This window comes from Streptomyces sp. NPDC126499 (assembly GCF_040302485.1).
Taxonomy (GTDB): domain Bacteria; phylum Actinomycetota; class Actinomycetes; order Streptomycetales; family Streptomycetaceae; genus Streptomyces.
Genome location: NZ_JBEOUO010000002.1, coordinates 225314 through 339406, shown reverse-complemented (window position 1 = coordinate 339406; position 114093 = coordinate 225314). Strand labels below are relative to the sequence as shown.

General features: G+C 73.5%; 88 protein-coding genes, 1 tRNA gene and 3 pseudogenes (2 of these 92 only partly in view). 47 read left to right on the top strand and 45 right to left on the bottom strand.

The features are described from left to right. The 3 genes in view from ABTZ91_RS04190 to ABTZ91_RS04180 are tightly spaced (at most 10 nt apart) and all read left to right on the top strand, a layout consistent with a single transcriptional unit that may run on beyond the window. Positions 1–4080, top strand: partial view of an amino acid adenylation domain-containing protein gene (locus tag ABTZ91_RS04190; protein ID WP_352075568.1) — the 3' portion only. 36 nt of this gene lie to the left of the window's left edge; the window shows 4080 of its 4116 coding nt (coding positions 37–4116); its start codon lies beyond the left edge, outside the window; it ends in the stop codon at positions 4078–4080. A gap of 10 nt (positions 4081–4090) precedes the next feature. Continuing rightward, positions 4091–5245 (top strand): acyl-CoA dehydrogenase family protein, encoded by a 1155-nt coding sequence (locus ABTZ91_RS04185; RefSeq protein ID WP_352075567.1) that lies wholly within the window; start codon positions 4091–4093, stop codon positions 5243–5245. Between the two features lies 1 nt (position 5246). Continuing rightward, positions 5247–6485, top strand: a complete 1239-nt coding sequence (locus ABTZ91_RS04180) for an acyl-CoA dehydrogenase family protein (RefSeq protein WP_352075566.1) — start codon at positions 5247–5249, stop codon at positions 6483–6485. A gap of 96 nt (positions 6486–6581) precedes the next feature. Here the strand turns inward: ABTZ91_RS04180 and ABTZ91_RS04175 are convergent, their stop codons facing one another. Beyond that, positions 6582–7427, bottom strand: a complete 846-nt coding sequence (locus ABTZ91_RS04175) for a response regulator transcription factor (protein WP_352075565.1) — start codon at positions 7425–7427, stop codon at positions 6582–6584. A gap of 569 nt (positions 7428–7996) precedes the next feature. On the opposite strand from ABTZ91_RS04175, the gene ABTZ91_RS04170 reads away from it, so the two are divergent. Further along, positions 7997–8437 (top strand): hypothetical protein, encoded by a 441-nt coding sequence (locus ABTZ91_RS04170; protein ID WP_352075564.1) that lies wholly within the window; start codon positions 7997–7999, stop codon positions 8435–8437. 42 nt (positions 8438–8479) lie between these two features. Here the strand turns inward: ABTZ91_RS04170 and ABTZ91_RS04165 are convergent, their stop codons facing one another. Then, complete coding sequence (locus tag ABTZ91_RS04165) at positions 8480–9664, bottom strand: S8 family serine peptidase (protein WP_352075563.1); 1185 nt, start codon at positions 9662–9664, stop codon at positions 8480–8482. A 504-nt stretch (positions 9665–10168) separates the two neighbouring features. Next, positions 10169–11365 carry an MFS transporter gene (locus ABTZ91_RS04160; RefSeq protein WP_352075562.1) on the bottom strand — a complete coding sequence of 399 codons (1197 nt, stop codon included), beginning with the start codon at positions 11363–11365 and terminating at the stop codon, positions 10169–10171. 160 nt (positions 11366–11525) lie between these two features. Here ABTZ91_RS04160 and ABTZ91_RS04155 point away from each other — a divergent pair, with 160 nt between their 5' ends. Further along, positions 11526–12326 (top strand): hypothetical protein, encoded by an 801-nt coding sequence (locus ABTZ91_RS04155; protein WP_352075561.1) that lies wholly within the window; start codon positions 11526–11528, stop codon positions 12324–12326. 202 nt (positions 12327–12528) lie between these two features. Here ABTZ91_RS04155 and ABTZ91_RS04150 read toward each other — a convergent pair whose 3' ends face one another. The 4 genes from ABTZ91_RS04150 to ABTZ91_RS04135 form a co-directional block, all read right to left on the bottom strand. Next, positions 12529–13320 (bottom strand): ABC transporter permease, encoded by a 792-nt coding sequence (locus ABTZ91_RS04150; protein WP_352075560.1) that lies wholly within the window; start codon positions 13318–13320, stop codon positions 12529–12531. Beyond that, positions 13317–14345, bottom strand: coding sequence for an ATP-binding cassette domain-containing protein (locus ABTZ91_RS04145; protein WP_407077887.1), 1029 nt, complete (start codon positions 14343–14345; stop codon positions 13317–13319). Before ABTZ91_RS04145 ends, ABTZ91_RS04150 begins: the two co-directional genes overlap by 4 nt. A gap of 138 nt (positions 14346–14483) precedes the next feature. Next, on the bottom strand, positions 14484–15326 hold the full coding sequence (locus tag ABTZ91_RS04140) for a DUF4097 family beta strand repeat-containing protein (protein ID WP_352075558.1): 843 nt from the start codon (positions 15324–15326) through the stop codon (positions 14484–14486). Positions 15327–15471: 145 nt separating this feature from the next. After that, a complete protein-coding gene (locus ABTZ91_RS04135; protein WP_352075557.1) occupies positions 15472–15996 on the bottom strand; it encodes a hypothetical protein in 525 nt (174 codons plus the stop codon). Between the two features lie 431 nt (positions 15997–16427). Between ABTZ91_RS04135 and ABTZ91_RS04130 the strand changes: the two genes are divergently transcribed. Further along, positions 16428–17915: a hypothetical protein gene (locus ABTZ91_RS04130; protein WP_352075556.1), complete on the top strand. Its 1488-nt coding sequence runs from the start codon at positions 16428–16430 to the stop codon at positions 17913–17915. 608 nt (positions 17916–18523) lie between these two features. Continuing rightward, positions 18524–18973: a DUF4383 domain-containing protein gene (locus tag ABTZ91_RS04125; RefSeq protein WP_352075555.1), complete on the top strand. Its 450-nt coding sequence runs from the start codon at positions 18524–18526 to the stop codon at positions 18971–18973. Positions 18974–19095: 122 nt separating this feature from the next. Here ABTZ91_RS04125 and ABTZ91_RS04120 read toward each other — a convergent pair whose 3' ends face one another. From ABTZ91_RS04120 to ABTZ91_RS04100, 5 genes and pseudogenes are all read right to left on the bottom strand, one after another. Then, positions 19096–19368: a DUF397 domain-containing protein gene (locus tag ABTZ91_RS04120; protein ID WP_352075554.1), complete on the bottom strand. Its 273-nt coding sequence runs from the start codon at positions 19366–19368 to the stop codon at positions 19096–19098. 58 nt (positions 19369–19426) lie between these two features. Further along, positions 19427–19861, bottom strand: coding sequence for an STAS domain-containing protein (locus ABTZ91_RS04115; protein WP_352075553.1), 435 nt, complete (start codon positions 19859–19861; stop codon positions 19427–19429). An 82-nt stretch (positions 19862–19943) separates the two neighbouring features. Then, the gene (locus ABTZ91_RS04110; protein ID WP_352075552.1) at positions 19944–20342 is read right to left on the bottom strand and encodes an ATP-binding protein; all 399 of its coding nucleotides are present in this window, start codon (positions 20340–20342) and stop codon (positions 19944–19946) included. A 124-nt stretch (positions 20343–20466) separates the two neighbouring features. Beyond that, positions 20467–21628, bottom strand: a pseudogene (locus tag ABTZ91_RS04105) (RNA polymerase sigma factor). Position 21629: 1 nt separating this feature from the next. Beyond that, entirely contained in the window at positions 21630–22043 is a 414-nt protein-coding gene (locus ABTZ91_RS04100; RefSeq protein WP_352075551.1) for a YciI family protein, read from the bottom strand. A 198-nt stretch (positions 22044–22241) separates the two neighbouring features. Here ABTZ91_RS04100 and ABTZ91_RS04095 point away from each other — a divergent pair, with 198 nt between their 5' ends. Beyond that, positions 22242–23144 (top strand): Rieske (2Fe-2S) protein, encoded by a 903-nt coding sequence (locus tag ABTZ91_RS04095; RefSeq protein WP_352075550.1) that lies wholly within the window; start codon positions 22242–22244, stop codon positions 23142–23144. 343 nt (positions 23145–23487) lie between these two features. Then, a complete protein-coding gene (locus ABTZ91_RS04090) occupies positions 23488–24096 on the top strand; it encodes an ATP-dependent Clp protease proteolytic subunit (RefSeq protein WP_352075549.1) in 609 nt (202 codons plus the stop codon). A 57-nt stretch (positions 24097–24153) separates the two neighbouring features. Here ABTZ91_RS04090 and ABTZ91_RS04085 read toward each other — a convergent pair whose 3' ends face one another. Both ABTZ91_RS04085 and ABTZ91_RS04080 read right to left on the bottom strand, forming a co-directional pair. Continuing rightward, positions 24154–25077, bottom strand: coding sequence for a uracil-DNA glycosylase (locus ABTZ91_RS04085; protein ID WP_352075548.1), 924 nt, complete (start codon positions 25075–25077; stop codon positions 24154–24156). 52 nt (positions 25078–25129) lie between these two features. Beyond that, complete coding sequence (locus tag ABTZ91_RS04080; protein ID WP_352075547.1) at positions 25130–28423, bottom strand: ABC transporter substrate-binding protein; 3294 nt, start codon at positions 28421–28423, stop codon at positions 25130–25132. A 275-nt stretch (positions 28424–28698) separates the two neighbouring features. On the opposite strand from ABTZ91_RS04080, the gene ABTZ91_RS04075 reads away from it, so the two are divergent. From ABTZ91_RS04075 to ABTZ91_RS04065, 3 genes are all read left to right on the top strand, one after another. Further along, positions 28699–28902, top strand: coding sequence for a cold-shock protein (locus ABTZ91_RS04075; RefSeq protein ID WP_030069301.1), 204 nt, complete (start codon positions 28699–28701; stop codon positions 28900–28902). 94 nt (positions 28903–28996) lie between these two features. Continuing rightward, positions 28997–30694 (top strand): DEAD/DEAH box helicase, encoded by a 1698-nt coding sequence (locus ABTZ91_RS04070; RefSeq protein ID WP_352075546.1) that lies wholly within the window; start codon positions 28997–28999, stop codon positions 30692–30694. A gap of 125 nt (positions 30695–30819) precedes the next feature. Further along, positions 30820–32124, top strand: coding sequence for a phytase (locus ABTZ91_RS04065; RefSeq protein WP_352075545.1), 1305 nt, complete (start codon positions 30820–30822; stop codon positions 32122–32124). A 236-nt stretch (positions 32125–32360) separates the two neighbouring features. Here the strand turns inward: ABTZ91_RS04065 and ABTZ91_RS04060 are convergent, their stop codons facing one another. Further along, positions 32361–32705, bottom strand: a complete 345-nt coding sequence (locus ABTZ91_RS04060) for a hypothetical protein (protein ID WP_352075544.1) — start codon at positions 32703–32705, stop codon at positions 32361–32363. A gap of 215 nt (positions 32706–32920) precedes the next feature. Here ABTZ91_RS04060 and ABTZ91_RS04055 point away from each other — a divergent pair, with 215 nt between their 5' ends. From ABTZ91_RS04055 to ABTZ91_RS04045, 3 genes are all read left to right on the top strand, one after another. Further along, complete coding sequence (locus ABTZ91_RS04055) at positions 32921–33832, top strand: alpha/beta hydrolase (protein WP_352075543.1); 912 nt, start codon at positions 32921–32923, stop codon at positions 33830–33832. A 205-nt stretch (positions 33833–34037) separates the two neighbouring features. Continuing rightward, complete coding sequence (locus ABTZ91_RS04050) at positions 34038–36593, top strand: LuxR C-terminal-related transcriptional regulator (RefSeq protein ID WP_352075542.1); 2556 nt, start codon at positions 34038–34040, stop codon at positions 36591–36593. 134 nt (positions 36594–36727) lie between these two features. Beyond that, positions 36728–36937, top strand: a complete 210-nt coding sequence (locus ABTZ91_RS04045) for a hypothetical protein (protein ID WP_352075541.1) — start codon at positions 36728–36730, stop codon at positions 36935–36937. Between the two features lie 63 nt (positions 36938–37000). Here the strand turns inward: ABTZ91_RS04045 and ABTZ91_RS04040 are convergent, their stop codons facing one another. Beyond that, complete coding sequence (locus tag ABTZ91_RS04040; RefSeq protein ID WP_352075540.1) at positions 37001–38434, bottom strand: amidase; 1434 nt, start codon at positions 38432–38434, stop codon at positions 37001–37003. A 723-nt stretch (positions 38435–39157) separates the two neighbouring features. Further along, positions 39158–40171, bottom strand: coding sequence for a hypothetical protein (locus ABTZ91_RS04035; protein WP_352075539.1), 1014 nt, complete (start codon positions 40169–40171; stop codon positions 39158–39160). A 159-nt stretch (positions 40172–40330) separates the two neighbouring features. On the opposite strand from ABTZ91_RS04035, the gene ABTZ91_RS04030 reads away from it, so the two are divergent. The 4 genes from ABTZ91_RS04030 (at position 40331) to ABTZ91_RS04015 (ending at position 44646) form a co-directional block, all read left to right on the top strand. Next, positions 40331–41710 (top strand): nicotinate phosphoribosyltransferase, encoded by a 1380-nt coding sequence (locus ABTZ91_RS04030; RefSeq protein ID WP_352075538.1) that lies wholly within the window; start codon positions 40331–40333, stop codon positions 41708–41710. 151 nt (positions 41711–41861) lie between these two features. Then, entirely contained in the window at positions 41862–42818 is a 957-nt protein-coding gene (locus ABTZ91_RS04025) for a potassium channel family protein (protein ID WP_352075537.1), read from the top strand. 170 nt (positions 42819–42988) lie between these two features. Further along, positions 42989–43591 carry a CBS domain-containing protein gene (locus tag ABTZ91_RS04020; RefSeq protein ID WP_352075536.1) on the top strand — a complete coding sequence of 201 codons (603 nt, stop codon included), beginning with the start codon at positions 42989–42991 and terminating at the stop codon, positions 43589–43591. Positions 43592–43596: 5 nt separating this feature from the next. Further along, positions 43597–44646 carry a universal stress protein gene (locus ABTZ91_RS04015; RefSeq protein ID WP_352075535.1) on the top strand — a complete coding sequence of 350 codons (1050 nt, stop codon included), beginning with the start codon at positions 43597–43599 and terminating at the stop codon, positions 44644–44646. A gap of 176 nt (positions 44647–44822) precedes the next feature. Here ABTZ91_RS04015 and ABTZ91_RS04010 read toward each other — a convergent pair whose 3' ends face one another. Continuing rightward, a complete protein-coding gene (locus ABTZ91_RS04010) occupies positions 44823–46025 on the bottom strand; it encodes an SUKH-4 family immunity protein (RefSeq protein WP_352075534.1) in 1203 nt (400 codons plus the stop codon). 264 nt (positions 46026–46289) lie between these two features. On the opposite strand from ABTZ91_RS04010, the gene ABTZ91_RS04005 reads away from it, so the two are divergent. After that, positions 46290–46580 carry a hypothetical protein gene (locus tag ABTZ91_RS04005; protein ID WP_352075533.1) on the top strand — a complete coding sequence of 97 codons (291 nt, stop codon included), beginning with the start codon at positions 46290–46292 and terminating at the stop codon, positions 46578–46580. Positions 46581–46769: 189 nt separating this feature from the next. On the opposite strand, the gene ABTZ91_RS04000 is transcribed toward ABTZ91_RS04005, so the two are convergent. Further along, on the bottom strand, positions 46770–47111 hold the full coding sequence (locus tag ABTZ91_RS04000) for a GNAT family N-acetyltransferase (protein ID WP_352075532.1): 342 nt from the start codon (positions 47109–47111) through the stop codon (positions 46770–46772). 426 nt (positions 47112–47537) lie between these two features. Between ABTZ91_RS04000 and ABTZ91_RS03995 the strand changes: the two genes are divergently transcribed. From ABTZ91_RS03995 to ABTZ91_RS03985, 3 genes are all read left to right on the top strand, one after another. Further along, positions 47538–49235 (top strand): SpoIIE family protein phosphatase, encoded by a 1698-nt coding sequence (locus ABTZ91_RS03995; RefSeq protein ID WP_352075531.1) that lies wholly within the window; start codon positions 47538–47540, stop codon positions 49233–49235. A gap of 372 nt (positions 49236–49607) precedes the next feature. After that, complete coding sequence (locus ABTZ91_RS03990; RefSeq protein ID WP_352075530.1) at positions 49608–52661, top strand: protein kinase domain-containing protein; 3054 nt, start codon at positions 49608–49610, stop codon at positions 52659–52661. A 118-nt stretch (positions 52662–52779) separates the two neighbouring features. Beyond that, entirely contained in the window at positions 52780–53808 is a 1029-nt protein-coding gene (locus ABTZ91_RS03985; RefSeq protein ID WP_352075529.1) for a LacI family DNA-binding transcriptional regulator, read from the top strand. Positions 53809–53921: 113 nt separating this feature from the next. Here the strand turns inward: ABTZ91_RS03985 and ABTZ91_RS03980 are convergent, their stop codons facing one another. Both ABTZ91_RS03980 and ABTZ91_RS03975 read right to left on the bottom strand, forming a co-directional pair. Then, positions 53922–54764 (bottom strand): TIGR03943 family putative permease subunit, encoded by an 843-nt coding sequence (locus tag ABTZ91_RS03980; protein ID WP_352075528.1) that lies wholly within the window; start codon positions 54762–54764, stop codon positions 53922–53924. Beyond that, positions 54761–55819 (bottom strand): permease, encoded by a 1059-nt coding sequence (locus ABTZ91_RS03975; RefSeq protein WP_352075527.1) that lies wholly within the window; start codon positions 55817–55819, stop codon positions 54761–54763. Before ABTZ91_RS03975 ends, ABTZ91_RS03980 begins: the two co-directional genes overlap by 4 nt. A 195-nt stretch (positions 55820–56014) precedes the next feature. Between ABTZ91_RS03975 and ABTZ91_RS03970 the strand changes: the two genes are divergently transcribed. From ABTZ91_RS03970 to ABTZ91_RS03960, 3 genes are all read left to right on the top strand, one after another. Further along, positions 56015–56647 carry a carbonic anhydrase gene (locus tag ABTZ91_RS03970; protein ID WP_352075526.1) on the top strand — a complete coding sequence of 211 codons (633 nt, stop codon included), beginning with the start codon at positions 56015–56017 and terminating at the stop codon, positions 56645–56647. Further along, the gene (locus ABTZ91_RS03965; RefSeq protein WP_352075525.1) at positions 56644–57288 is read left to right on the top strand and encodes an L-threonylcarbamoyladenylate synthase; all 645 of its coding nucleotides are present in this window, start codon (positions 56644–56646) and stop codon (positions 57286–57288) included. Before ABTZ91_RS03970 ends, ABTZ91_RS03965 begins: the two co-directional genes overlap by 4 nt. 418 nt (positions 57289–57706) lie before the next feature. Next, the gene (locus ABTZ91_RS03960) at positions 57707–58213 is read left to right on the top strand and encodes a MarR family transcriptional regulator (RefSeq protein WP_352075524.1); all 507 of its coding nucleotides are present in this window, start codon (positions 57707–57709) and stop codon (positions 58211–58213) included. Positions 58214–58361: 148 nt separating this feature from the next. Here the strand turns inward: ABTZ91_RS03960 and ABTZ91_RS03955 are convergent, their stop codons facing one another. Continuing rightward, on the bottom strand, positions 58362–59486 hold the full coding sequence (locus ABTZ91_RS03955; RefSeq protein WP_352075523.1) for a lytic polysaccharide monooxygenase: 1125 nt from the start codon (positions 59484–59486) through the stop codon (positions 58362–58364). A 403-nt stretch (positions 59487–59889) separates the two neighbouring features. Further along, complete coding sequence (locus ABTZ91_RS03950; protein WP_352075522.1) at positions 59890–60912, bottom strand: LacI family DNA-binding transcriptional regulator; 1023 nt, start codon at positions 60910–60912, stop codon at positions 59890–59892. A 369-nt stretch (positions 60913–61281) separates the two neighbouring features. Between ABTZ91_RS03950 and ABTZ91_RS03945 the strand changes: the two are divergent. Both ABTZ91_RS03945 and ABTZ91_RS03940 read left to right on the top strand, forming a co-directional pair. Further along, positions 61282–63519 (top strand): annotated as a pseudogene (locus ABTZ91_RS03945) (glycoside hydrolase family 9 protein); the annotation flags it as partial. Positions 63520–63581: 62 nt separating this feature from the next. Beyond that, positions 63582–64973: a cellulase family glycosylhydrolase gene (locus ABTZ91_RS03940; RefSeq protein ID WP_352075521.1), complete on the top strand. Its 1392-nt coding sequence runs from the start codon at positions 63582–63584 to the stop codon at positions 64971–64973. Positions 64974–65151: 178 nt separating this feature from the next. Here ABTZ91_RS03940 and ABTZ91_RS03935 read toward each other — a convergent pair whose 3' ends face one another. From ABTZ91_RS03935 to ABTZ91_RS03925, 3 genes are all read right to left on the bottom strand, one after another. Then, a complete protein-coding gene (locus ABTZ91_RS03935; protein WP_352075520.1) occupies positions 65152–66408 on the bottom strand; it encodes a M20 family metallopeptidase in 1257 nt (418 codons plus the stop codon). A 248-nt stretch (positions 66409–66656) separates the two neighbouring features. After that, positions 66657–67823: an aldose epimerase family protein gene (locus ABTZ91_RS03930; protein ID WP_352075519.1), complete on the bottom strand. Its 1167-nt coding sequence runs from the start codon at positions 67821–67823 to the stop codon at positions 66657–66659. A gap of 130 nt (positions 67824–67953) precedes the next feature. After that, positions 67954–69426, bottom strand: coding sequence for a non-reducing end alpha-L-arabinofuranosidase family hydrolase (locus ABTZ91_RS03925; RefSeq protein ID WP_352075518.1), 1473 nt, complete (start codon positions 69424–69426; stop codon positions 67954–67956). Positions 69427–69701: 275 nt separating this feature from the next. Between ABTZ91_RS03925 and ABTZ91_RS03920 the strand changes: the two genes are divergently transcribed. Both ABTZ91_RS03920 and ABTZ91_RS03915 read left to right on the top strand, forming a co-directional pair. Further along, a complete protein-coding gene (locus tag ABTZ91_RS03920) occupies positions 69702–70715 on the top strand; it encodes a LacI family DNA-binding transcriptional regulator (RefSeq protein WP_352075517.1) in 1014 nt (337 codons plus the stop codon). Positions 70716–71177: 462 nt separating this feature from the next. After that, complete coding sequence (locus tag ABTZ91_RS03915) at positions 71178–72620, top strand: endo-1,4-beta-xylanase (RefSeq protein ID WP_352075516.1); 1443 nt, start codon at positions 71178–71180, stop codon at positions 72618–72620. A gap of 162 nt (positions 72621–72782) precedes the next feature. Here ABTZ91_RS03915 and guaD read toward each other — a convergent pair whose 3' ends face one another. From guaD to ABTZ91_RS03890, 5 genes are all read right to left on the bottom strand, one after another. Then, positions 72783–74081 carry a guanine deaminase gene (gene guaD, locus ABTZ91_RS03910; protein ID WP_352075515.1) on the bottom strand — a complete coding sequence of 433 codons (1299 nt, stop codon included), beginning with the start codon at positions 74079–74081 and terminating at the stop codon, positions 72783–72785. Between the two features lie 576 nt (positions 74082–74657). After that, complete coding sequence (locus tag ABTZ91_RS03905; RefSeq protein WP_352075514.1) at positions 74658–75074, bottom strand: DUF4190 domain-containing protein; 417 nt, start codon at positions 75072–75074, stop codon at positions 74658–74660. A gap of 199 nt (positions 75075–75273) precedes the next feature. Further along, complete coding sequence (locus ABTZ91_RS03900) at positions 75274–75639, bottom strand: ATP-binding protein (protein ID WP_352075513.1); 366 nt, start codon at positions 75637–75639, stop codon at positions 75274–75276. Between the two features lie 179 nt (positions 75640–75818). Next, complete coding sequence (locus tag ABTZ91_RS03895) at positions 75819–76238, bottom strand: STAS domain-containing protein (protein WP_352075512.1); 420 nt, start codon at positions 76236–76238, stop codon at positions 75819–75821. Positions 76239–76385: 147 nt separating this feature from the next. Next, positions 76386–76718: a hypothetical protein gene (locus ABTZ91_RS03890; RefSeq protein ID WP_352075511.1), complete on the bottom strand. Its 333-nt coding sequence runs from the start codon at positions 76716–76718 to the stop codon at positions 76386–76388. Positions 76719–77045: 327 nt separating this feature from the next. Here ABTZ91_RS03890 and ABTZ91_RS03885 point away from each other — a divergent pair, with 327 nt between their 5' ends. Beyond that, entirely contained in the window at positions 77046–77420 is a 375-nt protein-coding gene (locus ABTZ91_RS03885) for a PRC-barrel domain-containing protein (RefSeq protein ID WP_352075510.1), read from the top strand. A gap of 69 nt (positions 77421–77489) precedes the next feature. Here ABTZ91_RS03885 and ABTZ91_RS03880 read toward each other — a convergent pair whose 3' ends face one another. After that, on the bottom strand, positions 77490–77924 hold the full coding sequence (locus tag ABTZ91_RS03880; protein ID WP_352075683.1) for a MarR family transcriptional regulator: 435 nt from the start codon (positions 77922–77924) through the stop codon (positions 77490–77492). A 197-nt stretch (positions 77925–78121) separates the two neighbouring features. On the opposite strand from ABTZ91_RS03880, the gene ABTZ91_RS03875 reads away from it, so the two are divergent. The 6 genes from ABTZ91_RS03875 (at position 78122) to ABTZ91_RS03850 (ending at position 84070) form a co-directional block, all read left to right on the top strand. Beyond that, a complete protein-coding gene (locus tag ABTZ91_RS03875; RefSeq protein WP_352075509.1) occupies positions 78122–79294 on the top strand; it encodes a PP2C family protein-serine/threonine phosphatase in 1173 nt (390 codons plus the stop codon). 127 nt (positions 79295–79421) lie between these two features. Then, entirely contained in the window at positions 79422–80318 is an 897-nt protein-coding gene (locus tag ABTZ91_RS03870) for an STAS domain-containing protein (RefSeq protein ID WP_352075508.1), read from the top strand. Next, positions 80315–80734, top strand: coding sequence for an STAS domain-containing protein (locus tag ABTZ91_RS03865; RefSeq protein WP_352075507.1), 420 nt, complete (start codon positions 80315–80317; stop codon positions 80732–80734). Before ABTZ91_RS03870 ends, ABTZ91_RS03865 begins: the two co-directional genes overlap by 4 nt. Then, positions 80734–81177, top strand: a complete 444-nt coding sequence (locus ABTZ91_RS03860) for an anti-sigma regulatory factor (RefSeq protein WP_352075682.1) — start codon at positions 80734–80736, stop codon at positions 81175–81177. The genes ABTZ91_RS03865 and ABTZ91_RS03860 overlap by 1 nt, the downstream gene beginning before the upstream one ends. Beyond that, positions 81174–82250 carry a SpoIIE family protein phosphatase gene (locus ABTZ91_RS03855; RefSeq protein WP_352075506.1) on the top strand — a complete coding sequence of 359 codons (1077 nt, stop codon included), beginning with the start codon at positions 81174–81176 and terminating at the stop codon, positions 82248–82250. The genes ABTZ91_RS03860 and ABTZ91_RS03855 overlap by 4 nt, the downstream gene beginning before the upstream one ends. After that, a complete protein-coding gene (locus ABTZ91_RS03850; protein WP_352075505.1) occupies positions 82247–84070 on the top strand; it encodes a GAF domain-containing SpoIIE family protein phosphatase in 1824 nt (607 codons plus the stop codon). Before ABTZ91_RS03855 ends, ABTZ91_RS03850 begins: the two co-directional genes overlap by 4 nt. A gap of 80 nt (positions 84071–84150) precedes the next feature. Here ABTZ91_RS03850 and ABTZ91_RS03845 read toward each other — a convergent pair whose 3' ends face one another. The 5 genes from ABTZ91_RS03845 to ABTZ91_RS03825 all read right to left on the bottom strand — a co-directional run bounded on the left by ABTZ91_RS03845 (position 84151) and on the right by ABTZ91_RS03825 (position 95596). Beyond that, positions 84151–84624 carry an ATP-binding protein gene (locus tag ABTZ91_RS03845; RefSeq protein WP_352075504.1) on the bottom strand — a complete coding sequence of 158 codons (474 nt, stop codon included), beginning with the start codon at positions 84622–84624 and terminating at the stop codon, positions 84151–84153. Between the two features lie 103 nt (positions 84625–84727). Beyond that, positions 84728–85708, bottom strand: a complete 981-nt coding sequence (ppk2, locus tag ABTZ91_RS03840; RefSeq protein WP_352075503.1) for a polyphosphate kinase 2 — start codon at positions 85706–85708, stop codon at positions 84728–84730. 54 nt (positions 85709–85762) lie between these two features. After that, positions 85763–88309 (bottom strand): NACHT domain-containing protein, encoded by a 2547-nt coding sequence (locus ABTZ91_RS03835; protein WP_352075502.1) that lies wholly within the window; start codon positions 88307–88309, stop codon positions 85763–85765. Positions 88310–88671: 362 nt separating this feature from the next. Beyond that, positions 88672–93495, bottom strand: a complete 4824-nt coding sequence (locus ABTZ91_RS03830) for a DNA repair ATPase (RefSeq protein WP_352075501.1) — start codon at positions 93493–93495, stop codon at positions 88672–88674. An 88-nt stretch (positions 93496–93583) separates the two neighbouring features. Further along, positions 93584–95596, bottom strand: a complete 2013-nt coding sequence (locus ABTZ91_RS03825) for a flotillin family protein (RefSeq protein WP_352075500.1) — start codon at positions 95594–95596, stop codon at positions 93584–93586. 523 nt (positions 95597–96119) lie between these two features. Between ABTZ91_RS03825 and pucL the strand changes: the two genes are divergently transcribed. Next, positions 96120–97040, top strand: a complete 921-nt coding sequence (gene pucL, locus ABTZ91_RS03820; RefSeq protein WP_352075499.1) for a factor-independent urate hydroxylase — start codon at positions 96120–96122, stop codon at positions 97038–97040. Positions 97041–97217: 177 nt separating this feature from the next. Here pucL and ABTZ91_RS03815 read toward each other — a convergent pair. Further along, a tRNA-Leu gene (locus ABTZ91_RS03815) sits at positions 97218–97305 on the bottom strand. 304 nt (positions 97306–97609) lie between these two features. Here ABTZ91_RS03815 and ABTZ91_RS03810 point away from each other — a divergent pair. The 4 genes and pseudogenes from ABTZ91_RS03810 (at position 97610) to ABTZ91_RS03795 (ending at position 101315) form a co-directional block, all read left to right on the top strand. Then, positions 97610–98629 (top strand): glycerophosphodiester phosphodiesterase family protein, encoded by a 1020-nt coding sequence (locus ABTZ91_RS03810; protein WP_407077891.1) that lies wholly within the window; start codon positions 97610–97612, stop codon positions 98627–98629. Between the two features lie 69 nt (positions 98630–98698). Then, positions 98699–99091 (top strand): hypothetical protein, encoded by a 393-nt coding sequence (locus tag ABTZ91_RS03805; protein ID WP_352075497.1) that lies wholly within the window; start codon positions 98699–98701, stop codon positions 99089–99091. A 342-nt stretch (positions 99092–99433) separates the two neighbouring features. Continuing rightward, on the top strand, positions 99434–100225 hold the full coding sequence (locus ABTZ91_RS03800) for a hypothetical protein (RefSeq protein WP_352075496.1): 792 nt from the start codon (positions 99434–99436) through the stop codon (positions 100223–100225). 87 nt (positions 100226–100312) lie between these two features. Beyond that, positions 100313–101315, top strand: a pseudogene (locus ABTZ91_RS03795) (IS5 family transposase). 169 nt (positions 101316–101484) lie between these two features. On the opposite strand, the gene ABTZ91_RS03790 reads toward ABTZ91_RS03795, so the two are convergent. Next, positions 101485–102309, bottom strand: coding sequence for an arylamine N-acetyltransferase (locus tag ABTZ91_RS03790; protein WP_352075495.1), 825 nt, complete (start codon positions 102307–102309; stop codon positions 101485–101487). Positions 102310–102594: 285 nt separating this feature from the next. Here ABTZ91_RS03790 and ABTZ91_RS03785 point away from each other — a divergent pair, with 285 nt between their 5' ends. The 4 genes from ABTZ91_RS03785 to ABTZ91_RS03770 all read left to right on the top strand — a co-directional run bounded on the left by ABTZ91_RS03785 (position 102595) and on the right by ABTZ91_RS03770 (position 106009). Further along, a complete protein-coding gene (locus ABTZ91_RS03785; RefSeq protein ID WP_352075494.1) occupies positions 102595–103326 on the top strand; it encodes a hypothetical protein in 732 nt (243 codons plus the stop codon). Beyond that, positions 103308–104243 carry an NUDIX domain-containing protein gene (locus tag ABTZ91_RS03780; RefSeq protein ID WP_352075493.1) on the top strand — a complete coding sequence of 312 codons (936 nt, stop codon included), beginning with the start codon at positions 103308–103310 and terminating at the stop codon, positions 104241–104243. Before ABTZ91_RS03785 ends, ABTZ91_RS03780 begins: the two co-directional genes overlap by 19 nt. A gap of 149 nt (positions 104244–104392) precedes the next feature. Then, positions 104393–104761, top strand: coding sequence for a BlaI/MecI/CopY family transcriptional regulator (locus ABTZ91_RS03775; RefSeq protein ID WP_352075492.1), 369 nt, complete (start codon positions 104393–104395; stop codon positions 104759–104761). A gap of 276 nt (positions 104762–105037) precedes the next feature. After that, on the top strand, positions 105038–106009 hold the full coding sequence (locus ABTZ91_RS03770; RefSeq protein ID WP_352075491.1) for a threonine/serine dehydratase: 972 nt from the start codon (positions 105038–105040) through the stop codon (positions 106007–106009). Between the two features lie 81 nt (positions 106010–106090). Here the strand turns inward: ABTZ91_RS03770 and ABTZ91_RS03765 are convergent, their stop codons facing one another. After that, positions 106091–106990: an EamA family transporter gene (locus ABTZ91_RS03765; RefSeq protein ID WP_352075490.1), complete on the bottom strand. Its 900-nt coding sequence runs from the start codon at positions 106988–106990 to the stop codon at positions 106091–106093. Positions 106991–107058: 68 nt separating this feature from the next. Here ABTZ91_RS03765 and ABTZ91_RS03760 point away from each other — a divergent pair, with 68 nt between their 5' ends. Continuing rightward, on the top strand, positions 107059–107925 hold the full coding sequence (locus tag ABTZ91_RS03760) for a LysR family transcriptional regulator (protein ID WP_352075489.1): 867 nt from the start codon (positions 107059–107061) through the stop codon (positions 107923–107925). Here ABTZ91_RS03760 and ABTZ91_RS03755 read toward each other — a convergent pair. From ABTZ91_RS03755 to lnt, 5 genes are all read right to left on the bottom strand, one after another. Next, positions 107918–109117, bottom strand: a complete 1200-nt coding sequence (locus ABTZ91_RS03755; RefSeq protein WP_352075488.1) for a CaiB/BaiF CoA-transferase family protein — start codon at positions 109115–109117, stop codon at positions 107918–107920. The genes ABTZ91_RS03760 and ABTZ91_RS03755 overlap by 8 nt on opposite strands. 97 nt (positions 109118–109214) lie before the next feature. After that, on the bottom strand, positions 109215–111104 hold the full coding sequence (locus ABTZ91_RS03750; protein ID WP_352075487.1) for a GAF domain-containing protein: 1890 nt from the start codon (positions 111102–111104) through the stop codon (positions 109215–109217). 85 nt (positions 111105–111189) lie between these two features. Then, positions 111190–112023 carry a 3-hydroxybutyrate dehydrogenase gene (locus ABTZ91_RS03745; RefSeq protein WP_352075486.1) on the bottom strand — a complete coding sequence of 278 codons (834 nt, stop codon included), beginning with the start codon at positions 112021–112023 and terminating at the stop codon, positions 111190–111192. A 55-nt stretch (positions 112024–112078) separates the two neighbouring features. Continuing rightward, a complete protein-coding gene (locus tag ABTZ91_RS03740) occupies positions 112079–112561 on the bottom strand; it encodes an NUDIX domain-containing protein (protein WP_352075485.1) in 483 nt (160 codons plus the stop codon). A 54-nt stretch (positions 112562–112615) separates the two neighbouring features. Beyond that, on the bottom strand, positions 112616–114093 hold the 3' portion of the coding sequence (gene lnt / locus ABTZ91_RS03735) for an apolipoprotein N-acyltransferase (RefSeq protein ID WP_352075484.1). 133 nt of this gene lie beyond the right edge of the window; the window shows 1478 of its 1611 coding nt (coding positions 134–1611); its start codon lies beyond the right edge, outside the window; it ends in the stop codon at positions 112616–112618.

Sequence of the window (114093 nt, the reverse complement as noted above, 5' to 3'; positions counted from 1 at the left end):
GCCGAGCGCCGCGACCGGTTCCTCGCGCGGCTGAAGGAGCGGACGGAGAGCGCGGCCCGGCGGGGTCCGACGCCTCGCGGGAACACCGGTCCGGCTCCGCTCTCGCACGCGCAGCGGACCGTGTGGTACCTCGGCCACCCGGCGGCGGACGCTCCCTCCTCCCCCGTCACGCTGTGCCTGCGGCTCCAAGGAGCCCTGGACGAGGCCGCGTTGCGCAGCGCGCTCGCCTCGCTCGCGGCCCGCCACGAGACGCTGCGCACGGCGGTCGTGGAGCGCGAGGGCGGCCCGGTGCAGGAGGTCGTGCCGGGCGTCCGGGTCGACCTGCCGGTGATCGAGGCGCCCGGTGACGGCCCGGAGGAACGGCTCGCCGCCGCGCGGGCCCTCGTGGCCGAGCGGGCCGGTGAGCCGTTCGACGTGGCGAGGGCGCCGCTGTGGCGGGCGGCACTCGTCAGGGTGGCGCCCGAGGACCATCTGTTCCTGTTCACGGCGCACCCGCTGGTGTGCGACGAGGGTTCGCTCACGGTCCTCACCGGTGAACTGGCCGAGTCCTACCGGGCGTTGCGGGACGGCGGTGATCCGCGGCTGCCGGAGCTCGCCGTGCAGTACCCGGACCACGCGGTGTGGCAGCACGACGCGCCGGCCGCCGACGGGCTCGACGGGCCGGCCGCGTACTGGCGGGACACGCTCGCGGGCGCCGAGGTGCTGGAGTTCCCGACCGACCGGCCGCGCGGCGACACGCTCGCCCCGGCCGACCGGACCGCCCGTTTCCCGCTCGGGCACGAGGGCCTGGAGGGGGCCAGGGAGCTGGCCCGGCAGGAGGACGCGACCCCGTTCGACGTCCTGGCCGCCGCGTTCTTCGTCTTCCTGCACCGCTATTCCGGTCTGGACGACCTGGTGATCGGCACGCCGGACGACAGCACGCGGCCCGCCGCCCTGTCGTCGGTCATCGGCCCCTTCACCACCCCGGTGGTGCTGCGCGGGGACGTCTCGGGCGACCCGGGCTTCCGTACGCTGGTCCGGCGGGTCGCGCGGGTCACCCGGGACGCGCGGGCCCACGGCGGCCTGCCCTTCGACCGGCTGGTCGAGGCGGTGGACCCGAGCCGGGACCCCTCGCGCGCGCCGCTGTTCCAGATCGTGTTCTCGCTGCGGGAGGCCGGCACCGCACCCGCCCTGCCCGGACTGGTGACCTCGCGGGAGACGGTCCCGTCCGGCACGTCCCCGTTCGACATGAGCTGGCACGTGGTGGAGCCGGGCGCTGCCGGGCAGGACGCCGCCCTGGACATCGAGTTCGCCACGGCCCTGTTCGACGCCGAGAGCATCGCCCGGTTCGCCCGGCACTACGACGGACTGCTGCGCACCCTGACCACGGCCCCCGACGCGCCGTTGTCCGCCGCCGAGGTGCTGAGCCCGGCGGACCGGGAGTTCCTGGCCGAGGTCAGCCGCGGGCCGGTGCGGCCGATCCGCGAGACCACGATCGTGGAACAGTTCGAGGCGCGCGTCCGGGAGGCGCCGGACGGCGTGGCCGTCGTCGTCACGGACACCGCGACCAGCTACGCCGAGCTGAACGCCCGCGCGAACCGGCTCGCCGCCCTGCTGCGCGGGCGCGGCGCCGGTCCCGGCACGAGGATTGGTCTGTGTCTGCGCAGGAACGTGGACCTGCCGACGGCGGTGCTCGCGGTGCTCAAGACCGGCGCCGCCTACGTGCCGCTCGATCCGACGCATCCGCCCGCGCGGGTCGCGGAGATCGCCGCCGACGCGGGGGTGAGCGCGGTCCTCGCGCACGCCGAGGTCGCCGGGGCGGTGAGCGCGGTCGCCGCGCCCGTGGTGACCCTGGACGACGTGCGGACGGAGCTCGCGGCGCTGCCCGACGGCGATCCCCCGCTCGCGGCCGCGCCCGGCGACGTCGCGTACGTCATCTACACCTCGGGCAGCACCGGCCGACCGAAGGGCGTGCTGCTGGAACACCGCGGGGTGGTCAACTTCATCGACTCCACGCGGGAGTTGTTCGAGCTGACACCGGCCGACCGGGTGCTCGGCTTCGCGTCGACGACCTTCGACGTCTCCGTGTTCGAGATCTTCTCGGCGCTGCTGACCGGGGCGCGGCTGTGTCTGGCCACCGAGGACGAGCGGCTGTCCATCGACCGGCTCCAGGCGCTGATGGAGCGGGCCGGCATCACCGTCATCGACCTGCCGCCGACGGTGATGCCGCTGCTCGCGCCGGAGCGCTTCACCGATCTGCGGATCGCGTTCGTCGGCGGCGAGGCGTTCAGCGGTGAGCTGGTGAACCGGTGGAACCCGGGCAGGCGGCTGTTCAACGGCTACGGCCCCACCGAGTGCACCGTGACGATGATCGTCGAGGAGTGTCCGGGCACCTGGGACGCCTCGCCGCCGATCGGCCTGCCGATGACCAACCACGTGGCGCACGTCCTCGACCGGGACCTGCGTCAGGTGCCGGTCGGGGTGCCGGGCGAGCTGGTGATCGGCGGTGCCGGTCTGGCGCGCGGCTATCTCGACCGGGACGAGCTGACGGCGGAGAAGTTCATCCCCGACCCGTTCGGCACGGCGCCCGGCGGGCGGCTGTACCGGACCGGTGACCTGGTGAAGCGGCTGCCGGACGGACGGCTCGTCTTCCTCGGCCGGCTCGACCAGCAGGTGAAGATCCGCGGCCTCAGGATCGAGCTCGGCGAGGTCGAGTCGGCGCTCGCCGGCGTCCCCGGCGTCGGGCCGGTCACCGTGCGGCCGTGGACGGACGAGGCCGGCGACAAGCACCTGGTCGGTTACGTGACGGGGATCGACGAGCAGCGGCTGCCGTCGGTGCGGGAGCATCTGGGCACGCTGCTGCCCTCGTACATGATCCCCTCGTACTTCGTCGTCCTCGACGAACTCCCGCTCACCAGCAGCGGAAAGGTGGACTGGCGCAGGCTGCCCGCGCCGGACCCGAGGACGGCGGGCGAGGGCGCGGGCGAGGAACCGCGGACCGCGACCGAACGGGTGCTGCTGCGCGAGGTGCTGGCGCCGCTGCTGCGCAACGACCGGCTCGGGGTGCACGACGACTTCTTCCTGGCGGGCGGCAACAGTCTCCAGGCCGCCCAGCTGATGTCGGCGATCCAGCGCAGGTTCGGGGCGGAGATCGCGCTCGGCGACTTCTTCGTCTCCCCCACCGTCGCCCACCTGGCCGCCACCGTCGACACGGTCCGCGCCGCGCGGACCGGTGACGACGACACGCTGGACGCGCTCGACCGGCTCCTCGCGGACCGCCGTACGGCCGCGGCACCGCCTGCCCGGGCGGCGGACGACGGCCGGGCGCCGGTGCCGATGCGGGGGCCCGGACCGGCGCGGCTGATCCTGCTGCACCCCTCGGGCGGTGAGCTGTTCTGCTACGTCCCGCTGGTCCGCGCGCTGCGTGAGGACATCGGGGTCGTGGGCTTCGCCGCCGATCCGCGCGACGCGGCCGTGGCTCCCGAAGAGGGCATGGAGGCGGCCGCGCGCCGGATCGCGCGGGCCCTGACCGCGGCCGGCCTGCCGGAGCCGTACTGCCTGGCGGGCTGGTCCTACGGCGGCGTCCTCGCCTTCGAGGTGGCCCGGCAGCTGGAGCGGTCGACCGGAGCGCGGCCCCCGGTGGTGCTGATCGACGCCTCGTACGAGGAGGACGTCGAGCCGCTCGACGAGCGGACGGTACGGCGCCGGTTCGTGCACGACGTGGCCCGGCTCGCGGGCCACGACGGCCCGTCGGTACGCGCGGTCCTCGACGACGACCCGTCCGCCGAGCCCCTCGACATCCGCAAGACGCTGACCTCCCTCGACGTCCGACTCGACCTGGACGACGAGGAGTTGGACCGCCGCTTCACCGTCTTCCGGGCCTGTGCGCTGGCCTTGCAGAGCTACCGCCCGCCAAGCCCGTACGGCGGTCCGGTCACCGTCCTCGCCACCACGCCCCGCGACGCCGTGGAAGCGGAGTGGCGGGCGGTGAGCACGGGCCCGTTCCGCGCCGACGACCTGCCCGGCGACCACTACACCCTGTTCGCGCAGCCGGCGCTGAGCCGGGTCGTCGCCGCGATCGAAGAGACGCTCGCCCCCTGAGGAGACGCACATGCGGTTCGGATTCACCGAGGAACAACAACGGTTCCGGGCGGACGTACGGCGGGCGCTGCGCTCCCCCGAGGTACGGGCGGCGGCGGCCGAGGCCACCTGCGCGGACGGCGTCGAGCCGGACCAGCGGCCGCTGTACCGCCTGCTCGGCAAGCTGGGGTTGCTCGCCGTGCACTGGCCCGCCGAGTACGGCGGAGCGGACCGTCCGCTCACCGACGCCGCGATCGTCGCCGAGGAACTGGTGCGCGCGGGAGTGCCGGACACCCTGCACGTCAACACCATCCAGATCATCGGCCAGTTCCTGCTGATGGCGGGCAGCACCGCGCAGAAGCGACGGCATCTGCCGGCGCTGGCCCGCGGCGAACGCTTCGGCTCGGTGCTCTACACCGAGCCGGACGCCGGATCGGACCTGGGCGCGCTGCGGACGGTGGCCGAGCCGGACGGCGACGGCTACCGGATCACCGGCACGAAGGTGTTCAGCCTCAAGTCGCGCTTCGTCGACCTCGGCCTGTGCGCGGCCCGTACGACGCCGGGAGCCGGGAAGTACCAGGGCATCAGCCTCTTCCTGGTCGACATGGACGCCCCCGGTGTGACCGTGTCCGTGATCGCCAGCGCCAACGACGAGCAGTTCCACCGCGTCGACCTGGACGCGGTGCCGGTGGCGGGGGACGACCTGCTCGGCCCGCGCGACCAGGGCTGGCCGCTGCTCAACGAGGCGCTGGCCATCGAGCGCACCGGCCTCGACTATCACCTGAAGGCGGAGTACTGGCTGGAGGCGGCGCTCGAGGCGCTGGTCGAGCGCGACCCGGACGCCGCGCACGACGCCCACCTGGAACGGATCGGCCGCTGGGAGGGGGCGCTGGCCGCCGACCACGCCCTGGCCTGGGAGGTGCTCACCGGACTCGCGGCCGACCGGGTCGACCCGGTCGCCGCGGCCGTCGCCAAGTACCACAGCAGCGAACTCGCCCAGGCGATCGCCTCGTGGGCCGTCGACGTCCCCGGCCCCGGGCAGCGGGCCCGCCGCACCCGGGCGGCCGTGACACTGGACTCCGCCTATCGGGAGGCGCCGGGGCTCACGCTCTCGGCGGGCACCTCCGAGGTGATGTTGCAGATCATGGCCACCGCGTTCGACTCCATCGGACAGGAGAAGCGCTGAGATGGACCTGACCCCCGATCCGCTGCTCGTCCGGTTGCGCACGGCCGTGCGCACGTCCCTGGCCGGGGTGCCCGTACGGCCCGAGGTGCACGGCGCGCCGGTGACCGACGGGGCCCGTGGCCCTGCCCGTACGGTGCTCGACGAACTGGAGGCGGCCGATTTTGAACGGCCCCTCGCCGCCGGGGGCCTCGACCTGGGGCTCACGGCCGGGGTGCTGGTCAGCGAGGAGCTCGGCCGGGCGGCGTGCGGGAACGCCTACCGGGGCGACGCGCTGGCGGCCGACGTGGGCGGCCCGGCGGGCGCGGCGGCGGCCGGGTTCGAGGCGCTGCCGGCCGGCACCGGCGTGACCGCGACGCCCCGGCCGGGCGGCTGGGCGCTGACCGGCACGGCCACGGTCGACGACGCCGCCCCGGCGACGCTCCTCGTGGCCACCAGGACCGACGACGGGCCGGTGCTCGTCGCGGTGGCCGCCGACGCGCCGGGCGTCCGCGTGGAGCCGGGCTGCTGGCCGCCGGTCGTCCGTTTCGAGGCGACGCCGGTGACGGCGGCGGACGTGGTGGGGCGGCTCGACGACGCGCCCGCCGGCCCGCTGGCGCGGGCGCGGCTGCGGCAGGCCGCCTATCTGCTGGGGATCGCCGACGGCGCGCACCAGATCGCGGTGCGGTACGCCGGTGTCCGGCGGCAGTTCGACACCCGGCTGCGGGACCTGCCCGCGGTGGCCTTCCCGCTGGCGCGGGGCATGGTGGCCCTGCGGGCGACGAGGGCGGCGGTGTACCGGGGGGCCTGGCTGATCGACGCGGGCCCGGGGACGGGCACGGGGACGGGCGCGGGGACGGGCGCGGGCGCGGGCGCGGACCTCGGCTCGGGCCCAGACCTCGGCTCGGGGACGGGCGCGGGCCCGGTCCTCGGCTCGGGGACGGGGTCGGGCTCGGACCTCGACTCGGGGTTCGGCTCCGGCTTCGGCTCCGGGGAGGACGTGGACGGCACCGCGCCGGTCGTCGCCCTGGCGATGGCCGCCGAGACCGCGCGTGAGGTGGTGCGGTCGTCCATGCAGAGCTGCGGCGTACGGGCGATGACGACGGAACTCGGTCTGCACCGTTACTTCCGGCTGGCGGCGGCCGAGTCCGTCCGCTACGGCGAGCCCGCCGCCCTGTGGCGCCTGGTCGGCGCCGCCCGCCTCGACCGTGCCAGGCGCGCGGCCCGGCGGCCCGCCCCGGCCCGTACGGCCGAGCCGGCCTGAGCACGGCCCGGTCCCCGCTCACGGCCCCCGGCACGCGTCGCCGGGGGCCGTCCCGCTGTCGCCGCACGGTGCGGACAGGCCCGGAGGCACGGGCGCCTAGATGAGCCCGGACCGGAAGGCGAGGGACACCAGCTGGGCGCGGTCGCGGACGCCGAGTTTGGTGCGCACCCGGTAGAGGTGGGTCCGGACGGTGGCGACCCCGATGGTCAGCGCGCGGGCCACCTCCTCGGTGGACATGCCCCGGGCCACCATCTGGGTCACCTCCCGTTCGCGCGGGGTCAGTTCGGTCACTTCCGGGTACGGTGCCGAGTCCGGGGTGTCCGGCTGCTCGCGGAACCAGGTGACCAGACGGTGGGCGATGTCCGGCGCGAGCACCGTCCGGCCGGCGGCCGCCGCACGGATCGCCGTGACCAGCTCCTGAGGGCTCGCGTCCTTGCCGAGCAGACAGCTCGCGCCGGCGTGCAGGACGTCGCTGACGGTCTTGTCGGCATCGGAAATGCGGGTGAACACCACGATGTTCGGCGGCGCTTCCTCTTTGCCGAGCCTGCGGATCATTTCCAGGCCGGAAATGGTCCGCAGATTCAGATCGGTGACCACGACGTCGGGCCGCGCGGTCCGCACCAGGACGATGGCCTCCATACCGTTGTCGGTGGTGCCGATCACGTCGATGTCGGGCACGGCATCGAGAAGGGTGCGTAAACCGTCCCCGATCACCGGCAGTTCGTCGCAGATGAGTACTCGAATGGTCATTGTGTCACGCCTCCATGGGGGTAGCTGGAAGCCTCCCCCGGCGCGGTCGAGATCGTCGCCGCGCCGAGTTCCAACCGTCTGATCGCCATACCGGTGACCTGCGCCCGGGCAGTGCGCCGACGGCACCGGAACCCACCACTCCGGCCTCCCCGCGCCCGTACCGAGATCCCGCACCGTGAACAGCGCGAACAAGGTGATGGTCTACGGACGGGCCGGTCTGCAGCCGTCCGTCGGCGCCGCACAGGACCGGGGTGTGGATCCTCGGTGCACCGCTCTGGTCAGCATCTGCGTTTCCCCCTCGTTCTACGCCGCAACTCACGGGTCGTGTTCACTCACCGCTCCAGGGAGCGGGCCTCACCATCGACCGGAGAGCGGCGCCGCGGACGCCCGGCGAGCGTCGTCCGTGAAGGAGCGGCGAAAAGCGTTTCCGGCCCTGACTCATGCGTGATTTTCGGGGACGAACGGCTCCCGTCCGGTGGTCGAGACGTCGTCAAGGTCAGGAACGACTCTCGGCACCGAAGATCGAGCCTAGGAGGTTCTAGTTCATGTTTCGAACGAGTGTCAAGTGACCCCCGCCGCATGCGGGAAACACTTGCTCCGGCGCGCGCGCACGGTCTCGAAGACCGTTTCCGGCCATCTTTGAGTTGTGTCTGGCATATCCCGCGGGGGTTCGGCGTAGGCTGCCTGGCGACCTGGTACCGACCGACCGGGACCGACCGGGAGACCGAACCGGAAGACCGACCTGAGGAAGGGCAGCGCCGATGACGCTCACCGTGGGCGGGCGGGTGAGGCTGGTGACCGACCTCGTGCTGGCCGGGTCGGTCACCCTCGCCGAAGGGTCCCCCGCGGAGAAGGAGGCCGTCGCCGGCTCGCTGGCGCTGGCCGCGGGCGTCCGGGGCCTCGTGGAGCGCGTCAGGGAGCCGGAGCAGCCCCCGGAGGTGCGCGAGTACGTCCGGCTGAAGTCGCTGCTCGACGACTACGGCCCCCAGATGCCTCCGGGCAGCCGGGGGCGGCTGGAGGAGGAGGTCGCGTCGCTGGAGGCGGAGTGGCGCGCCTTCCGGGAGCGGGCGCCCCGCGTGACGGTGCGGGTCCGCCTCGACAACGGCTTCGTGCTCGACGACGTGCCCGGCGACCTCTTCACCTCCGACATCGCCGACACCCCCGACACCACGTCCGACACCACCCCCGACACCTCCGGCTGACCGGTCCCACCGGGAGGAGCGAGCAGGGCCCGTGCCCGGCCGTCAGGCCTTGTTGGTGAAGAGCAGCCGGTTCGGGGAGGACGGGCCGATGGACGTGACGACGTCCTTGGTGGAGCCGTCGCGGATCCAGGCGGCGACGTCGGCGCTGGACGCCTTCGGGTTGGCCGCGAGGAAGAGGGAGGCGACGCCCGTGACGTGCGGCGCGGCCATCGAGGTGCCGTCGTGCGCGACGCTGCCGCCGCCCAGTTTGGCCGAGAGGATGTTCTGGCCGGGGGCGTAGACCGACAGGCAGCGGCCCCAGTTGGAGAAGTGGGTCTCCTCGTCGTCCGCGTTGGTGGCGCCCACGGTGAGCGCGCCGGTGGCGCTCGCCGGTGAGACGTCGCAGGCGTCCACGGCGCTGTTGCCGGCCGCGACGACCGGCAGCACACCCGTCGCGTACAGGGCGTCGGTGGCCGCGTTGACGGCCTCCGACCGTTCGCCGCCGAGGGAGATGTTGGCGACGGCCGGCCTCACGGCGTTCTTCGCGACCCAGTCGATGCCGGCGATGATGCCGGCCCAGTCGCCCTTGCCGTCGCAGCCCAGCACGCGCACGCTGACCAGGGACGCCTTGCGGGCGACGCCGTACGTGCGCCCGCCGACCGTGCCGGCCACGTGCGTACCGTGCCCCTGGCAGTCCGCGCCCCTGCGGCCGTCGCCCATGGCGTCGAAGCCGAAGGCCGCGCGCCCGCCGAACTCCTGGTGCCGGTAGTCGATGCCGGTGTCGAGGACATAGGCCCGCACGCCGGCGCCGTTGCCGGAGGTGGTGAACCGCTGGTCGAGCGGCAGCTGTCGCTGGTCGATCCGGTCGAGCCCCCAGAGCTCGGTCGGGACGAGCGCCCGGCCGCCCTCCTCGTACAGCGTGGCCTGCGCGTTCTGCTCCACACCGGTCGCCAGCGGGGAACGGCGCACGAAGTCGAGCTGCGCCTCGGTCAGCGTCGCCGAGAAGCCGGAGAACACGCTGCCGTACGTGAAGGCGGCCTTGCGGAGCAGCGGGACCTTCGACACGAACGCGGCCGCGTCCGTGCCCGCCTTCAGGGTCACGATGTAGCTGTTCGGGATCGGTACGCCGGAGGCCGCGGTGACCGGGATCGGCGGCCGTTCCCGGGGGACGGCCACGCCGGGTGCGGCCGAAAGGGAGACGGCGGCCATCGCGATGACGGTCGCGGCACAGCGGGCGAGCTTGCGCATGGGACTGCTCCAGGGTGAGTCGGTGTCGGTGCGGACGGTCGGCCGCTCGGAACGACGGACCGGCGAAACCGGTGACCTGGCGAACCGGGCGCGAACCCCGCGAACCGGACCGGCGGTCGGGGGGTCTTACAGGTCCGGCAGGTCCGGCAGGTCCGGTGGGTCCGGCAGGTTCGGTGGGTCCGGCAGTGCGGTGGTCCGGCAGTGCGGTGGGTCCGGCGGGTCCGGTGGTCCGGCAGGTCCGGTGGTCCGCCGGGGTCCGGGCCGAGGGCCACTCGTGCCTTCGGCACCGCCCCGCCCCTCCCTGAAGGCGGCGGCGTCCACCCGGCCGACCGTCACCCGCTTGGAAAACCGCAGGTCAGGCCAGTCCCGTCCGTTCGCCGACAGGCCGTGAAGAAAGGATTAGTCCTGCTCCGCGCAAGCCCCCTCCCCTGGCTCGCCGCCGTGTCTCCCGATTTCACCCGTAGGTAAGAATCCGGTGGTGCGTGTGCCTGTCCGGGGGACCGTTCAGGCGCGGCGCGCCGGCACCGGTCGCCGCAGGAGGTAGACGGCGGCCGCCGCGACGAGGAGGAGCATGCAGGCGATGAAGACCTGGCCCGCGCCTTCGAGGCCGAGGGGGTCGGCCAGGAGGCCCACGCCGATCACCGGGATCGAGATGCCCGTGTACGCGACCACGAAGAGGGTCGAGATGACCGCTGCCCGCCGGTCCGCCGGGGCGGCCGCGGCGACGCCGGCGAGGGAGGCGCGGAAGGCGAGGCCCTGTCCGACGCCACCGACGAGCGCGGACAGGACGACGAGGGCGAGGAGGTCGGTGTGGAGAGCGGCCGCCAGGAGGAGCAGCCCGGCGAAGAGGACGGCACAGCCGAGAGGCAGGGAGCGCGTCACCCCGACGCGGTCGACGGCCAGTTGACCGGCCGTCGAGGCGAAGAAGGCCAGGGCCACCACCAGGCCGCTGACGGCGTGGTTGTCGACGTGGAGGAAGCGCGCCAGGAAGGCGGGGCTGACCGAGGTGAACACGCCGAACAGGGCGAAGCCCACGAACAACGCGATCGCCGCCGGTACGAACACGGCCCTCGCCCGTGGAGGAAGCGCGGGGCGCCGGGGGCGTACGGCGCTCGCGGGCCGACGGTCCGTCACCGTCTCCGGGAGGCGCAGGAGCACGAGGACCGAGGCCGCCACCAGCACCAGGTGGACCACGAAGGGCAGGAGCAGCGGTCCGGGGGCGTACTCGGCGAGCAGGCCCGCCAGCAGGGGCCCGCAGCCGAGGCCGCCCATGTTGGCGGCCGTCGCCACGAACGTCGCCCGGCGCCCGCCGCCCGGCGGGGCGAGCTCCATGACGTACGCGGTGGCCGCCCCGGTGAACAGACCCGCCGAGAGCCCCGACAGCAGCCGGCCCGCGTAGAGCCAGCCGATGGCGTCGGCGGCGAGGAAGCAGCCGGCGCTCGCCGCCGCGAAGCCGAGGCCCCACAGCAGCGCGGGCCGCCGGCCGACGGTGTCCGAGGCGTTGCCGGCGAGGAGCAGGACGGCGATGACCCCGAACGCGTACACCGCGTACACGACCGTCACCGTCAGCTCGGAGAAGCCGAACTTCTCCTGGTAGAGCGGATAGAGGGGCGTCGGCAGCGTGGTGCCGGCCATGCACACGACGAACACCGCTCCCGCGAGCAGACACCGCGGCCAGCCGCTCCGGCGATCACCATCCATGCCGCCGACCGTAACCCCGGCGGTCGCTCCCGCTCCGGCGGCACACGCCTCCGTACGGGGGTAGCGTCCGGCGACGCGCGGGGACCCGGGACCGGCCGGAGGCACGCACCCCGCCGCGATCCGATGGCATCGACGGCCCGCCGACGGCGAGAATGCGCAGGTGAACTCCCTGCCGCCGCCGCCCGGTCCACGCCCCGCCCCGCCGTCCCCGCCGCCGCCGGACCCGCGGGTACGGGACGTCGCTCCCGACTTCGCCGGCATGCACGCCCTCGTCGCCAACCTGATACCGCCGGCCGGCGCACCGATGCCGGTCGTGAGCGCGCTGGCGACCTCGCGTGAGCTGCTGCGGCACGCCTACTACCGCTACGAGTTCGCGACGGTCGCCGTGACGCATGCCCTGGTCGCCCTGGACCAGGTCCTGGCCGGGTGTCCGGCCGGGCGCGTCGGCCCCGGGCGCGTCGGTCCCGAGCTGGCCGCCGAACTCGACCGCTGCCGGCTGCTGCGCGAACGGCTTGGGCAGGGGGCCGTGTCGAGTGCCGCCCTCGGCCCGGTCCGCGCGGCCGCCATGGTGCGCGCGGTCTTCGACGCCGTCTCACTGCTCCTCGGTCCGCCGACGACGGCCGAACGGCCGGTTGCCGGCGCGGGCGCGGTGGCGGCCGCCGGGGACCGGCTCGCGGAGCTGTGGGAGGAGCACCGGAGCGCGCCGTTTCCCCCGGGCTTCCGCGGCGTGGACATCGAGGGCGTGGAGCTGGTGCTCCTCGACGCCGATGTCGCCGCGCTCGTCCGCCGGGAGCTGGACGGCGGACTCGACGACGACGGCGTCGCGGCCCTGTGGGCGTGCGTGGCCGACCTGGGGAAGGTCGTGCCGCTGATCGACGAGGAATACTGCGCCGCCTATTGCGTACGGCTTCAGGCGATGGCCCGGCTGGCGGCGGCGCGCTCCGTCCCGAGCGCGGTCTGACCCGAGCTCGATCCGCCCCGAGCCTCGTCCGATCCCAGCCCCGTCCGACCCGAGCTCGATCCGCCCCGAGCCTCATCCGACCCGAGCCTCGTCCGATCCCAGCCCCGTCCGACCCGAGCTCGATCCGGTCGGCGGTGAACGCGGGTGGGGCGGCGTACGCCGACGCGGGGTCGGGGTACGCCGCCCTGGCGGCCGTCGGCGGCTACTTCGGCTCGCGGTCGAAGACCGCCTTCGACCAGAAGTAGCCGAGCACGGCCAGGCCCAGGCACCAGCCGGCCGCGAGCCATCCGTTGTGCCCGATCCCGGTGCCGAGCAGGAGTCCGCGCAGGGTCTCGATGGCGGGAGTGAAGGGCTGGTACTCGGCGATCGGCCGGAACCAGCCCGGCATCGCGTCGACGGGCACGAAGGTGCTGGAGATGAGCGGGAGGAAGATCAGCGGCAGGGCGTTGTTGCTGGCGGCCTCGGCGCTGGGGCTGATCATGCCCATGCCGACCGCGATCCAGGTGAGGGCCAGGGCGAACGCGGTGAGGAGCCCGAAGGCCGCGATCCACTCCAGGACGGTGGCGTCCGTGGAGCGGAAGCCGATGCCGACGGCGACGGCTCCGACGAGGACCACGCTGATGATCGACTGGAGCACGCTGCCGATGACGTGTCCGATGAGCACGGAGCCGCGGTGGATCGCCATGGTGCGGAAGCGGGCGATGATGCCCTCGGTCATGTCGTTGGAGACGGAGACCGCGGTACCGATGGTCGTGCTGCTGATGGTCATCAGCAGGAGGCCCGGTACGAGATAGGCGATGTACGCGGAACGGTCGGCACCGCCGCCGCCGATGCCCGCGCTCATCACGTCGCCGAAGATGTAGACGAACAGCAGCAGGAGCGCGATCGGGGTGAGCAGCAGGTTCAGGGTGAGGGAGGGGTAGCGCCGGGCGTGCAGGAGGTTGCGGCGGAGCATGGTGGACGAGTCGCGCACGGCGAGGGACAGGGAGCTCATCGCACGGTCTCCTTCGGCTGGTCGGAGTGGTCGGAGGGGCCGGAGTCGGACCGGCCAGGCCGGTGCGGTCGGCCGGGCTGCTGGGCGCCGGTGAGGGCGAAGAAGACGTCGTCGAGGTCGGGGGTGTGGACGGTGAGTTCGTCGGCCTCGACGCCGGCGGAGTCCAGCCAGTCGAGGATCGCGCGCAGTTCGCGCTGGCTGCCGTCGCTGGGGATCTGCAGCGCCAGTGCCTCGTCGTCGCGCGTGGCCTCGCCCAGCGCGGAGGCGGCGGAACGGTAGGCGCCCGGGTCGGCGAAGCGGAGCCGGACGTGGCCGCCCGGGACGAGTCGCTTGAGCTCGTCGGCGGTGCCCTCGGCGGCGATCCGGCCGTCGTTCAGCACCGCGATGCGGTCGGCGAGCTGGTCGGCCTCCTCCAGGTACTGGGTGGTGAGGAAGACCGTCACGCCGTCGGCGACCAGTTCGCGGATGACGCCCCACATGGTGTGGCGGGAGCGTGGATCGAGGCCGGTGGTCGGTTCGTCGAGGAAGATGATCCGCGGATCGCCGACCAGCGTCATGGCGATGTCGAGCCGGCGCTTCATGCCGCCCGAGTAGGTGGAGGCGGGCTTCTTCGCCGCCTCGGTGAGGTGGAAGCGTTCGAGCAGTTCGGCGGCGACCCGCCGCCCCTCACGCTTGGGCAGGTGGTGCAGGTCGGCCATGAGGAGCATGTTCTCCTCGCCGGTGATGAGGCCGTCGACGGCGGAGAACTGCCCGGTGACGCCGATCGCGGCCCGCACCGCCTGCGGGTCGTCGGCGAGGTCGTGGCCGGCCACCTGGGCGTGGCCGCCGTCGGCGGCGATGAGGGTGGAGAGGATCTTCACGGCGGTGGTCTTGCCGGCGCCGTTCGGGCCGAGCAGCGCGAACACGGTCCCGGCCGGGATCCGCAGGTCGACGCCGGCGAGGACGGTCTTGTCGCCGTAGGACTTGCGCAGGCCGACGGCGGAGACGGCCACCGGTGACGGTCGACCGGGCGTCGGATTGGTCATGGGCATGACAGAAGAAGGCATGGGGTCCTCCCGTTCGGAGGTGAAGGGGCAGGGGGCGGTGGGCGGTCGGAAGGAAGACGGAGGGGAGAGGGGAAGGGAGGGGGAAGGGGAGGACTGTCGGCCCCGGAGGCCGAGGGTTCAGACCGTGGCGCGGCGGATGTCGATGTTGCCGTGCCGGGTGCGGGCCCGGATCCGTACGGTGTCCTCGGTCGCCTCCGGGGCCTCGGTGGCGTCGAGCCGGCTGCGCACCTGTCCGGTGCCCGCGTTGACGTCGAGCCAGGCGGCGGTGCCTTCACGGACGCCGACCTCGATGGCGCCGTAGCTGGTCTCCAACTGCACGGTCCCGGAGGCCACTTCGCCGAGGCGCAGGGTGCCGTGGGCGGTGGTCGCGGTGACCGAGTCCTCGGCGCGGCCGATCTCGATGTCGCCGTGGGCGCCGCTCACCCGCAGCTCGCCGGTCACGGCGCCGACGGTCGTGGTGCCGTGCGAGTTCTTCATCACGGCGGGGCCGTCGAGGAGACCGACGCGCAGACTGCCGGAGCTGGTGGTGATCTCGGCCGGGCCGTCGACCCGGTCCACGGTGATCGAGCCGTGCGACGCGGTCAGGTGCAGCGGGCCGGTGGTGTCGAGGCGGACGTCGCCGGACGAGGTCTTCACCCGGACCTCACCGAGGGGGCCTTCGCCGAGCACCTGGGTCCAGGCGCCGGTGAGCTCGATCCGCGAGTCCGCGGGCAGTTCGACCGTCACGTCGACCACGCCCGTGCGGCCGAACAGGTTGGACTTGGGCGTCCTGATGGTCAGAAGACCGCTCGCGTACGAGACCTCGGTCTGGCCGGCGGTCCGCACGTCCAGGTCCTTCTTCGGATTGCGCGGCTGCACCTCCACGACCGTGTCGGTGCGGTCGCTCGCGACGAACTGGATGGAGCCGGCCTCCACGCGTGCCGTGATCGAGATCGCTTCGGGAGTGTCGAAAGAAGGCATGGTTGTCCCGTCCTCCTGGGTCTTGGGGGCGTCCCCGCTGGTGGGACGTGATGGGGGTCGAGTGCGTGGCGGGTGCGGAGCCGCGCGTGCAGCACCGCGGTAGAAGGGGGGAAGCGGGGCCGGCGGCGGGTGCGCCGGCGTCCCGCTAGCGCACCCAGCCCGCGATGCTCTGTCCGATGGTCCGGGGCTTCTCGGCCGTACGGGGCCGGGTGCCGCCCTCGACGGCGGCGGCCACGGCCCGTACCAGCCAGGCGTTGACCGACAGGCCTTCGAGGCTCGCCGCCTCCTCGGCCCGGGCCTTGAGGTGGGCCGGCAGGCGCAGGTTGACGCGGGCGGTGCCGCCCTCGTCGTCCTTGGCGAGCGCCGTGGCCGAGGCCGCGGGCGGCCCGGCGGGCGCGTCCGGCTCCAGGGGTGCGCCGCCGTCGCCGGGCGGTGGCGTCACCACGAAGTCGGGGTCGAGCCCGCGCAGCCGTACGTCGACCGAGCCGGGCGCGAGCTCACGGGTGATCTCGTCCGTCGCGGCGGACAGCACGTTGAGCATGGTCAGCCGGGCCGCCGACTCCAGCGGAGCGGTCAGCCGCTCGGCCAGCGCGCGTGCTTCGTCGCCGCCGGCTTCGGCGGCCACCGCGAGTTCCCGGCGGAGTGTGTCGACATACGGGGTGAGATCCATGACGTCATCATGGCACCACTATGGCGCCACACGCAAGCCTTCCCAGCACACTTCACGGGACGATCCCACGTGCACCCCCTCCCACCTGGGCAAACGTCGAGTGAAAGCCGCAGGCCACTCTGGCATCACCCTTCCCGCACGAACCGAGCGGCGCCAGACGGCATGATGCGGTGCCAGGTGGTGCCACCAGTTGGCGCCACCTGGCACCGACGGGCATCCCAGGCGCCGAGTGGTGTCGCCGACGGAGTGTGGAGCCGGGGGGCCCGTCCATGTCAGGAGAGTGATTATTCGCTCCGTCGGCCCAGCGAGGGCGGTCCCGGATGGCGCAGCTCGGGCGCCTGCCCCCTAGTAGTGATGAACGCGCTCCTCTGCGCGTCATGATCCAACACGGTGGACCGCCTCACCGGTGTCCACGAATGGAGCACCGCATCATGACCCCCGACCCCTTCGAAAGCAATGTGGCGGACGACGACGCGGGGACCCGGGACACCACCCCAGGGCCCGACCTCCCACCTCTCGCGGGCCGTCTCCCGGATCGCACCGCGCCGCCCGTCCTCGACCAGCAGCCCATAGCCGTGCCCGAGCGGGAACCCGACACCGAGCCGCCCCTCGCGCCACCGACCCTCACGGGCGCACCGGCCGACACCCCGGCCGGCGCGTCGCCGCAGGTGCCGGCGGACGTCCCGGCGGCGGTCCCGGCGGACGCCTGGCCGCAGGCCCCGGCGCCCGTCCCGGCGGACGCATGGCCCGAAGCCCCGGCGCCGGTCTCGGCCGAGACCCCAGCGGTCGCGGCGGACGCCTCGGCGGAAGCCCCGGCACCGAACCCGGCCGAAGCCCCGACGGCGGTTCCGGCGGACGCCTGGCCGGAAGCCCCGGCGCCGGTCTCGGCCGGAACGCCGGCCGGAACACCGGCCGGAGCGCCGGACGAAACCCCGGCAGCGGTGCCGGCGGCCGCCCCGGCGGCGGTTCCTCCTCACACCTCGGCTGAAGCCCCGGTGGCGTTCTCGGCAGCGGTCTCCGACGAGAACGGCGAGGAGGCGATCCGCACCCTCCTGTGGACGGCCGCGACCGAACGGCCGGTGCCGGAGGTCGCGGCGCTGGTCGCCCGCCTCACGGAGACCGGCGAGCTGTCCAGTCCCGCCGACGTGGCGCTCCGTGCCGCCGCCGTGTCCCGACCCCTCGACGAGGTGCGCCAACTGGTGGTCCTGCTCAACGAGTCGGGCTACGACATGCACCAGGCCGAGACCACCCTGCGCGCCGCCGCCGTGGGCCGGCCCATCGAGGACATCGTCGAGCTCGTCAACATCATCGGTGCCGACGGAAGGAGTTGGCGTGCCATGGGTGGCGCCGACGCCGAGGGGCAGCCGGCGGCCGCCCCCGCCGCGAGCAGCGCGCCCCGTGTGGACAGCGCTCCGGCGCCCGTGGTCGAGGACACCCCCAAGCGACTGCGGGGCGCCCTGAAGTCGGCCAGGTCGCCGCTGGACCACGCCCTCGCGTCAGGACCGGGCAGTCACGCGCCCTCCCCCGCGCTGCGCTCGGCGCTGCGCTGGCCGGCGGCCGCCGCGCTGTTCGCCTGCGGTCTGATCCATCTGCCGACGGATGTGGAGGACCTGCGTTCGGCCGGCAGCGCGTCCATGGTGGCCGTCGTGGTCACCGTGTTCTGCCTGGTGTGCGGGGTGTGGCTCGCGGTGCGCGACAGCGCGAGCGCCTGGGCCGCCTCGGCGGCCGGGACGGTCGGCCTCATCGGACTCCACGTCCTGGCCGGCGCGCGCACCGTCGACGTCCTCCAGAGCAGTCTCGGCTCCCGGTTCGCGTGGGCGCAGGCCCTGGCGGTCCTGTGCGGCGCGGCCGTGATCGCCCTGGCGGCCGCGGCACTGCTACGCCATACGAAGGCGACCGGGGCCGCCGACGGCACCTGACGTCCCGGCATCCCGCCGAAGGGGTGGGGCTTCCTCGGAGGCCCCACCCCTTCGGCGTCTCCTGCTTCCTACGTCCCGTCCGCCCCGGCCCGCCGGGCGGCCCGGGGCGCCTCGGCACCCGGCGCCCCAGCACGCGGCCCGGCCCTCAGCGCCAGTGGGTGTGCCCGCACACGCCCCAGCCGTCGCCGCCGGAGCCTCCCGCCGAGCCGCCGCCGGCGCGCGAGCCGGCGCGGCCGCCCGGCCGGTACAGACGGGTGCCGCCACGGGCTCCCCCGTACGGACCGAGGCGGCCGGGGTCCCCGTCGCCGTCCCGGTCCGGCAGACGACGAGCCGGGGGGCGTGACGCGGCACCTCGGGCCCGGTCGGCTTCGCCCGCTCCGGGCCGGCCCGCCGCCGAGGCCGGCCCCCTGCCCCGGCGTGTCCGGGAGCACCGCCCCGAGAAGCGCCATGGCCACCGGTTGCCGCGACCCGCCCCGCCCCGGGCCAAGGGGCGCGTCACCCCACGTGGGTCTGCGGAAGCCCATCCGGCGGCAGGACCGGGCCCGGCATGCATGGACGACGGGCGGGCGGGCAGTCGCCGGGCGCCTCGCCGAGAGAGAGGATTCGCCATGATGACTCGGAGTCGCCCGGCCGCAGGGGCGGCGTCGCCGCTGCGCACGGCCGCGCTTCTGGTGGGCGTCGTGTTCCTGGTGGTCGGCGTACTGGGCTTTATCCCGGGCGTGACGACGAACTACGACGCGATGAAGTTCGCCGAGCACCATTCGGGCGCCGAGCTGTTCGGCGTCTTCCAGGTGTCCGTACTGCACAACATCGTGCACCTGCTCTTCGGCGTCGCGGGCATCGCCATGTCCCGCAGCGCCCCCACGGCGCGGACCTTCCTGGTCGGCGGCGGGGTGATCTACCTGGTCCTGTGGCTGTACGGCCTGCTGATCGACCTGGACAGCGACGCCAACTTCGTGCCGGTCAACAGTGCGGACAACTGGCTGCACTTCGGTCTCGGTCTCGCGATGCTGCTGATGGGGCTGCTGCTCGCCGGCCCCCGCCGCCCGCGCGGATGAGGCGCCTTACGGAAGGCGCCTTCCGTAAGGCGCCTTCCGGAGCCGGATCCCGCCGTGGTCAGGTCCTGCCGTGGTCACGCCCTGTCGTGGTCACGTCCTGCCGTGGTCACGCCCTGCCACGGTCACGCTCCCGTGACAGCGGCGACGTCCATGTGGGCGTCCGTCTGGACGTCCATGTCGAATTCACCGGCCCGCACACCGGCGCAGAAGGCGGCCCATTCCGCGGCCGTGAAGCGCAGGTCGCCGCGCTCCGGGCACTCGGAGTCCCGCAGGGCGACGGCACCGCCGCCCAGTCGGGTCACCTCGACGCAGCCGAGGCCCTGCTCGCGGCTGTGGCGGCTGCGCCACCACACGGCTCGGGTGAGGTTCTGCTCGTACAGCGGTCGCTTGTCCATGGCCCCAGTGCATCCGACGGGATGCCGGCGCGCACCAGCACGGTGACAACCGGGTGAGTCAGGCGAGCCCCGCGCTGCCGCGGTCGAGCGCGAGGTGGAACAGCCGGAGGGTGCCGGTGAGCTCGAAAAGCCGCCGGACCTGGCTGGTCAGCGGGCCGACCAGGACGAGGCGGCCCGGCCCGTAGTGGGCCTTGAGGAGCTCGTGGAGGAAGGTGGAGTCGCCGAAGGTGACCCGCGAGAGATCGAGCAGGATCCGCTCCGCACCGGCGTGCTGGGCATCGGCGAGCGCTTCGCGCAGGGCGCCGACGGTGTCGCTGTCGAACTCTCCGGCCGCGCACAGCAGCCACGTCCCCGCCGAGCCGACGCTCTCGTGCTGCACGCGCGCGCATCCGTCCGGCGTCCGGTAGGTCCGCCGGCCGGAGGACAGGAAGACATCGGGGAGGCCACCGCCCGAGGTGGACCAGAGGTTCCGGTTCGGGTCCGGGTTCGTCATGGGCATCGGCTCCTCCATCCTGCGAGGGTGGAGCGGCAGGGCCGGTCCGGCCCTTCCAGTGTGCGCCGTGCCGGGCCCCGCGTCAGCGGGGCGGGTCGATGTGGGCGTGGATCGTCTTGCCGTGCGCGCCGCCCCGTACGCTCAGGTCGCGGGTGAGATGGGCGACGATGCCCCAGCCGTAGCCGCCCTCCCCCAGCAGGGCGGGCTCCCGGGGACGCGGAGCCTCAGGGCTGTCGTCGCTGACGTCGATGTCGATGCCGTCCGGCCGCAGCGCCAGATCCAGCGAACAGGTGCCGCCCGCGTGCCGTACGGCGTTGGTCACCAGCTCGCTGACCACGATCATGGCGTCGTCCTCCTCCGCCCGGCTCACCCGGTCCCCCGCGAGCAGCGCCTCCTGTGTCAGGCGGTGCACCTCCTGCCGGGCCTGCGCCGCCGCGTGCGGACCGTGGATGTCGCAGTGGCGTCGTACCGAGCCCCCCATGGTGTCCGCCCTCCTCGTCATGTTCCGGGCCTTCTGCCGGGCCTGCTCCGCCTCGCGCTCCTCCGCTCTGCGGTGCCGGGGCGCGGGCTCCTACGGTGCGTCTGCCCACGGAGACGGCCCGAATTCACGGGGCGCCGTCGGCGAGCCGCTGGTTGAGCCGGGCGGCGCGCCGTGTCAGGTGATCGCGTTCGGCGAGGTCGGGGGTCGGGGGCCTTGAGGGCCGCCTCGGCGTACAGCCGGGCCGCGGTCGCGAGGTCGCCCGCGCGTTCGTGGAGGTACGCCGCCACCGCGGTGTGGCGGGGCAGCCGGTCGTCGAGGGCCGCGAGCGCGGCGAGGCCCGCGTGCGGTCCGTCGGCCTCGCCGACGGCCACGGCCCGGTTGAGCCGTACGACCGGACTGTCGGTCAGCCGCACCAGCTCGTCGTACCACTCCACGATCTGCACCCAGTCGGTCTCCTCGGCCGTGCGGGCGTCGGCGTGCAGCGCCGCGACGGCCGCCTGTGCCTGGTACTCCCCCAGCCGGTCGCGGGCGAGCGCGGCCTGGAGGATCTCCACGCCTTCGGCGATCGACGCGGTGTCCCAGCGGGTGCGGTCCTGCTCGGCGAGCGGGACGAGGCTGCCGTCGGGTGCGGTGCGGGAGGCCCGCCGGGCGTGGTGGAGCAGCATCAGGGCGAGCAGCCCGGATACCTCGGGGTGGTCGATCACGGCGGCGAGCTGCCGGGTGATCCGGATGGCCTCGGCGGCGAGGTCGACATCGCCGGAATAGCCCTCGTTGAAGACCAGGTACAGCACCCGCAGCACGGTGGAGACGTCGCCGGGCCGGTCGAGGCGCACGCCGGAGACGGTGCGCTTGGCCCGGCTGATCCGCTGGGCCATGGTCGCCTCGGGCACGAGGTAGGCGCGGGCGATCTGGCGTGTGGTCAGCCCGCCGACGGCGCGCAGGGTGAGGGCGACCGCGGACGACGGGCTCAGCGACGGGTGGGCGCACAGGAAGTACAGCCGCAGCGTGTCGTCGGCCGCCGGCACCGGCCCGGGCGCCGGTTCCTCGTCGACGAGCTCCTCCCGCCTGCGGCGGGCGGCGTCCGACCGGGCCTGGTCGAGGAACTTGCGCCAGGCCACCGTGACCAGCCAGCCCTTCGGATCGCGCGGCGGCTCGGCCGGCCAGACGCGGATCGCCTCGACCAGGGCGTCCTGTACGGCGTCCTCGGCCGCCGCGAAGTCGGCTCCGCGGCGGACGAGGACGGCGAGCACACGGGGTGTGAGGCTCCGCAGGAGGGCCTCGTCCATGTCAGTGGCACTCCGTGATGGTGGGCGGCGCGGCCAGGAACGGGCGCACCTCCAGCCACTCGTGGATCGGCTTGCCGCCCGCCCCGGGGGCGGCGGACAGTTCACCGGCCAGCTCGACGGCGCGTTCGTAGCTGTCGACGTCGATCACCATCCAGCCGGCGATGAGGTCCTTGGTCTCGGCGAACGGGCCGTCGGTGACCGGCGGGCGCCCCTCCCCGTCGTACCGGACCCAGGCTCCCTCCGGGGCGAGCGCCTGGCCGTCGACGTACTCGCCGGTCTTCTCCAGCCGTGCCGCGAAGTCGCTCATGTACCGCATGTGCGCGGAGATCTCCTCCGGCGTCCACTGGTCCATGGGCACGTCGTTGACCGGTGCCGGGGCGCCGCGGTAGTGCTTGAGCAGCAGGTACTTGGCCATGGTGTCTCTCCTCGGTCCTGGTGCGACCCATTGTGGTCGCGCTCAACCCGGGGACGGAGCGGACCGCGGATTCTCGACATCGCCGCCGAGATTTTTTTCGCCGAGTTTTTCGGGGCCCGCCGCGGGAACGTCCGGGCTTCCCTGCCCGCTCCGGACGCGGGGCCGTTTCGGCGCGGCATGTGGGGTGAGACGCCCCGTATGAACACCTTGCGATCCGCCCTGCGGGCGGCCCGGCCTTCGCACGACGGGCCCGGCGCCGTACTGAGGGCGATGGACCGGCTGGAGAAGTCGCCGCGGGCCGACCGTCTGGTGGACACCGTGCGTTCCGCCGTACGGAGCGTCCCGCTCGGACCGGCCCGGGACGCCCTGCACGGGCGCTGGCTCGGCCATCCGGTGCACCCGTTGCTGGTGCAGTTCCCCATCGGCGCGTGGCTGTCCGCCGCCGTCCTCGACCTGCTGCCGGGGCAGCGGCGGGCGGCGGGGCTGCTGGTCGGCGCGGGGCTCGCCGGTGCGGGGCCCGCGGCCGTGGCCGGCTGGACCGACTGGGCGGAACTGCGCCGGCCCCAGATGCGCGTGGGCCTGGTGCACGCGGCGGCGAACATCACCGGCGTGGGCTTCTACGCCGCCTCGCTGGCCGCCCGCTGCCGCGGCCGTCACTGGCGCGGCCGGATGTGGGGCTTCTGCGGCCTCACCGCGATCATGACCGGCGGGGCGATCGGCGGGCACCTGGCCTACCGGCAGGCGTCGGGCGCCAACCATGCCGAGCAGGTTCCGGCGCTCGTGCCGTCCGGCTGGCACCCCGTCGCGGCCCTCGCGGACCTGCCACCGGGCCGGCCGCGACGGGCGCACGTGGGCGAGGTGCCGGTGGTCGCCGTGCGCGTGGGCACGGGCACGGTGCGCGTGCTGGCGGAGCAGTGCAGCCACATGGCCGGGCCGCTCGCGGAGGGCGAGGTCGTGGACGGCTGCCTGGTCTGTCCCTGGCACGGGAGCACCTTCCGTCTGGAGGACGGCTGGAACGTGACGGGCCCGGCCACGGCGCCCCAGCCCGCGTTCGAGACCCGCGTCGTCGAGGGCCGTGTCGAGGCCCGGCTCCGAACCTGAGGACCGGTCCGCCGCCTGGCGCCCGCTGCCTGGCGCCCGCTGCCTGCTGCCCACTGGCTGCTGCCCGCCGTACGCCGCGTGCTGTATGCCGTGTGCCATACGCCGGTGCCGTGCGCCCTCCGCCACCTGACGCCTGACAGCTCACGTCTGACGCCGGCGTCCGGCGTCCGGCGTCCGGCGTCCGGCGTCCGGCGTCCGGGGTCCGGCGTCCGGGGTCCGGCGTCCGGGGTCCGGCGGGGGCACTCCACCCGCTGCTCCGTTCGGTCGCAACGCGTGACGGCCGGGCCCGTCCAGGGGACCCATGCCGGATGACGACGGTCACGACCCCTCAACGGAGGCCGGCATGCGCTCTGCCGCCCAGGACCCGAGCGATCACCACGGCCCCGGCGGCGACGCCGGGGCCACGACCGGAGCCGATGCCGAGGCCGAAGCCGTGCTCCAGCGGCTGCTGCGCCACCGCATCCTCCACATCGCCGCGCCGATCACCGGCGAGACCGCCGACCGCATCACCGCCCAGCTGCTGCTCCTGGACGCCGAGGGAGACCGCCCCGTCACCCTCTACGTCAACTCGCTGGGCGGTTCGCTGCCCGCCGGCATGGCGATCTACGACACGATGCAGCACATCAGGAGCGACGTCATCACCATCGGACTCGGCTACTGCGCCTCGATGGCCCAGTTCCTCGTCGCCGCCGGAACCCCGGGGAAGCGGTACGCCCTGCCGAACACCCGCATGATGCTGCACCTGCCGTCCTTCGTCGACGCCGTCGCCGCCGACAGCGAGGGCACGAGGATCGACGAGCTGCACTACACCAGGAGCCGGATCACGGACCTGATCGCCCGGCACACCGGCCGCGATGCCGAGCAGGTGGCGCGCGACTTCGCCGACGACCGCTGGCTCACCCCCGCCGAGGCGAAGGGCTACGGCCTGATCGACGACACGATGACCGGCTGAAGAACCACCCCGGCGGGCCACTCGGGAACGGTCACGGGGGCACAGCGACCGCAGCGGTCACACGGGAAGGCCGGCCGTCCGCGCCGCCTCCGCGAGGACCTCACGCAGCATCGCCGGAGTGAGGCGGCCGGTGAACACGTTGCGCTGGCTCACGTGATAGCAGCCGAACAGCGTCACCGCGCTCCCCGGTCCCTCCTCCGACGCAGGGGCAGGCGCAGCGCCAGGGCCAGGGGCAGGCACAGGCGCAGGCGCAGGGGCCAGCGTCGTGCGCGCGCCGTGGCCGAACGCCGGGCGCGGCCGGGGCACCTCCCACCCCGCTTCGGTCAGGGCCGCCAGGGTGGCCTGCCAGCCGAAGGCCCCGAGCGCCACGACGGCGCGCATGCTGGGCCGCAGCAGCCGCAGTTCGCGGCTCAGCCAGGGCCGGCAGGTGTCCCGTTCGGCCGGGGTGGGGCGGTTGTCGGGCGGTGCGCAGTGCACGGGCGCGGTGACCCTGACCCCGTACAGTTCGAGTCCGTCGCCGGGGCGCACCGCCGTCGTCTGGGAGGCCAGGCCGAGCTCGTACAGGGTGGCGTACAGCAGGTCGCCGGCCCGGTCGCCGGTGAACATGCGGCCGGTGCGGTTGCCGCCGTGGGCGGCGGGCGCGAGGCCGGTGACGAGCAGCGCCGCGTGCGCGGGTCCGAAGCCGGGCACCGGGCGCCCCCAGTACTCCCAGTCCCGGAACGCGGGCCGTTTCACCCGGGCGGTCTCCTCCCGCCACGCCACCAGGCGCGGACAGGCCCGGCACCGCGTCACCCGGGCGTCCAGATCGTCCAGGGTGCCGGCCTCGGCCGCGGCCCGCTCCGGGCGTTCGTCGTCGTGGTCCTGGTCCCGGCCCTCGTCGTGGTCCTGGCCTTGGTCGTGGTTCTGGTCCTGCTCCTGGCCCTGGCCGTGCTCCTGCTCCTGTTCCTGCTCCTGTTCCTGGTGGTGTTCAGCGCTGGACATGGCGCACCCCGCTTCCCGCCGGCCGGATCGTTCCCGGTGCCGCCCCTGGACGTCACTTCCCGTCGCTGGTACCCAGGGCCTGGAAGTCGAGCATGCCGTATGCCTCGTGCACGTACGCGTTGGTCAGCCGCGGGTTGCGGTAGTTGAGGACCTTCTCGGCCACGACCGGCAGGTAGTAGGCGCCGTCGGCGACCTTGTGGTTGATCTGCCGGACGAGCGCGGTGGCCTCGGCGAGGTCGGTCTCGGCCTTCGCCTCGTCCAGGAGCGCGTTGATGCCGGGGTCGTCGATCTGCGCGTAGTTGGAGTTGGCGGCCGGTGTGATGAGCCGTCCGTCGACGAGGGGCTGCAGGAAGCCGGAGCCGTGCGGGAAGTCGGCGCTCCAGCCGAGCGCCAGCAGGCCGTAACCCTTCTTCCTGATCTCGGCGGGAGAGCCGACCATCTCGAAGAACTCCACGGCGTCCATCTGGTCGATCTCGACGGTGATGCCGACGGCCTCGAGTGCCTGCCGCAGCGCCTCGGCGGACTGGACCTCCTTGGGGCTGGTGTTGCGCACGGCGAACTTGACGCTGAAGCCGTTCGGCCGGCCGCAGGCCCGCAGCTCCGCCTTCGCCTTGTCGCGCCGCGGTGCGCCCGCGGTCAGGCCGAAGGGGTCGTAGGCGTCGGCGCCGGGAACGGTCGGCGGCAGCACGGTGCCCTGCGGGGTGCCGGCGGTCGGGCCGCCTCGCGCGTACTGGAGGGCCTTGGTGTCGGCCGCGTACATGACGGCCTTGCGGCAGTGCGCGTTGTCGAACGGAGCGGTCTTCGACACGAGCGTGACGAACCGTACGTAGCCGTTGTGGGGGGCGTCCGCGTGGGCCCGCAGCTTCTCGTCCTGCATGACCTTGGCCACGGCGCTCGCCGGCAGCCCGCCCTGCCGGGCGTCGAGGTCCACGGTGCCCGAGCCGTCGAGGAGCCGTCCGGCCAGCTCCTCGGCGTTGCCGGTGATGGTCAGCTCGATCCGGTCCGGCAGGGCCTTGCGCACCGGGTCGGTGGCCCGGTCCCAGTTCTCGTTGCGGACGAGCGCGAGCGCCTGCCCCGGCTTGTACGAGGCGAACCTGTACGGGCCGGACGAGACCGGTTTCATGCCGTAGCGGTCGCCGTTGTCGCGCTCACGGGGCACGGGCGCGGCCGCCGTCATGGCCAGCAGGTACGGGAAGCGGGTGTCCGCCCGGGCCAGCCGGAAGACGATCGTCCGGTCGTCCGGCGTGAGCACCGACTTCAGGCCGGTCGCGCTCCTGTCCTTGTACGGCCCCTGGTAGTTCTGGCCCTGGTCCAGTACCTCGGCGAGGTACACGGGGCCGCCGTTGACGACGTCGATGGCGAAGCCGCGCTCGATGCCGTACTTGACGTCCTTGGACGTGATCGGGCTGCCGTCCTCGAATGTGAGGCCGGACTTCAGCCGGAAGGTGTACGTCCTGCCGTCGGGCGAGACCTCCGGCTGGGCCGCGGCCAGATCGGGAACGAGGGCGAGGCCGGCCTTGCCCGGCTTGGCGTCGTACGTCAGGAGCGTGCGGGTGTAGAGGCGCTGGAAGTTCCAGACCCAGCCGTAGTAGGAGCGGGCCGGGTCCCACGAGTCGGCGTCCTCGCTGCTGTGCAGCCGGAGCGTGCCGCCCCTCTTGGCGGACGCGTTGACGACGTTGCCCACGGCGGCGTCGAAGCCGGTGGCGGCGCCGCCGGAGCCGCTCGGGCCGCCACCCCGCGCCTGCTGACCGGACGTGCCCTTGCCCAGGTCGGAGGCGAGGAGGGCGGTGATGCCACCGCCCGTGACGAGGGCCGCGGCGAGCGCGACGGCGACGAGCCGGCGGACCCGGCTCCGGCCGGGGAGCCGGCCGGGGAGCCGCGACGGCGCCGTGGGCCCCGAGGGCGCCTGCCCGGCCGTCCTGTGGGTGACGGGGACCGGCGCGGTGGCGGCCGGCCCGACCGGCAAAGTCGCCGGAGCGGGAGGGGCGGGCGGGGCGTCCGGCGCGGCCGGTGCCGGGTCGGGCCGCTTGCTCAGCGAGATCCGGGGGTCGGGCACGACCGCCTCGGGCGCGGGCACCGACTCCCGTACGGAACCGGACTCGGACGCCGGCTCCCCTGCGGGCTCCCGCGCCGGTACGGGACCTGGCGTGGGCACCGGTACGGGCTCGGACGGGGGTACAGGGCCGGGCTCGGGCGCGGGTGCGGGACCAGGCGCCGACGCGGCCGCGGGCGCCGACTCCGGTACGGGTCCGGGCTCGGGTACACGACCCGCCTCGGGTACGGATTCCTGCGCCGCTGCGGACTCCGGCGCCGCCCCCTGCCCGGGCCCGGGCAGGGGATCCGGCGCGGGCCCGGAATCCGGAGCCGGTACGAGATCGGGCGTCGGCGCCGGAGCCCGTACGGGATCAGGCGCCGGCGCGGCCACCGCGTCCGGCACCGGTACGGGGTCGGAGGCCGCCGGCGTCGTCAGGGCCAGGGCCACCGCCTCGGGCAGCCACGCGGTCGGGTTCGGCAGACCGCCCGCGTACGTCTGCCCGGCCGTCTCGCCGAGCGTCTGCGCGAACTCGGCCAGGAGCTCCGGGACGGTCGGCCGCCGGCCGGGGTCCTTCTCCAGGCACCGGCCGACGAATTCCGTACCCTCGGGCAGCCCGTCGAGCGCGGGCGCCTCGTAGACGGCGCGGAAGTTCACCGAGTGCGGGGAGCCCGTGCCGAAGGGGGCGGATCCGGTGCCCGCGAAGGCCAGGACCGCCCCCAGGGAGAAGACGTCACTGGCCGGTCCGACCGTCGCGCCCGTGATCTGCTCCGGCGACATGAAGCCCGGGGTGCCGATCACCATGCCGGTCTGGGTCAGGACGCTCGCCTCGGAGGCGATCGAGATGCCGAAGTCGATCACGCGCGGCCCGTCGGCGGCGAGCAGCACGTTCGACGGCTTGAGGTCCCGGTGGACGAGTCCCGCGCCGTGGATGGCCTCCAGGGCCTCGACCAGGCCGGCTCCCAGCACGAGCAGCGAGCGCCGGGGCCAGGCGCCGTGGGCGCGGACGGCCGCGTCGAGCGGCATGCCGGGCACGTAGGCGGTGGCGAGCCAGGCGGGCGAACCCTCCGGGTCGGCGTCGACGACGGCCGCGGTGAAGAAGCCCGTGACCCGCCGGGCCAGGTCCACCTCGCGGGCGAAACGGCGCCTGAAGTCGGGATCCTCGGCCAGCTCGGCGCGCACCACCTTCACGGCGACCATGCGGCCGCTGGTGGAACGGCCCAGGTACACCCGGCCCATTCCGCCCGCGCCCAGGCGCGCGAGGATCCGGTAGCGCCCCACCCGCCGCGGGTCCGCCGCCGCCAGCTCTTCCAACGCCGCCCCCTCCCGGCAACCGGTGTCCCCTGCACCCGAGTTCACTCCCGGTTCGCTCCCCCGGGCACCCGTCCGGCGACGATTACATCAGACCCGACGTCCCCGTGTGACGGGTGTCCCTCACACGGGCCCGCGATCTGTGTTAGGGTTCAGGAGTTGCAGTTTTGGTACCCATGAACCCATGTGCGCCTGACGGGAAATGTTTCTCCTGCAGGCGCATTGTTGTTTTTCCGGCATCTCCGGATGGGGCCTCTGCCTACCACGAGGAGATTGTCATGGCACAGGGAACCGTCAAGTGGTTCAACGCCGAAAAGGGCTTCGGCTTCATCGAGCAGGACGGCGGCGGCCCCGACGTCTTCGCCCACTACTCGAACATCGCCACCCAGGGCTTCCGTGAGCTCCAGGAGGGCCAGCGGGTCTCCTTCGACGTCACGCAGGGCCAGAAGGGCCCGCAGGCGGAGAACATCGTCCCCGCCTGATCTTCGGACGCGTGTCCGCTTGCCAGGGGTCCGCACCGTGACGGTGCGGACCCCTGTTTTCGTGTTGCTTCCAGGAAGGCAGATTAAAATCGGGATGTCCCGCAGGCCCCAGAATTCGAACCGGCGCTCGTCATCGTCCTCGCGCCCCGCGTCACCGCCGAGGGAATTCCGCATTCCCGAGACGACGACGCCCGCGCTTCCGCCCGTCGCGGACTTCGCCGCGCTCGACATGCCGGCGGCGCTGACGAAGACCCTGGCGGCACAGGGCGTGACCGTCCCGTTCCCCATCCAGGCCGCCACCCTGCCCAACGCGCTCGCCGGCCGTGACGTGCTGGGCCGCGGGCGCACCGGCTCGGGCAAGACGCTCGCGTTCGGTCTGGCGCTGCTCGCCCGCACGGCGGGTCTGCGCGCGGAGTCCAAGGCGCCGCTCGGCCTGGTGCTCGTGCCCACGCGGGAACTCGCCCAGCAGGTGGCGGACTCGCTGGCCCCCTACGCGACGGCCGTCAATCTGCGGCTCGCCAGTGTGGTCGGCGGCCTTTCGGTGACCAAGCAGGCCGCGACCCTGCGGCGCGGCACGGATGTGCTCGTGGCCACGCCGGGCCGGCTCAACGACCTGGTGGCGCGGGGCGACTGTCTGCTCGGCGACGTACGCGTCACGGTGCTCGACGAGGCCGACCAGATGGCCGACCTCGGGTTCCTGCCGCAGATCACCCAGGTCATGCGGCAGGTGCCGGCCGACGGGCAGCGTCTGCTGTTCTCGGCCACCCTGGACGCCACGGTCGACAAGCTGGTGCAGCGCTTCCTGACCGACCCGGTCGTGCACTCGGTGGACCCGAACGCGGGCGCCGTCGCGGACATGGAGCACCATCTGCTCCACGTCCTGGACGAGACCGACAAGAAGGCCGTGACCACGCGGATCGCGGCGCGTGACGGCCGGGTGATCCTCTTCCTGGACACCAAGCGGGCCGCGGACCGGCTCGCCAAGCGGCTGCTGGCGTCCGGCGTCCGCGCGGCCGCGCTGCACGGGGACCGTTCCCAGTCGCAGCGGACCAGGACCCTGGAGCAGTTCCGGGACGGCCGGGTCACCGCGCTGGTGGCGACGAACGTCGCGGCCCGTGGCATACACGTCGACGACCTCGACCTCGTCGTGAACGTCGACCCGCCGACCGACCCCAAGGACTACCTCCACCGGGGCGGCCGCACGGCCCGGGCCGGCAGCTCGGGCAGCGTGGTGACGCTGGTGCTGCCCGACGAGAAGCGGGACGTCAGCCGGCTGATGTCGGACGCCGGCATCCAGCCGCGCACCACCCGGGTCACCTCCAGTGCCCCCGAGCTGTCCGTGATCACGGGCGCCCGCGAGCCCTCCGGCGTGCCCGTCGTCCTGGAGGTCCCGCAGCCGGCCCAGCCGAAGGCGTCCTCGTCCCGCCCCTCGCGCAGGAAGGGTGCCGCACGCGGCACCGGCGCGGCGTCCGGAGCCGGCGCAGGTGCAGGTGCAGGTGCCGGTACCGAAGGTCAGGGCACGCCGGCGAGCCGCCGCCGCAGGACCGGTGCGGGCCGCCCGACGGCGGCCGGGACCGAGACCCGCGAGCGCGGCGGTCAGGGCGCGCAGCACGGGCAGCGCACACAGGCCGGACAGAGCGGCCAGCCTACGCAGGCCGGGCAGAGCGGGCAGCGTACGCAGGGCGGCCAGCGTGGCCAGGGCGGACAGTCCGGTCAGCGTACGCAGGGCGGTCAGCGTGCCGCCCAGGGCGCGCGGGCCGGGCGGAACGGCCGGCGCGGCGGCACGTCCTAGATCTCGAACGCCGTAGGCGAGCTGTTCATGTCGCGTTCGACCGGCGGTGCATGCTTCGGCCGGAGCTCTTCACGCTCCGGCCGAAGCATGTGCGCGACGTGTTCACGACATGAAGGAGTTCCGCCGTGCCCCAGTCCCGTACGCGGAGGTCGGGTGTCCTCGCCGCGGCCGTCGGTTCGGTGCTCGCCGTGCTGTCGCCCTGGCAGGCGCAGGCCGCGCACCTGAGCGACCTGCCCTCGGTCACGGCCCGCGCGGAGACGGCCGCCCTGTACGACGACGAGGAGGGCGGCAACGCCGACGCCGACGACCCGGCGATCTGGCGCAACGCCGCCGACCCGGGTCGCAGCCTCGTCGTCGCCACCGCCAAGGAGGGCGGACTGCGGGTGTACGACCTCGACGCGCGCGAGGTCCAGTCGATCCCGGCCCCGGCCGGTCCCGGCGCCGACGACGCCCCCGGCCGGTTCAACAACGTCGACCTGGTGCAGGGCCTGCGGTTCTCCACCGGCCGCGCCGACCTCGCCGTGACGAGCGACCGCGGCAACGACCGGCTGCGCTTCTACCGCATCGACCGGGACCGCCCCGGCGGCCCGCTCAGGGACGTCACGGATCCGGCCGTCGCTCCCGTCTTCTCGGCCGACCAGGCGGAGGTGAACGAGCAGCGGACCGCGTACGGCCTCGCCACCTGGACCGACCGGTCCACCGGCCGCTCGTACGCGCTCGTCAGCCGGCGCGAGACGACCCGCGTCGCCCTCCTGGAGATCCTGCCGACGGCCTCCGGCACCGTCACCTACCGCACCGTGCGCACCCTCGACCTGCCCTCCTCCTTCCGGCTCCCGAACGGCACCTCCTGGTCGCCGTGCGCCGAGCCGGGCGAGCTGCCGCAGGTCGAGGGCATGGTGGTCGACCCGGCCAACGGCATCCTCTACGCCGGCCAGGAGGACGTCGGCATCTGGCGCCTGCGCGCCGACCTGACGGGCACCCCGGTCCTGGTCGACAAGGTCCGCGAGTACGGCGTGCCCGGCCGTTACGACGAGGAGACCGAGGAGTGCGCCCCGGGCGCCGACCCCGGCTTCGGCGGTGACCGGCTGACCGCCGACGTCGAGGGGCTGACCCTGGTCCACGAGCCGGACGGCGACGGCTATCTGCTCGCCTCCAGCCAGGGCGACGACACCTTCGCCGCGTACGACCGCGAGATCGGCGACGCCAACGAGTACGAGGGCGGCTTCCGCGTGACGGCCGCCGACGCCGTCCTCGACGGCTCCGAGGAATGCGACGGGGCCGCCGCCCTCAACGCCCCGCTGGGCAGCCGGTACCCGAACGGTCTCCTGGTCGTCCAGGACGGCCACGCGAACCCGGAGGACGGCGAACGCGACGCGACCGGCTTCAAGTTCGTCGACCTCGGCGAGGTCCTGGACGCCCTCGACGACTGACGGCCCGCCGGAGGATCCGCGGAGGCGCCGGACCCGCCGCCGAACACGGCGGCGTGGTCCGGCGACCGGCCCGGTGGGGTCTGCGGGGCGGGTCGGGGGGTCCGCCCGGCGGGGTCCGGCGGCGGGTCCGGCGGTCGGCCCGGCGTGGTCCGGCGGCGGGTCCGACGGCGGGTGACCCGCCGTCAGGGACCGTGCTCAGGGCGGCGGACAGGCGGACGCCGACACGGGCCCGGCCGTCAGGCGGACGGCGACACGGTCCTGGCCCGCTCCACCAGCAGCGGCATCAGCCGCTCGCGCCATGTGTCCAGGTGGACCATGCCGCTGGACATCCCGCCGTGGGCGAACCGCTCCCGGTGGACGGAGGACTCGTCCGTGTCGAGGTCGACGCCCACGAGTTCGGCGAACGCCGCCCGCAGCAGGGCGGCCGCCGTGTCGGCGGACGGCGGTACGTCCGTGGCGGACAGACGGTCGCGAAGGGCCCGCCACACCCAGGGGTCGCCGCGCAGGCCCCAGCGGTCCGGCTCGGGTTCGAAGAGGGCCGCCATCGTCACGGCCGACGCGTCCTCGTGTGCCTGTGCCATGCGGGCAGACTACGACCCCGCCCTCTCCCCCGACGACCGCGCCCCAGGAGGGGGCCGTCCCGTGCGGGTCTCCCGGGCCGCGGCGCGCGGGGCCGGTGGTTTCGCCGATGCCGGCGGGGCGTGGCGCCTGGACAGTGGCCGGGCCAGTCCAGGGCGCGACCGCCGACCGGCCCTGTCGGAGGCGGTCGCCACACGACACGAGAGGACGACTCGTCGTGCGACGACACCTTTCCGCATTCGCGGCCTCGGCCGCGGTCTCCGCCTGCCTCGCCCTGCTCCTCGCGCCCGGCGCCACGGCCGCCGACACCACGGCCGCCCGCACCACGGCCGCCGCGGCGGCGGAGAACCCGTACGAACGCGGCCCGGCCCCCACCACGGCGAGCATCGAGGCGCCGCGCGGCCCGTACGCCGTCTCCCAGACCAGCGTCTCCTCCCTCCTCGTCACCGGCTTCGGCGGCGGCACCATCTACTACCCGACGACCACCAGCGACGGCACCTTCGGCGCGGTGGCGATCTCCCCCGGCTTCACCGCGACCCAGTCCTCCATCGCCTGGCTGGGCCCGCGGCTGGCGTCCCAGGGCTTCGTGGTGTTCACCATCGACACCAACACCACGCTCGACCAGCCCGACAGCCGGGGCCGGCAACTCCTCGCCGCGCTCGACTACCTGACGCAGCGCAGCTCCGTGCGCGGCCGGGTCGACGCGAGCCGGCTCGGGGTGATGGGGCACTCCATGGGCGGCGGCGGCTCGCTCGAAGCGGCGAAGAGCCGGCCGTCCCTGAAGGCGGCCGTGCCCCTCACCGGCTGGAACACCGACAAGACCTGGCCGGAGATCGCCACGCCCACGCTCGTCATCGGCGCGGACGGCGACACCGTCGCCCCCGTCGCCACGCACTCCGAGCCCTTCTACGAGAGCCTGCCGAACTCGCTCGACAAGGCGTACCTGGAGCTCAACGGGGCCACCCACTTCACCCCGAACACGTCCGACACGACCATCGCCAAGTACAGCCTGTCCTGGCTGAAGCGGTTCATCGACGACGACACCCGCTACGAGCAGTTCCTCTGCCCGCTGCCCCGCCCCAGCCTGACGATCGAGGAGTACCGCGGCAGCTGCCCGCTCGGTTCCTGAGCGGCCTCAGCGGCCGAGCGGTCCGAGCAGTCCGAGCAGTCCGAGCGGGCCGAGCTGTCCAGGCGGTCCGTACGGTCCGAGCGGTCTGCGGTCTGCTTGTTGTGTGCGATCTGTGCGGGGTCACAGACCGCGTCTCCCGGGCCTGGGCCACCGCCCAGACCCGGGGACCTTCCCCCCGTCCCTACGGCCCAGTAACGTGGGCGGGGTGAACGGAGCGACGCCTGCCGCCGCCCCCGGCCGCCCCCGCCTGTACGACCGGGCGCCCCAACTCGCCGCCGTGGCCGGCCTGTCGGCCCGTACCGTCGAAGGAAGCGGCGGCGTCCTGTTCGTCACCGGAGACCCCGGTACGGGCCGCACCGCGCTCCTGGCCAGGGCGGCGGGTGACTTTCCCGGAGCCGCGTACCAGGTGGCGGCGCCCGGCCACCGGGTGCCGTGGAGCGGGGCGCGGGCGCTGTTGACGGCCCTCGCGCCCTCGGCCTCGGCGGCACGGCGGGCGCTGCGGCAGGCGCGGGGCGAGAGCGGGCTCGGCGCCGCCGTGGCCGGTCTGGTGTCGGGCACCGGCCCCGGACCGGCGGTCCTGGTCTGTGTGGACGACCTGCACCTGTGGGACGCGCACTCGCGGGCCGCCCTCGCCGCGGCCTGGCAGGACCGCGGGCGGGCGGGCCGGCCGGGCACGGGCTGGCTGGTGTCGGCCGCCCGGCACCACCGGCTGCCCGAGCTGCCGGAAGCCGGCACCGTCCGCCTCGGCCGCCTGACCCCGGCCGGTGCGCGGGCCCTGCTCCGCGAACTGAGTCCGGTGTCCGTGGCGCCCGAGGTCGCGGACCTCCTGCTCCACGAGACGGCCGGCCACCCGGGCGTCCTCACCGCGGCCGTACGGCGCCTGAGCCCGGCTCAGCTCTCCGGCGCGGACCGACCGCCGGCGCCCGTGGTCGACGCGGCCGTCCTCCACGAGGTGTACGGCGGGCTCCTGGGCTCCCTGCCCGCCGACGGCCGCCGTCTGCTCGCCCTGGTGGCCGCCCTGCCCGGCGGGCCCTCGCCCGTCCGGGTGGACACGGTCCTGGCGGCCGCGCGGGCCGCTCGCACCCCGGCCGACGCGCTGGACGGCCTGATCGCGGACGGCCTGCTCCGGCGCACCGGCGACACCCTCCGCTTCGCCGACCCCTTCCTCGCCCGCACCGCCCTCGCCCCGCCCCCGCCCTCGTCCCCGGCACGCCGCCCCGGCCGGGCCGACCCGCCCCGCTCCCCCGCCGGGCCCGTGCCCGCAACCGCGCCCCGCCCGGCCGCGCCCGCAGAGGCGCCGGAGCCGGAGCCGGGGAGCGCCGTCGGGCGGGGCAGGGCTCATCTCGTATGGGGGACGGCGGCGTTGGCGGGCGGGCCGGTGACGGACGCGTACGAGGCACTGCTGGAGGCGGCGACGCTGCTGCGGGAGGGGGCGCCGGCGGAGGCGGCCGACGCGCGGTTCCTCGCGATGGAGGCCGCCTGGGCGGCGGGGGACGCCCCCGGTTGTCTGGCCGCCCTCGACGGCGCGAGGGGCGCGCTCGGCACGGAGCGCGACTTCGCCGAGGGGCTGTGCGCGGCGCTCGGCGGACGACCGGACGAGGCGCGTGGCCTGCTGACCCGGGTGGTCGCCGTGGACGGCGCCGAGGACGAGCCGCGGCTGCTGCTGCGGGCCGGGTCCGCCGCGCTCGTGCTGGGTGCGACGACGGCTGCGGCCCGGCTCCACGCGCGGGCGCTCGCGCTGGCCCGGGCCGAGGACCGGGTCGCCCTGCTGCCGCATGCCCTGGAGCACCTCGCCTACGCCGAACTGCGGGCCGGCCGCTACGGCCGGGCGGCGCGGCACGCCCGGGAGGGCCTGGGCGAGGCGGAGCGGACGGGCCAGGCGAACGTGGCGGCCCATCAGCACGCCGTACTGGCGCTCGTGGCATCGGTCACCGACGACGCGCCGGGCGTCGCCGAGCACGCCGAGCGCGCCCTGGCGACGGCCCGCCCGCACGGGCTCGTCCAGGCGGCGACGCTCGCCGAGTGGGCGCTGGCGCGGGCCGATCTCGGGCGTGGGCTCGCCGCTCAGGCGGCCGCCCGGCTCATGCCGCTGGTCCGCACCGGCCCCCGGGGCGGGCATTTCGCGCTGCGGATGCTGGTGGTGCCCTGCTTCGTGGAGGCGGCCGTGGCCTCCGGCCGGTACGCGGAGGCGCGGGCGGCGACCGAGGAGTACGCGGTGTGGGCGGCCCAGGGCCTCGACCGTGCGGCGCCGCCCCGGCTCGCCCGCTGCCGGGCCCTGCTCGCGGAGGGCCCGCGTGCCGGGTACTGGTTCGAGGAGGCGGTCCGCCGGCACGACGAGTGCGGCAACGACTTCGAGCGCGCCCGTACCCTCTTCGCGTACGGCTGCTGGCTGCGGCGCCATCGCCGCCCCAGCGAGGCGCGCGGTCCGCTGCGCGACGCCCTGGTGACGTTCGAGCGGGCGGCGGCGACGGGCTGGGCGGAGCGGACCCGTGCCGAGCTGCGGGCGACCGGCGGCGAGGTCGCGGGCGCGACGGACCGCCCCGACGCGCTGCGGGAACTCACGCCGCAGCAGCAGCGGATCGCCCGTCTCGCCGCCCAGGGCGCCACCAACCAGGAGATCGCCGACCGGCTCGTCCTGAGCCCCCGGACCATCGACCACCATCTGCGGAACATCTACGCGCGCCTGCAGATCCGCTCCCGGGTCCAGCTGCCGGGTGTGGTGGGTGCCGCCGGAGCGGACGGGGACAGCGCGCGCCGGTGACCCTGACCCGCAGGGCGCGCCACGGGGACGGCGCGCGCCGGTGGCCGTGACCCGTGGAGCGCGCCACGGGGCGGCGCGCGCCGGTGGCCGTGACCCGCGGGGCGTGCCGTCGTTGGCCGGGCATGACCAGGATCATGCACCGTGTTCTGGGCGCCGCGGCCGTCGCCGGCGCCGCCGCCCTCGCCTCCGCGGCTCCCGCCGCGGCCGACACCCAGCTGCCGCTGATGGGTCTCCTCGCCCCCGACCAGGGCTCGGCCCACGGCTCGGGCAGCGGAGACGCGCCGGTGACCACCATCTCCGGCAACTCCTCGGAGAGCGTCATCGGGCACACGTCCGCGCGCTGACCCGGCCTCGGCCGGCGGGGCGGGGGGTCAGGCCCGTCGGGGCCTGGCCCCCCGCCGTCGGTGTCACACGTCCTGGATGCGCCGGAAGGGCTGCTCCGCCTCCAGGGCGAACGCGGCCTCCAGGAGGGTCCGCTCGTCGCCCGGCCGGGCCGAGAGCATGACGCCGATGGGCAGCCCGTCCTCGGTGGTGCGCGTGGCCGGGACCGAGATCGACGGCGTGCCGACCACGTTGTTGATCGGGGTGAAGGCGACGTACGCGAGGATCCGTTCGACCAGCTCCGGGTAGGGCACGGTCGGGCTGAGGTGGCCGATCCGGGGCGTGGTGTGGGCGAGTACGGGGGTCAGGATCAGGTCCAGTCCGCGGAAGGCCGCGGCGTACGCCACGGTGGTGCGCTTCAGCCGGCGCAGCACGCCCGGGGTGCGGCGCCAGTGTTCGAGGTAGGTCTCGCGCAGGCCCCGGCTGAGGCCGTCCATGCGGCGCCGGTCGAAGTCCGTGCCGAGGGTGCGGCCGGTGAGGCCGAGCAGGAACGACAGCAGCCCCCAGTAGACGAGGAAGTCCTGGGTGAAGCGGGGGTCGAGGGCCAGCTCGACCGGCTCGACGGTGTGGCCGAGCCGTTCGAGCGTGGCGGCGGTCTCCGTGACGGCCGCCCGGGTGGCGGTGTCGGTGGGGACGCCGTTCGGCGAGTCGGCGAGGAAGCCGATGCGCAGCCGCCGCCCCGAGGGCCCCTCGACGAGGCCGACGGGCGGCAGCTTCGGGTTGCGCCGGTAGGTCTCGGCGGCGGCGAGGAAGGCGGCCGAGTCCCGTACGGTGCGGCTCACGATGCCGTCGGAGACGATGTCGAGCGGGAGTTGGCGGCTCTGGGCGTTCGGCACGACCCGGCCCCGGGTCGGCTTGAGGCCGACGAGCCCGCAGCAGGCGGCGGGGATCCGGATCGATCCGCCGCCGTCGTTGGCGTGCGCGATGGGCACCGCCCCGGCGGCGACGAGCGCCGCGCTGCCGCCCGAGGAACCGCCCGCCGAGTGGTCGGTGTGCCACGGGTTGCGGACGGGCTCGGCGCCCTCGAACTCCGTGGTCGGGCTGAAGCCGAACTCGGGCAGCCGGGTCTTGCCGAGGACCGTGACGCCGCTGCTCAGGAACTGCCGGACGAACGGCGCGTCCCGGCGTGCGGCCCTCGGCGTGAAGGCGGCGCTGCCGTGGCCGGTGGGCAGGCCGCGCTGGTCGGTGTTGTCCTTGACGAAGGTCGGCACCCCGGCGAAGGGCCCGGTGCCCGCGCCGCCGGCGGGCCCCGGGGCGTCCGCGTACACCTCGACGGCGTGGAGCCGGGCCTCGACCTCCCGTACCCGCTCGGCCGCGTCCCGGGCGGCCTCGGCGGCGCCGACCTCGCCACGCCGGATCGCCGCCGCGAGTCCGACGGCGTCGTGCTCGCCCAGGGCGTCGTCCCGGAAGGCGTGCACCCTCGTCCGTTCCCCGAAGGTCCGTTCCTCGGAAGTCGTCACCGCTGCATCAGCCCCCGCCGTGTGGTTGGTTGGGGCGCCATCATCCCGTACCGACAAGTAACACGCGAGGGTCCCGCGCCGGTGATCCACCGGCTTTCCGGCGGCGGCGGTACGGACACGGGCGTCGGGATCCGCGCGGCGCCCGCCGCACCGGGTCCTCCCACAGCGCCGTGACCCCACCGTCGTCCTCACCGTCGTCCTCAGCGACGGCTACGCCCTTCGGCCCTCCGGAAGCCGTCTCCTGCCGTCCGGTCGCCGCCGTCATCGGCCCGGCTCCACCGCAGCCGCCGGCCCGGGCCGGGGCCGTGGGGATCACACCGGCCCGCTGACGCCTCCAGGTGATGTCCGGCTCGGCGGCGCGGGCGGTGGCCGTGGCCGGCCGCGATCGGGCGCCCGGCCGTCGGCCTACCTGGCGGGTACGGCGAGGGGCCGAGGGCATGCCCGCGCCTTCCGGTTCGGCTCCGCCGGCAGCGAGCGGTCCGAGCGGGCGTGTCCGCCCGCGCCGCCGCCGTCCCGGACGCGCCGCCGGGGCGGTCCGACACCACCTGGAGCGTCCGGACGCCCGCCCGGCAGAACGGGAGGGGCGTCGCCGCCGCCCGGGCGGGTGATATCACCAGCGTGGTCCCGGCGCCGCCGGTGTCGCTCGTCATCCTGACCGTGATCACGCTGGCGGCCGGCATCGCCGTGCTCACCGTGGGCGACTGGGCGCGCTGCCGGGCCGGCCTACGCCGGATCAGTGCTCTCGGCGAGCCCCCGCACGGCGTCGGACGCCTCGTCCGCCGCACGCCGGGCTTCATCGGCGGCGTCGCGGGCGGCGTCGGCCTCGTGGCGGGCGGTGTCGGCGGACGCGAGGGCGTCCTCGCGGGACCGGCGCGCTTCGGCGAGGCGCCGTTCCAGGTCGGTGACGTGCGCGTCGGCTTCCTCGGCCCGCTGGGCGGCGGCCTCGGCGGCCTCCTCGGCCGTCCGGGCGGCTTCCTCGCGGGCGTGCGCCTCCTCCTCGGCCTTCGCCGCACGCTCGCGGGCCCGCTCCAGACGCCGCTGCCGTTCCCGCTGCCGTTCCGCCTCCCGCTGCCGCTCGCGTTCCCGCTCCCCCTCCCGCTGCCGCTGCCGTTCCCGCTCCCTTTCTTCCCGCTGCCGTTCCCGTTCCCGCTGCCGTTGTCGTTCCTTCTCGGCGCCCCTCCCTTCCTTTGTGTCCTTGGCCTTGTCCGCACGCGGCGGTGCGGCGGCGGGGCGGGAAGGCGGGACCGGCGCCTCGGGAATGACCGCGCCGAAGCCGAACACCGGCTCCGGCGCCTCCGTCAGCCGGCCCGCCGCCCACTGTTCGGCGACGTCCGCGTCGGCGAGGACGGTGCGCAGGATCTGCTCGACCTCCCCCAGGACGGCGCCGCCCACCGGATGCCCCGCCTCGCCGGCCAGGGCGGCGGCCCGGCGGGCCAGGGCGGCGAGGACACGGTTCTGCTGCCCGCTCGCCTCGCGCAGCTGTGCGGCGTCAAGCGTGCGGGTGGCCTCCCTCAGGGTCTCGCCGAGCGCGAGCAGCCGGCCGGTCTGCTCCGGCTCGTCGCGGGCGAGGAGGTTCACGGCCCACACCGCCAGCGTCGGCCGGCGCAGGGCGGCGATGCGGCGGGCCGCGTCCGCGTCCTTCTCCTTGCGCGCCCGCGCCACCTGGGCGTTGCGGGCGGCGACGAACTCCGTCGGCGGCAGCCCGTACAGCTCGGTGGTGACCTCCTCGACGTCCATCCGTCCACTCTCGCCCGACCGCGCCCGCCCGGCACGCCGGTGCCCCCGCCCGCGTCAGCGGCCCGCGACGACCTCGGGGACCAGGTGGAGGCCCGCCCTCGACCACGAGGCCGACGGCCCGGTCGTGCGGAAGGCGGGACGACCGCGCATGCTCGAAGCATGTCCGAGGTGACCGCCACCGACCTGTACGAGGTCACCATGGCGCTCTCGTACCTGCGGGAGGACATGCGGGCACCGGCCACCTTCAGCCTCTTCGTGCGCGACCTGCCTCCGGAGCGCGGGTTCCTGGTGGCCGCGGGGCTCGAACCGGCGCTCGACCGGCTCGCGCGGTTCCTGGTGGACCGCTCCGACGTCGAGGCGTTCGCCCGGGTGCTCGGCCGGCCCGTCGCGGAGGTGGAGCCGCTGCGCGGGCTGACCTTCGACGGCGAGGTCCGGGCCGTTCCCGAAGGGCGTCTCGTCCTCGCCGGCGAGCCGCTGGTGGAGGTCACCGCCCCTCTGCCGCAGGCCCAGCTGGTGGAGACGTGCCTGTTGTCGCTGCTGTGCCACCAGACGGCGGTCGCGTCCAAGGCGGCCCGCTGCGTGCTGGCCGCCGGCGGGCGTCCGCTCGTCGACTTCTCGCTGCGCCGCGCGCACGGGCCGGAGGCGGGGCTCCAGGCGGCGCGCCTGTGCGCGCTGGTCGGTTTCACCGGCACCAGCAACGTGGCGGCCGCCCAGCGGTACGGCATTCCCGCCGCGGGGACGATGGCGCACTCGTACGTCGAGGCGTTCGCCTCCGAGGAGCAGGCGTTCCGGGCCTTCGCGCGCGCCCACTCCGGGCCCGTGACCTTCCTCGTCGACACGTACGACACCGACCGGGGCGTGGCGGCGGCCGCGCGCGTCCTCGCCGACCTCGGCCTCGGTCCCGGGTGCGGGATCCGGCTCGACAGCGGCGACCTGGCCGGGCAGGCCCGCCGCGCCCGAGCGGTGCTGGACGGGGCGGGGCTCGCGGACGTGCGGATCGTGGCGAGCGGCGGCCTGGACGAGTACGCGGTCGCCGCGCTCGTACGGCAGGAGGCGCCGATCGACGTCTTCGCCCTGGGCACGAAGGTCGGGGTGGCAGCCGGCGCGCCGTCGCTGGACGCCGCGTACAAGCTCGTGGAGTACGACGGACGGCCCGTCATGAAGCTCTCGGCGGCCAAGGCGACGGCACCGGGACCCAAGCAGGTCTTCCGCGGTCCCGGACTGCGGGACGTCATCGGTCTGGCGAACGAGGAACCGCCCGCCGGCACGGAACCGTTGCTGCGGACCGTGATGCGCCGGGGCCTGCGGGTGGAACCGCCGGACACCCTCGCCGCGGCCCGGGCGCGCTTCGAGGCGGATGCCGCCCAGCTGCCGGAGGAAGCCCGACGCGTCGAGGCGCCGGTGGCCCCTCGCGCCACGCCGTCGACGCGCCTGGCGGCCCTCACCACCGTCGTACGGCACCGGATCGAGGCGCGCACGGCCGCATCGGACACACCACGGCCGGACCGGCTCCGGCCCGACGGACCGCCACGGGGCTGAGACCGGCGGCGGGGAGTGACCGCCACGGGGCCGAGACCGGCGGCAGGGAGTGAGCGCCGCAGGGCCGAGACCGGCGGCAGGGAGTGAGCGCCGCAGGGCCGAGACCGGCGACGGCAGGTGAGGGCCACGCGGTACGGGGAAGGAGGCCCCCATGAGTTGGCTGCCGATGGTCGCGGGCGTCCTGCTGGTCCTGTTCGTCCTGCGCGACCTCTTCCAGACGCTCTGGCACCCGACCCGGCACGGCGGTCTGAGCAGGCTGGTCATGATGTCCCTGTGGCGGCTCTCGGCGCGCATCGGCCCGCGGTGGCGGCCGACGGGTCTCGCGGGCCCCATGGGCATGGTGGCCGTCCTCGCCGTCTGGGCGCTGACCGTGTCCGTGGGATGGGCGCTCATCTACTGGCCCCACATGCCGGACGACTTCTCGTACTCCTCGGAGCTGGAGCCCTCCGAGCACGCGAGCCCGGTCGACGCGCTCTACGTCTCGCTGGTCACCCTCGCCACGCTCGGGCTCGGGGACATCGCGCCGACCTCCGGCTGGCTGCGGGTGCTCGCCCCCATGGAGGCGCTGGTGGGCTTCGTACTGCTGTCGGCGACCGTGGCCTGGATCCTCGGCGTCTATCCGGCGCTGGCCCGCCGCCGGGCGCTGGCCCTGCGGCTGTCCCATGTGCGCCGCAGCCGGGCCACCGCCCGGGCCCTCGACTCCGACGGCGGCGCGGCGCTCCTCGACGGGCTCGCGTCCGCCCTGTCCACGATCACGGTCGACTTCCTCCAGTACCCCGAGTCGTACTACTTCTACGACGTGGACGAGCGCACCTCGCTGCCGCTCCAGCTCGGCCACGCGGTGGGCCTCGCCGACCAGGCCGCGGAGGCACGCCATCCGGACATGCGCCTCTCCGCGTCGGTGCTGCGCACCGCCCTGGACGACCTGGCGGTGGTGCTCGACGAGCGTTTCCTGCGCACGGAGGGGACGCCCGGGCAGGTCTTCGCGGCCTACGCCGACGACCACGGCCGCGGGCGCGCCCGGAGAAGGGGCCGGGGCGGGGACGGGGATCGGGGCCGGGGCCGGGGCCGGGGCCGGGGCGAGGGCGAGGGCGAGGGTCCGGCGTGACCCGTTGCCCCTGTCAGCCCTGGTGACCCCGTTGGCCCTGGTGACCCCGTTGGCCCTGTTGACCCTGTTGACCCTGTTGGCCCTGGTGCGCGAGGGGCCCGGCGGCACACACTCGTGGTGAGGGCACAGCGCCCGGCACCGGGAGGCGCGGCAGCGGCCGGAGGCCCGTCATGAAGCATCCACGCACCGTCGACGACGTCATGAGTCACGTCGTGGTGTCCGTGCCGCTGGACGCCACGGCGCGGGAGATCGCCCGGTCCATGCGGCGCTGGGGCGTGCACACGGTGCCGGTGGTCTCGCCCGAGGGGCGGGTCGTCGGCACGGTGTCGGAGAACGCCGTATTCGGCGGCGAGGACCCCGGCGGGCCGAGGGCCGGCCGGCTGATGGCGGCGCCGGCCGTGACCGTGCCGCGCGGTGCCACGATCGCGGGCGCGGCCCGGCTGATGGAACGCGGACGGCTCAAGCGGCTGCCGGTGGTCGACGAGGACGGCTGCCCGGTCGGAGTCGTCAGCCGGGGCGACCTGCTGAAGGCCTGTCTGCGCTCGGACAGCGAGGTCGCCGAGGACGTGCGCCACGAGCTGGTCACCCACATGGCCCCGGGCGACGACGCGGACCTCACCGTCCGGGTCACGGACGGCGCAGTGACACTCACGGGCAGCCTGCCGGCGTCCGTGCCGGAGGACCTGGCGCTGCGGCTCGCCCGCGCGGTGCCCGGGGTGGTGGACGCGGCGGCGGAGTTCACGCCCGGGCCGCGACGGACGGCGGAGAGGTGAGGGGCATGGCGGAAGCGGGACGGGTCGTGGTCGGCCTGGACGGTACGGAGCAGGCCGACGCCGCGGCCGAGTGGGCGGCGGACGAGGCGGTGCTGCGCGGCACCGGGGTGCGCCTGGTGCACGTCCTGGAACCGTCGCCGGACGTGCTCGTGCCCTTCGTGTCGCGGGAACCGGACACCTCGTGGGGCGAGGAACTGCTCGCGCGCACGGCGGCGCGCCTGCGCGCGAGCCGTCCCGGCCTCTCGGTCACCACCCGGCTGCTGCCCTCGGACCCCGTCACGAGCCTGGTCCTGGCCACCGAGGAGGACGGCGACCTGCTGGTCCTCGGCTCGCGGGCACTGGGCGGAGTGGCGGGCTATCTCCTCGGCTCGGTCGGCCTGACGGTCGCGGGCCGGATCGAGCGGCCCGTCGTCCTGGTCCGGGCCCCCGGCTCGCCACCCGGCCGTGAGGGCCGCGCGGGAGACGGCCGCGGGCCGGAGGGGCATGCGGTCGGGGGCCGCCGACCGGAGGGCCGCGCGGGAGAGGGCCGCGGGGCGGAGGGCCGCGCAGGTGAGGGCCGCGGGCCGGAGGGCCACGCCGGAATGGACGGCACCGGCGACGACCGCGCCGGGGCCCGCACCGCGCCCGGGACCGGCCCGGTCGTCGTCGGGGTCGATCCGCGAGATCCCATGGACGGTGTCGTGGCGTTCGCCTTCGCCGAGGCGGCCTCGCGCGGGGGCGAGGTGCGGGTCGTCCACGCGCGGCGGCCGTCGCTCCACGACCGGCTGTCGTCGCCGGGGGCGCCGGACGCCCGGCAGGCGGTCGCCCCGGAGGCCCGGCGCTCGCTCGACGTGCTGCTCGAACCGTGGCGGGAGCGGTTCCCCGGTGTGGCGGCCACCGGGCATGTGGTGGCCGGTTCGGCGGGGCAGGAGCTCGCCCGGGCCGCCGAGGGCGCCGCGCTCCTGGTGGTGGGGCGGCGCACGCGGCGGTCCGCGCTGGGCGCGCACCTCGGCAGCGTGGCCCACGCGGTGCTGCACCACGTCAGGGCGCCGGTCGCCGTGGTGCCCCACGACTGACGACCGCACCGGACGCCTCGTACCCCACCACCGACGACCGCACCGGACGCCTCGTACCCCACCACCGACGACCGCACCGGACGCCTCGTACCCACGACTGACGACCGCGCCGCTCGCCGTCGTACCGCGCGGCCGAGGGCCGGCCAGTCCAGGCTCCGGTCGTCAGGCCACCGTCGTCACAGCACGCCGCCGGCCTCGTCGTGGAACACCTCGGGCCAGTAGCGGTAGTCGTCGGGATCGGTGGTGGGGGCGCAGGCGACGGGGTCGACCGAGGCGAGGACCTCGGTCATCGTGCCCGCGAGGTAGAGGTAGAAGCCATCGGTGAAGTCCTCGGCCGCGTCGATCCGCCCCTCGCGGTGGTGCAGCCACAGGGTGAAGGCCAGGGTGGACACGTCGGCGTTCAGCGGGGTGATCGCGGCGCCGTCGTAGAGGCGGTGGTAGAGCTCGCCCGTGCGGCCGTGGATCACGACCTCGAAGTCGTGCACGAGGCTGCCGAGACACACGAGCAGCCCGGCGTCGGCCGGAAGGGTGCCGCGGTCGCCGTCGCCTCCGGGCGTGGCCCCGGCCCCGGTCCCGGCCTCTTCGGTCTCGGCGAGGGGCCGCATGAGGTATTCGTCGCGCCAGAGGCCGAACATGCCCGCGTCCCGCGGCAGTCCGACCTCGGTGAGGAACCGCCGGGTCGGCTCGTGCTCCAGCACGGCGGGCAGGCCGGCGGGCGCGATACGCACGATCTCCTCCGCCCCGAACTCCTCCTCCAGCAGCCCGCTCGGCAGGTCGAGCCGCAGGTCCGTCCCCGGCGCCGCGATCAGGGCCAGCGGGCGGATCCGTGCGGCGATCCGCCAGAACGCCGGGACGGGCCGGCCGTCCTCCTCGGCGAAGCGGGCCGCGAGCCGGGCCTCCGCCTCCGCGACGGCCGCCGGTCCGGTGGCACCGGACAGGTCGGCGAAGTCCCCGCGCAGGGCGGCGAAGTCGTCGACGGTCTCCAGGTGACCGGCGAGGGCCTCGACGGAGGAGGCCAGCGGGAAGAGCTCGGCGCTGTCGGGGTTCTTCTCGTAGAGCCACAGGCTGGAGACCCGGCCGGTGGCACCGTCGAGCACGACCTGGTCCGCCTCGCCGCCCTCGGCCGTCAGATGGCCGAGGAGGAGGTGCGACGCGATGTCCTCGGCGAGCGCGTCGGCGTCCGCGCCCTGGTCCAGGAGGTACTGACGCACCGTCCGCAGGCGTGCCTCGGCGAGCGGCCGGAAGGTCATGAGGCGGTGCCGGGCGGGGAGGCCCCGGGTGGCGAGCCACCGCCGGGTCGGCGCATGGGTCAGCTCCGGGGCGAGCTCGTCGTCCCCGACGGTCATGGTGACGGTGCTGACGCTCGTCCTGTTTCCCACGGTGCCTTCTCCCACGGTGCTCCCCGATCGGCCGTCCGGTGCCCTTCGGCGGCCGCCACTGTACGGGGCCCGGTCCCGTACGGGTCGGGGCGCCCTCCCCGTTCGGGACCGGGACCATCGGATGCCGTACGAGACCATCGGATGCCGTCACGAGGCCGTCGGATGCCGTACCGGGCCGGACGTGGTGTGCTGGCAGAGAGCGGGTTGCCGCCACGGGGCAGCACAGAAGGCTCTGCCCGCCTCATGAGTACGAGGGAGACCGTCATGGCGATCTTCGTCCACGCCGTCGTCCCCGGCATCACCACGGACCAGTACGACGCCCTCAACGCCCGGCTGCAGCAGGTCCCCGGCATCTTCGACGGCTGCCTGTCCCACGCGTGCGTGCCGACCGACGACGGCCTGGAGATCTTCGACATCTGGGAGAGCGAACAGCACATGAACGCGTTCGCCGAGAAGATGATGCCGATCGCCACCGAGGAGGGCTGGCCGGCCTCGCCGGACAGGCCGCGGGTGATGGGGGTGCACAACCACTGGGTCCCGGGCAGCACCGGCTGACCCCGTCCTGATCCCCTCCCGCGCGCGGCGGCCAGGCCGGGTCGCCGGCGCTCGCCGAACGTCCGCGTGGGGGGAGGAGGACGGGGCGGCACCGGTATGGGACACACTCGACCGGATGAAGCGGTCGGACCGATGGGCACGGCCCGCCCCCGGGCGCGTGTAAGGCCGGAGCGGCGAGGGACCTGAGCGTCAGCGGCCCAGTTCACCGTCCAGCCACCGCGTGACCTCGGGCGTCACCGGGTCGGTGAGGTCGGCGAACTCGTCGTGCTCCTTGAGGAACTTCGCGACGTACGGGCAGACGGGCACGATGCGCTTCCCGGCGGCGCGGACGTCGGTGAGCGCCTCCTGGACGAGGATCGACGCGAGGCCCCGCCCGGCGTAGGCGTCGCCGACCTCCGTGTGGAAGAACACACGCTGCTCCCCGCGGTCCCGGTACGCGGTGAGTCCGGCGCGCTCCCCGTCGACGAGGATCTCGTAGCGGTGCCGGTCGTCGACGTGGCGGACGACGGGGACGGTGGCCTGCTCGGTCATGGCGTGCTGCCTTTCGATGGTCGTGCGCGGGTCGCGATCCGTCGAAGCGGGGGCGCGGGCGGGGGCGGGAGGCGGGACCGGAGCCGGACGGAGGCCGGGCGCGGTCGTCCGGTACGAGGTCTGCCCAGGTGGGCGCCATGCTACCCAGCGCGTGCCCGGCGCCGGTCGGCGTCGGCCGGCGTCGGCCGGGAGGGCGGGGCGTCGGCTCCCCGGCGACCGCCCGCCCAAGAGTCCGCGACCGCCCGGCGACGACCGGGCGACCACCGGGCGACGATCTGGCGGCGATCCGCCGCGCGGAGAGGCCTGCGCGGACCGCTCCGGCGGATGCGCTGCGATGCCGGTGGTGCCCATGGGGTGGGAGGGGCGTGGACCTCGAGGTTCCGTGGGGCTGGTGGAGAGGGTGGCAGGGCGTGTCATGCTCGTCGTATGACCGACCGCGAGCTGCCGTCCGTCCCCTCGTCACGAGGGGGCGGCTTCGATACGGAGGCGGGTGCCTCCCCGTTCTCCTCGAGCCGTTACCTGCCGCGGCGGAACGGGGTGGACCGAGGCGTCCCGGCCCTGCCCGCCGTGTCGATGCCGGCGGTTCAGGAGGTGCTGGACGCACTGCCGGGCTCGGCCACCTTCTTGCTGCCGGTGTACGGGGCGCGCGGAGAGGTCACGGACTTCCGGATCACGGCGTCGTCGCCGGAGGCGGTCGACGCCGGTGCCCGGAGGGGATCGGAGCTGGTGGGCCTGAGCGTCCGCGAGACGTATCCCTCCGTGGTCGGCAGCGAGCTGTGGCGGGGCTATCTGTCGGCGCTGGAGACGGGCGTGCGCTACGAGAGCGAGCCCTTCGACTACGAGGAGGTCGTCGCCGGCGTGTCCCGCCGGTCGCGCTTCGCCGTGCGGGCCGCGGCCTGCCACGCGGGACTGATCGTCTCCTGGGTCCGCCTGGACGACGGCGAGCGGGACCGGCGCAGACTGCGGGCCATGCAGCGGCTCGCCCGGATGGGGTGGGCGGACTGGGACCTGCTGCGCAATGCCATCACCTGGTCCGAGGAGGTCTACGCGATCTTCGACCGGGATCCGGTCCTCGGTCCGATGACGTTGGAGGAGCTGCCCTCCCATGTCGTCGACGAGGACCTGCCGGCGCTGGCCGACAGCGTGCGGTGTCTGCTGGACGACGGTCGGCCCATCGACCACACCTTCCGCGTCACCGGATCCGAGGGGCAGGTGCGGCACGTCCGGATCGTGGCCGAGGCGGACGTGGACCTGCGGGGCGCCCCCGTCGAGGTGCACGGCTTCTTCCAGGACCTCACGGCCCTCAAGCAGGCCGAGGAGCAGTTGCTCCGGCACGAGCGGGCCGCGCTGGCACACCGCAGCCTGCTCGACGCCGAGCGCGATCTCGCCGCCCGCCTCCAGCACGCCCTGCTGCCGCTCCCCCAGCAGTCCCTGAGCCTGGCCGGCCTCACCGTGGACGTCGCCTACCAGCCCCTGCAGGAGGGGCTCAACGTCGGTGGGGACTGGTACAGCGCCATCGAACTGCCCGACGGCAGCGCGCTGCTCGTCGTCGGTGACGTCGCCGGGCACGGCCTCGACGCGGTGGCCACGATGGCCCAGCTGCGCTTCACCGCCAAGGGCATGGCGATCACCGGCACGCCGCTGCCGCAGATCCTCTCCCGGCTCAACACGCTTCTGCTGCACAGCGCCGAGCGGAACTTCAGCACCGCCACCATGATCATGGCCCGTTACGAGCCGGAATCGTCACGGTTCACCTGGGTCCAGGCCGGGCATCTCCCGCCGCTGCTCGTCCGTGACGGAGAGGCCCGTCTCCTCACCGCTCCGCACGGCGTCCTCCTGGGCGCCGTACCCACGTCGCGGTACGACTCCGCCTCCGTCCAACTGCTGCCGGGCGACCAGCTGTTGCTGTACACGGACGGCCTGGTCGAGGAGCCGGGCGAGGAGATCGGGGAAGGCCTCGCCCGCCTGTCCCGTACCGCGGCGGCGTGCTCCGGCGGCGCCCGGGTCCTGGACGGCATCCTGGAGGCTCTCGTCACGCCGCACGTCCGCCGCGACGACATCTGCGTCCTGCACGTCGGCCTTCCTCCGGTCCGAGGGTCCCGGAGACACGTGACGGCCGCCTGAGCGACCGCCTGGCCGCCTGGGAGACCACCTGAGCGGCGGACGGTCACCGAGCCCTGTCCATGACCGCGGTGTCCCACGTGCCGCGTGCCCAAACCATTGCGCCAAACGTTTGGGCATGCCAGGGTTTCCCTCAACCGGGGTGTGACACACCGGTGTTGCGGCAGCCGACGGGGGTGGGCGATGGGTCCGACGGGGGACGGGGGTCCCGAGCTGGACGGGGGTCCCGAGCGGGACGGTGCGGGCGGGGAGCGGGTCCCGGATCCGCGCCACCTTCTGGCGCGCACCGCGCGGGCCAGGCCGGCCCGGCCGGAGGGTCCGGACAGGCCGGTCAGGTCGGACAGGTCCGGGCGGGCGGCGGGAGCGGCCGGCGGGGTGGACCTGGCACCGCCGACATGGGCGCGGGCGGCGGCGGTGGAGACGACAGGGGCGGAAACCGCCCGTACGGTGGGGCCGTTCCGCGTCCTGCACCGGTTGGGCGCGGGCGGCATGGGCGAGGTGCACCTGTGCGTCGCTCCCGACGGGGTGCTCGCCGCCGTGAAGACGGTCCGTCCCGAGCTGCTCGGCGAGGAGCGGATACGTCACCGGTTCACCCGCGAGGTGCAGGCCGCCCGCCGGGTCCGCAACCCGTACGTGGTGCCGGTGATCGCGGCCGAGACCGAGTCCGCCGTGCCGTGGCTGGCCCAGGCCTTCGTCCCCGCTCCGCCCGTCGACCATGTCGTCCGGCACCTCGGCCCGCTCGCGGAGGCCGTGGTGCGGGCGCTGGGCGGCGGCATCGCCGTGGCACTGGCCGGCATCCACGAGGCGGGGATCATCCACCGTGATCTCAAGCCGGGGAACGTGCTGCTCGGCGCCGACGGACCGCGCGTGATCGACTTCGGCATCGCCCGGATGGAGGGCCGGACCCTCACGGTGGGCGAGGTGTGGGGCACGCCCGGCTTCATGGCCCCGGAACAGATCACCGATCCCGACCGTCTGACGGGTGCCGCCGACGTCTTCTCGCTGGGCGTGCTGCTGTACTACGCGGCGACCGGGCGGCTGCCGTGGCGGGGCAGCACCGCGCTCGAACTGCAGGTCCAGACCGTGGAGGGCGTCCCCGAGCTGTCCGGGCTGGCGCCCGGCCTGCGGGAGCTCGTCGCCGGCTGCCTCGCCCGCCGCCCGCAGGACCGCCCGTCGCCGCCGGAGCTCGTGGCGGAACTGGGCGCCGAGGACGTCTCCGCGTCGTTCGGCAGCGCCCTGGGACGGCTTCGACCGGCACTCGACTCCTACGCGCGGGCCGTGCTGCACGCCGTACCGGACGCGCGTGTCCTCGGCGCGATGCTGGACCGGTCACGCGACCGGCGGCTGCGGGAGCGCATCGCCCGGCTCCGCGAACGCGCCGACGGGCTGACCGGCTCGGCCCTGCCGCCGTGGGCGGTTCCGGGGTCGGCGGCCTGGGCCGGGGAGGTGCCGAAGAGCGCGGCGGCGAAGCTGCGGCAGTCGTTCGACGAACTCGCCCGGGAGGCTGCCGACTTCTACGGGCCGGAGGACCCCGAGGCGTTCGTGCTGCGCGCCGAGGAGATCCGCTGGCGCGCGGAGGCGGGTGATCCGGCGCAGGCCGCGTTCGAGCTCGGTGAGCTGGTGGAGTCCGCGGCGGTCGCTCTGGGCCCGGGAGCTCCGGAGGTGTTGCGTCTGCGCCGGATGCGGGTCACCGTCCTCGCGCTCGCCGGCAACACGAGCGAGGCGATCCTGCTGCAGGAGGACGTGCTGCGGCGGGTCGGTGACGCGGTGGACCCGGCGGAGCCGACCCTGGCGGCGGCCGTCGCCGAGGCGCGGGTGGAGCTGGCCGAGCTGTACGGGCGCGCCGGGCGGCCGGAGTCCGCGGCGCGGCAGTACGCGCGGGCCCTTGAAACGGCCCGCTCCGCGCAGGCGGCGCCGCCGGCCGAGCGCATCGCGCAGTGGCGTCACCAACAGGCCTTCTGGACACGGAGGTTCGCGCCCGCCGAGGCCGTCGGGCTGTTCCGGTCGCTGTACGAGGACTGCGCACGGGAACTGGGCCCGGGGCATGCGCTCACGCTGGAGGCCCTGGAGGGCGTCGCCTACACGCTGGGCGCCGCGGGGGACGCGGCCGCGGCCCGGGACCTGTACGAGGAGCTTGTGCCCCGGGCGCGGGGCCGCTTCGGGCCGGACAGTCTCGAAGCGCTGGAGGCGTGGGCGAGCCTGGCGGGCTGGACCGGAGACGCGGGGGACGCGACGCGGGCGGCCCGGATGTACGCCGAGGTGGTGGCGACGGCGGTGGAGCGCTGGGGCGAGTCGCATCCGCGGGTGACCCGGTGGATCCGGGAGGCGCGGGTGTGGCGGCGTCGGGCGGCGGAGCAGGCACCCGAGGCGGAAGCCGAGCGGGCACCCGAGCAGGCGGCCCGGCCGGGGGCGGACCGACAGGGGGCGGCTCGTACGGGGGCGGCTCGTCCAGGGGCCTGGCCGGGGGCGGACCCGCCTTCGGCCGGCTCGGGCCAGGCCGGGGATGCGGTCTCGACGGCGGCCGGCGGCCCACCCGTACCGGCGGGCCGGGAGCGGAGGAGGAGTCTCCTGAGGTGGTGGCCGGGGCGACGCCGTACGACGCCGTCCTCCGCCCGCCAGGCCGCGCCGCCCGATGACCGAGCCGTACCCACCCAGGAGCACCGGGACCGAGCCGTACCCACCCAGGAGCCCCAGGCCCGAGGCGTACCCACCCAGGAGCCCCAGGCCCGAGGCGTACCCACCCACGACCCCCGGGACCGAGCCGTGCCGGCCGGCTCCGGGCCGCGGGCGAGCGTTCCGGCACAGGACCTGGCGGACCGGGTGCATCCGGTGTTCCTGCCGCCCGACCGGTTCCCGCCCGCCCTGGAGCGCGTCCACCGGAACGTGCTGCCGGGTCTGAAGACGGCGCTCGCCGTCCGCCGGGGCGAGGAGGTCTCCTTCGTCGATCCGCGCCCGTTCTCCGGTGCGGAGCTGGAGAGCCTGTGGGGCAGTGCGCGACGGAACGTCTGCGGGTTCGAAGGGCTCCGGACCGTCCGTACCGAGACGGGTGACGGCGATGTGATCGCGGAGCTGTGGCACCCGGACGACGTGTTCGTGGCGTCCCGCGCCATCGCTCCCGACTGGCTGGGGCCCGCCCTCTTCGGCACGCCCGCGCCGGAGGGGATCCTGCTGTGCCTGCCGCAGATGCGCAACCTCCTGGTGGCCCCCGCGCGGCCGGCCACGGCCGCCGAGCTCGCGGGCGTGCTCGCCCGGGTCGCAGCCGACGTCCACGCCAGGGCTTCCTCTCCCCACCTGGCGGTCACGCCCGACGTGTATCTGGTGGCGCGCGGCCGTGGGACGGACACGTTCCAGGCGCAGCGCGTGGGCAGGATGGTGAGCGGACGGCCGGTGGTGGGCGGGGAGTTGCTGGAGATGCTGACCGGGCGGTGACCGGCGCGGGGGCGGGGCGGCGGGTGCGGAGCGGCCCGTCGCTCTGCGATGATCCACGCGTACGGGTGACGGCCGCCGTACACGGCCGCGGGGGTGGGCGAGGGAAGGGGAATCCGGCGTGGGGGACTCGGTGACGTTGCAGGAGATCGCCGACCGGCTCGGGCTGCACGTCTCCACCGTCTCCCGGGTTCTGCACGGATCGCCGGGCGCCCGGCAGCGCGCGGCCTCGGCGCGGACCGCGCAACGGGTCAGGGATCTGGCCGCCGAGCTCGGCTACCGGCCCAACCCCCATGCCACCAGCCTGCGGACGCGCCGCAGCAACCTCATCGGCGTGCTGTTCCCCCGCCTGTCCGAGATCGTGGTGGCCACGATCTACGAGGGCATCGAGGAGGAGGCCACCGCGCGGGGGTTCTCCACGTTCGTGACCAACACCCATGACGAACCGGCCACGCAGCGCGAGCGGATCGCGATGGTGCTGGCGCGCCGTGTGGACGGGCTGATCATCGGCGACGCGCACCTGGACGGCGCGGCGCTGTCCGGCCCCGCGCTGCACGACACGCCGTTCGTGCTGGTCAACCGCCGTGCGGAGGGCGGCCATCCGGCCGTCACGTGCGACGACTACCTGGGCGGGCGGCTGGTGGCCGAGCACTTCCTCGGTCTGGGGCACCGGCGGGTCGGGGTGATCGCGGGCGAGGCGTTCGCCAGTACGGGAGCCGATCGCACCGCCGGTTTCGTCGACCGCTACCGCGAGGCGGGGCTCCCGCTGCCCTCGGCCGCCGTGCGTCACTGCGCGTTCGACACCGCCGGAGGCCGCCGCGCCGCCACCGGCCTCCTCGGCTCCGCACCCCGCCCCACGGCCCTGTTCGCGGTGAACGACCTGGCCGCGATCGGCGCCATGGGCGCGGCCCGCGACCTCGGCCTGCGGATCGGCGCCGACCTGGCACTCGCCGGTTTCAACGACATCCCCGTCGCGGCGGAACTCCCCGTCCCCCTGACCAGCGTCCGCTCCCCCATGACGGACCTGGGGCGCGCGGCCGTCCGGGAACTGCTCCAGCACCTCGCCGGCAAGCCGCCCGCCCCCCGCCGCCTCCCTCCGGAACTCGTCGTCCGCGCCTCCAGCGGGGACCCGGTGGCGCCGCCCCTGTGAGGCGAACGCGACCGGCCGGCGGGCTGCCCGTGCCGCCCGGGGAGACGGGGCCGGCGGCCTGGCCGGCCGCCGGCGTGATCGGCCAGTCCGCCGTCGCTCCCCTCCTCGGACCTTCAGCCGGCCGTGGGCGGTGCGTCCTGGTACGGGTTACGGGGCTCGGGGACGGTCCGGACGGCGCCGACGTCCAGGGTGGGGACGGGGTCGTCGGCGGTGGTCTCCTCGGGGCGCCAGACGCCCGTGACCTCGACCCAGGTGTCGTCGGCGGGTGCTTTCGCGCCGTGCATCTCCACGCGCAGCGTCCGGGCGTCGCCCGCGCAGCAGCCGACCTTGAGGCGGTTGAGGTACCAGGTGTCCGGGGTCCTGCCGGCGGTGACGAAGCCGAGGAGCCGGATCTTGCGGCCGCGCAGGCTCATCGAGTCGTACAGGGAACGCCCGATGAACTCCTCCAGCGCCATGGGGGTGGTCGGCGCGTCCGCCAGTTCCTCGTAGGCGGTCCGCTCGACGCGGGCCGCCGAGCCCTCCCGGGAGGCGGTGTACGAGCCGAGCGCGGGCGGCGCGACGAACAGGAGCGTGAGGGCCGGTACGGCCAGGAGCCAGGCGACGCGGGTGGCGCCGCCATGCCCGTATCCGTCGCCGTGCCCGTCTTCGTCGTGTGCTTCCGCGTGGTCGTCGGCCGGGTGGTGCCAGTACGCGCGGCCGGACGCGTCACGCCGCAGCACCGGCTGGCGCAGCCGGCGCGTCACCTCGGCGCCGAGTCCCGCGAGACCGAGGGCGACGAGCAGGACGCCGGAGGCGACGAGGTAGGGCCACAGTCCTTCCTTCACGTACCGGAGGTAGACGTCGCTGCGCACGGTGGCGCGCAACAGGCCGGCACCGGTGAGCACCAGCAGGAAGGGCAGGCCGAGTTCGGTCAGCGGGCGGCGGCGCCACGCGCGCGTGCGGGGTTGGGCGGTCACAGCAGTACGCCTCCGACGTGTACGCAGCACAGGACGGCCACGACGAACGTGGCGGCGCTGAACCGCATCGCGAACGCCCGCCCGAAGGCCCCCGACTGCAGGGCGATGAGCTTCATGTCGACCATCGGTCCGACCACCATGAACGCGAGGCGGGCGGTGGGCGAGAAGCCGGTGAAGGAGGCCGCGACGAACGCGTCCGCCTCCGAGCACACCGACAGGAGCACCGCGAGCACCGCCGCCACGAGAACCCCGAGCCACGGCGAATCCGCGAAGACCTCGAGGACCGACGGCGGTACGAGGACGTTGAAGGTCGCGGCGGCCATGGCGCCGACCACCAGGAAGCCGCCCGCGTGCAGGAAGTCGTGCTGCAGCCCGCGCCGGAAGGCCGCGAACCGGCTCGCGCCCGGCGCGTGCCCGGCGCGCCCCGTCGGCAGCCGCAGCCACTCCTCGCGCCCCCATCGGATCCACAGCCAGCCCATGACGACCGCGGTGACGAGCGAGGCGCCGAAGCGCGCGGCCACCATCTCCGGACTGCCGGGGAAGGCGATGGCCGTGGAGACCAGCACCACCGGATTGACGGCGGGCGCGGCGAGCAGGAACGTCAGCGCCGCCGCGGGGGCGACGCCCCGCCGCATCAGGCTTCCCGCGACCGGCACCGAGGCGCATTCGCAGCCGGGGAGCACCACGCCGGCCGCACCGGCCACGGGGACGGCGAACACGGGGTTGCGGGGCAGCGCCCTGGAGAAGACCCGGGCGGGGACGAAGGCGCCGATGGCCGCCGAGACGACGGTGCCGAGCAGGAGGAACGGCACGCCCTGCACCACGATGGCGACGAGCAGCGTCCGCCACGCCCCGAGCGCCGCCACTCCGAGCAGCCGCTCCAGCCACGGCCCGGCGAGCACCGCTACCACCGCGGTGCCGACGGCCGCCGAGCCGAAGACGCCCGCCCTGGCCCGGCGCTTCCGCTCCGGATCGCTCTTCTCCTCACGCGGTCCGAAGAGGGGTGCTGCCGGTGGTGGCAGCGCTGCCGCCGTTCTCGTCGCGCCCTCGCCCACGCCCTGCCCCCTCGCTCCTGGTCCGCCCGGTCCGGCGGAATCCCGACAGGCCCGTCCCGGAGGTCACCCGGTACGAGCGGGCACACAGTAGCGGACGATATTCATGTTCATCTAGAGACGTTGACCGGAAGACGCCGCCCGCTCCATCGGCAGGCCGGGCGGTGGGGCGGCGGCGCCAAGGCATAGGCTGATCGCATGCCTAGAACCTCTCCTTCCGTCGCCATGGACGCCCTTCTCTCCGGCAACCGGCGTTTCGTGTCGGGCACGCCGGAGCACCCGAACCAGGACGCTGCCCGTCGTACGGAGCTGGCTCCCGGCCAGGAGCCGTTCGCCGTGATCCTCGGCTGCTCCGACTCGCGCCTGGCGGCCGAGATCATCTTCGACCAGGGGCTCGGGGACCTGTTCGTGGTCCGCACCGCCGGGCACGTCATCGGCCCGGAGGTGCTCGGCAGCGTCGAGTACGCCACCAGCGTCCTCGGTGCCCGCCTGGTCGTCGTCCTCGGCCACGACTCCTGCGGCGCGGTCGCCGCGGCCCGCGCGGCCGTCGAGGACGGCTTCGCCGCGGGCGGCTTCGTCCGCGACGTCGTCGAACGCGTCACCCCCAGCATCCTGGCCGCCCGCACCGCCGGCCTCACCGCCGACAACGACATCATCGACGAGCACATCGGCCACACCGTCGACCACCTCCTCGACCGCTCCCGCCTCCTCGCCGAACAGGTCAAGGCCGGCGAGGTCGCCATCGCCGGACTCGGCTACGCCCTCGCCGAAGGCAACGCCCGCGTCGTCACCACCCGCGGCGACGTACAGCAGGAGGCACTGGCGCCGTGACGCTCCGCTTCGACTGCTCCGACCCGTCCGCCCGTACGGAGGGACTGAAGGAGGCGGCGGCCGCCGTACGGCAGGGCCGGCTCGTGGTCGTGCCGACGGACACCGTCTACGGGGTCGGGGCGGACGCCTTCGACCCGGCGGCGGTGGCCGGGCTGCTCGCGGCGAAGGGCCGGGGGCGGCAGAAGCCGTCTCCGGTGCTCGTCGACTCCCCCGAGGCCCTGCACGGCCTGACCGAGGAACTGCCCGACGCGGCCCGGGCGTTGATCGACGCCTTCTGGCCGGGCGGGCTGACCCTGGTGGTCAGGCACCGGACCTCGCTGGCCTGGGACCTGGGCGAGACCGCCGGCACGGTCGCGATCCGCATGCCGGACCACCCGCTGACGCTCGACCTGCTCGCCGCGACGGGACCGCTGGCGGTCTCCAGCGCCAACCTCACCGACCGTCCCTCGCCCCAGGACTGCGACGCGGCGCAGGGCATGCTGGGCGACTCGGTCGCCGTCTACCTCGACGGCGGCCCCACGGCCGGCCCCGTCTCCTCGTCGATCGTGGACCTCAGCGGCGAGGCGCCGGTCCTCGTCCGCGACGGCGTCCTCTCGGCGGACCGCCTGCGGACCGTCGTACCCGACCTGATCGTGCCGTGACCCAGGTGGCGAGGGGAGCCTGAAGGCCGCCCCTCGCCACCTCCTCCCGATCACGGCTCGCCGTTCTCGATCGCCTTCGTCGTCGCACGACGCCCTGCCGAGCGTCCTCGGCGGCACCACCGAGCCTCTCCCTCTCTTCGCCCGGCCGCTCCCCGGTCCGACCCCACGGCGGCCCGCGCGGCCCGCACCCGTCACCGCGACGGCGGACAACGGGCAGCGTGGGAAGCGGAAGGGCGGGTAGGGGAAGCGGAAGACCTCGGACGCGTGGCCGCTCTCTTCCGACGCGGAAGCGACTCCTTCCCCGTCCCGAGCCCTACGATGGCCCGGCCGGCGGTGCGTGCTCGACGGCTCTTCGGGTACCGCGCTTGCATGAGGGTGGTATCGAGGTGAGCAGGCCCTTAGGGAAAGCGATGTGTTCGTGACTCGGCTCAGTGGCTCGGGGGGTGACGACCCGGCGAGGGGGGCGGGCGTCGAGCCCCTGGCCCTCGCGGGGGAGATCGCCGATGCGGTGGACGGTCTCGCGAACCTCTGGACGACGGCCGCGCAGGGGGCGAATCCGCGGCTGTCGCCCCACCAGCTACGGGCGTTGAGGCTGCTCGAATCGGAGCCGGGGCTCAATCTGACCGCCCTGGCCGAAGGCATGGACATAGGGCTGCCGACCGCCAGCCGGCTGTGCGACCGCCTGGAGGCGGCCGGTCTGCTGGAGCGGGTGCTGCACCCGCACAAGCGGCGGGAAGTGCGGTTGAACCTCACCGGACAGGGCCTGCAGGTCCTCGGCGAGGTGGCCGCCCGCCGCTCCCACGCCCTGGGCACCGTGCTCGCCGCCATGGGCCCGGCGGAGCGGGAGGCCCTGCTCTCGGGCATGCGGGGCTTCCTCGCGGCTCAGGACCGCGGCGCCGTGGCCCCGGAGGGCCCGCAGCGCTGAAGCGCGGGGCCCCCGAGACTGGTTCGGGTTTCACTGCCGCCGGCTTCGCCGCGGCGCTGAGCCGTCCGTCGCGGACGCGGGGGCCGTCGTCGTGGCCGGAGCGCCGCCTCCCGCGCGCGGCGGGAAGCGGCGCTCCCTCACTCGGCGGCTACGGGGTGACGCAGCCGATCGAGCCGACCGGGAAGTTGTTGCCGGTCGAGGTCGCCGTGAAGCCGAAGGTGACGCTGCCGTCCGGCGGGATGGTCCGGTTGTAGTCGAGGTTCGCGACGGTGAGCGTGCCGTCGGATCCGGTGGTCAGGGCTCCGTTCCAGACGCTGCTGACCCTCGTGCCGGCGCCGGGCTTCCAGCGCACGGCCCAGCCGTCTCGCGCCGTCGTGGTGTGGTTCATCACCTCGACGGAGCCCTGGAACCCACCGTTCCAGGCGTTGGTGACGTTGTAGACGGCCATGCACCCGGTGTGCGGATCGGTCGGGGTGGGAGTGGGCGTCGGCGTGGGAGTCGGGGTCGGGGTGGGAGTGGGGGTGGGGGTGGGGGTGGGGGTGGGGGTGCCGCCCGAGCCCCGGATGCCGGTGACCTCGCCGTTGCCGCCGTCGAAGACGATGTCCGAGCAGGAGAAGAAGTTCTCCTGGCTGTCCGAGCGCACCCACTGGATGAACATCACCGCGTCGCCCGAGCGGCCCGACGGCAGGTTCAGGTTCCAGTAGTAGTGGCCACCGTCCGTGCCGGGCGAGCCCGTCTGCGGCGGGTCGGTGACGGTCTGTATCAACTCCAGGTCGTCCCAGCCCAGTTCGGTGGTCGGCGAGTATCCCGGCTTGGAGAGGTAGACCCGGAAGGAGCCCGGGTGCGCGGCCCAGTTGCTGTGCTTGACCTGGATCGTCTTCCCGGATGTCAGGTGCGTACGGGGCCAGTCCGCGCGGGCGGCGTTGTATCCGGTGAAGTTGTACGGCGACCGGTCACCGGCGCTGCACAGTTTTCCGTCCGGAACGTAACCGGGTCCGCGTCCGCCCGCGTTGGAGTCGAGCACGGCGAACCAGTTGTAGAGCGACGAGGCACCGCTCTCGTTGAGCGCGGCCCGGCAGGCCGGGTTGGTCGGGTCCATCGCGCCGGTGCTGGTCTTGGCGTCGAGGTAACAGAGGTAGGTGCGCGATCCCGGCATCATCGTGACGCCGTGGGCCTGGGCGCTGCTGTGACCCAGCAGAGCCAGGCCGATTCCGCCGAGCAGGGTCGCGAAGACCGCTGCCAGCGAGAGCAGTCGCTTCTTGCGTCGAACCATGGATGTCTCCTGTGCCTATGTGGGCGGGCTGATCCGGGCTGTTGCTCTCCTCCTCGCCGTCGCCGGCTGGGCCGGGGCGGGTTCGGGGGTCGACCTCAACACATTTTGGGAGCGCTCCCACGAGCAGCTTCGGAGGGGACTGTAGGAGGGACGCGGTGCCCTGACAAGCCGTCCGGCATCGCGAGAATCCAGAGGAGCAGGTCAAACGCCGCAGCGCGTTCCCCTCGCACGGGCGGGAAAGAGGCCGGCAACGGCGGAAGGACGTGGGAGCGCTCCCGACATCTCGGCCGCCCGCCCTGCCTCCGGCGCCTCCCGGGACGCCCGCCCACGGCAGAGCATCCGGCCGCCCGACCGGCCGAGGCCGCGAGTCGGGGCGGCGGGCCACGAGCCGCCCCGAAGACCCTCAGGCGGATCCGCGCACCATCAGCCGCGTCCGCAGGATCACATGACGCCAGGCCACCTCCGGCTGCTCCATCTCCTCGAGGAGCAGACGCACCATGGTCCGGCCGATCTCCTCCATCGGCTGACGGACGGTGGTCAGCGGCGGCTCCGTCCGCTCGGCCAGTTCGAAGTCGTCGAAGCCGACCACCGCCACGTCCTCCGGCACCCTCCGCCCCGCCGCGAGCAGGGCGGTCAGCGCACCGGCGGCCATGCTGTCGGACGCGGCGAAGACGGCGTCGACCGCGGGGTGCCGTTCGATGAGCTCCGCCATCGCCCGCCGCCCACTGGCCTCGGTGAAATCACCCTCCACCACCAGGGACGGCACCTCGGGGAGCCCGGCGTCGGCCAGCGCCTCCCGGTAGCCCCGCAGCCTGCACTGGGCGACGTACATGTCGGGCGGTCCGGTGATCGCGGCGATGGCCTTCCGGCCTCCGCCGGCCAGATGCCGGACCGCGGCGCGCGCGCCGCCGACGTTGTCCGTGTCCACGTACGTCACCCGCTCGTCACCCGAGCGCCTGCCCAGCAGCACCGTGGGCAGGCCCGCGTCGGCGAGCATGTCGGGCAGCGCGTCCTCGGCCGGCACCGACATCAGCAGCACCCCGTCGACCCGGCCTCCGCGCACGTACTCCACGAGCCGTCGCCGCTCGTCGTCCGTGCGGACGAGAGTGAGCAGCAGCTGGAGGCCCGCCTCGGAGAGGGCGTCCCCGACGGCTCGCACGACCTCCGAGAAGAACGGCTCTCCGAACAGGCGCCAGTCCGTCTTCGTCATCACCAGCGCGACGGCGCCGGCGGGCCGCCCGGCCAGGGAACGCGCCGCCAGGTTGGGCACGTAGCCCAGTTCGTCGATGGCGCGCTGCACGGCACGACGGGTGGACTCCCTGACCCCTGACGCTTTGTTGATCACTCGGGAGACCGTGCCGCGCCCCACTCCCGCGCGGGCGGCGACCTCCTCCAGCGTCGGTGTGCCCGAACCGCGTCTCAGCATAGTGACACCCCCAAGAGCCCCCGATCCTACGGCCCGTCGCGTCCTCGGCCGATACGCCTCGGCGGGCGGCAGGTACGTCACCGCGGGCGCCGCCGGTACGTCTCCGCAGACGGCCGGCACCTCGCCGCGGCCGGGCCGCGGGAGGCGACGGGCCGAGCGGATCCGCCTCTCGGCAGCGGGAACTCCGCTCGGGCGTCGGCCGGGGCGGTCCACTTCACCGGCGTGAAAGAGGAGTTGCTCGCGCCTCCTCGCGCAACGGGTCGCGTCCGGGGCGTTGACGGCCCGGCGCTCCAGCCACAAGGATGACCCCGCCCGATGGGAGCGCTCCCATTCGTGAGTCACTCCCTGTCTCCTGTGAGGAGCCGAGACGTGAACAAACGCAGAACCGCCTTGCTGTCCCTGACAGCCCTGCTCGCGGCGGGCCTCACCGCGGTCCCCGCCGGCCCCGCAGGGGCGGACGAGGTCGAGCAGGTCAGGAACGGCACGTTCGACACCGGCACCGACGCGTGGTGGACGAGCAACGTCACCGTCGGACCGGCCGACGGCAGACTCTGCGCCGACGTGCCGGGGGGCACGGCGAACCGCTGGGACGCCGCCGTCGGCCAGAACGACCTCACGCTCGTCAAGGGAGAGACGTACCGGTTCCGCTTCAGCGCGACCGGCTCCCCCGAAGGCAACTCCGTGCGCGCCGTCGTGGGGCTCCAAGTGGCGCCGTACGACGCGTACCACGAGGTCACCCCACAGCTGAGCGTCTCCGGCAACACGTACACCTACACGTTCACCTCGCCCGTCGACACGCCGCAGGGGCAGGTCGCCTTCCAGCTCGGCGGCGCCGCCGAGCCGTGGCGCTTCTGCCTCGACGACGTGTCCCTGCTCGGCGGGGTGCCGCCGGAGGAGTACAAGCCCGACACCGGCCCCCGGGTCCGGGTCAACCAGGTCGCCTACCTGCCGGGAGGCCCGAAGAACGCCACGCTCGTCACCGAGGCGACCGAGCCGCTGCCCTGGCAGCTGAAGAACGCGTCCGGCGCGGTCGTCGCGAGCGGCCGCACCGTGCCGCGCGGGGTGGACCCCTCCTCCGGGCAGAACGTCCACACGATCGACTTCGGCGGCCACCGCGGGGCCGGGTCGGGCCTCACCCTGGTCGCCGACGGCGAGACCAGCCGGCCCTTCGACATCGGCACGGCCGCCTACGAGAAGCTCCGCCTGGACGCCGCGAAGTTCTACTACACCCAGCGCAGCGGGATCGAGATCCGCGACGACCTGCGGCCCGGTTACGGCCGCGCGGCGGGGCACGTCGACGTCGCCCCGAACCAGGGAGACGGCCACGTGCCCTGCCAGGTGGGCGTGTGCGACTACGCGCTCGACGTCACCGGCGGCTGGTACGACGCCGGTGACCACGGCAAGTACGTCGTCAACGGCGGCATCTCCGTCTGGCAGCTCCTCAGCACCTACGAGCGCGCCCGCCTCGCCCGCACCGGGCACCCCGAGAAGCTGGGCGACGGGACGCTGAACATCCCGGAGAGCGGCAACAAGGTCCCCGACATCCTCGACGAGGCCCGCTGGGAGCTGGAGTTCCTGCTCAAGATGCAGGTGCCGGACGGCGAGCCGCTCGCCGGCATGGTCCACCACAAGATCCACGACGAGCAGTGGACCGGCCTGCCCCTGCTGCCCGCCGACGACCCGCAGAAGCGCGCACTGCACCCGCCGACCACCGCGGCCACGCTGAACCTGGCGGCGACCGCCGCCCAGGCGGCCCGCCTCTACAAGGCGTACGACCCCCGGTTCGCCGCCACCGCGCTCGCCGCCGCGCGCAAGGCGTGGGCCGCGGCCCTCGCGCATCCCGACGTGCTGGCCTCCGAGAGCGACGGCATCGGCGGCGGCACCTACGCCGACCGTGACGTCAGCGACGAGTTCTACTGGGCGGCCACCGAGCTGTATCTGACCACGGGCGCCCGGGAGTTCCGCGACCACGTCCTGAACTCCCCGCTCCACACCGCCGACATCTTCGGGCCGATCAGCTTCGACTGGGCGCGTACGGCCGTCCCCGCCCGCCTCGACCTGGCCACCGTCCCGAACCGGCTGCCCGGCCGTGACGAGGTCCGCCGGTCCGTACGGGAGGGAGCCGACCGCTACCTGGCCACCCTGAAGGCCCACCCCTACGGCATGCCGTACGCCCCGGAGGGTCACACGTACGACTGGGGATCCACCCACCAGATGCTCAACAACGCCGTGGTCCTGGCCACCGCCTTCGACATCACGGGCGCCGCGCGGTACCGCGACGGGGCCGTCCAGAGCATGGACTACATCCTGGGCCGCAACGCCCTGAACATCTCGTACGTCACGGACTACGGCGAGGTCAGCGCCCAGAACCAGCACAGCCGCTGGTACGCCCGCCAGCTCGACCCGAAGCTGCCCAAGCCGCCCGCCGGCTCGCTCTCCGGCGGCCCGAACTCGAGCATCCAGGACCCGCTCGCCCAGAGCAGACTGCGGGGCTGCACCGGGCAGTTCTGCTTCATCGACGACATCCAGTCCTGGTCGACCAACGAGCTCACCATCAACTGGAACTCCGCCCTGACCTGGATGGCCTCCTTCGTGGCCGACCAGGGCGCACCGGCGGCCCACGGGAGCGCTCCCGACGGCTCCTTCCGACCCGTACGAGGAGGTACACGGTGAAACGCCTCTTGGCCTTGATCGCGACCGGCGCGACGGCCCTCGGACTCATGACCCTGGCGAACCCGCCGGCGGCGGCCGCCGTCGGCTGCAAGGTCGACTACACCGTCACCAGCCAGTGGCAGGGAGGCTTCCAGGGCGGGGTGAAGATCACCAACCTGGGTGAGCCGGTCAGCGGGTGGACACTGAAGTTCACCCTGCCCGACGCCGGGCAGAAGGTCGTCCAGGGCTGGAACGCCACCTGGACGCAGTCCGGTGCGACGGTCACCGCCACCCCCGTCGACTGGAACCGCACGCTGGGCACCGGCGCGTCGACCGACCTGGGGTTCGTGGGCTCCTTCACGGGCGCCAACCCGAAGCCGACGGCGTTCACGCTGGGCGGCGTCGCCTGCACGGGCAGCGTCGAACAGCCCCCGCCGGGAGGCGGAGAGCCGACGCCCGGCCCCGGCACCGGCACCCCCGTGGACGTCAACGGTCAGCTCCGCGTCTGCGGCGTGAAGCTGTGCGACCAGTACAACCGCCCCATCCAGCTGCGGGGCATGAGCACGCACGGCATCCAGTGGTTCAGCACGTGCTACAACACCGCCTCCCTCGACGCGCTCGCGAAGGACTGGAAGTCGGACCTGCTGCGTATCGCCATGTACGTCCAGGAGAGCGGCTACGAGACGGACCCGGCCGGCTTCACCAGCCGCGTGAACAGCCTCGTCGACATGGCCGAGGCCCGGGGCATGTACGCGATGATCGACTTCCACACGCTGACGCCGGGCGACCCGAACTACAACCTCGACCGCGCGAAGACGTTCTTCGCGTCCGTCGCGGCCCGCAACGCCGCCAAGAAGAACGTGATCTACGAGATCGCCAACGAGCCGAACGGCGTGAGCTGGGCGGCCATCAAGAGCTACGCCGAGCAGGTCATCCCGGTGATTCGGGCCGCCGACCCGGACGCCGTCGTCATCGTCGGCACCCGCGGCTGGTCCTCGCTGGGCGTCTCGGACGGCTCCAACGAGAGCGAGATCGTCAACAACCCGGTGAACGCCACCAACATCATGTACGCGTTCCACTTCTACGCCGCGAGCCACAAGGACAACTACCGCGCCACGGTCAGCCGGGCGGCCTCGCAACTGCCGCTGTTCGTCTCGGAGTTCGGCACGGTCAGCGCCACGGGCGGCGGAACGCTGGACCGGGCGAGCACCACGGCCTGGCTGGACCTGCTCGACCAGCTGAAGATCGGCTACGCGAACTGGACCTACTCCGACGCGCCCGAGTCCAGCGCGGCACTGCGGCCCGGCACCTGCAACGGCACCGACTACAGCAGCAGCGGCGTGCTGACGGAGTCGGGCGCGTTGATCAAGAGCCGGATCAGCACCGCCGACAGCTTCCCCACCAGCTGACCCCGGGCGGGGCTCCGGCCGGCCGGAGCCCCGCCCCCGACCGAGCGAAGGCGCTCCGACGCCGCACGGCGGCACGGGGTGCCGGTGTCCACCCACCTGGCGCGGGCCGCCCGGTGGGTGGACGCGGTGGGGCCGGGATTGAGCCGGGTCGGTGGCGTCGGGTCGGGCTTCAGCCGGGTCATCGGGGTCGGGCTTCAGCCGGTCGGTGGAGCCCGGCCGTGAGGGCCGCGGCCGCGTAGAGGGCGGCTCCGGTGGCCAGCGCGTCCTCGTCGAAGACGACGCGGTTGGAGTGGCAGTCGTGCGCTTCGGCGGGCGGGGTGCCCGGTCGGCGGGCCCCGAGGAAGGCCATGGCTCCGGGGACCCGCTGGAGGACGTAGGAGAAGTCCTCGGCTCCCATGACCGGCGCGGCCAGATGGTGGACCCGGTCGGGCCCGAGGAGGGCGACGGCGGTGTCGTGGAGGGCGGCGGTGCGGGCGGGGTCGTTGACGACGGGCGGGTAGCCGTCCGCCGACGTGACGTCCGCCTCGGCCCCGTGGGCGGCGGCGACGTGGTGGGCGACGCGGGTGATGCCCTCGTGCACGAGCTGCCGGGTGGCCGGGGAGAGGGTGCGGACGGTGCCGCGGATCTCGGCGGTCGCGGGGATGACATTGGTCGTGGTGCCGGCGTGGATCGAGGCGACGGTGACCACGGCGGGGTCGAAGACGTCGACGGTGCGGGTGACCATGGACTGCAGCGCCTGGACGATCTCGCACGCCACGGGGACGGGGTCGAGGGCCAGGTGCGGGGCGGAGGCGTGCCCGCCGCGGCCGCGTACGACGATGTGCAGCAGGTCGGAGGCGGCGAAGGTGGGGCCGGGCCGCATGTGGAGCGTGCCGCTTTCGAAGCGGGTCGTGATGTGCAGGGCGAAGGCGCAGTCCACGCGGCCGCCGTCCGCGGTCTCCAGGACGCCCTGGTCGATCATGTGCTGGGCGCCGCCGCCGGATTCCTCCGCGGGCTGGAACATGAGAACGACACGCCCGGCCAGTCGCGAGCGCCGGGCCACGAGCAGCCGGGCGGCGGTGACCAGCATGGCGGTGTGCGTGTCGTGTCCGCAGGCGTGCATGGCCCCGGACACTTCGGACGCGAAGTCGAGACCGGTCTCCTCCTCCAGGGGCAGGGCGTCCATGTCGGCCCGCAGCAGGACCGTGGGACCGGGCCGGGCACCGTCGAGGGTGGCGGTCACCGAGGTGAGACCCGAGCCGGCGGCCAGGTCCAACCCCAGCGGCGCCAGCGCGTCCAGGACGGCGCGCTGGGTGCGCGGCAGATCTGCCCCGAGCTCGGGGAAGCGGTGGATGCTCCGGCGCAGCGCCACCGTTTCGGGCAGCAGCGTGTGCGCCTCGGCGAGCAGCCCTGCCAGCGCCTCCGCCCTTCCGGCGCCCGGCCCTCGCTCGGTCACCGGCCCACCCGGAGCCTGGGCCGGGACTCCGGGGGGCTGTGCGTGCAGGCGGCCGGGCAGGCAGGGAGCGCGGCAACGCCGACGACATTCAGGGCGACGCGCAACGACATCTCCTCCGGTCCTTCGGCAGCACGGGTCCGTACGTCGACTCTCATGCCTGCCCAGGACCGCCGGCCGCCACGCCGACGGTCACGTCAGCCGCCGGCTCCATCCACCCGTACGGCGTACGCGCCGACGCTGCTCCCCCATCAGCGGGTGGCGAAGGAGTGGACCGTCGTCGAGCGGTAGGTCTGTCCCGGGCGGAGCACCGTCGACGGGAAGGACGGCTGGTTGGGCGAGTCGGGGAAGTGCTGGGTCTCCAGGCAGAAGCCGTCACCCTGGCGGTAGACCTTTCCGGAGCTGCCGGCCAGCGTGGCGTCGAGGAAGTTGCCGCTGTAGAACTGCACGCCCGGCTCGGTGGTCGCGATCCTCATCACGCGGCCGTGGACGGGCTCCGTGACGGTCACGACGTGCCGTGGCGCGTCGGTGAGTCCCTTGTCGAGGACGAAATTGTGGTCGTAGCCGCGGCCGAGGACGATCTGCGGGTGGGCGTCGCGGATGTCCCGGCCGATGGGTTTGCCGCTGCGGAAGTCGAAGGGGGTGTGTGCGACCCCGGCGAGTTCGCCGGTCGGGATGAGGGTGGGGTCGACGGGCGTGTAGCGGGAAGCGGCGATCCTCAGGGTGTGGTCGAGGATGCTGCCCGCGCCTTCGCCCGCGAGGTTGAAGTACGTGTGGTTGGTGAGGTTCACGACGGTGGCTTTGTCGGTGGTGGCCTCGTAGTCGATGCGGAAGTCGCCGCGGGGCGTGAGGACGTAGTCGACCCGGACGCGCAGGGTGCCGGGGTAGCCCATCTCCCCGTCCGCGCTGACGTAGCGCAGGGTGAGGCCGGTGTCGCGCCCGCGCGCGTACGGCTCGACGTCCCACACCCGCTTGTCGAAGCCCTTGTCCCCGCCGTGCAGGCTGTTCGGGCCGTCGTTGACGGGGAGCCGGTGCGTTCTGCCGTCGAGCGTGAAGGCGCCGCCCGCTATGCGGTTGCCGTAGCGGCCGATGACGGCGCCGAAGTACGGGCTGGCCGCCACGTAGTCTTCGAGGTTGTCGAAGCCCAGCGACACGTTGGCGTACCGCCCGCGCCGGTCGGGGAGGTCCAGGGCCTGGACGATGCCGCCGTACGACAGCACGCGCAGCCGGGTGCCTCCCGCGGCCACGGTCCAACGGTGGACGCGTGTGCCGTCGGGCAGCGTCCCGAACAGTTCCTTCGTGGGCTTCCCGCCCTGCCGTTCCGCGCCGCCCGAGGCGGACGCCGGGGTCGTGCCCACGGCCGCCGCCGCCACTCCGGCGGCACCCGCCGCCATCACCGTACGCCTGTGGAGGGTCATGTCGTCGTGGCTCCTTGTCAGGGGACGTTCGATATTTCGGACTATGTTCGAAGTCGCGGTCAGGCGGGCTCGGCCGTTCGCCGAGCCCGCCACGCCGGCTCCACGGCGGAGCCGGACCGGTGCCACGCCGTCAGCGCTGCAGCGTCAGCAGACCCGGCCGGTAGGGCCACAGGCCGTAGTCGCCGCCGGAGTTGGGGCTGCGCCCCTGGTAGAGGAACCGCAGGTTGCAGGGATCGACCGTCATGGTCTGATCGGGGCTGGTGCGGATGAGTTCGCCGTGGCTGATGTCGTTGGTCCAGGTGGCGCCGCTGTTCGCCTTGCCGGCGAAGGGGTTGCTCTCGGTCGCGGCCTGGGGCGTCCACGCGCCGTTCAGGCTGGTGGCCGTGAACGAGCGGAAGTAGCGGCCCTGCGAGCCGATCGCCTCGACGATCATGAGGTAGCGGTCCTGGCCCTGGAGCTTGTAGACCTGCGGGGCTTCGAACAGGTTGTTCGTCGTATCGCTCATGACCACGGTCGAGCTCGCGCCGAAACTGCCGGGGAAGTTCCCGATCGGCATGGCGGCCCGGTAGATCTTGCCGTTGTCCCCGGCGAAGAACAGGTACATGTTCGTTCCGTCGGCGATGAGCGTCTGGTCGATGGGCCCGGTGTCCGAGCCGGCGATGCTCCCGGAGAAGAGCTCCTGCTCCGACGACCAGCCGTTGGGGTTGGTGGGGTCGCTCGACGTCCGGTAGGAGAAGGCGGTCCTGCCCCACTGGTAGGCGAGCACCCAGATGTTCTTCGGCGCGAAGTAGAAGAGCGTGGGCGCGACGGTCGAGGTCGACATCGCGTTCTGGCCGGCCGAGGCCATCTCCGACCAGTTGGTGAACGGGGTGAAGTTCATCGAACCCCAGCCCGCGCCCGTTCCGGCGGCGCCGTGCGTCGTCGCGTAGACGAGATGCCTGCCGTTGTAGGGCACGACGGTGAAGTCCTTGAGCGAGGCCCAGCCCGCCTTCGGCTGCGCCAGCGCGCCCGTCGACGACCAGCGGTACGTGGAGGGGAGTGCGCACGCGCCGGGGCTGCCGCCGGCGACCTTGACGAGCCGCCACTGCTGGTTGGCGCCGCCCCAGTCGTCGTACTGGACGATGTTCGCGCCGTCGGCGGTGGAGGCTCCCTGCACTTCGAGGGCCTTGCCGCTGTGGCGCGCGATGAGCCTGACGTGGCCGTCCGGGCTGTCGGCCAGCCGCCACTGCTGGTTGGTGCCGTTCAGATCGGTCCACTGGACGATCGGGCCACCGTTGGCGGTGGAAAGGTTGTGGACGTCCAGCACCTTCCCGGAGTGGCGTGACTTGATGCGGTAGTAGCCGCCGCCGGAGTCGACGAACTGCCACTGCTGCTGGTTCTGGTCGTTCCTGGTCCACTGGGTGATGCGGGCGCCGTCGCTGGTCGACAGGTTGTAGACGTCCAGGGCCTTGCCGCTGTTGCGGTTGACCAGCACGTACGAGGCGTTGGTGTCGACGGTCGCCGCGGCGGCGGGCGGGGCGCCGAGGAGAGTGGCTCCGAGCAGTAAGGACGACAGGACCGCGAGTACGAGACTCACGATCAGGGGTGGATGGCGAAACCGCATGAGGAGAGCTCCTTCGGGGGGCGAGAAGGGGACGGGGACGGGTACGGGACCGCCGGGGTGGGGAACCGTTTCGCGTCCCGAAAAAGTTTCGAAATGCTCTCGAATTCAGTGCTGCCACAAACTAGGAACGCCAGGCTTGTCGGTCAAGCCCCGTCACCGATTTACTTGAGAACAGCGGTAGTTCGCAGCCTTGACAAGCACCTTACGTGCCCGGAAACTCTTCGAAAGTTTGCGATACCCGTCGTCAGCCGAGGTTTCCGGGCAGAGGAGCGAAGTTGAGTGCGCAGCGTCCGACCCTGGCCCTCATCGCCGCGGAGGCAGGGGTCTCCCAGGCGACCGTGTCCAAGGTGATCAACGGCCGCTCCGATGTCGCACCCACGACACGCGAACGGATCGAGGGCCTGCTGCGATCCCACCACTACGTCCAGCCCGGCCGGCAGGGCAGAGCCCGCAGATCGGGCCTGGTGGACCTGATCATCGGCGGTCTGGACAGCGCGTGGGCGGTGGAGATCCTGCGCGGCGTCGAGGCCGAGTGCGCCCAGCGGAGCGTCGGCACCGTCGTGTCGCTCGTCCCGCCGGGCGAGGCCACCCCGTCCAGCTGGACCGCACTGCCGGTCCTGCACCACAGCGACGGCGTCATCCTCGTCACCGCCTCGGTCACCCAGGCCCAGCGCGCCCAGGTCGAACGGGCCGGGGTGGCGCTGGTCGTCATCGACCCGATCGACCTGCCGGGCAACGGTGTGCCGAGCATCGGCGCGACCAATTGGGCGGGCGGCCTCGCCGCCACCGAGCACCTGCTGGAGCTGGGGCACCGCCGGATCGCCGCGATCGGCGGGCGCAAGGAGATGCTCTGCAGCCAGGCCCGCATCGACGGGTACCGGGCCGCGCTGGAACGGGCCGGGATCGAGGTGGACCGCGACCTGATCCGGTTCGGCGACTTCCAGCACGAGGGCGGGTTCCAGTGCGCCCGGGAACTGCTCGCCCTTCCCGAGCCCCCGACCGCCGTCTTCGCCGGCAGCGACCAGCAGGCGATGGGCGTCTACCAGGCCGCCCGGCAGGCCGGGCTGAGCGTCCCGCAGGACCTCAGCGTGGTCGGCTTCGACGACCTGCCGATGTGCGAATGGCTGTCACCCCCGCTGACGACGGTGCGTCAGCCGCTGGAGGAGATGGGTCGGCTCGCCGCCCGCACCCTGTTCCAGCTCCTGGAGAACCAGCCGCTGGTCAGCCCCCGGATGGAGCTCTCGACCGAGCTCAAGGTCCGGCTCTCCACCGCCCCGCCCCGCCCATAGGAGACCCTCGCCTTCACCGAGCCCTAGCCCTGGTATGGCGCCCTTCCGGCCGGACGGTCGGCCGGTCGGCCGGTCGGCCGGGCCGAGGGGACGGAATTCGGCGTCCCCAGGTCGCGGACCGGGGAGAAATGCGCGCCTCTACGGCGAGTTCGCTGCGAGGCCTCTTCGAAATCTTTCGGTGCTCTGTTGTGCACGGCTGTGCGGGCGTAAGCCGGTGCATCGGCCGCGCCCGGAGGGAGAGATTTCCGAAAGCCTTTCGAAATCATTGACATGCTTCGGTCAGGTTTCCACACTGAATCGGGACGGGGTCACCCGTCCCTCCCTTCCGGGGCCCGCTGCCGACCCTGGAGCGCCACGCCTTGGTGGCGAGCGTCTTTTCGTCCCTGCACGCGGGTTCCGCTGTCGCGGATTCATTCAGCCGCGCTCTCGTCCCTTCCGTGATTTCTCCCTGGAGGCTCAGCCATGCGCTTAAACGCCATTCCTCCCACCACAGTCCGCCGGAAAGTCCGCGGCCTGTGTACGGCCCTGGTCGTCGGCGCCCTCGGTTCGGCCGCCGTGCTGGTGGCCCCGCTGACCTCCCATGCCGCCGAGAGCACGCTCGGCGGCGCGGCGGCGCAGAGCGGCCGCTACTTCGGGACCGCCATCGCCTCGGGCAAGCTGGGCGACCCGACGTACACGACGATCGCGAACCGTGAGTTCAACTCGGTGACGGCCGAGAACGAGATGAAGATCGACGCCACCGAACCCCAGCAGGGCCGGTTCGACTTCACCGCCGGTGACCGGGTCTACAACTGGGCGGTGCAGAACGGCAAGCAGGTGCGCGGCCACACCCTGGCCTGGCACTCCCAGCAGCCCGCCTGGATGCAGAACCTCAGTGGCAGCGCGCTGCGCCAGGCGATGATCAACCACATCAACGGCGTGATGGGCCACTACAAGGGCAAGATCGCCCAGTGGGACGTGGTGAACGAGGCATTCGTCGACGGCACCTCCGGAGCCCGGCGCGACTCCAACCTGCAGCGCACCGGCAACGACTGGATCGAGGTCGCCTTCCGTACCGCGCGCGCCGCCGACCCGGCCGCCAAGCTCTGCTACAACGACTACAACGTCGAGAACTGGACCTGGGCCAAGACCCAGGCCATGTACGCCATGGTCCGGGACTTCAAGCAGCGCGGCGTCCCCATCGACTGCGTCGGCTTCCAGTCGCACTTCAACAGCGACAGCCCGTACCACAGCAACTTCCGCACCACCCTGCAGAACTTCGCCGCCCTCGGGGTCGACGTGGCCATCACCGAGCTCGACATCCAAGGCGCCTCGGCCACGACCTTCGCCAACGTGACCAACGACTGTCTGGCCGTCCCGCGCTGCGTCGGCATCACCGTCTGGGGCGTGCGCGACACCGACTCCTGGCGAGCGGAGCAGACACCGCTGCTGTTCAACGGGGACGGCAGCAAGAAGCCCGCCTACACCTCCGTCCTCAACGCGCTCAACGCCGCCTCCCCCACCCCCACTCCGCCCCCCACGCCCGGTTCCGGACCGATCAAGGGCGTCGCTTCCGGGCGGTGCCTGGACGTGCCCGGCGCCGGCACCACCGACGGCACCCAGCTCCAGCTGTGGGACTGCAACAACCGCACCAACCAGCAGTGGACCCACACCGCCGCGGGTGAGCTCAGGGTCTACGGCGACAAGTGCCTGGACGCCGCCGGAACCGGCAACGGCGCCAAGGTCCAGATCTACAGCTGCTGGGGCGGCGACAACCAGAAGTGGCGCCTCAACGCCGACGGATCCATCGTCGGCGTGCAGTCCGGCCTCTGCCTCGACGCCACCGCGGGCGGCACCGCCAACGGCACCCTGATCCAGCTCTACTCCTGCTGGAACGGCGCCAACCAGCGCTGGACCCGCGCCTGACCTGCCGCGGCGAAAGGGGGTGAACCGATGAGGACCCACGCCGCTCCTTCCTACGCCCTCGCCGAAGGACGCGGCCGACGGCCCCGGTTCACCCTTGCGGCCGGCTCCCGCCCGATCGCACTCCAGGGAGTCGGGACGAACGCGAACCAGGCGAACCTTTGTTCACGACCGTCGCTGGTGGACGCGGTTGCCCAGGACGTAGGTGGCGGTGACCGCCTGTTCGCCTCCGAGGACCATCAGGGCGAAGAGGCGTTCGTCGAAGGTCCTGGCCACTTCGGTGCGGCGGGCCAGTTCCGGGGTGGCGGCCCAGTCCAGGACGGTGAAGTCGGCTTCCTTGCCGGGAAGGAAGTTGCCGATGACGCGGTCGAGGTCGAGCGCCTGGGCGCCGCCGAGTGTGGCGAGGTAGAAGCCGCGGTGGGCGGACAGCCTCCGGCCGCGGAGGGCGGTGACCTTGTACGCCTCATTGAGGGTCTGCAGCATGGAATAGCTCGTGCCCGCTCCGATATCGGTGCCCATGCCGACGTGTACGCGCTGTGCGCGGGCCGCGTGCAGGTCGAACAGGCCGCTGCCGAGGAACAGGTTGGACGTGGGGCAGAACGCGAGGGCCGATCCGGCGGCGGCCAGCTGGGAGCGGTCGGTGTCGTCGATGTGGATGCCGTGGGCGAACAGCGACTTGCCGGTCACCAACCCGTACCGCCGGTAGACGTCCACGTAGGAGCGGCCGCCGAACAGCTTCTTGACGAGCGCGACCTCCTCCCTGTTCTCGGCGACGTGGGTCTGGAGCCACAGGTCGGGACGCTCCCGGTGGAGGTTGCCGACCATGGTCAGCAGCCGCTCGGTGGAGGTCGGGGCGAATCTCGGGGTGAGGCTGTAGCCGAGCCGGCCCTTGCCGTGCCAACGGTCGATCAGCTCGCGCGTCTCCCGCTCCGCCTGGTCGACGTCGGCGTCGCGCAGGTAGGCGGGGGCGTACGGCGCACGGTCCATGAGGACCTTCCCGCACAGCATCCGCAGACGGCGCGCGGCGGCCTGCTCGAAGAACGCGTCGACGGACACCGGGTGCACGGTGGGGAAGACGCTCGCGGTCGTGGTCCCGGCCGCGAGCAGCCGGTCCAGGAAGAAGCCGGTCACCGCGCGCGCGTGCGCCGGGTCGTCGAACTTCGCCTCGGCCGGGAAGACGTACTTCTCCAGCCACTGCAGCAGTTGTTCACCGTAAGAGGCGATGATGTCGACCTGGCTCGCGTGGACATGAGTGTCGACGAAGCCCGGCACGATCAGCTTCCCCCGGTGATCCTCCTGCCGCGCGCCCTCGCGCAGACGGTCCGGCAGCCGTTCGGCCCGACCGGCCCACGCCACCTTCCCGTCGGAGTCGACGGCCAGCACCCCGTCCTCGAACACCTCCCAGGCCCGCGGGTCGGGTGTCTCTCCGGGATCCTTCAGGAAGTGCAGAATCGTCCCGCGCACCAGAACCGGCCGACCGCGGCGGGGCGCTTGGGCCGCCGTGGCACCGGGCGCGGCGGAAGCGGATGCGGATGAGCCCGCGCCCGCGAGGACGGACGCCGCGGCAGTCGCGCCCAAGCCCGCCATGACGCTGCGACGACGCACTCCGGGGACCGTGTGAGGGGTTTCAGTCACCTGGCGAGTATCGAAGCTCCGGTCCGTACAGCCGGCCGACCCGCCCGACACCGGCGCCGCAGTCCACCGGAAAGGCCGATGGATCATCCAGGTCGTCGCATACGCGATGCCGATGCCGATGCCGATGCTGGGCTCCCGGCTACGGGCTACGGGCTACGGGCTATGGGCTATGGGCTATGGGCTACGGGCTACGGGCTACGGGCTACGGGCTACGGGCTACGGGCTACGGGCTACGGGCTACGGGCTACGGGCACTATCCGCCTCCGCCGGAGCCTACTCGACCGCCGGAGTGGGACCGGCCGGCCCTTGGCGAGGGCCGTGGCCGGCACCGGCGTACGCCCTCGAAGCCCGGTGATACGGGGACCTGACCGCTCCCGTATCGGCGAGGTGGAGGCGTGATCGCTGTCAGTCGTTCAGCTTCGTGCCGAAGTCCCGTGCGCAGGCGTCCCTTTCGGCCTGCGTCTTGGCGTGTTCGACACAGTCTTCCAGGTTCTTGAACTCGTCCGAGTCGAGGATGGAGGCCCCGATGGCGAGGATCACGGCGGAGGCGAGCAGTCCCAGCGCGCCGAGGACGGCCCCGATGAGGGACATCGTGCCGTGCCCGCCGTCTCCTCGGCGGGCCTTGCGAGCGCCGATGATGCCGAGGACCAGGGCGAGGAGGCCGAGCACGATGCCGCCGAAGACGGTCCAGAAGAGGAGGATCGCCGCGACGCCGAGAACGAGCGAAGCGATGGCCAGACCGCTGCTCCGCTTCGCGCCCGTCACCGGGCTGGTCTGCGACGCGGATTCGTTGGGCCTGGCGGGGTGGTCGGAGAAGGACACGCCATCACACTCATCTCTGTGGTCGTTCCAACGAGGTGTTGTCGTGCCGTGTGCCCGCGAGTTGGTGACGAATGCGTGATGCGCCCCTACGGGCGCCGCGGCCGGACTGCTCGATGGGGGCGCCGTGCGGCCGCCTCGCGCACATCGCGGCGCAGACAGGCGACCGGCGTACGGTGGACCTGCCGGGCGCCGGGACGTATCACCTCAGTGGCACCAACGCGTGGATGGATTTCCCTCCGGCGGCCGGCGTGACGGTGACCTCTTGGCTCAGGCGCCGGACGATCCGGAAGCCCAGTCCCCCGGGGCCCGCGCCTCCCTCACCGGTAGCGGCTGCGGTGGGCCAGGCCCGATTGCGGTCCGTGACGGTGATCCAGAGGCCCTCCTCAGCGAGGGACAACCGGAAAGCGCGTACGCCGCCGCCGTCCCGGATCGCGTGGGTGACCAGTTCGGAGGCGACCAGGAGCGCGTCGCCCAGGACGACGTCCTCGCTCATCCTGGGCTGGTCCTGCCACAACCGCTCGTCGAGAAATCTGCGCACCTCGTCGCGCGCGGCGGCCGCTGTCACGGGACGCCTCCGCTCCCCTGCCTGCCTCCCGACGGCGGCCTTTTCACGCGTTGTCATGGGCGACACCTCCTGCTCGCTTGAGTTGTCCGTATTGCCTACAGTTGCCCTTTCGTGTCGACTACACACCGTATTGCCCGGATGGCTCATCTCGGGCGAACCCGACCCAGTCCGCTCCCGGTCTACTCGTCCGCGCTCGCCTGGTTCACGGGCCGAGCCTCGGTCTCGGTGACGGCATCCTTCTGCCGCACGGCGGCGAGTGCTTCGTCGATGGTCTCGTGGATCGGGGTCGTCACCGTGAGGCCCGTGATCTCGAGGAGACGGCGGACGGCAGGCGTGGGAGCCACCAGATGCACGTCCCCGCCCCTCTCCCGGGCTTCTCGGACCGCCTTGATCACCACGTTGAGACCCGAGGAGTCCATGAAGCTCAGAGCCGACAGATCCAGTACGAGGTGTCGGCGCCCGTGCAGGAACTGATTGGCGACGTGATGGTGCACGAACGTGGCGGTGTCCACGTCCATTTCGCCGCCGACAGTCAGAACTGCCGTGACGTCGTCCCAGACCGTGACGTCGATGTCCAGGTTTTCCTCGTGAAGGGGCATGACTCCTGCTTTCCGTGAACGCGGTCGGTCCAAGCTGAGCGACGGATGCCCAGCTCACCTCACCCGCACACCCTCCCCCTTGCGCGCGGTGTTCCGCCGGGCCGTGCCCCGATGGGCACGAACCGCCGTGAGCACGACGGCGGGCATCTACCTGGTCGAGGAGGAAGAGCAGGTCCCGCCGCCCAGGGCCGGGCACTGCCAGTCAGCCGCGTCGATCGCATCGCCCGCCATGTCACTGAGGTGGAAGCAGTTGCCGTTGGCCCACACCGTGACCGAGTCCCGCCGATGGTCGACCTGGAACGGCTCGTCCCCCTGCAGCGTTCCGGGCCAGGAACCGTCTTCTGCCGGCGAGTGCGTGACGACGACGCAGGTCTGCCCCGGCAGGAGCTGGTAGGCATCGGCCCATGGCTCCACGGTCAGCTCCAGCGGCGCTTCGCTGTCGTTCCGGACCAGCAGCCGTGCCGTTCCCCCAGCGAACATCTCACGCACCTCTCGTTGCCCCGCGGGCGATCACCATGCGCCCGGTCGTCACTCACGACCGAATGATCGCAGGGGTGGTGACCGGCCCCGTCGGCACTTTGGGTACCGGGCTGACCACGGTCCACGGGTGGCTGCTTCATCGCCCTGGCCCGCGTGCCCAGCCTTGATCGTTTCTGGGTCCGGAAAAAGAGGTGGCCACGGCGGTCCCCGCCGTGGCCACCCCGCAAGGCCCGGGTGTGGGTCGCGGGGCGTCGGGGCAAGCGGTTCTCCTGAGGTCGCGGCGGGAATCGTCGCCGGACCACTGGAACGGGAAGAAGGAGATCAAGCATGACGGAGAACGCGTGGACCTACGGGGCGGCGGCCGGCTATCCGGTGGGCACGAACCTGGCCGGGTGGCGGGTCGAGGCGACCGACGGGCACATCGGCAAGGTCGACAAGCACTCGGAGGAGGTCGGTGACGCCTATCTGGTCGTCGATACCGGCGTATGGATCTTCGGGAAGGAGGTGCTGCTCCCGGCGAGCACGGTGACCCGGGTCGACCTGGAGGAACACACGGTCCACGTCGGTCTGACCAAGGAGCAGATCAAGGAGGCGCCGGAATTCCACTCCGACAAGCACCTCGCGGACCGGCAGTACCGGGAGGAGATCGCCGTCTACTACCGGACGGGCGGACCCTTCGGCGGCGGGCCGAGCCCCGTCTGACCGCGTCCGGCCTGCCGGGCCGGAGGCGTTTCGCACCCGGCCGGCGGCGCCTGTGCCGCGAGGCGTCGTTCAGGCGGTTCGGGTGTCCGCGTCGGGGGTGACCCCGTGTATCTGCGTCGCGGCCGCACGGCAGAACGCCTCCAGCCCGTCCAGCAGCGCGGTCCGCTTGGCGGCCGGCATGTCCGCGAGCACCTTCCGCAGCTCGTGTTCCCTGCGGGCGCGGAGGTCGGCGAGGAAGACGCGGCCCCGGCTGCTCAGGTGCAGGCGTACCTCGCGCCGGTCCTCCGGGCTCATGGCCCGCTCGACGAAGCCGGCCGCCTGCAGCCGGTCGCAGAGCCGACTGGTGGAGGGCGGGGTGGAGGCGAGCGTCTCGGCGAGGGTGCGCAGGTTGATGCCGTCGTGGTGTTCCAGGATGTGCAGCGCGCGCAGCTGGGACGCGGAGGTGGGCGCGGTCGACGCGCGGCCCCAGACGACCTCCAGCAGCTCGACGGCCGTGGTGGTCACCTGGGCGACCTCTTCGGGCTCGGGGCGGCGGCGGAAGGCGGTCACGGTCACACTCTCGCAGGCACTGGGGTGTCTGTCAGCGTACTAGGTGTTCTCGCCGGACACAGGGTGCCCGTGGGGCTCCTGCGTCCCGTTTCAGGGGCCCGTCCTCGTGATCGAGGGCGGGCGTCCACGGAAAGGACGGGTGTAATTCCCTGATGAACAGACTCATCGCCGCTGAGCGCGCGCTGCGCACAGCGGCTCCGCACGCGTTGCTCGACGCCGTCCGTGCCGTACTGATCGAGCAGTACGGCGCGGAGGATGTCGAGCTGTTCATGGCCGACTACGGTCTCACGGTGCTCCAGCCGGTGTCGGTGCTCCCGCACACCATGGAGCCGGTGTCCGTGCACAACAGCCCGGCCGGCCGGGCGTTCGGCTCGCAGGAGCCCTACCGCGAGGAACTGCGCGACGGACGGGCACGCCTCTACCTGCCGGTGAGTGTGCGCGGTGACCGGCTCGGCGTGCTGTCCGTGACGCTGCCCGGGAGCGACACCGCGCGGCGACGGGAGTCCGAGCTGGCCGAGATCGCCTGCGTCCTCGGGCACGAGGTGATCGTGGCCGAGCGGGACACCGACCTCTACCTGCAGGCCCGCCGCAAGGACCGGCTGACCCTGGCCGCCGAGATGCAGTGGCAGCTGCTGCCCGGCCGCTCCTGCTCCCGCCCCGAGTACGAGCTGGGAGCCCAACTGGAGCCCGCCTACGCCATCTTCGGCGACAACTTCGACTGGTCCGCCACCGCCGACCGCCTGATGCTCTACGTCACCAACGGCATGGGCGAAGGCATAGAGGCGTCGCTGCTGACGAACCTCGCCATCAACGCCCTGCGCAACGCCCGCCGCGCCGGCATCTCCATCGCCGACCAGGCGGCCCTGGCCGACCAGGCCGTCTACGCCCACTACCAGGGACAGCGCTACCTGTCCGTCCTCATGCTCGACTTCGATCTCACGACCGGCCGGGCCGGCGTCGTGGACGCGGGCTCACCCCGACTGCTGCGTCTGCGCGACGGCGTCGTGGAACGCGTCGACTTCGAGGCCCAGTTGCCCCTGGGGATGTTCGAGGAGACCGACTACGTCGCGCAGGACTTCCACACCGAACCCGGCGACCGGCTCGTCTTCGTCAGCGACGGCGTCCACGCCGTGGCCTCTCCCCAGGGCGAGGCGTACGGGGAGCAGGCGCTCACCCGGGCCATCCACGCCACCCGCCTGCTGCCCGCCGCCGAGGTACCCCGCGCCATCCTGCGCGAACTCACCGGCCATCGCGGCGGACCCGCACCGGCGGACGACGCCCTGGTCGTATGCCTGGACTGGCACGGAAGGGCTCCCCGCCGCTGAGCGCCACCGTCCGCGATGATCGCGTGTTGTTCCGTTCAAGCCCGCACGCTACTGTTGCCATGTTGCAACAATCGCTCGACGGCCCGCCGTCCGGCAGGCCTTCCGGGCTCACCACAGCAGGGAGACGATGCAGGTGGCGCAGCACGAAGCGGCCCTCGACGTGACGCGGGAACTGGGTGACTTCCTGGAGCAGCGGCGCGAACAGATCGCCCAGCGGTGGGCGGAGTCCCCCCTGTTCCGTACGGTGTTCACCGTGTCGCGCGACGAGGCGGTCGAGGCGTGCAAGGCCGTGGTGGACGCCCTGGCCGACGTGGCCCGCAGCGGGCGGCTGGAGGACGTCGCCGCCCCCGGTTTCGGCTCGGCGCGGGAGCAGCTCGGCCGGATGGCGGCGTCGAGGGGCCGGGCCGGCTTCGGGTCTTCCGAGATCGCCGGGGAGGTCGCCGGCCTGCGTGAGCCGGTCACCGCCCTGCTGCGCGCGGAGTACGAGGATCCGTCCGACGAGCGTGCCCACGCGTGCGAGCTCGCGCTGACGATCCTGATGGGCACCCTGCGGCTGGTCGTCCTGCAGACGACGGTCAGCGCCGGCGAGGAACTGATCGCCCGGCAGCGCGAGCAGCTCCTGGAGGTGGCCACGCCCGTCATCCGGCTGTGGGACGGTGTCGTGGCGGTGCCGCTGATCGGCACCCTGGACAGTGCACGGAGCCAGATCGTCATGGAGAGCCTGCTCGAGGCGATCGTGGACCAGCGGGCCCGGTACGCCATCCTCGACATCACCGGCGTGCCGACCGTCGACTCGCTGGTCGCCCAGCACCTGATGAAGACCGTCGCCGCCGCCCGTCTGATGGGCGCCGAGTGCATCGTCTCCGGCATCCGCCCGGCCATCGCCCAGACCATCGTGCAGCTCGGCATCGATCTCGGGTCGATCATCACCCGCGCCGGTCTCTCCGACGCCCTCGCGTACGCGCTCACCCAACAGGGCATCGTCGTGTCCCCGCGCCCGGCCGCCGGAGAGAGCCCGCGGTGACGGGGCCCTTCGCCATCCAGCCGGGACCGGTGCCCGTCCTGGCACTGGGCGACGTCCTGCTCGTCACCGTGCAGGGTGAGCTGCACGACACGGCGGCGGAACAGCTCCTGCAGGACCTCACCCAGCGCATCGCGACCAGCCCGACGCCGGTGGGCGGTGTGGTGATCGACATCTCCGGAGTGGAGATCGTCGATTCCTTCCTCGGCAGGATCCTCGCCGAGATCGCCGCGACCGCACGCCTGCTGGCCACGCGGACCGTGCTGGCCGGCATGCGCCCCGCCGTCGCGATCACCCTGGTCGAGCTCGGCCTCACGCTGCCCGGCCTGGACACGGCCCTGGACGTCGAAAGGGCCCTGTCCCTGCTGGGCCGCCCCTCCCCGGCGGCGCCGTCGACCCATCCGGAAGAGGGCGCGTGATGCATGCCCCGTTCGTGTCGGCCACGCGCCTGACCATCGGCTCGGACGCCGATCTCGCCTGGGTGCGCCAACAGGTGCGGCAGGCCGCGGCCGCCCTCGGTTTTGGGCTGGTCCAGCAGACGAAACTGGTCACCGCGGCCAGTGAACTGGCCCGGAACACCCTCGTCCACGGCGGCGGCGGCCACATGGAGATGACGCCCTTGGAGGGAGCGGGCAGCCGCGGACTGCGGCTGTCCTTCGTCGACCGGGGCCCCGGCATCCGGGACCTCGAACTCGCCATGACCGACGGCTACACCACCGGCGGTGGTCTCGGCCTCGGCCTGAGCGGGTCCAAACGCCTGGTCGCGGAGTTCGCCATCGACAGCCGCCCCGGCGAGGGCACCACCGTCACCATCGCCGACTGGGTCTCGGGTCTGCCCTCGCCCCGTACGGGAGCGCCGTGAGCAGGGTCTGGGACATCCCGGTGCAGGACTCCACCCGGGTACGGGACGTCCGCGTCGCCGCCGAGGCCGCCTGTGCCCTCGGCGGACTGGACGCCCACGCCACGGCGGTCGCGGCACTGGTGGCCACCGAGCTCGCCACCAACCTCGTCAAACACGCGGGCGGAGGGCGCGTCGTCATCAATCTCGTCGATCCGGTCTCTCCGGCCGACGACGCGCTCTGCGTGCAGATCACCTCCCTGGACCACGGGCCGGGCATCGCCGACGTCGCCGCCGCGCTGCGGGACGGCGCCACCACCGCCCGGTCGTCCCTCGGCGCCGGCCTCGGCACCTGTCTGCGCGTCTCCCACGGCTTCGACCTGCACAGCAGGCCGGGCCGGGGCACCGTCGCCGTGGCGCGCGTCGGCGGGGAGCGGCTCCCCAGGGGCGCCTCGTCCCGCTCACGGCCCGGCTCGCGCCGGCCGGGCGTGCGCGCCGGGGGCGTCACCGTTCCCCTGGCCCACGCCGAGCACTCCGGCGACGCCTGCACCGCGGTGCGCTCCGGGTCCCGGATCACCCTGATGCTCGCGGACGGGCTCGGGCACGGCAGCAAGGCGGCCCAGGCGTCGACCGCCGCCGTCGAGGCCCTGCGCCGGAGCCCGGACCTTTTGCCGGCCGAGATCCTGCGGCGGCTGCACACCGCGCTGCGCACCACGCGAGGCGCCGCCGTCGGGGTCGCGCAGCTCGACGAGGACACCGGCCGGCTGTCGTTCGCGGGAGTCGGCAACATCGGCGCCAGGCTCCGTACCGCCGACGGATGGCAGCACCTCGTCTCCCACCCCGGGATCGTCGGCGCCCACTTCCCCGCCACCGTCCCGGTGCGCGGGGCGGCCTGGGGGCCGGACCGACTGCTCGTCCTGCACAGCGACGGCCTCCCCAGCCGCTGGGCGCCCCCGAACGATCCGGAGCTCCTCACCCACGACCCGGCCGTAGTGGCCGCGGTCATCCTCCGCGACGCCGGCAGCGCCGCGCGCCCCGAGCGCGACGACGCCTGCGTGGCCGTACTGGCCCCTGCCCCATCGGATGGGAGTCCATGACCGCACCCACTCACGTCTGGAAGCTGACGTCGCTCGCCGACGCGGCCCGGGCCCGCGCCGCTCTCGACCGGATCGTCACCGAGGGCGGTGCTCCGGCGCCGGAGCGCGCCCGCTTCCTCAGCTCCCTCACGGCCCGGCTGCGTGAGTCCGTGGCGCGGGGCGAAGGCGGGGAGCTCCTCCTCGGCGTCCGGCCGGGCCCATCGCCCGACGGAGGCCGGCTCGACATCTGGCTGCGGCCGGCCGGGGCGTCCCGACCCGGCGCGCAGGACGCGCCGACCGTCACGTGCGCCCTGCCGCACCCTCCGGCCGGGGACGGCCTGAGGGAAGGCCCGCGGGGCGGTCTGCCGCTCCCCGAGGCGCTGCTGCGCGCCGACGAGAACACCGCGACCGTGCTGCGTCTCCTCGACGAGCAGGAGGACCTGGTGCGGCTCCACCGGGAGGAACTGCACAAGACCAATCAGGGCGTTCTGGCGCTCCACGCCGAGCTGGAGGCCGCGGCGGTGGCCCAGAGGGAACTGCTGGAGGCCGAACGGGCCGCCCGCGCGGAGGCCGAACGGGCCCGCCGCCTGCTGACCTTCCTCGCCGACGCGAGCGCCGCCATCACCTCCTCCCTCAGCCCGACCGCCGTCCTGCGCCGCCTGGCCGACATGCTCGTACCGGAGTACGCGGCCCATCTCGACGTCTGGCTCTTCGACGAGGAGAACGAGGACCCCGACGGCAAGCACGCTCCCCGGGTACGCGGGCGTTCGGCGGCAGCCGTGGCCGCCGTCCGCACGGGCCGTCCCCAGCACGCCGCCGACCATCCCGGCGGGCTGCCGGGGACGGACGACCTCCCGGCCTCCGCGCTGTCCCCGGATCGGCCGCTTCTGGCGATCCCTCTCGTGGCGCGCCGGACGCTGGGCGTGCTGAGTCTGACCGCGCCGGGTGCCCGCTTCGACGCCGACACCGGGGTGATGCTGGTCGAGCTGGCCCGCCGCGTCGCCGTCGCCCTGGACAACGCCCGCCGCTACGAGCGGTACCGGGACACCGCCGAGGCGCTGCAACGGGCGCAGCTCACCGATCTGCCCGACCTGCCCGGCCGGCTGCTCGCGGCCCGCTACCTGCCGGCCACCCGCGGCCTGAACATCGGCGGTGACTGGTACGACGCCTTCGTCCAGCCCGACGGCGGCCTCCTGGCCGTCATAGGGGACGTCACCGGCCACGGGATGCACGCCGCCGTCGTCATGGGGCAGCTCCGCACCGCGCTACGGGCCTACGCCGTCGAGGACAGCAGCCCCGCCGCCATCCTCACCAAGCTGCACCGCATGCTCGGACACCTGGAACCCGAGCTCTACGCCACCGCGATGATCGCGCGCTTCGGGCCGGACGGATCGGAGGTCGTCTGGGCCTCCGCCGGCCACCCGCCCGCCGTGGTGCGCGCCGCCGACGGCTCCGTACGCGTCCTGGACACCAAGCCGGGCGTCATGCTGGGCCTGCCGGTGCCCTTCACGTACCAGGACCACCGAGCCGACCTGCCTCCCGGCTCGTCCCTGGTGCTCTACACCGACGGCCTGGTGGAACGCCGCGCGGAGGGCCTGGACCCGGGCATCGAGCGCCTCGGCCGGGCGATGGCCGGGCTTGACGCCGAGGAACTGGACCACGACCTCGACGCGGCGGCCGACACCCTGCTCAAGCAGCTGCTGCACGACTCCGAGCACGAGGACGACGTCTGCGTGCTCCTGTGCCACACGCCGGCCGCCGCCGTACAGCGGCCCCTCGGGAGGCGAAGGGAGCTGTCGGTCGCCGCGATCGGCGAGGACGTCACCGCGGGCCGGCGGTGACGCCGCGGGGCGAGAGAGGTGACGCCTCTCTCGCCCCACGGACCTGCGTGCCGCGACCGGTCTCCCGTCTGCCGGACGGTTCAGAGCCGGCGGCCCGCCCGGTCCGCGCCGGTATCGTCGGCCAGCTCGATCACCGTGGTGATCCGCTTGCCCACGGGCTCGCGGTGGACGGCGAGGCTCCGGCTGACGGCCATGACCAGCTCCAGGCCGTGCTGGCCGATCCGGGACGGGTCGGGGGGAAGGATCGCGGGCGGGGTCGGGTTGGCGTCCCATACGGTCACTTCGACCGTGCCACCGGCGACCCGCAGATCCAGCAGGCAGGGGCCGGGCGCGTACTTGCGCGCGTTGGTCACCAGCTCGCTCACCACGAGCTGGACCGTGCTCATCACGCGCCCGGACACCGGCAGCCCGTGCACGGCCTGCACGTCGCCGAGAAAGCCACGGGCCAGATCACGAGCCCGTGCGATGTCGTCGCCGCCCTCGAACGCCGCCGACACCGCTACGGCGCTCTCGACCAGCGAGAGCCTGCCCTCGCCGCCTACTGTCTTTTCCATACTCGGTCCGCCTCGCACCCGCATCCCTGCATCTCGGGCCCGCCTACCCCCGAATCCGAACATCAGGCACACCCGTTTTCCGCGCATGGACCACCCTCCCGTGTCACGGAGCGGGGTCGTGGTGAGGGTGGAGGCCGGGGCCGAGGGGAGGACCGGCCAAGGGGGTGGGAGAGAGGTCGGTGGGTTCCTCGCCCGCCTCCAGGAGCGTGTCGGCGGCGCCGACGATGAGGTCGTCGGGGCGTCCCACCGCCTCCGGGTCCTTGCGGTCGTAGTCGATCCGCCACAGCAGGCTGCGCATCGCTTCGAGGCGCCCGCGTCGTTTGTCGTTGCTCTTGACCACCGTCCACGGCGCGTGGTCGGTGTCGGTCGCCCGGAACATCTCGACCTTGGCGGTGGTGTAGGCGTCCCACAGGTCCAGTGAGGCGAGGTCGGTGGGTGAGAGCTTCCACTGCCGCACCGGATCCACCTGCCGGATCGCGAAGCGGGTGCGCTGTTCGCCGCGGGAGACCGAGAACCAGAACTTGACCAGCAGGATCCCGTCCTCCACGAGCATGGCCTCGAAGGCGGGGCACTGCCGCAGGAACAGCTCGTGCTGCTCGGGGGTGCAGAACCCCATGACCTTCTCGACGCCGGCGCGGTTGTACCAGGAGCGGTCGAAGAAGACGATCTCGCCGGCGGCCGGCAGGTGGGCGACGTACCGCTGGAAGTACCACTGCCCCGCCTCCCGCTCGGTCGGCTTGTCCAGGGCCACGATCCGGGCCCCGCGGGGGTTGAGCCGCTCGGTGAACCGCTGGATCGTGCCGCCCTTGCCCGCCGCGTCACGCCCTTCGCAGATCACCACCAGCCGGGCGCCGGTGTCCTTCACCCAGCGCTGCAGCTTCAGCAGCTCGATCTGCAGGATCCGCTTGGTCCGCTCGTACTCCGCTCGGCGGATCTTGTGGTCGTACGGATAGTTCTCCCGCCAGGTCCGGATCGGAGCGCCGGAGGAGTCCAGCAGCACGGGCTGTTCCGGCCGACGGTCGTCCACGCTGAGCCCTGCCAGCAGGTCCTCGGCTTCGGCTCGCGGCGTCTTCTGCTCGTCCACGCCCGGCGCTTACCCGCTTGCGCGCCCTGTATGGCCGCGCGCGGTGTCGGCGCGTCATCTGCCCGCCGGAGGCCGTTGCCATCGTTCGCCCGCGAAGCGTACGAGCGCGTCTTCCAATTCGGGTGGGACCGTCGCGTCGTCCGGGTCTCCGGTAGGGCAGTCGAGCGGCCACAGCGGCACCCAGCCCGTCCTGTTGACACGGGTCCGGGGCCCCGGAGCGGCCTCTGCGGTGAGCCGCAGGTGAAGCATGACGGTGCCGTCGTCCGCCTTCCCGGGCACCGGTTCGAACAGGCGCGGTGCGACCTCCGCGACCTCCCGCCACTCGAAGCGGGACGTCCGCCTGCCCGACGCGTACGCGATCCCGTCCTCGTCCAGGCGCAGCTCGGCGCGCCGCCAGGTGAGGGGCGGGATCAGCAGGTCGACGGCGAGGGGAAGCACCACGAAGAAGCCCACGGTCTGCACGGCGCCGGGATCGTGCCAGCCGTCGTCGTAGGTGATGAGGCCGGTCCACACCAGCGCCATCGTCCACATCAGCACGTACAGGGCCGGCTGCCCTCTGGGGACCCGCACACCAATGTAGCCGGGGATGCGGACGGACTGCGGCGTGCTGCTCACCGGGCGTAGCGGGCGGACCGGCCAGGGTGCGCGGGTGGCGGCGCGGCGCCGGCGCGCCGGGACGCCGCCGCGCTGACGGGCCGCGAAGCCCTCCTGGATCCGGGCGTGACGGAACTGGTAGACGCCGCCGACCTGTCGCAGCAGGCCCACCCGGCGCGCGTCCTCGAGGAACGCCATGGTCGACCACGGCAGCCTGCCCAGGCCCGCGAGGGTCACCTTCGCGAGCAGCCACTGCGTCCAGGGGCTGAGCGCCGCGATCACCGCCGCCGCCCCCGCTGTTCCGGAGATCCAACTGCCGAGCAGCACGATCCGGTCGGGGACCTGGACGACGGTCAGGGTGCCGATGGCTCCGATCACCGGTGCGACTCCGAGCACCATGAGTACGGTGCTGGCCCGCTCGCCGCTCAGCAACGCCCGCGGTCCGACGGCCTGCGCGGTGTCGGCGGGCGCGCCGACGACCATCATGAGCAGCGGCGGAACGATGAAGCCGAGCGCCATGAAGGGTTCGTCCTGCGCCAGGAGCAGGACGATGGGGGCCAGGAACAGCAGAAACCAGAACAGGCCGGGGATACGGGAGCGGTGCCGGCCGAACAGGGCGAGCCTGCGGGGCAGCGGCCCCTTCCACAGCTGCGAGAGCAGCAGGAGCATGCCTCCCATGATTCCGAACATCATGGAGGCCGTCGCTCCCGCGGCCACCTGGAAGGCCTGGAACGGATCGCCTCCGGTGATCCAGTCGTGGAACCACGAGGAACCCGCCATCAGCAGGACGTAGCCGGCCACCAGCGCCGGCGCCTTGAGGAAGGTCGGCGACTTCGCCCGGTGCAGCTCCCACCAGGCGAGTTCCTTGGTCCTCGCCGCGGTGAGATGGGCGGCCAGGAAGCCGAGGGCGCGCTGCGCCTGCGCGTGCCCCCACTCGCGTACCGGATGGGGCTGGTGGGGCGAGGCGGGCCCGGCGGGGAAGGCCGCCGGAACGAGGGAGTCGAGCAGGTGCCGTTCGAGGGCCGCGACGTCGGGGAAGCGGGATGCGTCGGCGAGCTCGCCGGGATCGGCGTCGGCGCGGGCGTACACCGTGCGGGCCAGCCACAGCATGAGCGGGGACGAGAGGGCCCTGGCCGACACGGCTTCGGGGTGGCGGGTGATGTGGTCCAGGAGCCCCTGCCAGCGCTCGGTGCGCTGAGGGTGCGAGGAGGCGCGCAGGTACGCCGCCGCCGCGGGCCCTTCCACCGGCTGGGCCTTGATCACGGCCGCCGCCTGCAAGACGGCTTCCTCCGCGACGAGTTCGGTGTACTCCGTCGTACGGGAGGTGAGGATGAGCGGCGTGCTGTCGGCGCCCGCCCTGTTGAGCCCGGCCAGTGCCGCGGACCGCAGCGGGCGCGGTAGTTCGTCCAGGCCGTCGAGGACGGGGAGCACCCGCCGGTCGCGGACCAGTTCGCGGATCCTGGCTCGGTCGAGGTCCCTGCTCAGGCCGACGTACTCCTCGTGGACGCGGCGCGCGAGCCAGACGTCGAAGTGTTCCTTGTTCGCGTCCCAGGAGGAGACGAGGAGCGGTACGGGGACGGGCCCCGTCCCCTCGTGCAGGCTCAGCAACTCCAGCGTGAGCAGGATCGCCAGGGACGTCTTGCCCGTGCCGGGACCGCCGATGATCACCAGGCGCCGGGCGGGCAGGGCCTGGAAGGCCGCGGCGAGTCCGGCGAGCCCCGCGGTGCTGCCGGCCAGGTCCGCCCCGATGTGCTCGCGGTGATCGGCGACCGTCCAGTCGGCTCGCCAGCCCACCGCGAGCCTGGCGCTTCCGGCCAGGCCGAGGGCCCCCGCCTCGTCCCGCCACTGGGCGAGCACCAGGCGCGCCAGCTCGGCGGCGGCGCGGTCCTGCGGCGTCTGCGGCAACGGCAGATGCAGGTGTACGGCACTGAAGTCCCGGCCCTGGATCACGTACGTCGCGTTGCCCGAGAACACGTTGTGCACGTCGCCCCGTGCCTGCTCCGACATGGCCCCTCAGCCCGTCCTCGTCCGCGGTCCACAGGAAGGCCTCGGGCGGCCCCGCGTGGGAGGCGCGGACGCCTGAAGGCCGGTCGGCGCCATCACGTCAGGCCCCCGTCACGGCAGCCACATCCACCGCCTGCTGCCCGGCGGCGCCCGCCGTGCCACTGGCCGGCGCCGCAAGGAGCTCGGCCGTGATCGCTTCCATGGTCCTCCGTCCCCCCGTAGTCCCTTCCAAGAGACCGCCGTGCCAACGGAGTTGGCCCGGCGGACGAGCACCGAGGCGCACTGTCCGAACGGTTCCTGCCCGGTTCCCACGGCGCTCGAACCTCCGTGTCGGGGAACCGCGATGACAGGGCGCCGCCTTCTCGTCATCCCTTCCTCCTGCCCTCGTGGCGGGGACCGGTCGCCCGGGTGATGGCCGCCTCGACGGCCGTGATCCGGTCCGCCAGCAGAGCGAGGACGGCGATGGCCCGGCCCGTCGGGTCGTCGCCCGCCCCGCCGAGGGCGCGCGTGCGGGTGTGGGCGGCGGTGATCTCCGCCCGGCGGGTGGCCTGGTCGGGGGTGAGGGTGCCGCGCAGGGCGGCGAGTTTCAGGAGGTTGGCCTCGGCGTCGCCGGTGAGGGTCTGGGCCTCCGCCCGGTAGTGGTCGTCGATGACGGCGGCGAGTTCGTCGTCGTTCATGGCGGGTGAGATCCGGGCCGCGATCTTGTTCATGTTCCGGTAGGAGCCCTGGAGGCGGAACGGCGGCTCGGTGCGGGCGTCGTCGGTCCGGGCCGCGGAGGCGATGTAGGCGTCGTTGACCGCCAGGACGGTCGCCCGTGCGGTCAGCAGGTGCCGCAGGACGGCGAGGATCCGGTCGAGCTCGGCCGGGGTGTACGGATGGCCGAGACGGTCACGGCTCGCGGTGGGGTCCGCGACGGCCAGCCTGGTGAGCAGGTCCAGGTCCGCCCGGTCCCGGCCGGCCAGGGGGGCGAGATCCGGGTGGGAGGTGAGCGCGTTCTCGACGAAGCTGAAGGCGAAGGCGTCCTCCTTGCCGGTGAGGACGTCGCCGAGGTTCCACACGTCGGCGCGGTTGGCGAGCATGTCGGGGACACGGAAGCGCTGCCCCGACTCGGTGTAGGGGTTGCCGGCCATGCAGACGGCGAAGCGCTTGCCGCGCAGGTCGTGCCCGGCCAGGCTGCGGGTGGCGTCGCAGAGGGGGATGAACTTCTGCAGGAACTCGGGCGAGCAGTGCTGGATGTCGTCCAGGTGGAGCATGACGTTGTTGCCGGCCGCGAGCGCGAACGCGATCTTCTCCAGTTCGCGCCGGGCTCCCGCGTCGGGCGCCTCGGCGGGGTCGAGGGAGGTGGTGGCCTGCCCGAGGGCAGGGCCGTCGACCTTGACCAGGAGCAGGCCGAGGCGTTCGGCGACGTACTCGACGAGCGTCGTCTTGCCGTAGCCGGGCGGCGACAGCAGCAGGAGCAGTCCGTGGTGGTCGGCGCGCCTGGTGTCGCCGGCGGCGCCGAGCTGCTTGGCGAGGTTGTCGCCGATGAGGGGCAGATAGACCTCGTCGACGAGCCGGTTGCGGACGAACGAGGACATGACGCGCGGACGGTGCTCGTCCACCCGCAGGCGGGTGCGTTCGGCCGCGACGAGCTTCGCCCTGCGTGCCTGGTAGGCCCGGAAGGCCGGGACCTCGTGGGCGCTGAACGCGCCGGTGCGGTGGAGGAACTCGTCGAGGCGGAGCTCCAGGGAGCCGCCGCGCAGCCGCGGGTGGCTGCCGAGCAGGCCGGTGACCGTGGCGCCGGTGGGGCTGTCGACGTCGTAGTGGTCGAGCGAGGGGCACAGCTCCACGGCGACGGCCTCCGCCACTCCCGCCGCGGGCCGCTCGCCGGACGCGGCCGCGTAGGCGTGGAGCCAGCCCTCGACGAGCTGCCGACGGGCCGCGAGGTCCGGGAGCGCGGCGAGGTCGTCGTCGTACGCGCGCGTGCCCACCGCCCTGCGGAACTTCTCGAGGAGGGTGCGCGCCTCCGCGGAGACCGCGAACCCCGCCGGCTCCGTCGCGAGTTCTTCGACGAGGTACGCGGCGGCCGACGGGTCGCCGATCTCCTCGGCCAGTTCCCGGCGGAGCGCGTCGAGGGCCGGGGCCGCGCCGAAGAGCTCGCGGGCCCGTGTGAGGGAGACGGCGCGCCGGGACCAGGCGGCGCGCGCGTCGTCGGTCGTGCCGTACGCCCAGAACAGCTGGGCCGCGGCACGGGCGGCCGCCGGGTGACGGAGCAGTCCGGCGCCCTCGCGCAGCCGGAGCACGGCGGCGAGGATCGCCGCCGCGTCGTGGTCGTGGACCCCGCGCTCGTACCCTTCGTCGTACGCGGCCTCCGCGGCCTGCCGCGCGAGGGCGGGCAGGTCGGCGGTGGCCAGGGTGTCGGCACCGTGCTCGGCGAGGAGCCGGGCGGCCAGGTACTCGGAGCGGTAGACCTCCGGGGACTCCGAGGGCAGGGTCCGCGTCCAGTACGGGCGGGTGGCCTCGAAGGCGGGGTCGGTGACCGGGCGGCGGTAGTCGGTGCCGGTGAGGGCGAAGGCCAGGGTGTCGCCGTAGGGGACCAGGGTCAGCTCGGGCGCCTGGCGCTGGACGGCGAAGCGGTGCCGGCCGAGGCGGATGGTGTCGCCGCCGTCGGTGTACAGCTCGGTGCGGTCGCGCAGGGCCCGGCCTGCCTCCTGGCGGGCGGCGGTGAGCCGGCCCTCCAGCTCCCCGGCCCGCACCTGGTCGCCGAGCTCCCGCAGTTCGGCGGCGGTGCGGCGGACCTTGGCGACCATGGGGTCGGAGGCGAAGTACGCGTGGACCTCGTCGCTGCTGTCGAGGTTCGCGGCACGCCGGGCGACCGCTTCGAGGATCCGGCCGGCGGACTCGGCCAGGCGCTCGGCGCGGCGGGCGCGGGTGTCGGTGAGGGTCTGGCGGCGCGCGGTGAAGGCGTCGTGGATCTCGGTCCGCTTCTCGGCGAGTTCGCCCAGGAAGCCGTCGTGGTCGGCGAACCGGGACTCGAGGTTCTCCAGTCGCAGCAGGAGACTGCCGAGCTGGGTGTCGCAGTCCTCGGGGGTGGATGTGGCGGCGAGCGCGCCGGTGACCCCCTCGGCGAGCAGGGCGAACTCGGCGGTGAACGCCGCCCGGCCCTCGCGGTCGAGGAGCTCGGCGCGCCGGGCGGTCAGGGTGGCCCGGGCCCGGTTGAGGCCGCCGAGGACGTCGGCGACGCGCTCCAGGATGGAGGTGCGCACGGTGGCGTCGGCGATGTCCAGGCCGGCGACGACCTCGCTGAGCGTCCGCAGCCCGAGCACGTGCTCGTCGAGGCGGCCGGCGAGTTCGCGGGTCGCGGCGACGCTGTCCGCTTCGGCCGCTGCGACGGTCAGCCGGTCGGCCTCGGTGGCGTGGGTGGTGAAGGCGTCCTCGCGCCGGAGAAAGGCGACCGCCCGCTGAGCGGCCGAGACGATGTCGTCCTCGGCCCGCCGGGCCAGGGCGTCGACGGCGTCGGTGTCCGCGTACCGCAGCTCCTTCACCGTCAGGAGGTGGCCGTGGGCCCGGCGCAGTTCGGTGAGGCGGGCGATCCACTCCTCGGCGGTGGACGGTGACTCCCCGCGGACCTGCCGGACGAGCCGGGTGACGCGTCGCTCGGCCTCCGCCAGGGCGTCGGCGGCCCGCGCCGTGAGGGCGGCCACCGTCTGGAACCCGGCGAGGACCTGCTCGGCGGTCGTCCGCAGCTCGGCGAGCGGGGTGCCCAGGTCACCGGTCCCCGGATCGTCGAGCCAGTGGTGGGTGTCGGCGGCCCGGACGCAGGCGGCGAGCAGCGCCTCGTACACCTCGCCGGTCGGGGCGGTCTCGGTGGCCTGCCGTGCGATGGCGAGGCAGTCGGAGATGCCGCGGACGAGGTCGGCGTTGCCGATCCGGGCCAGGGGTCCCGTACCGGCCGGAGGCAGGTGGGTGTCGGCGGCGAAGGGGGTGCGCCAGAGCTGCACGGGATGGACGCGGCCCGCCTCGGTGCCGGTCCCCCGCAGTACGGCCATGGTGCCGTCGTCGAGCAGCGCGTGCGCGCGGCCGGTCACGGGGCGGGCGATCTCCTCACGGACCCGGTTGTACGGCAGGAGCAGGCACCGGCCGCCCTCGGGGGCACGGAAGGCGTACAGGACGTCCTCGCCGTGCGGGGAGGTGACGGCCCCGTCGTACTCCATGCCCTCCGTGTCGGTCTCGAAGGTCTTCACCGTGCCGTCGGCGAGGCAGTACCCGCCCGGGAACACGACGCCCCGGTCGTCCGGGAGCCGCAAGCAGGCCCGGCCGAGGCCGTCGAGGCGGACGACCCCGCCGGTGAGCGAGTTGAAGACCAGGTGGCGTGCGGTCTCCTCGCGGTACGGCAGGACCCGGACGAGGACCAGCGGGCCGACGACGGCGTGGGCGACCTCGGCGTCGGCGAGGGACTGCAGGGGCTCGTCGACCGGCTCGGCGTACACGCCCTCGGCACTCTCCGTGTCGTCGTCCGTCTTCACGGTGAGGGTGCCGCCGACCGTGGAGACGTACAGCCGCCCGCCGAGCGAGATGTGCGGGTGCCGGCCCGGCACGTGGTCCTCGCGGGCGGCGGCGATCCAGTCGACGTCCTGACCGGACGGTGCGACGAGGTCCCGGTCGCCTCGGGCGTCCAGGAACCGGCACTCGCCCGACGGAGCGACCGCCCAGCGCAGGACGCGCAGGTCGTCGGTCTTCCCGCCGGTACGGAAGACGGCGAGCAGACGTCCCTCGGTGCGGTGCAGCCGGACGAGGCGCGCACCGCGGAAGTAGCGGTGCAGGGCGGTGAACTCCCGGACGAAGGCCGGGTCGTCGAGGAGTCCGGGCACGGCGTCCTCGGACAGGGCACTGAGCTCCCGGTCGTACAGGGCGAAGACGTCGCCGACGCGGAGCTCGGTGTTCTCGGCGACGGGCGGCCGGGTGCGGCCGAAGAGCAGCCGGCCGCCGACGGACACCGCGTCCGTCAGGACGCAGGGGTCCTCGGTCCGTGCCTGGCCGGTCCCGGTGAGCTCCAGCTCGCCGGAGCCGAACTCACGGGCCCGGTCCTCGTTCAACGCCTGGGCTCGTGCGGCCAGTTCGGCCGCCTGCACCGCGAGCCGGTCGCGCAGCAACGCGTACGCGTCCGCGTCGACACCGTGCGCCCCGGTGTGCGCGCTCGTCGTGTTCATCCCGCCGTCCCTCTCCACGTCTCCTCCGAGGAGGACCGGTGCCAAAACCCCCGTGCCCGGCACCGGCCCTCCTGGCCCCCGTCGTCCGTCAGCTCGTGGCCGTGCCGTTCAGTGCCCCGGCGACCGGCTCGTCCGCCGGCGTCGCCGGGTCGAGGACACCGGACTTCATGACCTTCGCGAGCAGCGCGGACACGCTGAGGTTCTGGACGTCGGCCGTGGACAGGGAGCCGAGCACCCTGGTCAGGTCCTCGGTGAACGAGCCGTCGCCGTTCAGCCACGCCCCGGCGAGGGTCTGCGCCGTCTTCGAGTGGTCCATGAAGCCGTCGACGGACCGGCCGAGGGAGACCGACCGCACGAGCCGGTCGAGGAAGACGGACTCGCCGCCGACGATGTTGATGTCCGCGTTCTCCAGGCCGGTGGCCAGGACCGTCGCCTGGGCCTCGGCGACCTGCCGCTGCACGTCGAGACCGGCGAGCCGGACGTCCTTCTCGGCCTCCAGACGCAGCCGGAACTCCTCGTGCGTACGGGACGCCTCGTCGAGCGCGGCCATGGCGGCGGCCTTCTCCGTGAGGCCGGCGGCCTCGGACTTGAGCTTCTCGCCGATCGCCTCGGCCTCGGCGAGCGCCTTGGCCCGCAGGCCCTCCGCCTCGGCGAGCAGCCGGGCCTGGGTGGCGTCGGCCTCGGCGCGGCCGGTCTTCTCGATGGCGGCGGCTTCCCGCTCCCGTACCTGTGCGGCGGCGAGTCCTTCGGCCGCGGCTTCGGCCTGGACGCCCTCGGCGAGGCGGATCTTGGCGCGGGCGTCGAGGTCCGCGGCCTTGTTGCGTGCCTCGGCGAGGGTCAGCTCCTCCGCGGCCCGGTGCACGGCGGCCTGCTCGGCCGCCTCGGCGGCCTTGATGTCCTTGACCAGCTTCTCCTGGGCCTCCGCCTCGGCGCCGATGACCAGGGCCTGCCGCTCGCGCTCGGCCTCCTCGACCACCCGCAGCCGCTTGATCGACTCCTCCTGCTCGGCCACCGTGCGGTCCACCGCCACGCGTTCGCGGATCACCTCGGCGATCTCCCGGCGCTCGGCCTCGACCTCCTTGTCGGCGGCGATCCGGGTCAGTTCGGTCTCCCGCTCGCGGGCGATGACCTCGAGGAGCCGGTCCTTCTCGATCCGCTCGCTCTCGATGGCGATGACCCGCTCGCGGTTCTTCTGCGCGACCGCCACCTCACGGGCCTGGTTCTCCCGCTGGACGCCGAGCTGCTCCTCGGTGCGCAGGAAGGCGCTCTGCGCCCGCAGCCGCTCCTCCTCCACGACCTTCGCCGTCTCGGCCTCCTCCTTGGCCCGTACGGTCTCGATCTCGCGCTTCTGCTTGATCTCGGCGTCCGCCTGGCGCCGTTCCAGCTCCAGGATGGCCTCGCGGGCGTCGACGTTCTGCCGCGTGATCTCCTTCTGCTCGTTCTGGCGCAGCTCGTTGGTGCGGACGTTCTCGACGGCCGTGAGCTCGGTGATCTTGCGGATGCCCTGGGCGTCCAGGATGTTGCCGGCGTCGAGCTGGGTCAGCGGGGTCTGCTCCAGGTAGTCGATGGCCGCGTCCTCCAGGCTGTAGCCGTTGAGGTCGATGCCGATCACCTCGATGATCCGGAACCGCAGCTCCTCGCGCTTGGTGTAGAGGTCGGTGAAGTCCATCTGCTTGCCGACCGACTTGAGCGCCTCGGAGAACTTCGCGTTGAACAGCTCCTGGAGCGTCGCCTTGTCGCTCGCCCGCGCCGTGCCGATCGCCTGGGCGACCTTGATGACGTCCTCGGCCGTCTTGTTCACACGGACGAAGAACGAGATGCGGATGTCGGCGCGGATGTTGTCCCGGCAGATCAGTCCGTCCCGTCCGGTCCGGGAGATCTCGATGGTCTTCACCGAGATGTCCATGACCTCTGCCTTGTGCAGCACGGGCAGGACGACCTGTCCGGTGAAGGTGACGTCGACCTTGCGCATCTTGGAGACGATCAGGGCCTTGCCCTGTTCGACCTTGCGGAAGAGCCGGCTGAGCGCGAAGACGACCGCTACGGCGAAGAGGAGGACCACGGCGACGAGCACGCCGATGCCCACGGTGATGGCATCCATGAGAGAACCCCGTGTCGATGGAAGTAAGGAAGAAGGAGGACGGGCGCTGCCGCTCAGGCGGCGCCGCGCGAAGTCCGGCCGGGCCGGACGCAGCGCGAAGTCCGGGCGGGCCGGCTCTGCCCGGCGGCACCATGCCGGAGAGGTCGCGACCGGGCCATGCCCGCCCTCCCCCGCCCTCGTCTCTTCCGGAACTCGGCAGGGCGCCCAGGGTGCGCCGCCGCCAGAGGCATTCTGACCCTCGGGCCCCTGCGGGCGCATTGCCGGTTTCCGGCAATCTTTACGCCTTCTTGATGCCGAAGCCGCGCCCCTTCGGCACGGCCCGCACGCCCCACCCCTTGCCGAACGCGGCGTCGGCGTGCTCAAATCCGTGGCGTCACCTACGGACCGGGATGCGTGTCAGTCCCGGGGCGGCCCCGGGGCGCGAGGCCGGACGGCGGGGAGCGCGGCGCGATGCGTGCGCGCTGGACGCCGGGCGTACGGGAACCACGTTTCCACGTATTCGCGTACCCGCAGGAGCTGCACCATGAGCAAGCACGTCCTGGCCCAGAACCAGTACGGCAAGGCCGAGAACCGCATCGTCAAGATCACCCGTCAGGGCAACGAGGGCGCCTGGCACGAGATCCGCGACCTGAACGTCTCCGTCGCCCTGCGCGGCGAGTTCCGCGAGGTCCACCACACCGGCGACAACGGCAACTGTCTGCCCACCGACACCACGAAGAACACCGTCTACGCCTTCGCCAAGGAGCACGGCGTCGAGTCCCCCGAGGCCTTCGGCATCCTGCTCGCCCGGCACTTCGTGAACTCCCAGCCGGTGATCCACGAGGCGCAGATCCGCGTCGAGGAGTTCGCCTGGGACCGCATACCGGTCCCGACCCGCCCCGAGCAGCACTCCTTCGTCCGCAAGGGCCAGGAGGTGCGCACCGCGCAGATCACGTACAGCGGCAGCACGGGCCAGCTCCAGGTCATCTCCGGCCTGAAGGAGCTGACCGTCATGAACTCGACCAACTCCGAGTTCCACGGCTTCATCAAGGACCGCTACACGACCCTCCAGGAGGCGTACGACCGCATCCTGGCCACCAAGGTGACCGCACGCTGGGCCCACTCGGTGGCCGCCGCCGGCGCGGACGACTTCGACTGGGACCGCTCGTACAAGCAGGTCAGGCGCCACATGCTGGAGGCCTTCGCGGAGACGTACAGCTACTCGCTCCAGCAGACCCTCAACGCCATGGCCGAGCGGGTCCTCGACCACTGCCCGACGGTCAACGAGGTCCGCCTCAACCTGCCGAACAAGCATCACTTCCTCGTCGACCTCGAACCCTTCGGCCTGAAGAACGACAACGAGGTCTACTACGCCGCCGACCGCATGTACGGACTGATCGAGGGCACCGTCCACCGCGACGGCGTCCAGCCGGTCATCGCCACCAGCGACTGGATCACCGCCTGATCCGTCACACCGAGACGGAGCGGGGCCGCCCCGCCACACGGCCCCGTTCCCTCTCCCGCTTCCTCCCGGCCGGGGAGGAGCGACGAACATCCCGGTGAAACGACGGCATCCCGGTGAGCCGTGTGGCTCACCGGGATGCCGTGAAGAGATGGGAACGACGCGGAAACGTCGTCACCGTGGTGTCCGAGGGGGGACTTGAACCCCCACGCCCGATAAAGGGCACTAGCACCTCAAGCTAGCGCGTCTGCCATTCCGCCACCCGGACGGGGTGTGTGCCGTCCGGGGCGTTGGCCGCGGCGACAGGGATCAATCTACCAGGTGTTCGAGCCGCACCGCACCACGTTTCCCGTGGTCAGGGCCGTGCGGGCGGGCGGCGGGCGGTGCGGGGGCGGTGCGGGGCGGGCCGGGGGTTTTGTCGGCGTTCACATGTTGGCCGTACGGCCGCCTTCCGGCGGCGGGGGCCCCGCTCTACGGTCGCCGCGTCACGTTCGTCCCCGACAGCGGGAGGTCCCATGTTTCCGCGCCGTACGACCGTCGTCCCGGCCGTGGTGCTGGCGGCGGCACTGGCGATGACGCCGGCCGCGGCAGCGCCGGCTCCCGCCGGGCCGCCGACGCTGCCGCCCCAGAAGACCCACTTCGACGTGCAGGCACACCGGGGCGGCCTCGGGCTCACCACCGAGAGCACCCTGGAGGGCTTCGCCAAGGCGCTGCGGCTCGGTGTGACGACGCTCGAACTGGACACCCAGATCACCAAGGACCTCAAGGTCGTCGTGACCCACGACCGCAGGGTCAGCGCCCACAAGTGCCGGGACACCGGCCCCGTGACGCCGGGCGACCCGATGTACCCGTACGTCGGCCGGTACGTGAAGGACCTGACGCTCGACCGGATCCGCACCCTGGACTGCGGCTACCGGCAGCTGCCCGGCTTCCCCGAGCAGGAGCGGATCGCCGGGGCCCGCATGGTCGAGCTCAAGGACGTGCTGGGCCTCGTCAAGGAGTTCCGGGCGCACCGGGTCACCCTGAACATCGAGACCAAGGTCGAGGCCGGCGCGCCCGAACAGACCGCGCCGCGCACCCTCTTCGTACGACGGGTCCACGAGGAGATCCGGGCCTCCGGGATCGGACGTCAGGTGACGATCCAGTCCTTCGACTGGGGCGCGCTGAAGGAGATGCACCGGATCGCGCCCGGGTATCCGCTCGTGGCCCTCACCAACCACGACTTCCTCCAGGTGGGCCTGCCCGGTGCGTCGCCGTGGCTGGGCGGCATCGACGTCGACGACCACGGGGGCGACTTCGTCGCGGCGGCCGCCACGATCCCGGGCGTGACCGCGCTGTCCCCCGTCTACGGCTTCCCCCAGAACGGCACGGTCGGCGACCCGGCCTTCCGCTTCTACGTCTCCCCGCGCATGGTCGCCGCCGCGCACGCCCGCGGCCTGAAGGTCGTGCCCTGGACCTGCGACGACCCGGCCACCATGGCCGCGTTGATCGACATGGGCGTCGACGGCCTCATCACCGACCACCCCGACCGTCTGCGCCGGGTGATGGCCGACCGCGGCATGCGACTGCCGAAGGCGTACGACCACCGCTGACCCCTGCCCCCTGCCCGCCGACCGCCGACCGCCGACCGGGCGCCGTGCCCGGTCCGGGATACTGCTGCGATGTCGCAGACCTCGTCACCCCTGTTCGTGCGCTACCAGGGCACCGTACGCAGTCCGCGCGGGCACTTCCCCGGCGTCTTCGCGCTGGCCAACGGCCTGGCCCGGGAGGGGCGGCTCAGCGAGGAGCAGTACCGCTTCTGGCGGGCCGCCAACGACTGGTACGACGCCGCCTACCCGGATCCGTCCGGCGCCGACCCTGCCGTCTACGACCACGAGGTGAACCCCGGCGCCGTCGCCTGGTTCAAGGCCTCGGCGACCCACCTCCTCGACCGCGTGCCCGGCTATCTGGAACTGCTGGCCGCGCACGGGGTGCCGTGCGTGCGGGTCGAGTCGGCGGACCCCGGGCGGATCGTCTACGAGGACGACGTCCAGGTCGTGGCCGTACCGCGCTAGGGCGCGTATTTGGCTGCGATCAAGGGGCGGTCGGGTGAGGTCTTTGATCAGATCACCGAGGCACGGAGGTGCTGGCGGGGATCTCACCGGACCAGGCTGGGATACCCCCAGGCCTTCAACCGGTTGATCAGGGCCCCGACGGTGTTCCGTTCCTTGTAAGGGGGCAGTGTTGTGGCCGACGGACCAACCATCCTTCTTGTCCTTCGCCTTCCCGGTTGACGGACTGTCCCGCAGTCAGGACGAGCCACCCCAGAGCGCTGACGCAGTAGCCTGCCGCTCGCGATAGGTTCCCCAGATGCGAAGACGAATGACGTCACGTCGCCCCCAGGAGGTCGAATACGGATGGTCTCTCCCCAGATACTTCGCGGCGGCGACGCCGAGACAGTGCTCGATGCAGACGGTATTCGGATGGTCAACCGCACCTCCCGCACCGAGATCCCGTTCGTGGTGGTCCAGGAAGCCCGGACCGACGGTGAGCGGGACGTCGAGATCGTGCTGACCGACGGGGTCGTTCATCGGGTGGACGGCGGCAACGCGACCGCCGCCACCGCGTTCGTCACCGCGCTGATCGCTGCTCTGCCCGAGCAGCGGGACCCGGTTGGAAGTGCCCGGGTCACCGTCACATCTCTGGAAAAGCCGCAAGAGGAGAAGAAGGACGAGTCGAGGCTGACGGACTATGTGTCACTGATGATCCTCGGCACCCTTGTTCTCACGTATGTCGGGTACGCGATCTGGGTAGGCGTCACCCATGGGCCGGAACTGATGTTTGTGATCGGCGGTGCGGTCCCGTTCTTCAGCGGCTTGCTCATGCTGCTCTTCGCAGCGGAGGAAGCGCGGCTACAGCTCCCGCTGAGGAAGCGCGGGATCACCGTGGTCGCCAGGCTCGACTTCAGGACTACGGACGGGGCCGCCTGGTACAAGTACACAGACGCCGACGGCGTCGAGCACAACCACCGGAGCAAGTTCCGCGGACCGCAGCCTCCGCTCGCCTACGACCCGCAGAGACCCGGTGGGGCTTCCACGGATCTGGTGTGGGGCCGAGTGCTGTTCAAGATCTACGCCCGCAGTACGGCCGGACTGCTCCTGTTTTTGGCCGGCGGCGCATTGGTGCTGGTGCCGCTCATGCCGAGCTGAGAGCGTTCCAGGCACCAGCGAGCGTCGGCTCGACCCAATCTGCGCGATGGACCCTCGCCGCGGTCCTGATCCGATAGATCGTCTTGTGTGACGCGAGCCCAACTGGCGGACAGAGAATGGGAATTCATCGGGCCGTACCTGCCGATCGGCAGGTACGGCCCGTATCCCACGCGGCTGCGGCAGCAGTTCGAGGGCGTGATCTGGCGGTTCCGGACCGGCGGGCAGTGGCGGGAGATGCCGACGGAGTTCGGCGCCTGGTCCACTGTCCACAACCGCTTCCGGCAGCGGCGTGACGCTGACGTGTTCGAGGCCCTGCTGGAGAGCCTGATCGCGAGGCCGCGAAGCGGGGCGAGGTGGACCTGTCACTGGTCAGCGTCGACTCCACCAGCGCCCGCGCCCACCACGACGCCGCCGGGATGTACCTGGACCCAGACCTCCTCACCGCCCTGGAAAACGCCGCTGTCGAGGAGGAGAAGGCCAGGACAAAGGGCGGCGGCCTCGAAGAGCAGAACGGGCAGGACAACGAAACCGATCCCGAGCGAGAGGAGCGGCGACGCGTCCGGCATCGCCGAAAACTCCGGATGAAGGCCGCTCTCCTGGGACGATCCCGCGGCGGGCAGACCAGCAAGGTCCACCTCGCCGCCGACCGCAGGTGCCGCCCGCTGGCGCTCGTGCTGACCGCGGGGCAGGCCGCGGACAGCCCGCGATTCCTCCCCGTACTAACAAAGATCCGGGTCCGCGGCTCGGTCGGCCGCCCCCGCACCCGGCCGGACGCGGTCGCCGGGGACAGGGCCTACTCATCCCGCGGCAACCGCGCCCACCTGCGCAGGCGCGGCATCAAGGCAGTGATCCCGGAGAAACGGGACCAAACGCCAACCGGAGGAAGAAGGGCTCCAAGGGAGGTCGGCCCATCAGCCACGACGTCGGCCTCTACAAGGAGCGGAACACGGTCGAGCGCCTGATCAACAAGCTTAAGGCCTGGCGGGGAATTGCCACCCGGTACGACAAGACCCCGGACAGCTACCTCGCCGGCCTCCACCTACGCACCTCGCTGATCTGGATCAAAGACCTCACTCGAACCACCGATTGATCACGACTCGACACGCGCCCTAGTCCGGTCCGCACGAACCCGGGCCGGGCCGACGGCCGTGGGATGAACGGGCCGCCGGGTCGACGGCCGCTCGGTCGACGGCGGCCCTGCCGGTCCGTCACGCAGGCAGGCCCGTCACTCCGGAAGGCCCGTCACTCCTCCAGGTCCGTCACTCCGGAAGGCGCGTGCCGTCCGGGAGCCGGATGCCGAAGTCGTCCCGGAGCACCCGCAGCACCTCGCCGGCGTCCGCCAGGTCACGCTCCTTGAACGTTCCGTCGGAGGCGGTCTCGGTGAGGCGGCGTCCGCTGAGCGCCAGATGGGTGTCGGCGGTGGTGCGCTGGGCGTAGACCCCGCGGGCGAACGGCGAGCGCGGGTTGGTGGCGATGTGCCAGTTGATCACCTCGTAGTCGGGGGCCTCGAACGGCTCGACGGTGAAGGAGTACTGGTCCTCCCACTCGCTCTCCGCCGTCAGGTACGTCTGCAGCACCCACAGCTCCAGCGGCCCGTCGTGCGGCGCGTGGACGAGCCGGTGGCGGCGGGGCGCGTCGAGCAGCTCCGCGCCGGCGGTCAGCGGGATCGGCTCCAGCAGGGCGCCGATGCTGCCGAAGCCGACGTCGGTCACGTACGGCACGGGCTCGCCCGGCACGTCGGTCAGCATCAGCATGTGCGTACGGGGCCGGACCTCGCCGGGCCGGGCGCCGACCAGGACGCGCGCGGTGAGCAGCGTGACCCGGAAGCCGAGGGCGGTGAGGGCCGCGGCCAGCAGGGTGTTGTGCTCGTAGCAGTAGCCTCCGCGCTCACCGCGGACGAGCTTGGCCTCCAGGTCCGGCAGCGCGAGCGAGGGCGCCCGGCCGAGGACGGGGTCGAGGTTCTCGAACGGGATGCCGTGTATGTGCGCGCGGTGCACCTCCCGCAGCAGGTCGAGGGTGGGGCGGTGGTCCGCCGGGAGACGCAGGCCGATGCGGTCGAGGTAGGCGTGGAGATCGATACTCATGCGCCCACCGTACGCAGCCGGGCCGGGCCGTCGCTTCCGCCTGACGTCCCATCCGGAACGGGACAGGTCCTACGACTTCGGCCCGAGGTCCACACGGAGCCACACGGATCGACACGGCTCGACACGGATCGACACGGCTGAGCACGGAGCCACACGTCGTCGACCACCGACGTCCATGACGCCGCCACGCGCCGGACAGCGGGTGTTTCCGTGTGCCCGGCCGCGGGGGCACGCCGCGGGCACGTAGGCTCACGGCGGCGCGGCCCATGCGACAAGGAGGACCCCATGAACGCCACCGAGGAAGGCCGGCAGCGGCTGGACGCGGCCGACGTCCTCAACGCCAAGAAGACCCTCGTCCAGCTTCTCGCCCGGGCCGGGGTCTACTCCGGTGACGCCGAGGAGCTGATCGGGCTCGTCGAGGCGGGAGCCCTGGCCCTGGCCCACGAGGAGCTCGCCGGACTCGCCCGCAGCGCGCCCGCCGGGAAGGGCGAGCCGTACACGTCCGGCTGGCTCGACGGCGCCCACGCGGCGGCCGACGGCCTCGCCGGCCTCGCCGAACGGACCCTGCGCCAGGTCGTGGGCGCCGACGGGCCCGCCGCCGACATGGAGCCGCGTCCGCCGGTCGGCCGGATGGAACTGGAGCGGGCCAAGGTGGTGGTGCTGCCGCTCTACCTCTCCTTCACCACGGTGTCCGACCTCGACCCGGAGGTCTCCGAGCAGGTCCTCACGGCCGTCCTCGGCACGATGAGCGCCCGCGGGCGCGCCGGATACGCGGGCCGGCTCACGGAGTTCGCGTCGACGCACCACGCGCGCGTGGAGCGGATGTACGCGGAGTTCGGCCCGGGCAGCCCCATCGCCATCCACGGCCGCTACTCCCTCCTCCACTCCCCCACCAGCATCGCCGTCCTGGAAAGGCTCACCACGACACCGGAGAGCCTGCGCGAGGAATGGGACGCCGCCGAACTGCCGCCCGCGTGGCTGGAAGGACTGACGACGGCATGGGACGCGGCGGCCTGAGCGGGCCCGGACCCGGACCCGGGCACGATCCCGCGTACGAACCCGGACCCGGGCATGATCCCGCGTACGAACCCGGGCCCGGCCCCAGGCACGCGCGGGGACTCGCGGGGGCCGTCGAGTTCGTGGACGCCGAGCGGGTCGACTTCACCGAGTGCCCGCCTCCCCCGCTGTCCCCGGAGGAGCGGCGCGAGGTCGACCGCCTGTGGGCACGGACCACGGCCCGCAACCCGGCCACCTTCGACGGGCCCCTCGTCGCGAGCCTGGGCCTCGACCGGCCGGCGCCCGGGCGCCGCACGGTGCGGTGGGCGAGGATGACGTACCGCCACCGGGCGCTGCGGGAGCTCCGACCGGCCGAGGACGTGCCGGGTTCCGTCTTCGTCACCGTACTGCTGCCCACCGACGAGGGCCTGGTGGTGGGTCGCGGTTCCGCCGCCACCGCCGCTCCCGGCCGCTGGACGCTGCCCGGCGGCGCGGCGGAACCGCCCGCACCGGGGCTGCCGTTGGACCTGGCCGTGCTCCGGCGACACGCCGTCCGGGAGCTGGCCGAGGAGCTCGGGGTCCGGGTGCCGCACTCCGCGCCGCGCCTGTGGGCGGTGACCCGGCAGGCCCGCTTCGGCAGCCTCGGCTTCCACTTCCTGGCCCCGCCCGTGCCCGCCGCGCTGGTACGGCGCCGCCACGCCGCCCTCGCGGCGGCGCAGTCCGCGTACGGTGCCGGGTGCGGCGTCGGGCCCGGGCCCGGGCCCGAGCTCGACGCGATCGCGTTCGTGTCCGCGCCCCGGACCGTGGCCGCCCCGGAGGCGGACTACCTGCCGCAGCTGCTCGACCGGTACTTCCAGGGCCCGCGTACCGACCAGCCAGGACAGGACCGACCAGGACGGGACCGACCGGGACGGGACCGACCGGGACCGGACCGTTGAGAGTCGGCCGGGGGCCTCGGCTGCGTGAACGCGCGATGGCGCGTTCACGCCACTCCGACGGGCCTGCGGGCACCGTGAGCTGCGCGTCTACTATGCGTGCCGGGGATGTTCATGGCGGGGAGAGCCAGCGGAGAGGACAGGGGCGGCCCATGCGTCGGCTGGGGGACCTGGAGGCGGAGATCATGGACCGTTTCTGGAGGTGGAACCGCCCCGCGACCGTGCGCGAGATCGTCGACGACATCAACCGGCATCGGGAGATCGCGTACACCACCGTCACCACCGTGACGACGATCCTGTTCCACAAGGGCTATCTCACCCGCGAACGGGACGGCCGCGTCTGGGTGTACCGGGCCTCGGCCACCCGGGAGGCATACGCGGCGGCGCTGATGGAGGACGGCCTGCGGGCCGGCGAGGACCTCTCCGCCGTACTGCTCCGCTTCGTGGAGAGCCTCGACGAGCAGGAGCTCGCCGCGCTGCGCGGGGCCTTGCGCACGGTCGCCGGCCGCCCCGGACCGTAGCGACCGGCCTCCGTGACGGCCACGGCCCGGACCGTAGCGACCGGCCTCCCCGACGGCACCCCGCCGCTGCCGCCGCTGCCTCTGTCCCTCCCCCACCCCCCTTGAACGGCATCTCATGTGGTGAGCCTGCGATAGCAGGCGATGCTGGTAAAGGCGACACGCAACTCCCCTACGGGCGTTGACCTTTGGCCGAATCGCGCGGCTCGACCGCCGTCGGCGGCCAGGCGGACGCGGGGGCGCTGGTCGCGCGCGCCGGTGAATGTCATGATCGCCGATATGGAATCTCCCACGAGCATCCCCGCACAGGTCCTCTCCTACGGCGATGTGAAGGGCGCCGCCGAGCGCGTCGCGGGGCATGTCCGGCCCGTGGCCGTCGCCCCCGCCGACCCCGACGCGGCCGGCCACGAGCTGTTCCTCGCCCTGGAATTCCTCCAGCACACGGGGTCCTTCAAGGCCCGCGGCGCGTGGAACTTCCTCCGGAGCCACCTGGAGGCCGGCACCCTGCCGGCGGCCGGCGTGACCATCGCCTCCGGCGGCAACGCGGGGCTGGCCTGCGCGTGGGCGGCACGGCAGCAGGGCGTACGGGCCACCGTGTTCCTGCCGGAGACCGCGCCGAAGGTGAAGGTGGACCGGCTCCTCGGCTACGGCGCCGACGTCCGGCTCGTCGGCTCGGAGTACGCCGAGGCGCTGGCCGCCTGCGAGGTGTTCGAGGCCGAGAGCGGGGCGCTGGCCTCGCACGCGTACGACCATCCGCTCGTCGCCGCCGGAGCCGGCACCCTCCTGGAGGAGATCGCCGAGCGGATCCCGGACCTCGACACGGTCGTCGTCTCGGTCGGCGGGGGCGGCCTGTTCGCGGGGGTCGCCACGGCGGCGCGGCACCACGGGATCCGCACGGTCGCCGTCGAGCCGGAACGCTGCCGGGCGCTCAACGCGGCCCTGGAGGCCGGGACTCCGGTCGACGTCCCCGTCGACTCGGTCGCCGCGGACTCCCTCGGCGCGCGCCGCGCCTCCGCCACGGCCCTGCACGCCGCGCTCCAGGACGGCGTCCGCTCGGTCCTCGTCCCGGACGGCGAGATCGTCCGCGCCCGCCGGAGACTGTGGGACGACCACCGGCTGGTCGTCGAACACGCCGCCGCCACCGCCCTCGCGGCCCTCCCCCACGCCTACCGCCCGTCCCCCGGCGAGAAGGTCTGCGTGGTCCTGTGCGGCGCCAACACCGACCCGACGGACCTGGTGACCGCCGGCTGAGGGCAGACCAGCGGGCAGGCGGCTGCCGGCCCACGCCCGCCGGACGAGTGCCCGGACGGCACTCGTCCGCCTGACGGGGGTTCAGCCGAGCGGCGGTCGGCGGTGGGAGGCGAGGATGCTGAGCGCGTTCGCCGTGACGACCGCTCCGATCGCGGCGCCGTCGGCCCAGCCGAGGCGCTGGCCGAGGCCGATCCAGCCGACGAGGGCGGCCAGGACGGGGTTGACGCTCATGAAGAGGCCGAAGGCGGCGGGCGGTACGTGGCGCAGGGTGAAGAGGTCCACGAGGTAGGGGACGGCGGAGGCGAGCACGCCGGCGGCGACGGCGTAGCCGAGCGACGCGGCGGTCGGCGGGTGGCGCAGGGCGACGACGAGGCCGACGGGCAGGAAGGTCAGCGCGGACAGGGCCGCCGCGGCCGCGCTGCCCTGGGCGCCGGGGATGCGGCTGCCGACGGTGCGGTTGAGCAGGATGTACGAGGCCCAGCAGACGGCGCCGAGGAGGCCGAAGCCCATGCCGAGGTAGTCGGTGGTGGGCTGGGGGCGCATGAGGGTGACGACGCCGGCCGTGGCGAGGACCGCGCAGCAGGCGTCCACGCGGCGGCGGGTGGCGGCGAGGGCGAGGGTCAGGGGGCCGAGGAACTCGAGGGTGACGGCGAGTCCGAGGCCGACGCGGTCGATGGCCGTGTAGAGGGAGAGGTTCATGGTGCCGAACACGACGGCGAGGAGGATCACCGGCTGCCACTGGCGGCGGGTGAAGTCGCGCAGTCGGGGCCGGGCTAGGGCGAGGAGGACGATCGCGGCGACGTACTGGCGGACGGCGACGACTCCGACGGGGCCGAGGACCGGGAAGGCGAGGGAGCCGGTCGCCGCGCCGATCTGGTTGGACAGGCCGCTGCCGAGCATGGCGGCCACTCCGGCGGATGAGGTGCGGTGGGGCGTGTCGGCCGGGGGCGCCGGGGCGGCTGTGGCGGGGGCTGCGGACATGGCCCGATCGTCCTCGGCGCCCGGCCTTGCGCAAAATGCATGGCCGATGCGGTCTATACGCTGGGCGTATGGGTGTGGAACTGCGGCAGTTGCGGTGTCTCGTCGCGATCGTCGACGAGGGCACCTTCACGGACGCCGCGCTCACGCTCGGCGTCTCCCAGGCCGCGGTCTCCCGGACCCTGGCCTCGCTGGAACGCACCCTCGGGGTGCGGCTGTTGCGCCGCGCCTCCCGCTCGGTGACGCCGACGGGTGCCGGGATGCGGGTGGTGGGGCACGCCCGGCGGGTCCTCGCGGAGGCGGACGAGCTGGTCCGTGAGGCGATGTCCGGGGAGCGGGTCCTGCGGATCGGTTACGCCTGGTCGGCGCTCGGCCGGCACACGCCGGCGTTCCAGCGGCGCTGGGCCGCCGCCCACCCCGGTACGGAGCTGCGGCTGGTCCGGGTGAACTCGGCGAGCGCGGGGCTGGCCGAGGGCTCGTGCGATCTGGCCGTGTTGCGCAGGCCGCCCGCGGACCGGCGCTTTGACTCGGCGATCGTCGGTCTGGAGCGGCGGCTGTGCGCCATGGCCGCCGACGACCCGCTGGCCCGGCGCCGTTCGGTGCGGCTCGCCGATCTCAGCGGGCACACGCTGCTGATCGACCGGCGCACGGGGACGACGACGCCGGAGCTGTGGCCGCCCGACTCCCGGCCGGCGACGGAGGAGACGTACGACGTGGACGACTGGCTCACGGCGATCTCGACGGGCCGCCGGATCGGGATGAGCGCGGAGGCCACGGCCAGTCAGTACCGCCGGCCGGGGGTCGTCTACCGGCCGGTGCGCGACGCCGAGCCGGTCGCGGTGCGCCTGGCCTGGTGGCGGGACGATCCGCATCCCGCCACGCAGCCGGTGATCGAGCTGCTCACCGCCCTCTACCGGGGCCAGGGCGGGGTCAGATGACGTCCCCGGCGCGCAGCGCGTCGAGGTCCGCCGGCCCGTAGCCCAGCTCGGCGAGGACGGCTTCGGTGTGTTCGCCGACGGCGGGGACGGCGTCCATGCGCGGGCTGGTGCCGGACAGGTCGGCCGGCGGCAGCAGGGCCGGCACCTGTCGGCCGCCGGGTATCTCGACGTCCCGCCAGCGCTCGCGGGCGTCGAGGACGGGGTGGGCCAGGAACTCCGTCATGTCGTTGACGCCCGCGTTGGCGATGCCGGCCTCGTCGAGGAGCTTGCCCGCCGTCGCGCTGTCGAGCCGGGCGAACCGCTCGGCCACCAGGGCGTCGAGCTCCTCGCGGTGGGCGACGCGGTCGGAGCCGGTGGCGAACCGGGGGTCTGTGGCCAGCTCGGGCCGCTCCAGGAACCGCTCGCAGAGGGCGACCCACTCGCGCTCGTTCTGGATGGAGAACAGCACGTCCCTGCCGTCGGCCGCGGTGAAGGCGCCGTAGGGGGCGATGGTGGCGTGGCGGGTGCCGATGCGCGGGGGCTGGGTGCCGCCGTAGCGCGTGTAGTACGCGGGCTGGTGCATCCACTCGGCGAGCGCCTCGAACAGGGAGACCTCGACGGCACGGGCGACGCCGGTGGTGGCGCGCGTGAACAGGGCGGTCAGGATGCCGCTGTAGAGGTACATGCCGGCGGCGATGTCGGCGACCGAGATCCCGGCGCGGGCGGTGCCGTGCTCGTTGCCGGTGAGCGAGACCAGGCCGGTCTGGCACTGCACGAGGAGGTCGTACGCCTTGCGGTCGGCCCACGGCCCGCTCGTCCCGTACCCGGAGAGGCCGGCCGGGATCAGCGAGGGGAAGCGTTCGGCCAGGGCCTCGGGGGCGAGGCCCAGTCGTGCGGCGGCGCCGGGCGCCAGGTTCTGCACGAAGACGTCCGCCTCCGCCAGCAGCCGCTCCAGGATCTCGCGCCCGGCATCCGTCTTCAGGTCGAGGGTGATCGACTCCTTGGACCGGTTGAGCCACACGAAGTAGCTCGACTCCCCGTGCACGGTGGTGTCGTACCGGCGGGCGAAGTCGCCGTCGCCCGGCCGCTCGACCTTGATCACCCGGGCACCGAGGTCGGCGAGCTGGCGGGTGGCGAAGGGCGCGGCGACCGCCTGCTCGACGCTGACGACGGTGATGCCGGAGAGCGGCAGGTCTGTGGGACGTCCGGGCATCGGGCGACCTCCTGGGCCGTGGTTCGGCGGGGCTGGCGGATCGGACGGGGCCGTCCGGGGGCGGACCGCCCGGCGTGGGCTGTGTGCCGGGGTGTGGTCAGCGTATGACGGCGTCCGAGAGGGCGTGCAGGCGGAGGGCGAGCTGGATCTCCAGGGCGCGGGCCGGGGACTGCCAGTCGGGGCCGAGGAGCCGGCCGATCCGTTCGACGCGCTGGGCGACGGTGTTCACGTGGACGTGGAGGTCGTCCTTGGTACGGGCGGGGCTCATCCCGCTGGCGAAGTAGGCGTCCATGGTGCGCACCAGGTCCGTGCCGCGCCGGCGGTCGTACGCGATGACCTGGCCGATGGTGCGGTCGACGAAGCCCTCGATGTCGCGGGTGTCGGCGAGCAGCAGGCCGAGGAAGCCGAGGTCCTCGGCGGCGGCGCCCTCGCCCTGCCGGTGCAGGAGCCGCAGGGCCTCCAGGCAGCGGCGCGCCTCCTCGTAGGCGGGGGCGACCCGGTCCGGGTGGGCGAGGGGTGCGGTGACGGGGGCCGAGGCGCCGACGGTGACCGGCTCGCGCAGCGCGCCGCCGAGGTGTTTCGCGGTCTGCCGGGCCACTTCGGCCGCGCTCTCGCCGGGCCCGAGGGGCAGCAGCAGGACCGTGCCCCCGTCGCGGGCCGAGGCGAGGCCGTGGCGGGTGGCGGCCAGGTGGGAGGCGGCCGAGCGCAGCCGTTGGCGGTCCGCGCTCTCCCGGCCGCCCGGGTCGGGGTCGGGTCCTGCGCCGGCCCGGTCGATCCGGGCCGCGAGCACCACATGGGGGGCGTCGACGTCGGTGTGGAGCCGGGCGGCGCGCTCGCGCAGCAGCCGCCGGTCGCGGTCCGGCGCGTCGAGCAGGTCGTCGAGGAGCTCGCCGCGGACCCGCTGCTCGGCCTCGCCGGCGGAGCGGCGGGCGAGCAGCAGCAGGGAGGTGACGAGGGCGGCCCGTTCGAGGGTGCGCAGGTCGACGGGGTCGAGGTCGGGCCGCTCGCGCAGGACGAGGGCGCCGAAGGTCTCCCCGCCGGCGGAGACGGCGGCGATCCAGTCGTCGCCGTCCCGGGTGGCGTGGCCTTCGGAGATCCTGGCGGGCCCGGGTCGCTCCTCGACGAACTCGACCGTGCCGCCGAGGACTTCGGAGACGGCGGCGGCCACGTCGTGGACCCCGCCGCCGCGCAGGACGAGTTCGGTGAGCCGGTCGTGGACCTCGGAGGCCCGCTCGATGACGCCGCTGTGCTCGCGGATGATGTCGTTGGCCCGCTCCAGCTCGGCGAGGGCGGAGCGGGTCTCGGCGAGCAGGTTGGCGGTGTCGATGGCGACGGCCGCGTGGGCGGCGAACGAGCCGAGCAGGGCCACCTGTTCCCGTTCGAAGACCCGGGCCCTGCGGTCGGCGGCGAAGAGGACGCCGATGACCTGGCTGCCGAGGGTGAGCGGCACGCCGAGGATGGCGACCAGGCCCTCGTCGCCGACGGCGCTGTCGATGGCCTCGGTGTGCTGGAAGCGCTCGTCGCGGAAGTAGTCGTCGGTGACGTAGGGCCGGGCGGTCTGGGCGACGAGCCCTCCGAGGCCCTCCCCCATGCCGAGCCGGACCTGCTGGAACCGTGCCGAGACCGATCCCTCGGTGACCCGCATGTAGGTGTCGCCGCGGACCGGGTCGTTGAGGCTGAGGTAGGCCACCTCGGTGCCGAGCAGGGAGCGGGCGCGCTGGACGATGGCGCGGAGCACGTCGTCGAGGTCGCGCAGCCCGGCGAGGTCGTGGGCGGTCTCGAACAGGGCGGAGAGCTCGGCCTCGCGGCGCCTGCGGCCCTCCAGCTCGGCCCGCACCCGCAGCGCGAGCTGCTTGGCCTGCTCCAGGCCGGCCAGCTCCTTGGGCCCCGCGCCGCTCGCGCGGGCGAGCAGCACGGGGCGGTCGTACGCCTCGGGCGCGGCGCCGCGGGCGAGGAGCTCCAGGTAGACGGCCTGTTCGTGGGTCATGGTCACAGGGATACCTGCCGTACGGGGGGTCGCACCAGCCCTGTGGAAAACGGCCTGTGGACAACGGGCGCGGCCTTGTCGGCGCTCAGTGGGCCGTCCAGCCGCCGTCGAGGGTGAGCGAGGCGCCGGTGACGAAGGACGCCTGCGGGGTGCAGAGGTAGAGGACCGCCTCGGCGACCTCCTCGGGTTCGATCAGCCGCTTGAGCGCCGAGTCCTTCAGGAGGACGTCGGACAGGACCCGTTCGGCGGGGATGCCGTGGGCGGCGGCCTGGTCGGCGATCTGGCGCTCGACGAGGGGCGTGCGCACATAGCCGGGGTTGACGCAGTTGGAGGTGACGCCGTGCGGGGCGCCTTCGAGGGCCGCGGTCTTGGAGAGGCCCTCCAGACCGTGTTTGGCGGCCACATAGGCGGACTTGTAGGGGGAGGCGCGCAGGCCGTGGACGGAGGAGATGTTCACGACGCGGCCCCAGCCGCGTGCGTACATCTCCGGCAGGGCGCCCCGGATCAGCCGGAACGGCGCCTCCAGCATCACGGTGAGGACGGTGTGGAACACGTCCGGCGGGAAGTCCTCGATGGGGCGGACCAGTTGGAGCCCGGCGTTGTTCACGAGGATGTCGGCGCCCGCCGCGGCGGCCTCGGCGGCGTCCAGGTCGGTGAGGTCGAGCAGCTGGGCCTCGACCGGTCCGGGCAGCCCGTCGGCGGCACGCGTCAGGGCGTCGAGTCCGTCGGCAGCCCGGTCGACGGCTCTGACCCGGGCTCCGGCGGCGGCGAGCCGCAGGGCGCAGGCGCGGCCGATGCCGCCGGCGGCGCCGGTGACGAGCGCGGTGCGCCCGGAGAGGTCGAGGGTGACGGACCCGGGTGCGGGCCGGGGCGCGGGGGCCGGGGCCGGGGCGGGCCCTGATGTGGTGGGGGCGCTCATGCTCCGCACCTTATGAAGCGTCCCACCCCCGACCGATGTGTGCTCGGCACACAGTTCAGCCCAGAGGCGTGGTGTCGAACCATGTGGGTTCGTCGGCGAGGGCCCGCTCGATACGGAAGTACGAGAAACGCTTCATCTCCGGGAGCGCGTCCAGCTCGAACCAGCCGACCTCCGTCGACTCGTCGTCGTTGACCCTCGCCTCGCCCCCGACGGCCCGGCAGCGGAACGACACGTCCATGAACTGGCACCGGTCCCCGTTGGGGTAGACGACCGGCTTGCGCAGCGTCTGGACGAGCACGACCCGCTCCGCCTCGCAGCGCACGCCCGTCTCCTCGTACACCTCGCGCACGGCGCAGGCGGCGGGCTGCTCACCGGGCTCGACGATGCCGCCGACGATCGCCCACATCCCGGTGTCCGCCCGCCGCCCGAGCAGGACGCGTCCGCGGTCGTCGAAGACGACGGCGGACACGCCCGGCAGGAACAGCAGCTGGTGGCCGGCGGTGGCGCGCAGGTCGCGGATGAAGTCAGGGGTGCCCATACCCCGACCCTAAATGATCATCCGGGGCGGCCGAGGCCCGGCGCCATGCGGGGTTCAGGCCTGGCGGGCCCGGCGATCCCGGCGGGCGCGCAGGGAGCGGGCCGCCGACCAGCCGAGTCCGGCCGCCGCGACGGCGACGAGCAGCGCCTCGGGCAGCGTGCCCATGCGGGTGGCCGGGGTCAGCGAGGAGCGCAGCGGCACCTTCTCCACGAGTACGTCCGGGGTGAAGAGCTTCGTCTCCGCCACGATCGTGCCGTCCGGCCGGATGACCGCGCTGACTCCGCTGGTGACCGGCACGACCACGCTGCGGCTGTGCTCCACGGCCCGCACCCGCGACATGGCGAGCTGCTGGTAGGTCATCTCGCTGCGGCCGAAGGTGGCGTTGTTGCTGGGCACGCTGATCAGCTGGGCGCCGTGCGTGACCGTGTCGCGCACGGCCCAGTCGAAGGCCGCCTCGTAACAGGTGGCGAGGCCCACCTTCGTACCGGCGAGGTCGAACACGCCGACCTTCGTGCCCGCGCCGAAGTCACGGCGGACCCGGTCGACGTCGCTGTTGAAGATCCGCACGAACGACCGCATCGGGATGTACTCGCCGAACGGCTGGACGTGCCGCTTGTCGTACTCGGCGACCGGGCCCTTCCCCGGCTCCCACGCGATCAGGGTGTTGCGCAGCTTGCCGGTCTCGGGGGCGATGACGGCGCCGATGACGGTCGGCGCGTTCACCTCCCGTACCGCCCGGTCGATGACCTCGTACGCGTCGGGGTTGGCGTACGGGTCGATGTCGGAGGAGTTCTCCGGCCACAGCACGAGGTCGGGCTGCGGCGCCCGGCCGGCCTTCACGTCCGCGGCCAGCTCCTTGGTGCGGTTGGCGTGGTTGTCGAGGACCGCGCGGCGCTGGGCGTTGAAGTCGAGGCCCAGCCGGGGCACGTTGCCCTGCACCGCGGCGACCGTCGCCGTGCCGTCCTCCGCGGCGTCGGACACCAGCGGCAGCGCGGCGAACGCACCGGCGACGGGCACGAGGGCGGCGAGGCCGGCGGCCACCAGTGGGCCGGTGCGGCCGGCGGCGGCGCCGGCGCGGCGGGCTCGGAGCCGGCGCAGCAGCTCGTACAGGCCGAAGCCGCAGAGCGCGACGGCGAAGCCGAGCACCGGGGTGCCGCCGACCGCGGCGAGCGGCAGGAAGATCCCGTCCGCCTGCCCGAACGCGATCTTCCCCCAGGGGAATCCGCCGAACGGCACGCGCGCGCGTGCCGCCTCGCCGAGGATCCACACGGCGGCCGCGAACACCGGCCAGGCGGGCAGCCGGGACGCGGCGCTGACGCCGAGGCCGACGGCCGCCACGAACAGCGCCTCCACGGCGGCCAGCGCCAGCCACGGCACCGGCCCGACCTCCTCGCCGGTCCACACGAGCAGCGGCAGCAGGAAACCGAGACCGGCCAGATAGCCGAGGCCGAATCCGGCCCGCGGCCGGCGGCCGCGCAGCGTCCAGCCGAGCAGCGCGAAGGCGGGCACCGCGAGCCACCACAGCGGCCGCG

What these genes read in the sequence shown, in the direction of transcription:
- ABTZ91_RS03745 (WP_352075486.1), bottom strand. Translation starts at nt 112,023, where the DNA reads ATGAGCGCCCCCACCACATCAGGGCCCGCCCCGGCCCCGGCCCCCGCG.
- ABTZ91_RS04060 (WP_352075544.1), bottom strand. Translation starts at nt 32,705, where the DNA reads ATGGCACAGGCACACGAGGACGCGTCGGCCGTGACGATGGCGGCCCTC.
- ABTZ91_RS04005 (WP_352075533.1), top strand. Translation starts at nt 46,290, where the DNA reads ATGGCGATCTTCGTCCACGCCGTCGTCCCCGGCATCACCACGGACCAG.
- ABTZ91_RS04115 (WP_352075553.1), bottom strand. Translation starts at nt 19,861, where the DNA reads ATGACGAACCCGGACCCGAACCGGAACCTCTGGTCCACCTCGGGCGGT.
- ABTZ91_RS03995 (WP_352075531.1), top strand. Translation starts at nt 47,538, where the DNA reads ATGACCGACCGCGAGCTGCCGTCCGTCCCCTCGTCACGAGGGGGCGGC.
- ABTZ91_RS04100 (WP_352075551.1), bottom strand. Translation starts at nt 22,043, where the DNA reads ATGGCCAAGTACCTGCTGCTCAAGCACTACCGCGGCGCCCCGGCACCG.
- ABTZ91_RS04125 (WP_352075555.1), top strand. Translation starts at nt 18,524, where the DNA reads ATGATGACTCGGAGTCGCCCGGCCGCAGGGGCGGCGTCGCCGCTGCGC.
- ABTZ91_RS03930 (WP_352075519.1), bottom strand. Translation starts at nt 67,823, where the DNA reads ATGACCCTCCACAGGCGTACGGTGATGGCGGCGGGTGCCGCCGGAGTG.
- ABTZ91_RS03970 (WP_352075526.1), top strand. Translation starts at nt 56,015, where the DNA reads ATGCCTAGAACCTCTCCTTCCGTCGCCATGGACGCCCTTCTCTCCGGC.
- ABTZ91_RS03860 (WP_352075682.1), top strand. Translation starts at nt 80,734, where the DNA reads ATGCATGCCCCGTTCGTGTCGGCCACGCGCCTGACCATCGGCTCGGAC.
- ABTZ91_RS04035 (WP_352075539.1), bottom strand. Translation starts at nt 40,171, where the DNA reads ATGGACGTCGAGGAGGTCACCACCGAGCTGTACGGGCTGCCGCCGACG.
- ABTZ91_RS03850 (WP_352075505.1), top strand. Translation starts at nt 82,247, where the DNA reads ATGACCGCACCCACTCACGTCTGGAAGCTGACGTCGCTCGCCGACGCG.
- ABTZ91_RS03955 (WP_352075523.1), bottom strand. Translation starts at nt 59,486, where the DNA reads ATGGTTCGACGCAAGAAGCGACTGCTCTCGCTGGCAGCGGTCTTCGCG.
- ABTZ91_RS03810 (WP_407077891.1), top strand. Translation starts at nt 97,610, where the DNA reads ATGACGCCGGCCGCGGCAGCGCCGGCTCCCGCCGGGCCGCCGACGCTG.
- ABTZ91_RS04170 (WP_352075564.1), top strand. Translation starts at nt 7,997, where the DNA reads ATGACGCTCACCGTGGGCGGGCGGGTGAGGCTGGTGACCGACCTCGTG.
- pucL (WP_352075499.1), top strand. Translation starts at nt 96,120, where the DNA reads ATGAGCAAGCACGTCCTGGCCCAGAACCAGTACGGCAAGGCCGAGAAC.
- ABTZ91_RS03885 (WP_352075510.1), top strand. Translation starts at nt 77,046, where the DNA reads ATGACGGAGAACGCGTGGACCTACGGGGCGGCGGCCGGCTATCCGGTG.
- ABTZ91_RS03830 (WP_352075501.1), bottom strand. Translation starts at nt 93,495, where the DNA reads ATGAACACGACGAGCGCGCACACCGGGGCGCACGGTGTCGACGCGGAC.
- ABTZ91_RS03775 (WP_352075492.1), top strand. Translation starts at nt 104,393, where the DNA reads ATGCGTCGGCTGGGGGACCTGGAGGCGGAGATCATGGACCGTTTCTGG.
- ABTZ91_RS03765 (WP_352075490.1), bottom strand. Translation starts at nt 106,990, where the DNA reads ATGTCCGCAGCCCCCGCCACAGCCGCCCCGGCGCCCCCGGCCGACACG.
- ABTZ91_RS04070 (WP_352075546.1), top strand. Translation starts at nt 28,997, where the DNA reads ATGTCCCGCAGGCCCCAGAATTCGAACCGGCGCTCGTCATCGTCCTCG.
- ABTZ91_RS03805 (WP_352075497.1), top strand. Translation starts at nt 98,699, where the DNA reads ATGTCGCAGACCTCGTCACCCCTGTTCGTGCGCTACCAGGGCACCGTA.
- ABTZ91_RS04165 (WP_352075563.1), bottom strand. Translation starts at nt 9,664, where the DNA reads ATGCGCAAGCTCGCCCGCTGTGCCGCGACCGTCATCGCGATGGCCGCC.
- ABTZ91_RS03770 (WP_352075491.1), top strand. Translation starts at nt 105,038, where the DNA reads ATGGAATCTCCCACGAGCATCCCCGCACAGGTCCTCTCCTACGGCGAT.
- ABTZ91_RS03800 (WP_352075496.1), top strand. Translation starts at nt 99,434, where the DNA reads ATGGTCTCTCCCCAGATACTTCGCGGCGGCGACGCCGAGACAGTGCTC.
- ABTZ91_RS04160 (WP_352075562.1), bottom strand. Translation starts at nt 11,365, where the DNA reads ATGGATGGTGATCGCCGGAGCGGCTGGCCGCGGTGTCTGCTCGCGGGA.
- ABTZ91_RS03915 (WP_352075516.1), top strand. Translation starts at nt 71,178, where the DNA reads ATGCGCTTAAACGCCATTCCTCCCACCACAGTCCGCCGGAAAGTCCGC.
- ABTZ91_RS04130 (WP_352075556.1), top strand. Translation starts at nt 16,428, where the DNA reads ATGACCCCCGACCCCTTCGAAAGCAATGTGGCGGACGACGACGCGGGG.
- ABTZ91_RS03895 (WP_352075512.1), bottom strand. Translation starts at nt 76,238, where the DNA reads ATGCCCCTTCACGAGGAAAACCTGGACATCGACGTCACGGTCTGGGAC.
- ABTZ91_RS03950 (WP_352075522.1), bottom strand. Translation starts at nt 60,912, where the DNA reads ATGCTGAGACGCGGTTCGGGCACACCGACGCTGGAGGAGGTCGCCGCC.
- ABTZ91_RS04090 (WP_352075549.1), top strand. Translation starts at nt 23,488, where the DNA reads ATGCGCTCTGCCGCCCAGGACCCGAGCGATCACCACGGCCCCGGCGGC.
- ABTZ91_RS04110 (WP_352075552.1), bottom strand. Translation starts at nt 20,342, where the DNA reads ATGGGGGGCTCGGTACGACGCCACTGCGACATCCACGGTCCGCACGCG.
- ABTZ91_RS03845 (WP_352075504.1), bottom strand. Translation starts at nt 84,624, where the DNA reads ATGGAAAAGACAGTAGGCGGCGAGGGCAGGCTCTCGCTGGTCGAGAGC.
- ABTZ91_RS04095 (WP_352075550.1), top strand. Translation starts at nt 22,242, where the DNA reads ATGAACACCTTGCGATCCGCCCTGCGGGCGGCCCGGCCTTCGCACGAC.
- ABTZ91_RS04135 (WP_352075557.1), bottom strand. Translation starts at nt 15,996, where the DNA reads ATGGATCTCACCCCGTATGTCGACACACTCCGCCGGGAACTCGCGGTG.
- ABTZ91_RS04020 (WP_352075536.1), top strand. Translation starts at nt 42,989, where the DNA reads ATGAAGCATCCACGCACCGTCGACGACGTCATGAGTCACGTCGTGGTG.
- ABTZ91_RS03825 (WP_352075500.1), bottom strand. Translation starts at nt 95,596, where the DNA reads ATGGATGCCATCACCGTGGGCATCGGCGTGCTCGTCGCCGTGGTCCTC.
- ABTZ91_RS04085 (WP_352075548.1), bottom strand. Translation starts at nt 25,077, where the DNA reads ATGTCCAGCGCTGAACACCACCAGGAACAGGAGCAGGAACAGGAGCAG.
- ABTZ91_RS03760 (WP_352075489.1), top strand. Translation starts at nt 107,059, where the DNA reads ATGGGTGTGGAACTGCGGCAGTTGCGGTGTCTCGTCGCGATCGTCGAC.
- ABTZ91_RS03870 (WP_352075508.1), top strand. Translation starts at nt 79,422, where the DNA reads ATGCAGGTGGCGCAGCACGAAGCGGCCCTCGACGTGACGCGGGAACTG.
- ABTZ91_RS04025 (WP_352075537.1), top strand. Translation starts at nt 41,862, where the DNA reads ATGAGTTGGCTGCCGATGGTCGCGGGCGTCCTGCTGGTCCTGTTCGTC.
- ABTZ91_RS03875 (WP_352075509.1), top strand. Translation starts at nt 78,122, where the DNA reads ATGAACAGACTCATCGCCGCTGAGCGCGCGCTGCGCACAGCGGCTCCG.
- ABTZ91_RS04015 (WP_352075535.1), top strand. Translation starts at nt 43,597, where the DNA reads ATGGCGGAAGCGGGACGGGTCGTGGTCGGCCTGGACGGTACGGAGCAG.
- ABTZ91_RS03890 (WP_352075511.1), bottom strand. Translation starts at nt 76,718, where the DNA reads ATGTTCGCTGGGGGAACGGCACGGCTGCTGGTCCGGAACGACAGCGAA.
- ABTZ91_RS03750 (WP_352075487.1), bottom strand. Translation starts at nt 111,104, where the DNA reads ATGACCCACGAACAGGCCGTCTACCTGGAGCTCCTCGCCCGCGGCGCC.
- ABTZ91_RS04140 (WP_352075558.1), bottom strand. Translation starts at nt 15,326, where the DNA reads ATGCCTTCTTTCGACACTCCCGAAGCGATCTCGATCACGGCACGCGTG.
- ABTZ91_RS04150 (WP_352075560.1), bottom strand. Translation starts at nt 13,320, where the DNA reads ATGAGCTCCCTGTCCCTCGCCGTGCGCGACTCGTCCACCATGCTCCGC.
- ABTZ91_RS04185 (WP_352075567.1), top strand. Translation starts at nt 4,091, where the DNA reads ATGCGGTTCGGATTCACCGAGGAACAACAACGGTTCCGGGCGGACGTA.
- ABTZ91_RS04075 (WP_030069301.1), top strand. Translation starts at nt 28,699, where the DNA reads ATGGCACAGGGAACCGTCAAGTGGTTCAACGCCGAAAAGGGCTTCGGC.
- ABTZ91_RS04000 (WP_352075532.1), bottom strand. Translation starts at nt 47,111, where the DNA reads ATGACCGAGCAGGCCACCGTCCCCGTCGTCCGCCACGTCGACGACCGG.
- ABTZ91_RS03755 (WP_352075488.1), bottom strand. Translation starts at nt 109,117, where the DNA reads ATGCCCGGACGTCCCACAGACCTGCCGCTCTCCGGCATCACCGTCGTC.
- ABTZ91_RS04120 (WP_352075554.1), bottom strand. Translation starts at nt 19,368, where the DNA reads ATGGACAAGCGACCGCTGTACGAGCAGAACCTCACCCGAGCCGTGTGG.
- ABTZ91_RS03785 (WP_352075494.1), top strand. Translation starts at nt 102,595, where the DNA reads ATGAACGCCACCGAGGAAGGCCGGCAGCGGCTGGACGCGGCCGACGTC.
- ABTZ91_RS03740 (WP_352075485.1), bottom strand. Translation starts at nt 112,561, where the DNA reads ATGGGCACCCCTGACTTCATCCGCGACCTGCGCGCCACCGCCGGCCAC.
- ABTZ91_RS04030 (WP_352075538.1), top strand. Translation starts at nt 40,331, where the DNA reads ATGTCCGAGGTGACCGCCACCGACCTGTACGAGGTCACCATGGCGCTC.
- ABTZ91_RS03835 (WP_352075502.1), bottom strand. Translation starts at nt 88,309, where the DNA reads ATGTCGGAGCAGGCACGGGGCGACGTGCACAACGTGTTCTCGGGCAAC.
- ABTZ91_RS04145 (WP_407077887.1), bottom strand. Translation starts at nt 14,345, where the DNA reads ATGACCAATCCGACGCCCGGTCGACCGTCACCGGTGGCCGTCTCCGCC.
- ABTZ91_RS03925 (WP_352075518.1), bottom strand. Translation starts at nt 69,426, where the DNA reads ATGCGGTTTCGCCATCCACCCCTGATCGTGAGTCTCGTACTCGCGGTC.
- ABTZ91_RS04045 (WP_352075541.1), top strand. Translation starts at nt 36,728, where the DNA reads ATGCACCGTGTTCTGGGCGCCGCGGCCGTCGCCGGCGCCGCCGCCCTC.
- ABTZ91_RS04180 (WP_352075566.1), top strand. Translation starts at nt 5,247, where the DNA reads ATGGACCTGACCCCCGATCCGCTGCTCGTCCGGTTGCGCACGGCCGTG.
- ABTZ91_RS03780 (WP_352075493.1), top strand. Translation starts at nt 103,308, where the DNA reads ATGGGACGCGGCGGCCTGAGCGGGCCCGGACCCGGACCCGGGCACGAT.
- ABTZ91_RS03790 (WP_352075495.1), bottom strand. Translation starts at nt 102,309, where the DNA reads ATGAGTATCGATCTCCACGCCTACCTCGACCGCATCGGCCTGCGTCTC.